The organism is Sulfurospirillum sp. SCADC (assembly GCF_000743525.1).
In the GTDB taxonomy this organism is placed as follows: domain Bacteria; phylum Campylobacterota; class Campylobacteria; order Campylobacterales; family Sulfurospirillaceae; genus Sulfurospirillum.
This window is the reverse complement of the sequence record NZ_JQGK01000015.1, coordinates 1-94,421: the sequence shown is the minus strand read 5'-3', so window position 1 is coordinate 94,421 and position 94,421 is coordinate 1. Positions and strand designations below refer to the sequence as shown.

The 94,421-nt window shown below is 42.1% G+C and carries 91 protein-coding genes and 1 pseudogene; 63 read left to right on the top strand and 29 right to left on the bottom strand.

The genetic code is table 11. The features are described 5' to 3' along the window. The 4 genes from JU57_RS10350 to JU57_RS10335 form a co-directional block, all read left to right on the top strand. The coding region (locus tag JU57_RS10350; protein WP_294877106.1) for an IS982 family transposase at positions 1–577 on the top strand (577 nt) is incomplete at its 5' end. Positions 578–851: 274 nt separating this feature from the next. Further along, the gene (gene purT / locus JU57_RS10345; protein WP_037960595.1) at positions 852–2,012 is read left to right on the top strand and encodes a formate-dependent phosphoribosylglycinamide formyltransferase; all 1,161 of its coding nucleotides are present in this window, start codon (positions 852–854) and stop codon (positions 2,010–2,012) included. Between the two features lie 159 nt (positions 2,013–2,171). Further along, on the top strand, positions 2,172–3,569 hold the full coding sequence (locus JU57_RS10340; protein ID WP_037960593.1) for a chloride channel protein: 1,398 nt from the start codon (positions 2,172–2,174) through the stop codon (positions 3,567–3,569). Further along, entirely contained in the window at positions 3,566–4,039 is a 474-nt protein-coding gene (locus JU57_RS10335) for a DUF523 domain-containing protein (RefSeq protein WP_037960590.1), read from the top strand. The genes JU57_RS10340 and JU57_RS10335 overlap by 4 nt, the downstream gene beginning before the upstream one ends. A 23-nt stretch (positions 4,040–4,062) precedes the next feature. On the opposite strand, the gene JU57_RS10330 is transcribed toward JU57_RS10335, so the two are convergent. From JU57_RS10330 to JU57_RS10315, 4 genes are all read right to left on the bottom strand, one after another. Further along, positions 4,063–5,208 carry an iron-containing alcohol dehydrogenase gene (locus tag JU57_RS10330; RefSeq protein ID WP_037960622.1) on the bottom strand — a complete coding sequence of 382 codons (1,146 nt, stop codon included), beginning with the start codon at positions 5,206–5,208 and terminating at the stop codon, positions 4,063–4,065. 69 nt (positions 5,209–5,277) lie between these two features. Beyond that, positions 5,278–5,634, bottom strand: a complete 357-nt coding sequence (locus JU57_RS10325; RefSeq protein WP_037960587.1) for an MmcQ/YjbR family DNA-binding protein — start codon at positions 5,632–5,634, stop codon at positions 5,278–5,280. Further along, on the bottom strand, positions 5,624–6,199 hold the full coding sequence (locus JU57_RS10320; protein WP_037960585.1) for a DNA-3-methyladenine glycosylase I: 576 nt from the start codon (positions 6,197–6,199) through the stop codon (positions 5,624–5,626). Before JU57_RS10320 ends, JU57_RS10325 begins: the two co-directional genes overlap by 11 nt. 113 nt (positions 6,200–6,312) lie before the next feature. Then, a complete protein-coding gene (locus JU57_RS10315) occupies positions 6,313–6,873 on the bottom strand; it encodes a GNAT family acetyltransferase (protein WP_037960583.1) in 561 nt (186 codons plus the stop codon). Between the two features lie 365 nt (positions 6,874–7,238). On the opposite strand from JU57_RS10315, the gene JU57_RS10310 reads away from it, so the two are divergent. The 3 genes from JU57_RS10310 to JU57_RS10300 all read left to right on the top strand — a co-directional run bounded on the left by JU57_RS10310 (position 7,239) and on the right by JU57_RS10300 (position 10,659). Next, on the top strand, positions 7,239–8,732 hold the full coding sequence (locus JU57_RS10310) for a peptide-binding protein (protein WP_037960582.1): 1,494 nt from the start codon (positions 7,239–7,241) through the stop codon (positions 8,730–8,732). An 85-nt stretch (positions 8,733–8,817) separates the two neighbouring features. Then, a complete protein-coding gene (locus JU57_RS10305; RefSeq protein WP_037960579.1) occupies positions 8,818–9,831 on the top strand; it encodes an OmpA family protein in 1,014 nt (337 codons plus the stop codon). Between the two features lie 24 nt (positions 9,832–9,855). Further along, entirely contained in the window at positions 9,856–10,659 is an 804-nt protein-coding gene (locus JU57_RS10300; RefSeq protein ID WP_051906808.1) for a mechanosensitive ion channel domain-containing protein, read from the top strand. Here the strand turns inward: JU57_RS10300 and JU57_RS10295 are convergent, their stop codons facing one another. After that, positions 10,660–11,463: a DUF4197 domain-containing protein gene (locus JU57_RS10295; protein WP_037960573.1), complete on the bottom strand. Its 804-nt coding sequence runs from the start codon at positions 11,461–11,463 to the stop codon at positions 10,660–10,662. It abuts the gene before it with no gap. A gap of 69 nt (positions 11,464–11,532) precedes the next feature. Between JU57_RS10295 and JU57_RS10290 the strand changes: the two genes are divergently transcribed. The 3 genes from JU57_RS10290 to JU57_RS10280 all read left to right on the top strand — a co-directional run bounded on the left by JU57_RS10290 (position 11,533) and on the right by JU57_RS10280 (position 16,762). Continuing rightward, positions 11,533–12,171 carry an HAD family hydrolase gene (locus JU57_RS10290; protein WP_294877098.1) on the top strand — a complete coding sequence of 213 codons (639 nt, stop codon included), beginning with the start codon at positions 11,533–11,535 and terminating at the stop codon, positions 12,169–12,171. A 181-nt stretch (positions 12,172–12,352) separates the two neighbouring features. Further along, a complete protein-coding gene (gene nifJ, locus JU57_RS10285) occupies positions 12,353–15,916 on the top strand; it encodes a pyruvate:ferredoxin (flavodoxin) oxidoreductase (protein ID WP_037960567.1) in 3,564 nt (1,187 codons plus the stop codon). A 183-nt stretch (positions 15,917–16,099) separates the two neighbouring features. Next, entirely contained in the window at positions 16,100–16,762 is a 663-nt protein-coding gene (locus JU57_RS10280; protein WP_294877110.1) for a superoxide dismutase, read from the top strand. A 48-nt stretch (positions 16,763–16,810) separates the two neighbouring features. Here JU57_RS10280 and JU57_RS10275 read toward each other — a convergent pair whose 3' ends face one another. Beyond that, the gene (locus JU57_RS10275; RefSeq protein ID WP_037960562.1) at positions 16,811–17,005 is read right to left on the bottom strand and encodes a hypothetical protein; all 195 of its coding nucleotides are present in this window, start codon (positions 17,003–17,005) and stop codon (positions 16,811–16,813) included. Between the two features lie 140 nt (positions 17,006–17,145). Between JU57_RS10275 and JU57_RS14125 the strand changes: the two genes are divergently transcribed. Further along, on the top strand, positions 17,146–17,415 hold the full coding sequence (locus JU57_RS14125) for a sigma factor (RefSeq protein ID WP_294877095.1): 270 nt from the start codon (positions 17,146–17,148) through the stop codon (positions 17,413–17,415). Further along, positions 17,399–17,602, top strand: a complete 204-nt coding sequence (locus JU57_RS14245; protein WP_363915065.1) for a sigma-70 family RNA polymerase sigma factor — start codon at positions 17,399–17,401, stop codon at positions 17,600–17,602. The genes JU57_RS14125 and JU57_RS14245 overlap by 17 nt, the downstream gene beginning before the upstream one ends. A gap of 291 nt (positions 17,603–17,893) precedes the next feature. Here JU57_RS14245 and JU57_RS10260 read toward each other — a convergent pair whose 3' ends face one another. The 3 genes from JU57_RS10260 to JU57_RS10250 are packed head-to-tail and all read right to left on the bottom strand — an operon-like array spanning position 17,894 to position 20,707. Then, entirely contained in the window at positions 17,894–18,655 is a 762-nt protein-coding gene (locus tag JU57_RS10260) for a hypothetical protein (protein WP_037960560.1), read from the bottom strand. Continuing rightward, positions 18,648–18,887 carry a hypothetical protein gene (locus JU57_RS10255; RefSeq protein WP_037960557.1) on the bottom strand — a complete coding sequence of 80 codons (240 nt, stop codon included), beginning with the start codon at positions 18,885–18,887 and terminating at the stop codon, positions 18,648–18,650. The genes JU57_RS10260 and JU57_RS10255 overlap by 8 nt, the downstream gene beginning before the upstream one ends. Further along, positions 18,884–20,707, bottom strand: a complete 1,824-nt coding sequence (locus tag JU57_RS10250; protein ID WP_037960555.1) for a Na/Pi symporter — start codon at positions 20,705–20,707, stop codon at positions 18,884–18,886. The genes JU57_RS10255 and JU57_RS10250 overlap by 4 nt, the downstream gene beginning before the upstream one ends. 84 nt (positions 20,708–20,791) lie before the next feature. On the opposite strand from JU57_RS10250, the gene luxS reads away from it, so the two are divergent. Continuing rightward, on the top strand, positions 20,792–21,292 hold the full coding sequence (gene luxS / locus JU57_RS10245; protein WP_037960552.1) for an S-ribosylhomocysteine lyase: 501 nt from the start codon (positions 20,792–20,794) through the stop codon (positions 21,290–21,292). 239 nt (positions 21,293–21,531) lie between these two features. Next, a complete protein-coding gene (sstT, locus tag JU57_RS10240) occupies positions 21,532–22,740 on the top strand; it encodes a serine/threonine transporter SstT (RefSeq protein WP_037960545.1) in 1,209 nt (402 codons plus the stop codon). Between the two features lie 14 nt (positions 22,741–22,754). Here sstT and JU57_RS10235 read toward each other — a convergent pair whose 3' ends face one another. Beyond that, positions 22,755–23,180 (bottom strand): pyridoxamine 5'-phosphate oxidase family protein, encoded by a 426-nt coding sequence (locus JU57_RS10235; RefSeq protein WP_037960542.1) that lies wholly within the window; start codon positions 23,178–23,180, stop codon positions 22,755–22,757. 180 nt (positions 23,181–23,360) lie between these two features. Between JU57_RS10235 and JU57_RS10230 the strand changes: the two genes are divergently transcribed. After that, entirely contained in the window at positions 23,361–24,038 is a 678-nt protein-coding gene (locus tag JU57_RS10230; RefSeq protein WP_037960540.1) for a rhodanese-like domain-containing protein, read from the top strand. Between the two features lie 14 nt (positions 24,039–24,052). On the opposite strand, the gene JU57_RS10225 is transcribed toward JU57_RS10230, so the two are convergent. Beyond that, positions 24,053–24,481 (bottom strand): hemerythrin family protein, encoded by a 429-nt coding sequence (locus JU57_RS10225; protein ID WP_037960538.1) that lies wholly within the window; start codon positions 24,479–24,481, stop codon positions 24,053–24,055. Between the two features lie 115 nt (positions 24,482–24,596). On the opposite strand from JU57_RS10225, the gene JU57_RS10220 reads away from it, so the two are divergent. Genes JU57_RS10220 through JU57_RS10210 form a run of 3 tightly spaced genes read left to right on the top strand, consistent with a single transcriptional unit; the run spans position 24,597 to position 30,257 of the window. After that, positions 24,597–25,736, top strand: coding sequence for an efflux RND transporter periplasmic adaptor subunit (locus JU57_RS10220; protein WP_037960536.1), 1,140 nt, complete (start codon positions 24,597–24,599; stop codon positions 25,734–25,736). Next, positions 25,733–28,858: an efflux RND transporter permease subunit gene (locus JU57_RS10215; protein ID WP_037960533.1), complete on the top strand. Its 3,126-nt coding sequence runs from the start codon at positions 25,733–25,735 to the stop codon at positions 28,856–28,858. The genes JU57_RS10220 and JU57_RS10215 overlap by 4 nt, the downstream gene beginning before the upstream one ends. 1 nt (position 28,859) lies before the next feature. Next, the gene (locus JU57_RS10210; RefSeq protein ID WP_037960527.1) at positions 28,860–30,257 is read left to right on the top strand and encodes an efflux transporter outer membrane subunit; all 1,398 of its coding nucleotides are present in this window, start codon (positions 28,860–28,862) and stop codon (positions 30,255–30,257) included. Positions 30,258–30,291: 34 nt separating this feature from the next. On the opposite strand, the gene JU57_RS10205 is transcribed toward JU57_RS10210, so the two are convergent. From JU57_RS10205 to JU57_RS13810, 4 genes are all read right to left on the bottom strand, one after another. Next, positions 30,292–31,785: an MFS transporter gene (locus JU57_RS10205; RefSeq protein ID WP_051906806.1), complete on the bottom strand. Its 1,494-nt coding sequence runs from the start codon at positions 31,783–31,785 to the stop codon at positions 30,292–30,294. 105 nt (positions 31,786–31,890) lie between these two features. Then, the gene (locus tag JU57_RS10200; protein WP_037960525.1) at positions 31,891–33,063 is read right to left on the bottom strand and encodes an MFS transporter; all 1,173 of its coding nucleotides are present in this window, start codon (positions 33,061–33,063) and stop codon (positions 31,891–31,893) included. 88 nt (positions 33,064–33,151) lie between these two features. Continuing rightward, the gene (locus tag JU57_RS10195) at positions 33,152–33,826 is read right to left on the bottom strand and encodes a helix-turn-helix domain-containing protein (RefSeq protein ID WP_294877087.1); all 675 of its coding nucleotides are present in this window, start codon (positions 33,824–33,826) and stop codon (positions 33,152–33,154) included. 18 nt (positions 33,827–33,844) lie between these two features. Beyond that, entirely contained in the window at positions 33,845–34,036 is a 192-nt protein-coding gene (locus tag JU57_RS13810; RefSeq protein ID WP_294877085.1) for a hypothetical protein, read from the bottom strand. A 152-nt stretch (positions 34,037–34,188) separates the two neighbouring features. Here JU57_RS13810 and JU57_RS10190 point away from each other — a divergent pair, with 152 nt between their 5' ends. The 4 genes from JU57_RS10190 to JU57_RS10175 are packed head-to-tail and all read left to right on the top strand — an operon-like array spanning position 34,189 to position 37,835. Then, positions 34,189–35,586: a PhoH family protein gene (locus JU57_RS10190; RefSeq protein WP_037960523.1), complete on the top strand. Its 1,398-nt coding sequence runs from the start codon at positions 34,189–34,191 to the stop codon at positions 35,584–35,586. Then, on the top strand, positions 35,583–36,356 hold the full coding sequence (locus JU57_RS10185) for a UDP-2,3-diacylglucosamine diphosphatase (RefSeq protein ID WP_294877082.1): 774 nt from the start codon (positions 35,583–35,585) through the stop codon (positions 36,354–36,356). Before JU57_RS10190 ends, JU57_RS10185 begins: the two co-directional genes overlap by 4 nt. After that, on the top strand, positions 36,341–37,114 hold the full coding sequence (locus tag JU57_RS10180; RefSeq protein ID WP_037960520.1) for a patatin-like phospholipase family protein: 774 nt from the start codon (positions 36,341–36,343) through the stop codon (positions 37,112–37,114). The genes JU57_RS10185 and JU57_RS10180 overlap by 16 nt, the downstream gene beginning before the upstream one ends. A gap of 22 nt (positions 37,115–37,136) precedes the next feature. After that, positions 37,137–37,835 (top strand): dUTP diphosphatase, encoded by a 699-nt coding sequence (locus tag JU57_RS10175; RefSeq protein ID WP_037960518.1) that lies wholly within the window; start codon positions 37,137–37,139, stop codon positions 37,833–37,835. A 20-nt stretch (positions 37,836–37,855) separates the two neighbouring features. Here JU57_RS10175 and JU57_RS10170 read toward each other — a convergent pair whose 3' ends face one another. Beyond that, entirely contained in the window at positions 37,856–38,398 is a 543-nt protein-coding gene (locus JU57_RS10170; protein ID WP_037960515.1) for a 6-carboxytetrahydropterin synthase, read from the bottom strand. Between the two features lie 185 nt (positions 38,399–38,583). On the opposite strand from JU57_RS10170, the gene JU57_RS10165 reads away from it, so the two are divergent. From JU57_RS10165 to JU57_RS10145, 5 genes are read left to right on the top strand one after another with little or no spacing between them, the layout of a single operon-like run. Then, a complete protein-coding gene (locus JU57_RS10165; protein ID WP_037960514.1) occupies positions 38,584–39,570 on the top strand; it encodes a DNA cytosine methyltransferase in 987 nt (328 codons plus the stop codon). 2 nt (positions 39,571–39,572) lie between these two features. Then, positions 39,573–40,604 (top strand): hypothetical protein, encoded by a 1,032-nt coding sequence (locus JU57_RS10160; protein ID WP_037960511.1) that lies wholly within the window; start codon positions 39,573–39,575, stop codon positions 40,602–40,604. A gap of 15 nt (positions 40,605–40,619) precedes the next feature. Continuing rightward, positions 40,620–41,198, top strand: coding sequence for a 7-carboxy-7-deazaguanine synthase QueE (locus JU57_RS10155; protein WP_037960508.1), 579 nt, complete (start codon positions 40,620–40,622; stop codon positions 41,196–41,198). Continuing rightward, positions 41,198–41,878 (top strand): 7-cyano-7-deazaguanine synthase QueC, encoded by a 681-nt coding sequence (gene queC / locus JU57_RS10150; RefSeq protein WP_037960503.1) that lies wholly within the window; start codon positions 41,198–41,200, stop codon positions 41,876–41,878. Before JU57_RS10155 ends, queC begins: the two co-directional genes overlap by 1 nt. Continuing rightward, the gene (locus tag JU57_RS10145; protein ID WP_294877075.1) at positions 41,787–43,616 is read left to right on the top strand and encodes a HAMP domain-containing sensor histidine kinase; all 1,830 of its coding nucleotides are present in this window, start codon (positions 41,787–41,789) and stop codon (positions 43,614–43,616) included. Before queC ends, JU57_RS10145 begins: the two co-directional genes overlap by 92 nt. Before the next feature lie 23 nt (positions 43,617–43,639). Here JU57_RS10145 and JU57_RS10140 read toward each other — a convergent pair whose 3' ends face one another. Further along, positions 43,640–44,203 carry an NAD(P)H-dependent oxidoreductase gene (locus JU57_RS10140; protein WP_037960499.1) on the bottom strand — a complete coding sequence of 188 codons (564 nt, stop codon included), beginning with the start codon at positions 44,201–44,203 and terminating at the stop codon, positions 43,640–43,642. 124 nt (positions 44,204–44,327) lie between these two features. On the opposite strand from JU57_RS10140, the gene JU57_RS10135 reads away from it, so the two are divergent. Both JU57_RS10135 and JU57_RS10130 read left to right on the top strand, forming a co-directional pair. Next, positions 44,328–44,681 carry a helix-turn-helix domain-containing protein gene (locus JU57_RS10135; RefSeq protein WP_037960497.1) on the top strand — a complete coding sequence of 118 codons (354 nt, stop codon included), beginning with the start codon at positions 44,328–44,330 and terminating at the stop codon, positions 44,679–44,681. Further along, a complete protein-coding gene (locus tag JU57_RS10130) occupies positions 44,672–45,001 on the top strand; it encodes a DHCW motif cupin fold protein (RefSeq protein ID WP_037960494.1) in 330 nt (109 codons plus the stop codon). Before JU57_RS10135 ends, JU57_RS10130 begins: the two co-directional genes overlap by 10 nt. 16 nt (positions 45,002–45,017) lie before the next feature. Here the strand turns inward: JU57_RS10130 and JU57_RS10125 are convergent, their stop codons facing one another. Genes JU57_RS10125 through JU57_RS10105 form a run of 5 tightly spaced genes read right to left on the bottom strand, consistent with a single transcriptional unit; the run spans position 45,018 to position 48,736 of the window. Next, positions 45,018–45,428: a low affinity iron permease family protein gene (locus tag JU57_RS10125; RefSeq protein ID WP_037960490.1), complete on the bottom strand. Its 411-nt coding sequence runs from the start codon at positions 45,426–45,428 to the stop codon at positions 45,018–45,020. Between the two features lie 58 nt (positions 45,429–45,486). Further along, positions 45,487–45,906 carry an acyl-CoA thioesterase gene (locus tag JU57_RS10120; RefSeq protein ID WP_037960487.1) on the bottom strand — a complete coding sequence of 140 codons (420 nt, stop codon included), beginning with the start codon at positions 45,904–45,906 and terminating at the stop codon, positions 45,487–45,489. A 45-nt stretch (positions 45,907–45,951) separates the two neighbouring features. Then, the gene (locus JU57_RS10115) at positions 45,952–47,352 is read right to left on the bottom strand and encodes a HAMP domain-containing sensor histidine kinase (RefSeq protein ID WP_037960485.1); all 1,401 of its coding nucleotides are present in this window, start codon (positions 47,350–47,352) and stop codon (positions 45,952–45,954) included. After that, complete coding sequence (locus JU57_RS10110; RefSeq protein WP_037960481.1) at positions 47,346–48,017, bottom strand: response regulator transcription factor; 672 nt, start codon at positions 48,015–48,017, stop codon at positions 47,346–47,348. The genes JU57_RS10115 and JU57_RS10110 overlap by 7 nt, the downstream gene beginning before the upstream one ends. Before the next feature lie 50 nt (positions 48,018–48,067). Then, positions 48,068–48,736 (bottom strand): phosphate uptake regulator PhoU, encoded by a 669-nt coding sequence (locus JU57_RS10105; protein ID WP_037960479.1) that lies wholly within the window; start codon positions 48,734–48,736, stop codon positions 48,068–48,070. Between the two features lie 140 nt (positions 48,737–48,876). On the opposite strand from JU57_RS10105, the gene JU57_RS10100 reads away from it, so the two are divergent. Both JU57_RS10100 and JU57_RS10095 read left to right on the top strand, forming a co-directional pair. Further along, positions 48,877–50,592, top strand: a complete 1,716-nt coding sequence (locus JU57_RS10100) for a lysophospholipid acyltransferase family protein (protein ID WP_037960471.1) — start codon at positions 48,877–48,879, stop codon at positions 50,590–50,592. Positions 50,593–50,652: 60 nt separating this feature from the next. Beyond that, a complete protein-coding gene (locus JU57_RS10095) occupies positions 50,653–51,951 on the top strand; it encodes an ATP-binding protein (protein WP_037960468.1) in 1,299 nt (432 codons plus the stop codon). Positions 51,952–52,003: 52 nt separating this feature from the next. Here JU57_RS10095 and JU57_RS10090 read toward each other — a convergent pair whose 3' ends face one another. The 3 genes from JU57_RS10090 to JU57_RS10085 all read right to left on the bottom strand — a co-directional run bounded on the left by JU57_RS10090 (position 52,004) and on the right by JU57_RS10085 (position 54,313). After that, positions 52,004–53,029: a HAMP domain-containing protein gene (locus JU57_RS10090; RefSeq protein ID WP_051906802.1), complete on the bottom strand. Its 1,026-nt coding sequence runs from the start codon at positions 53,027–53,029 to the stop codon at positions 52,004–52,006. An 80-nt stretch (positions 53,030–53,109) separates the two neighbouring features. After that, positions 53,110–53,370 (bottom strand): hypothetical protein, encoded by a 261-nt coding sequence (locus tag JU57_RS13805; protein WP_051906800.1) that lies wholly within the window; start codon positions 53,368–53,370, stop codon positions 53,110–53,112. Positions 53,371–53,536: 166 nt separating this feature from the next. Further along, the gene (locus JU57_RS10085) at positions 53,537–54,313 is read right to left on the bottom strand and encodes a class III extradiol ring-cleavage dioxygenase (RefSeq protein WP_037960465.1); all 777 of its coding nucleotides are present in this window, start codon (positions 54,311–54,313) and stop codon (positions 53,537–53,539) included. A 203-nt stretch (positions 54,314–54,516) separates the two neighbouring features. On the opposite strand from JU57_RS10085, the gene JU57_RS10080 reads away from it, so the two are divergent. The 6 genes and pseudogenes from JU57_RS10080 to JU57_RS10060 all read left to right on the top strand — a co-directional run bounded on the left by JU57_RS10080 (position 54,517) and on the right by JU57_RS10060 (position 60,029). Then, entirely contained in the window at positions 54,517–55,557 is a 1,041-nt protein-coding gene (locus JU57_RS10080; protein ID WP_037960463.1) for a PstS family phosphate ABC transporter substrate-binding protein, read from the top strand. Between the two features lie 114 nt (positions 55,558–55,671). Further along, positions 55,672–55,791, top strand: a pseudogene (locus JU57_RS14120) (phosphate ABC transporter permease family protein); the annotation flags it as partial. A 153-nt stretch (positions 55,792–55,944) separates the two neighbouring features. Next, positions 55,945–56,877 (top strand): phosphate ABC transporter permease subunit PstC, encoded by a 933-nt coding sequence (gene pstC / locus JU57_RS10075; RefSeq protein WP_294877108.1) that lies wholly within the window; start codon positions 55,945–55,947, stop codon positions 56,875–56,877. A 9-nt stretch (positions 56,878–56,886) separates the two neighbouring features. After that, positions 56,887–58,059: a phosphate ABC transporter permease PstA gene (pstA, locus tag JU57_RS10070; RefSeq protein WP_051906799.1), complete on the top strand. Its 1,173-nt coding sequence runs from the start codon at positions 56,887–56,889 to the stop codon at positions 58,057–58,059. Beyond that, positions 58,059–58,883, top strand: a complete 825-nt coding sequence (gene pstB, locus JU57_RS10065; RefSeq protein WP_294877066.1) for a phosphate ABC transporter ATP-binding protein PstB — start codon at positions 58,059–58,061, stop codon at positions 58,881–58,883. The genes pstA and pstB overlap by 1 nt, the downstream gene beginning before the upstream one ends. A gap of 192 nt (positions 58,884–59,075) precedes the next feature. Then, on the top strand, positions 59,076–60,029 hold the full coding sequence (locus JU57_RS10060) for a hypothetical protein (RefSeq protein WP_037960459.1): 954 nt from the start codon (positions 59,076–59,078) through the stop codon (positions 60,027–60,029). Between the two features lie 17 nt (positions 60,030–60,046). On the opposite strand, the gene JU57_RS10055 is transcribed toward JU57_RS10060, so the two are convergent. From JU57_RS10055 to JU57_RS10040, 4 genes are all read right to left on the bottom strand, one after another. Next, positions 60,047–60,490: a YaiI/YqxD family protein gene (locus JU57_RS10055; RefSeq protein ID WP_037960457.1), complete on the bottom strand. Its 444-nt coding sequence runs from the start codon at positions 60,488–60,490 to the stop codon at positions 60,047–60,049. 4 nt (positions 60,491–60,494) lie between these two features. Then, positions 60,495–61,742, bottom strand: a complete 1,248-nt coding sequence (locus JU57_RS10050; protein WP_037960453.1) for a DEAD/DEAH box helicase — start codon at positions 61,740–61,742, stop codon at positions 60,495–60,497. Positions 61,743–61,883: 141 nt separating this feature from the next. After that, complete coding sequence (locus tag JU57_RS10045) at positions 61,884–63,491, bottom strand: inorganic phosphate transporter (RefSeq protein WP_037960451.1); 1,608 nt, start codon at positions 63,489–63,491, stop codon at positions 61,884–61,886. Between the two features lie 97 nt (positions 63,492–63,588). After that, on the bottom strand, positions 63,589–64,716 hold the full coding sequence (locus JU57_RS10040) for a hypothetical protein (protein WP_037960449.1): 1,128 nt from the start codon (positions 64,714–64,716) through the stop codon (positions 63,589–63,591). A gap of 147 nt (positions 64,717–64,863) precedes the next feature. Between JU57_RS10040 and ciaB the strand changes: the two genes are divergently transcribed. From ciaB to JU57_RS09910, 26 genes are all read left to right on the top strand, one after another. Continuing rightward, entirely contained in the window at positions 64,864–66,723 is a 1,860-nt protein-coding gene (gene ciaB / locus JU57_RS10035) for an invasion protein CiaB (protein ID WP_051906809.1), read from the top strand. Positions 66,724–66,813: 90 nt separating this feature from the next. Beyond that, a complete protein-coding gene (locus JU57_RS10030; RefSeq protein ID WP_037960443.1) occupies positions 66,814–68,259 on the top strand; it encodes an acetyl-CoA carboxylase biotin carboxylase subunit in 1,446 nt (481 codons plus the stop codon). Positions 68,260–68,315: 56 nt separating this feature from the next. Next, positions 68,316–69,008, top strand: coding sequence for an ABC transporter permease (locus JU57_RS10025; RefSeq protein WP_037960441.1), 693 nt, complete (start codon positions 68,316–68,318; stop codon positions 69,006–69,008). Positions 69,009–69,109: 101 nt separating this feature from the next. Beyond that, positions 69,110–69,901: a transporter substrate-binding domain-containing protein gene (locus tag JU57_RS10020; RefSeq protein WP_294877059.1), complete on the top strand. Its 792-nt coding sequence runs from the start codon at positions 69,110–69,112 to the stop codon at positions 69,899–69,901. A gap of 62 nt (positions 69,902–69,963) precedes the next feature. Then, positions 69,964–70,563 carry a hypothetical protein gene (locus JU57_RS10015; protein ID WP_037960439.1) on the top strand — a complete coding sequence of 200 codons (600 nt, stop codon included), beginning with the start codon at positions 69,964–69,966 and terminating at the stop codon, positions 70,561–70,563. Positions 70,564–70,636: 73 nt separating this feature from the next. Next, positions 70,637–72,406: a GGDEF domain-containing protein gene (locus JU57_RS10010; RefSeq protein ID WP_037960438.1), complete on the top strand. Its 1,770-nt coding sequence runs from the start codon at positions 70,637–70,639 to the stop codon at positions 72,404–72,406. A gap of 75 nt (positions 72,407–72,481) precedes the next feature. Next, positions 72,482–73,174 (top strand): response regulator transcription factor, encoded by a 693-nt coding sequence (locus JU57_RS10005; protein WP_051906797.1) that lies wholly within the window; start codon positions 72,482–72,484, stop codon positions 73,172–73,174. After that, complete coding sequence (locus JU57_RS13800; RefSeq protein ID WP_294877057.1) at positions 73,161–74,822, top strand: ATP-binding protein; 1,662 nt, start codon at positions 73,161–73,163, stop codon at positions 74,820–74,822. Before JU57_RS10005 ends, JU57_RS13800 begins: the two co-directional genes overlap by 14 nt. 68 nt (positions 74,823–74,890) lie before the next feature. After that, positions 74,891–75,694 (top strand): sulfate reduction electron transfer complex DsrMKJOP subunit DsrO, encoded by an 804-nt coding sequence (dsrO, locus tag JU57_RS09995; protein ID WP_037960436.1) that lies wholly within the window; start codon positions 74,891–74,893, stop codon positions 75,692–75,694. A 1-nt stretch (position 75,695) separates the two neighbouring features. Continuing rightward, entirely contained in the window at positions 75,696–76,826 is a 1,131-nt protein-coding gene (gene nrfD, locus JU57_RS09990) for an NrfD/PsrC family molybdoenzyme membrane anchor subunit (RefSeq protein WP_037960434.1), read from the top strand. Between the two features lie 2 nt (positions 76,827–76,828). Then, complete coding sequence (locus JU57_RS09985; RefSeq protein ID WP_037960433.1) at positions 76,829–79,852, top strand: molybdopterin-dependent oxidoreductase; 3,024 nt, start codon at positions 76,829–76,831, stop codon at positions 79,850–79,852. Between the two features lie 199 nt (positions 79,853–80,051). Next, positions 80,052–81,056 (top strand): UDP-glucose 4-epimerase GalE, encoded by a 1,005-nt coding sequence (gene galE, locus JU57_RS09980; protein WP_037960430.1) that lies wholly within the window; start codon positions 80,052–80,054, stop codon positions 81,054–81,056. Then, positions 81,053–81,937 (top strand): glucose-1-phosphate thymidylyltransferase RfbA, encoded by an 885-nt coding sequence (gene rfbA / locus JU57_RS09975; RefSeq protein ID WP_037960422.1) that lies wholly within the window; start codon positions 81,053–81,055, stop codon positions 81,935–81,937. The genes galE and rfbA overlap by 4 nt, the downstream gene beginning before the upstream one ends. Position 81,938: 1 nt before the next feature. Then, positions 81,939–82,514: a dTDP-4-dehydrorhamnose 3,5-epimerase gene (gene rfbC, locus JU57_RS09970; RefSeq protein ID WP_037960419.1), complete on the top strand. Its 576-nt coding sequence runs from the start codon at positions 81,939–81,941 to the stop codon at positions 82,512–82,514. Next, complete coding sequence (rfbD, locus tag JU57_RS09965) at positions 82,507–83,373, top strand: dTDP-4-dehydrorhamnose reductase (protein WP_037960417.1); 867 nt, start codon at positions 82,507–82,509, stop codon at positions 83,371–83,373. Before rfbC ends, rfbD begins: the two co-directional genes overlap by 8 nt. Beyond that, positions 83,373–84,380 carry a dTDP-glucose 4,6-dehydratase gene (gene rfbB, locus JU57_RS09960; protein WP_294877050.1) on the top strand — a complete coding sequence of 336 codons (1,008 nt, stop codon included), beginning with the start codon at positions 83,373–83,375 and terminating at the stop codon, positions 84,378–84,380. The genes rfbD and rfbB overlap by 1 nt, the downstream gene beginning before the upstream one ends. After that, positions 84,377–85,186, top strand: coding sequence for an ABC transporter permease (locus tag JU57_RS09955; RefSeq protein ID WP_037960412.1), 810 nt, complete (start codon positions 84,377–84,379; stop codon positions 85,184–85,186). Before rfbB ends, JU57_RS09955 begins: the two co-directional genes overlap by 4 nt. A 70-nt stretch (positions 85,187–85,256) precedes the next feature. Beyond that, positions 85,257–85,889, top strand: coding sequence for a DUF1016 N-terminal domain-containing protein (locus JU57_RS13795; protein ID WP_051906794.1), 633 nt, complete (start codon positions 85,257–85,259; stop codon positions 85,887–85,889). Continuing rightward, positions 85,886–86,248: a four helix bundle protein gene (locus JU57_RS09945; protein WP_037960408.1), complete on the top strand. Its 363-nt coding sequence runs from the start codon at positions 85,886–85,888 to the stop codon at positions 86,246–86,248. Before JU57_RS13795 ends, JU57_RS09945 begins: the two co-directional genes overlap by 4 nt. Continuing rightward, positions 86,245–86,436, top strand: coding sequence for a DUF1016 family protein (locus tag JU57_RS09940; protein WP_037960405.1), 192 nt, complete (start codon positions 86,245–86,247; stop codon positions 86,434–86,436). Before JU57_RS09945 ends, JU57_RS09940 begins: the two co-directional genes overlap by 4 nt. Positions 86,437–86,508: 72 nt before the next feature. Next, positions 86,509–87,522 (top strand): PDDEXK nuclease domain-containing protein, encoded by a 1,014-nt coding sequence (locus tag JU57_RS09935; protein ID WP_037960402.1) that lies wholly within the window; start codon positions 86,509–86,511, stop codon positions 87,520–87,522. Between the two features lie 58 nt (positions 87,523–87,580). Then, positions 87,581–88,777 carry an ABC transporter ATP-binding protein gene (locus tag JU57_RS09930; RefSeq protein WP_037960400.1) on the top strand — a complete coding sequence of 399 codons (1,197 nt, stop codon included), beginning with the start codon at positions 87,581–87,583 and terminating at the stop codon, positions 88,775–88,777. 3 nt (positions 88,778–88,780) lie between these two features. Continuing rightward, positions 88,781–91,072, top strand: coding sequence for a hypothetical protein (locus tag JU57_RS09925; protein ID WP_037960397.1), 2,292 nt, complete (start codon positions 88,781–88,783; stop codon positions 91,070–91,072). 54 nt (positions 91,073–91,126) lie between these two features. After that, entirely contained in the window at positions 91,127–93,007 is a 1,881-nt protein-coding gene (locus JU57_RS09920) for a glycosyltransferase family 2 protein (RefSeq protein ID WP_037960394.1), read from the top strand. Continuing rightward, a complete protein-coding gene (locus tag JU57_RS09915) occupies positions 92,952–93,548 on the top strand; it encodes a glycosyltransferase (RefSeq protein ID WP_294877044.1) in 597 nt (198 codons plus the stop codon). The genes JU57_RS09920 and JU57_RS09915 overlap by 56 nt, the downstream gene beginning before the upstream one ends. Beyond that, entirely contained in the window at positions 93,538–94,359 is an 822-nt protein-coding gene (locus JU57_RS09910) for an acyltransferase family protein (protein WP_037960388.1), read from the top strand. Before JU57_RS09915 ends, JU57_RS09910 begins: the two co-directional genes overlap by 11 nt. Positions 94,360–94,421: the final 62 nt, after the last annotated feature.

Sequence of the window (94,421 nt, the reverse complement as noted above, 5' to 3'; positions counted from 1 at the left end):
ATTCATAAAACTAGAAGGTTCACAGATTTATTCAGTCGATTCTTTTCCGGTAGAATTGTGCCAAATAACACGAGAAAAACGATGCCATTTATGGAGAGCACCTGAATTGAAAGGTTTTAATGCTTCAACGTGTAAATTTTTTTATGGTCTTAAAGTGCATATGGTGGTGACAACTGATAAATCACCTGTGAGATGTTATATTTCACATGGATCCATGCATGATGTCAAAGCAGCATACAAATTATTGCCACAACGTCCTTCCCACTCTTTAGCTATAGGCGATAAAGGATATGTTTCATCAAAGCTGACATTATTTTTGGCATCATTTGGTATTGATTTATCCCCTTTACAGCGCAACAATAGGCAACGAGAAAATACCAAAGACTATTATGCCAAGCGTAGAATCAGAAAAGGCGTTGAAACTGCCTTTTCTATGATAACCGCTAAGTTTGGCAAAGTGATTAAGGCAACAAGTATTGGTGGCTTTTTAACAAAGCTCAAGCTTTTCCTGACAGCTTACAGCATTGACTGTTTTTTAAAGCTTCCTCAGGATAAACAAAAGCTAGTATTTAACTAGCAATTTGGGTTATTTGTAGTCTTTATTGGTAAATTTGGTATATCTCTTTTGGTCTTTGCTCTTTGGATTTTGGTTGTTTTCGAGGTTGCATAAGAAGCCACAAAAAACTAAGAAGTACGACGATAGCAAGGATACTTCCAAAAATTTCCACGAAAAACCTTTACATGTAAGATCGTAAAAGTATATCCAATCAAGTGTTCTAAAATTTTAAAACGCTTTCATTTCTTAAACCACTTTTGTGTAAAATGGCTTAAACTAACGCAAAGAGGACATCATGCACTTTACAACTCCCCTTAAAAGTAACAGTACCAAAATCATGCTCGTAGGAAGTGGCGAGCTTGGCAAAGAAGTGGTCATTGAAGCCACGCGTTTAGGCATTGAAACCGTAGCGGTTGATTCGTATCCTCAAGCACCTGCACATTTGGTTGCCAATAAAAGCTATGTAATCAACATGAAAAATAAAGAGGAGCTTTTGGAGGTGATACGTCGTGAGAAGCCGACTTACATTTTGCCAGAAGTGGAAGCCCTTAGCATTGACGCACTCATCGAAGCGGAGAAAGAGGGCTTTTGCGTCATCCCGAATGCGGACGCAGTGAAAAAGACGATGAATCGTAAAAATATTCGTGAATTTGCTGCCGAAACGTTGGGCCTCAAAACCAGTGGTTACGTTTTTGTGAAAACGCTCGAAGCGCTGCACGAAGCGACGAAAATACTGGGCATTCCGTGCGTGGTGAAACCGGTGATGAGCTCATCCGGTCATGGTCAAAGTGTGATCCGTAGTGTTTCGGACATCCAAAAGTCGTGGGAGATCGCCAAAGAAGCACGCGGTGATGCAAGCGAGTTGATCGTTGAGGCATTTGTGCCGTTTGATTATGAGATCACGCTTTTGACGGTGCGCAATGGCAAAGAGACGGTCTTTTGTGAGCCGATTGGGCATATTCAAGAAAATGGCGACTATGTGCTCAGTTGGCAACCTGTACCGATGAAACCTGAAGTGTTAACCAAAGCGCAGATGATGGCAAAAGCGGTGACGGACGGTTTGGGTGGTCGAGGGCTCTTTGGTGTGGAGTTTTTTGTCAAAGACGATGAGGTCTATTTTAGTGAGCTCAGCCCTCGTCCACACGACACAGGAATGGTCACGATGATTACGCAAAGCCAGAGCGAATTTGCGTTACATGTAAGAGCGGTTTTGGGCTTGCCACTGGACTTTACCTTTTATGGCTCAGGTGCGAGTGGGGCGTTTAAAAGCTCAAACGAAGAGCATGTGCCGACACTGACCATTCCTGAGAGTGCATTTTGCAAAAACTCCTTTGTGCGTATTTTTGGAAAACCTGTGAGCCATGTGGGACGACGCATGGCGGTGGCGCTTGTTTTGGATGAAGTCGAAGCGGCGAAGCGAAGGGCTAAAGAGATTATTGCGTCGATCATCGGATAATGTTTAAATATTTATAAAAAATTTACAAAAGAGGGTTATAATAGTTTTCTGCCTCGAAAGAGGCAAGCTTTAGCGCCAAAGTGGCTAGCGTAGTCTCTTTGGCTTTGCCAAAGAGACGTTATAAAAAATAGTAACAAGCCCAAAATTTAAAGAGTTTTTATGAATAAACATGTCGTTGAACAGACGGTGATCTTCTTTAGCGTTTCCAAATGGTTATTTCTCTCTTCAGCCGTTGGCATTATGATAGGCGGACTGATTTCCGTCTTTCTTAACATCCTCTCTACCGCAGAGCAGACGCGGAGTTTGCTCCCTTTTCCCTTTTATTTTACCCTTCCGTTTGCGTTGATGCTGACGACGTGGATCGTGCGAACGTTTGACCAAAACGCAACGGGACATGGCACGGAAAAAGTCATTGAAGCGGTGCATAAGCGCGATGGCTACATCAATGCCAAAGTCATTCCTGTCAAACTGGTTGCTACGGTGTTGACGATCTTTTCAGGCGGTTCGGTCGGAAAAGAGGGACCAGGTGCGCAAATCGGTGCAGGAGCGGCTTCGTTTGTGGCAACACTGCTCAAATTCTCCAGGTCCGATCGTAAAAAACTGGTCATTTGCGGTATCAGCGCAGGGTTTGCTTCGGTGTTTGGCACGCCTATTGCCGGGGCTATTTTTGGGATTGAAGTGCTTATTATCGGTGTGATTATGTACGATGTTTTGCTGCCTTCGTTTATCGCAGGATTTGCCGCGTTTACCACCGCGCAGTTTTTGGGTGTGACGTATCACTATTATGACATCAATATGTACCGCGCGTTTAATTTGGATTTTGGATTGATTGGGCAAGTGGTTATTGCCGGTGTTTTCTTTGGCATTGTCTCAGACCTGTTTATCACCGCGGTCAATAAAATAGAAATAGGGATTAGAACGATTCCGTACAATCGCTATTTAAAAGCCTTTGTTGCAGGATTGGTGATGGTCATTGTCTCCTATTTTCTCTCGGAGAGTTATCTAGGGCTTGGGCTTGGAACGATTCGTGATGCCCTTAGCCCAAGTACGCTCATCTCCGATAATGTTCACTGGTACGACTTCATTTTCAAAACCATTTTTACCGCGATAACGCTGGGCTCGGGTGGCAGCGGAGGTATTATCACCCCTGTTTTTTACGTGGGCGCGACGAGTGGTGTTGTCTTTGGGCATCTTACGGGCGATCACATCGCACTTTTTGCAGCACTGGGATTTGTAAGCGTGCTTGCAGGAACGACCAACTCTCCCATCGCTTCGATCATTATGGCGGTGGAGCTATTTGGCGTGCATATGGCAAATTACGCGGCACTGAGCGTGGTGATCGCCTTTTTGATTACGGGACATCGCAGTGTGTTTCAGTCTCAAAAATTGGCATTGAACAAGGCGGATAATATCACAATTGGCAAAGGAAATGACCTTGATGATACTTCCATCAGCATCGATATGAAAGATATTGATAAAGTCAAACGCCTTCGCAATCGTTTGCGATATAAGAGCCTGCGATGGCAAGTGAAAAATGCTAAGGATGATATTGAATGAGTAAGCGAAAAATCCTCATCAGCGCTTGTTTGATCGGTGAAAATGTCAAATACGATGGCGGCAATAATGCTTTACATGTAAAGATTCTGGAAACGTGGAAGGAGCAGGGTGTTTTGGTTCCACTATGCCCTGAAGTGCTCGGTGGACTGGCTGTACCTCGCCCTCCTTGCGAAGTTATCGAAGGAACGACCACGGTCATGTGTAAGAGCGGTGAAGATGTCAGCGTTGCCTTTGCCAAAGGTGCTAAAGAGAGCTTGAGAATGGCTCAAGAAGCGGGTGTTTGCATGGCGATTTTAAAAGCCAGAAGCCCATCGTGTGGTAAAGACATCATCTACGATGGCACCTTTACAAGCACGCGCGTGAATGATTCGGGGATTACATGTAAGCTTCTAAGAGAGAGTGGTATTGTCGTTTTTAGTGAGGAAGAGTTGGGCTTAGCGGAAGCATTTTGGAGGCAAAAAGGGGAGTGACCCCTTTTTATTGCTTTTTATTGTTATGCGTTATGCAAAATTGTTTCGATAACGTCTTGGGTGTACACTTCCTGCGCGCCTTGTCTCTCAGCTGCTAGAAATACATTGGCGGCAATAGCTGGAATGGCATCGGCGTTAATGCCAGCTTCTTTTAAACTCACGGGTGCGCCGATTTTAGCAAACCAACTTTTCAATGCCACAATGCCTTCTTCCGCACTGTTTTGTCCAAAAATCTTCTGCGCAAAACGTTTAAATTGCGCAGGATTTTGCGTGTGATACCATTTCATCCACGCCGGAATCACAATCGCCAAACCTGCACCGTGCGCGATGTTAAAGAGCGCTGAGAGCGAATGCTCGATCATATGGTTTGGAAAGAGCATTGGGTTGGTGCCTGCGGTTGTTGAGCCATTGAGCGCTTGGGTCGCTGCCCAGGTAAACTCAGCCCGTGCATTGTAATCGTCAGGATTTTGAAGCAAAATCTCCGTCGTTTCCATGACGGTTTGGATGATGCCCTCTACCATGCGCGATTGAAAATGGGGTTGAACACTTGCCGTTAAATAGCCCTCAATCACATGCGCGATGATGTCAACTGCAGAGTAGGCGAGGTAATTTTTGGGGACACTTTTGGTGAGTTCTGGGTTGAGAATCGAGAGTCTTGGGTAGACATGAATGGAGGCGATGTTGTACTTTTGTTGTATCGTATCGTTCGTGACAACGGCAAAGCCATTCATCTCGCTTCCCGTGGCGGCAAGGGTCATGATGGCATACACAGGAAGTGCTTTTTCGATGACGGATTTGCCAATGAAAAAGTCCCAAACGTCGCTATGGTATAACGCACCTGCAGCGATACTTTTGGCGCTATCTAAAACAGAACCACCACCGATGGCAAGCAGGGCTTGTACTTTTTCTTCTTTGGCAATGGCGATGCCTTCGTGCACTTTGGAAAGGATGGGGTTGCTGATAATGCCTGAAAGCTCCACCCACGCGATGCCTTTTTCGCTCAAACGGGCAGTAACGTTTTCATACAGACCATCGTTTTTGATGCGCTCACTGCCGTAACAGAGTAATACTTTGGTAATCGCATCGTTGGCGATTGCTTCGCCAATAAGTTCTTCTTTGCCTTTTCCGAATTCAATTTTTGTGGGGTTGTGATACGTAAAATCAACCATAAGTTCTCCTTGTTTTGATGATGCTATGATAAAGACATTTTGCATAAAAATCTTTACATGTAAAGATTTTTATGAGCTATAAATCTGATTTTGTGCTTTTTTGGAGAGGGAGCCAAATACAAGGTCGTAGGAGTCATCGATCCACTCAAAGATCGACGCATCGTCTACTTCGCCTTCGCAGATGATCGTATTCCAATGTTTTTTGTTCATATGGTACCCCGCGATGACACTCGTGTACATTTCGCGCAGTTCTCGTGCGTAGAAGGGATCGCATTTGACGTTGATGCGAGGAGGGCGACTCTCTTCATCGATAAGGGCGAAGATTTTATTGCCGACTTTGTACACGGCGGTCGTTTCATCAAACGGATATTCTTTAATTGCTCCCATGTGGCTGAGGCAGTAGTCGCTGAGAATGTCAAAGGTCATAGTATTTGCACCCACAACTGTTTTCGTGGTCGTTGACCATGCCACACGCTTGCATAAAGGCGTAAATCGTGGTTGAACCTACAAACTTAAAGCCCCGTTTTTTCAGATCTTTGGTCAGCGTGTCGGAGATAGATGACGTACACGCCGCCGTTTTATAATCAGGAATATCGTTGACAATCGTTTTCCCACCCACATATGCCCAAAAATAGCTATCAATCGAGCCAAATTCTTTGACAATGGCTTGAAAGAGCTTGGCATTGGTGATGATCGCTTCGATTTTTGGACGACTTTTAATGACTTCGCCTTCACTTAAGATGCGCTCCACATCCATCTCTCCCATATGCGCCACTTTTTCAAGCACAAAACTGGCAAACGCATTGCGAAAGCCTTCTCTTTTTTTCAAAATAGTAAGCCAACTCAGCCCAGCAGATTGGGTTTCAAGGCAAAAAAGTTCAAAAAGGGAGCGCTCATCGTGCAGCGGTTTTCCCCACTCTTCATCGTGGTACGCCACGTAAGTAGGATCGCTCAGTTTGACCCAGCCACAGCGTGAAAGATTTGGAGCCATTATCATTCCTCAAGCAGAAGTATCGTTATGAGATTGTAGCGCAAGAGAGTTAATGAACAGAAACGATGTGTCACATCTTTACATGTAAAGCGGTAAACCACGAACCGATTAGGCTAATGGTTTAATGTTTTAGAGGTGTCGTAGACCAATTCGTAGTAGTGATTGTTATTAAACGAAAACTCTGCGATGACTTCCAGTCCAAGCCTTGAATGCGCTTTGAAAGAACGTTGATTGACTTTGTTGATGAAGGTCACCAAAATAGGGTAGCGTTTGCTCATCGCTTCTCGTGCAAAATCAAAAATCGCTTCAAGTGTGCCACTGCCTCGCACGCTTTTGTCGATGCAAACGGGACCGTATTGGTATGAGTTTTCGGTCGTGATCGTTTGCCCCAAATAGCGAAGATTGGGAAGGTCGTGAATCATCTGGGTGAAAATAGGCCAAATAGAGCAAAATTTCCACGAACCGCACATCACATATGCAACCACCGTACCATTTTTACGCGCAATAAATAAGGCGTTCTCTTCGTTGATGAGTTGGGTAAGCTGCTCTTTGGTAAAGGATGTGGTTACAAAGCCATCTTCTTTATCTTCAGGGGTGATCGTGTCTATTTGGTACTTGCTATGAAGTTCTAACACATCATCGATGTCATTCAGTGTTGCAATGCTTAGCTGCATACGTCTCCTTTTTTAGGCAAATTGTACTGCGTCTCACGCTAAAATAAACTAAAAGAGAGAAAAAAACTCCTATTAACTTTTTGTTTATGAAAGATTAATAGAGCGTTTAAACAACTCCTCTATACTTTCACTACCAAGACAGTTACCTCCTTTTTGTGTATCACTTAACCATTTTTAAGACAGCTTCCAGATTGCCCGGTCTGGAAGCTTTTTTCATTTTTTACTACGCTAGCCGCTAAGGCACTAAAGCTAGCCTCTTACGAGGCAGAAGACTTATTCAAGTTTAGAAGAAGCCTATTTTAACTACGCACACTAAAGCTTACGAATGATGTTGGCAGAATGATTCTGTGTGGTATAATTTCTTCATGAAAACACTTTTAATCCTCCTTTTTTTCTTTGCATGTAATGTCTTAGCCAGTACCTTGCATCTGTCTATCTCCGCCAATCCGAGCAGACTCAATCCTATTCTTTCAACCGATTCATCAAGCTCAACGGTTGCAAAATGGATTTTTAACGCATTGGTGACATACGATAAAGATGCCAACATTACTCCCGAACTTGCGGAAAGCTACACTTTTTTAGATGATACAACACTGATTTTTAAGCTAAGAAAAGACGTGAAATGGAGTGATGGCACCCCTTTGAGTGCGAAAGATGTGCTTTTTACTTACGAGACGATTATCTCTCCTAAGATTTTCACGCCATACGCTTCAAGCTTTATGCACATTTTACATGTAAAGATGCTGGATGATTTGACCGTGGAAGTGAAGTACAAATACCCGTACTTTAAAGCGCTTGATGTGTGGATGATGGAGATATTGCCAGAACATCTGCTTAAGAATGAAGCCGATTTGATGACAAGCAAATTCAACCAAAATCCGCGCGGAACGGGTCCTTACACACTCAGCCAGTTTAACATCTCCAAAGACATCGTTTTAACGGCTAATCCAAACTATTTTATTCATAAACCTAACATCAATACGATGATTTTTCACTATCTTCCTGATCCTTCTTCGGAGTTTTTGATGCTCAAGTCTCATCAACTCGATCTTGGAACGCTGAGCCCTTTGCAGTTAGAGCGACAAATTGATGAAGATTTTCGCAAACACTATACCTTGTATGAAGAGATTTCTCACAGTTTTTCGTATGTGGGGTTTAACCTTAAGTCTGACAAGTTTAAAGACCCGAGGGTTCGAGAAGCGCTTTCGTTAGCGATTGATCGTCAAGAGTTGGTTGATATTTTGTATTTTGGTCATGGCAAAGTTTGCACGGGACCTTTTTTACCAGGCACAGGTGCCTTTAATGCGAATGTCAAAGCGCCAAAACCTGACCTTCCAAGAGCCAAAGCACTTTTAAAAGAGGCAGGTTATGATGAAAACCATCCGTTTGAGTTTGAGCTCACCACGAGTGCGAATCGCACAACAGGTGCCCAAGTGTTGCAGTACCAGTTGCAAAAAGCAGGCATTGTGATGAAACTTCGCGCCGTAGAGTGGCAAGCGTTTTTAAATACCGTTATTTTTCCTCACAAATTTGATGCTGTGCTAATGGCATGGTCGATGGGGCTTAAACCCGATGCTTACACCATTTGGCACAGTGAATCCATCCGTAAAGGCGGGTTTAATTTTATTGGGTATGAAAATGCTGAGGTAGATCAATTGATTAAAGAGGCAGAAAAAACAGTGGATCAAGAGAAATTTGATGCACTCTATCAAGAAATTTTTGCCAAAATTGTTGCGGATAATCCCTACCTTTTTTTAGTCATCCCCAATGAAATCACAGCGGTCAATAAAGCAATAACACCCGTCTCAAGCTCGATCATTGGGGTTTCGCACAACCTTATTGATTGGATTAAACCGTAACCTTAATTTTTCTTTGCCTAAATTTGTGCTATACTTTGTTCCTTCACACACAGAATGTTAGAAATATTAGTTTAAAGGATATGAAATGAAAAAAACATTGTTTTCATTGGCGGCATTAACATCTTTGGCATTTGCAGCACCAACTGCATACAACTACGAGGTAACACCAACTATTGGTGGTGTTTATCCAGAAGGTAATCTTGATCTTAAAGAACAATTAACCTATGGTTTAAGATTTGGTATCAATCTTGATAACACTATCTTCGATCAATTCGAGCTTGGTTATGACAGATCTGACAACATTGATTATAAAGCGGGCAGAAACGACAGTACTGACTTTAACCGTTACTATGGTAACTTGGTTAAAGAGTACAAAATGACTCCAGAGACTGCATTGTACGCATTAGTGGGTATTGGTTACGAAGATCTTAGCAATGAGCAACTTCAAAACAGAGACAGTATGTTTGCACAATACGGCGGTGGTGTAAAATACTGGGTAACCGATAGTTTTGCCCTTAAAGCAGAAGTTCGCCATGCCATTAAATTCCACGGTGGGGACAATAACATGTTCTACAGCCTTGGCTTTACCATTCCTTTCGATGCAAAATCAGCACCGGTTGCAGCCGCAAAACTTGAGCCAAAACCAGCACCGGTTGCAGCACCAGTTGCTCCAAAAGACAGCGATAATGATGGTGTTTATGATGATAAAGACAAATGCCCTAACACTCCAAAGGGTACCGTTGTTGATGCAGACGGTTGTACTAAAATCATTCGTTTACATGTAACATTTGATTTTGATAAATCAACGATCAAACCAGAATTTATGCCTGAAATTCAAAAAGTGGCAGACTTTATGAAACAAAATCCAGGATACAGTGTTGTTCTTGAAGGTCACACAGACTCTAAAGGAAGTGATGCGTACAACATGAAACTCTCAGACCAACGTGCAAAAGCAGTCGCAAAAGCCCTTGGAAACCTTGGTGTTGCTGGTGCTAAAGTAACGACTGAAGCGTATGGTGAGAGCAAACCAGTTGCGACCAATGACACTGAAGCAGGTCGTGCTGAAAACAGAAGAGTTGACGCAATTTTCAAAAAATAATTTTAGAGGATCGTAAGCGTGCCAATGGATTTTAGCTGGAGTGTGGTTGTCAATTTTATAACCCTTTACGGGATGAAAGTACTTGCTTCTTTACTGATTTTCTTTATCGGTAAAAGAGTTGCAGCCCTTTTAACAGCGATTGTTGTGAAAGGGATGCGTACATCGAAAGTTGACGAGACCATTACCAGCTTTTTTTCCAATGTCATCTATTTTGGTCTTTTGGTGGTGATTATCCTAGCAGCTCTAAGCAATCTAGGGATAAACACCACCTCTTTCTTAGCCGTTCTTGGCACAGCGGGTCTGGCCATTGGACTTGCGCTTCAAGGCACACTTTCCAATGTAGGAGCGGGTATTTTACTCGTCTTTTTCCGACCGTTTAAAATCGGTCATTCGGTACAAGTTGCCGGAGAAAATGGTACGGTTGAAGAGCTCAATCTCTTTAGTGTTGTGCTTAAAACAGCGGACAATAGGCAGATTATTATTCCCAATTCTGCGGTGATTGGTAAAAACATCATCAACTTCTCCGCCAAACCAACTTCTCGCATTGATCTTGTGTTTAACATTGGCTATGAAGACGATCTTCGTCTTGCCAAAGAGACACTTCAAACCATTGTTGATGCTGAAGAGAAAGTTTTAAGAGATCCTGCTCCTTTTGTAGCCGTCAGCGATTTAGCACAAACGAGCGTAAAATTGATTGTACGTTTTTGGGTGAAAAACGAAGACAGTGTTGCTGTTAGCTTTGCGATTACGGAAAAAGTCAAACTCGCATTTGATGAAAAGAGGATCAGTATTCCTCATCCTCCTTTCGTTGAAAAACCTCTCGTATAACTATTTCCCAAAAACCTGCTGAATGATAGAACTTCCACTAGAGAGTGGATTGTTTCGCAGTGCTTTTTCTTTCTCTGCAATCATATAAAAAAGTCCATCGAGCGTTTTTCTCCCGATATAATCTTCGATACTCTCATCACCACTTGGAACAGAATCTCCCATTCCCAAACCTTTTGCAATCGATGAGGCTTGTCCTACCAGCGCATTGTTTGAAACGCCTGATGTCGCATTACTGCCACCTGCAAACCCTTTGAGGCTTTGATACGAGCTCATCACTTGGTTTTCACTGATACTCTCTTTGATGATTGGCATAATAGCACTAAGCAGTTTGGAGCCTGATTTTGTTTTAAAATAATCCGTCGCCGCGGTGTTACTTCCTTTGACAATCGCGTTCGCATCTTCGACACTCATACCTGAAATCGTATCGCTCAGAATCGAAGCCGTTTTTGGAACAGCCTTGGTTGCTGCGGTGTTCATTGTTTTGACAAAATCATCCACATAGCTTTTGCCACCGAGTTTTTCAGCCGCAGTGGCTATGGGTTTCATCGAAGAAGGCAGTGGAATTTTAACGGCACTGTTGTTTAAAAATCCTCCCTCTTTTCCCAACAATGACACAGCGTGTTGTGCTCCAAGACTCAGGGCTTCTTTGACGCCTGATGTGGCACTGCTTTGAGAGGTTGTTGAACTACTTGAGGTCGTTGTTTTGGGTGTGGAGGTTGCACTCACAGCACTATTAACAGCGTCTTGCCAATTGGCAGCGCACAGCATAAGGGGCGCTAAAAGTATCAGGCTTTTGGGTAGCATGTAGCTCCTTTTTAATGGTCTTGAAGTTATAATAGTACTTTACATGTAAAAGAAGTATTAAGGGTGAAGATGAAGACAATTTTATTTGATTTAGACGGCACATTGATCGATTCAACCGATGCCATATTGGAAAGTTTTGGCGTTGCCTATGAGACCTTTGGACGCGTAGTTCCAGAGGATGACATGATCAAAAAACTCATTGGTCATCCCCTTGATCTGATGTTTACGATGCTGGGCATTGACGCCTTGGACGCGGATGCGTATGTGTGTGCTTACAAAGAGCACTACAGACTGATTTCACGCAAAAAAACGACACTGTTGCCTCTGGCACACGAAGCCATCACGCGAGCTTCAAAAATGGCGATTTTAGGAATTGTAACAACTAAAACGGCACAGTACTCTGAAGAGCTTTTGGAGCATTTAGGGGTGATGCACCATTTTAAAGTGTTGATCGGAAGAGAGTCTGTGACGCATCCCAAACCTCACCCTGAACCCATTCAAAAAGCATTATTAGCGCTGAATGCGGATCCTGCTCAGACTTGGATGATTGGCGATACACCCATGGATATTATCTGTGCAAACGAGGCTGGCGTGAAAAGTATAGGCGTGCTCTGTGGGTACAGCACGCAGTATGAGTTACAAAAATACACTTCTTTGATTGTTCGTGATGCCCTAGATGCGATTACAATGATTGGACAACACCCTTAGTATTTTTTATTATATCTTTATCATATTGTTAGACTATGATTTTGCGTAAGGCTTGGTTAAACGATTATTAAATCATAGGTGGTTAACTTTCATTTATGAGTTATTAAGAGAATGCTAAGTAGAATGGGAAAATCATCAGAAATGAATGTACGTATAACAATTATAATCTAAGGGGAATTTAATGGCAAAAGTCATGAAAACTATGGATGGTAACGAAGCTGCCGCATACGCATCTTACGCCTTTACCGAAGTCGCAGGCATTTACCCAATTACACCTTCTTCTCCAATGGCGGATTTTACCGACATTTGGGCAAGCCAAGGCAAAAAAAACTTATTTGGTATGCCTGTAAAAGTTGTTGAAATGCAAAGTGAAGGTGGCGCAGCTGGAACCGTACATGGTTCGCTTCAAGCAGGTGCCCTTACAACGACCTATACTGCTTCTCAGGGTCTGTTACTTAAAATCCCAAATATGTATAAAATGGCAGGTGGATTACTTCCAAGTGTTATCCATGTCGCTGCTCGTACCCTTGCAACCCATGCGCTTTCAATCTTTGGTGATCACCAAGATGTGTATGCTGCTCGCCAAACAGGCTATGCGATGCTCTCTTCTGGTTCGGTTCAAGAAGTCATGGACTTAGCAGGTGTTGCGCATTTGTGTGCCATTAAAGGGCGTATTCCTTTTATGCACTTTTTTGATGGTTTTAGAACATCGCACGAGATTCAAAAAATTGAAGTGATGGACTATGCTGTCTTTGATAGATTGCTGGATAGAGAAGCGGTTCAACGTTTCCGTGATGAAGCGCTGAATCCAGAGCATCCTAAAACACGTGGTACAGCACAAAATGATGATATTTATTTCCAAGGCAGAGAAGCGCAAAACAAATTTTACGATGCGTTGCCTGACATCGTAGCGCATTATATGTCTGAAATCTCAAAAGTAACAGGACGAGATTATAAACCTTTCACATACTATGGTGCAAAAGATGCTGATCGTATCATTGTTGCGATGGGCTCTGTGACTGAGTGTTTGAAAGAGACGATTGATTATTTGATGAGCAAAGGTGAAAAAGTTGGTTTGATTACCCCTCATCTTTACCGCCCATTTAGCATCAAATACTTGATGGATGTTATGCCTGAATCTGTTCAAAAAATTGCTGTGCTTGATCGTACCAAAGAGTCAGGTTCTATCGGTGAACCATTGTATTTGGATATGCGCTCTGCATTTTATGGTCATAAAAATGCGCCGATCATCGTTGGTGGACGTTATGGACTCTCTTCAAAAGACGTTGATCCAGCACAAATGTTGGCTGTTTTTGAAAACCTCAAATTGGCTGAGCCCAAAAATGACTTTACCATTGGTATTTTTGATGATGTTACCTTTAAATCATTGGATGTTAAAGAGAAGATCAGTTTGGGTGAGCCTGAAACGAAAGAGTGTCTGTTCTATGGACTCGGTGCAGATGGTACGGTAGGCGCAAATAAAAGTTCGATTAAAATCATCGGTGATGAAACCGACATGTATGCACAAGCGTATTTTGCTTATGACTCCAAAAAATCAGGTGGATTTACCCGTTCTCACTTACGTTTTGGAAAACACCCGATTCGCTCAACCTACCTTGTTTCTAATCCTCACTTTGTCGCCTGTTCCGTGGCTGCATACCTTGAGTTGTATGACGTCATTGATGGTATTAGAGAGCATGGAACATTCCTTCTGAACTCCATTTGGGATGCTGATGAGACGATTAAACGTATTCCTAATAAAGTCAAACGCATTTTAGCAACCAAAAACGTTCAGTTTTACATTATCAATGCAACCAAACTTGCTCGCGACATCGGACTTGGTAATCGAAGCAATACGATTATGCAATCTGCATTCTTCAAACTTGCCGAGATCATTGATTTTGAAGAAGCACAAGCTTTCATGAAAAAGCAAGCGTATAAAACGTATCACAAAAAAGGTGATCAAATTGTTGAGCTCAACTACAAAGCAATTGATGTAGGAGCAAATGGTTTGATTAAAGTTGAGGTTGATCCTTCGTGGGCAAATCTTAAAGATGAAGTGAAAACACAAGACGTCGTGATGTACAAAGGTACACCATTTGTTGAAGCAATCGCCAAACCAGTCAACGCAGCACGAGGAGACAGCCTACCTGTTTCAGTCTTTAAGGGCTATGAAGATGGTACCTTTGAGCATGGAACCACGGAGTATGAAAAACGTGGTGTTGGTGTCACGGTTCCAAAATGGATCGAAGAGAACTGTATTCAATGTAACCAGTGTGCCTTTGTCTGTCCACATGCTGTTATCCGCCCATTCCTTATCAATGATGCAGAGTTTGCGCTCGCACCTGAAGGTGTCAAAACCCATGCACTTGAAGCCAAAGGTAAAGAGCTTAAAGGTCTAAAATACAAAATCCAAGTCTCTTCCCTTGACTGTACTGGATGTGATCTGTGTGTTGAAGCATGTCCAACCAAAGAGAAATCTCTTGTGATGGTTCCACTAGGTGAGAGTCTTGAAGCGGGTGAGCAAGAAAATGCAGACTACCTCTTCAAAAAAGTAACGTATAAAGATGATATTCTTTCTAAAAATACTGTAAAGGGTGCTCAATTCGCACAACCACTCTTTGAGTTCCACGCGGCATGCCCAGGATGTGGTGAGACGCCTTATATCACGCTTGCAACCAGACTCTTTGGTGATAGCATGATGATCGCCAATGCGACAGGATGTTCTTCTATTTACGGCGGTTCTGCGCCTTCAACACCGTACCGTAAAAATGACAAAGGTCATGGTCCGGCATGGGGTAACTCACTCTTTGAGGATAATGCGGAATTTGGTCTTGGTATGCACATTGCCAATGAAACCATGCGTCATAGAATCCACTCTGTCATGGACGCGTCGATTGAAAAAGCACCGAATGCGATTGCAGCACTCTATAAAGACTGGATCGAGTTTAGAGACGATAGAGCAAAAAGTGAAGAGATTCGTGATCTTTTAGTACCTCTTTTACAAGCAAACCCAACAGCACCTGGTGCGGAGGTCATTTTAAGCCTCAAACAGTACATTTCTAAAAAATCACAATGGATTTTTGGTGGAGATGGCTGGGCGTATGACATCGGTTACGGTGGACTCGATCACGTGATCGCGAGTGGTGAAGATGTGAATATCTTGGTTCTTGATACGGAGGTTTACTCTAACACCGGTGGTCAAAGCTCAAAATCTTCTCGTGCAGGTTCTATCGCTCAATTTACAGCGGCAGGAAAACCTAGCCAGAAAAAAGATCTTGGCTACATCGCTATGACTTATGGTAATGTTTTTGTGGCACAAATCAACTCAAACGCCTCTGCAGCGCAAACGATTAAAGCGTTTGAAGCGGCTGAAGCGTATCCTGGTGTATCACTCATTATCGCCTATTCTCCATGTATCGCACATGGTATTAAAGGTGGTCTTGGCAAATCAGGTAACCAAGGCGAGCTTGCAACCAAATGCGGTTACTGGCCGATTTATACCTACGATCCACGCCTTGAAGCAGAGGGTAAAAACCCGGTTAAAATTACAGGAAAAGAGCCTGATTGGTCATTGTATGATGATTTCTTGATGAACGAAGTTCGTTATGCGTCACTTAAAAAGTCAAATCCAGAGCATGCACAAGCACTCTTTGACCACAATAAAAAAGATGCACAACGTAGGTGGAGACAACTCAACCGTTTAGCAATGGCTGACTTTTCAAATGAGGTTGAAGAGGCGTAAAAACTTCTTCGTTGAAGAGCAAAAGTAGTTTACTTTTGCTCTTTTTTATTTTCTATCTTAAGCCAAAAATCCCCTTATCTTTCTAAGCTTCATTTAACGCTAACCTCTATAAAATCGAACGTAATCTATTTTAATCTCAGGAGGTTTCAAATGTTTCAATCCACTATGTCGCGCCAGAGTATTATGGCGTTTTTATTTGCTTGGATTCTCGTTCCTTTCGCGATGGCAGATGCGTTTACGCTAGCCCCTTTGCCTTATGCCAACGATGCGCTTGAGCCTGCCATCGATAAAGAGACGATGCAGATCCATCACGATAAGCATCATCAAGCCTATGTTACCAATCTTAACGCGCAAGTCGCGACCTATCCTGAACTTTCCACGTTGAGCCTTGAGAAGATAATGGCGTCGATGTCTAAATACAATGCAGCCGTGCGAAACAACGGTGGAGGGCATTATAACCACGATCTTTTTTGGAAACTGATGGCACCTGTGGGAAAAGGTGGCACACCTTCTGCAACGCTTCAAAAAGCGATTGAGCGTGATTTTGGAAGTATCGATAAAATGAAAGAAGCCTTTGAAAAAGCAGGCGCAACGCGTTTTGGCTCAGGTTGGGCATGGGTGATAGTGACTCCCGATAAAAAACTTGCGATTACCTCAACGCCTAACCAAGACAATCCGCTGATGGACGTGGCAGATGTTAAAGGAACGCCGATCTTAGCAGTGGATGTTTGGGAACATGCTTACTATCTCAAATACCAAAACAAACGAGGAGATTACTTGAAAAATTGGTGGAGTGTGGTCAATTGGAACGAAGTCAATGCTCGTTTTGATGCGGCACTGAAGTAGTCAAAAAGATTTACATGTAAGGTGTGAAAACCTTACATGTAAACTGTTTTAGTTTTGAAGTTCAGCTTCGACTTGTGCGTTTGACTTCACAATATCACCACTGCCATGAATGATATGAGGAATACAACTCGTACAGACATGAATCTCCTCGCCATTTTTAACCGCTTGAATAAAAACCGCTCCATGACTCTCTTCACTGGTGCGTAAACAGACATTACAGACGTGCATTGCATTGATTTGCATTGAAAACTCCTTATTAAATTTGACGTATTATAGTTAAAAAAAATCCTGAAAAGATTGAGGAAGATCAAGGTTAAGAAGATTTGAAGCCAAAATAGTTTATAAGATTCATTATCAAAATTATACGGTAGGGCTTTGGTTGAATGTTAGAATATTATGATAAGATTATGGGCTACACGCAAAGGCTTACGGGGGATAAAATCTTGGCGCAAGACCTAACCCAAGAGACGTATGCCAAAGTTTTGGAAGCGAGTAAAAAATCAAACACGATCATCCAAAAAGCATTTCTCTACAAAGTAGCACTCAATCTTGCCATCGACAAAGCACGAAGAGATAAAATGCTGACACAAACGCCCTACGAAGAAGAGAAGCACTGCGGATGCACATCTCAAAACACTGAAGCTACTCGATGAGCAGATAAGGCAAGAGACCTTAAAAGCGTGCATCAAAAACCTCTCACCTCAAAATAAAAAAGCGTTTGTTCTGTACTACTACAAAGGCTACTCAAGGCAAGAGATCGCTCAGATGATGGGCATTAGCACCAATGCGGTTAAAAAAATATCACCAGAGCCGTTTTTCAATTCAAAGAACAGAGTATGATATTCCATCCATCAAAGGGTTAACACTAACGGGAGGGGCTTATTGGATTGGGGAATCATACAGAGATGGTCCAATACAGATATTATTCCTTCTTATACTGTTTATGATGGAGGTGTTAGATACAAAACGAAATTCGATAAAATCCCTACAATCTTTCTCCTTAATATCACAAATTTAACGAATAAAGAGTATTGGAGAAGTTCTAGTTCCTTTGGCAAACCACGAAATATTGCACTTTCTATGAAAATGGAGTTTTAATTAAAGAGAATTTTGCCTCTTTACATGTAAAGCCTACAAAAAGAGTACCACGCTGATCATTGCGTCGATGCCGACATCCACAGGTTCTTTGCCGATGAGTCTTGCGCTGTTTTTGACGTGGAAGATGATTTGGCTGAGCAGAATCTCAAAATTGAAGTTGGAAGGGTCTTGAATGCTCTCTTTGCGGCTTTTGATGGAAGGGAGATTTTCAAGCATCTCCCATGAAGGTGTTTGCCCCATAAGAAGTTTGTTTTGAAACTCGACTTGCCAGTTGTTTTGCCATGTGAGAAAGAGGTAGCGACCTTTGTCATCTTTGCCTGTTTTGATCTTCCATTTGATTACTTCAAGGTAATAGTAGAGCTTTTTAAAGCGCTCTTCATCGTAAGAAAGCGTGGTGATTTGATGCCCTTCACCGATCTTGTAGCTCTCCCACAAGAGTTTGTAAATGCCTAAAATGAGAAAATCGTTACGCTCGGGAATCGTGCTGTTTTTATCAAACGCGAGCCTAAGGTAGTCGTCGTACGTTGTGAGGTACGCGCCATTGTACTGCATGCGAATTGTGTTTTTAGCGTTTTGCATCTCCGTAAAAATGTATTTTTGACTCTCTTTGCTAAAGCTATTGGGATTGCGAAGATCGAGCTTCTCTTTGTAGAGGATGAGGTTATCCACGCTTTTTTTAAAATCATACTGTAACGAGGTCGCACCATGCGATTGCAGTACTTCACCGATCTTCTCTTGATTGGGTGCTACACAACCACACAAGAGAAACAAAGCCAAAAAGCCGTGTCTAATCATCCACGATTTCCTTCCCTTTTTTCACCTGTTTTTTGATGATTTGAATGCTATCGTGAAGGGCTTCGCGTTTGATCAAATCGGTCTCATTTTTGAGTTCTTGCTTTAAGAGAATGTGTCTGAGTTTGAGTTTTTTGACAAGCTCTTTGACCGCTTTTTTTTTCGTAGACTCGGCACTTTCGGGGCTCAGCCCAAATAATTCTTGCATCTTTTGGATAAATTTTAAGCCGCTCATGAGGTACTCCTTGGGCTTGAGGCGTGTGTTAGGTCGCTTATTTCGGCTTCATTTAAGATCAAAGCTTCTCGACCTTCGGTGGATTCGGACGTGGCATGAACGAACAGCGTGTGCGCAACTTTGCTAAGCTCAGAAGCGATGGTGTAGGCATAGCTCGTGTCGTTCATCAGTGAGGTTGCCATGGTGTAGGTGATTTTATTGGTGCGAATGAGATTGTCGAGTGATTTATTGGCGGCAATGTCGTAGTTTTGAGCATCGAGTTGGAGTTTGCTTAAGAGTAAAATGGCGACATCCTCTTCGGAAGTGTTGAAGATCATCTGTATGGTGCGCAGGTGTTTGATGAGGGTTTTACGGATGTGATTGTACTCATTTTTGATGTATTCGTTGTCCGATTCGAGGTAGCGAAGCATGTTCTTTTGCATGTGTTTTGCCGCTTTAAACGCCTCAACAATCCCAATGGTTGCATTTTTGATAGGGATAAATTGCTGAGTTGTGACATCGGAAAATTTCCCTTGCGCCACAATCGCAAAGGTGATGATCTTGCCGTAGATCTCTTTAATGCGCCTCTCATAATACGCATCCATGTTTACATGTAAGGCTTGATCGCGCCTTTTTAAAATATCTTCGATCTCCATGCCAGAGGTGATGTCCTCTTTGGTGACGCTTAAGCCTTGCGCAATAATGTCAACGACATTGTTGTAGAGATGTTTCGTCTCTTTTAAAAGAGTCGCTTGAGCCGTGTCTGGAAAATCGAGCGCAACATCGCTGATGTATAAAACATCATCAATGGCGTTCTCAGCCGTGATTTTGGGTTGAAAAAAGTAATTGAGCAGGCTGACCAAATGGTGCACAAGTGGGGCGAAGAGAAGCACACAAAAGAGGTTAAAGTAGGTGTGATAGAGGGCGAGTTTCAGCGTGTAATCTTGCTCTGCAATCCCAAAAAATGGTGCAGTATGGTCAATAAAATGGATAAAGTGTGGCACAAAACCGATGAGGATCAAACCCGTTAACGTGTTAATCAAAAAGTGTGCGGTTGCGAGTTTTTTACCTTCATCTCCAGCGCCAAGAGCCCCTAAAATAGCCGTAATCGTTGTGCCAATGTTGGCTCCAATGGTCAGCGCAATCGCATTTTCATAGGTGATTTGTGACGCGGAAAGTGCGGTTAAAATCAACACTAACGAGGCATGCGAGGATTGCATGACGATGGTCATGACCGCTCCAATGATGGCAAAAAGAAGGATGCCCGTGTATCCATCGGCGGCGTATTGGGTGAGATCAATGGTGGCTTTAAAAGCGTCAAATCCCTCTTTCATGTAGGCGATGCCCAAAAAGGAGAAGCCAAGACCGGCAAGGGCATAACCGATGCCTTTAAGACGTTTGCTCTCTTGGAATATGAAAAGCATGCCAAAAACAAGCATTGGCAAAGCGTAGGTCGCGATGCTAATTTTGAGTCCAAGCCCTGCAATTAGCCACGCCCCCGTGGTCGTACCGATGTTGCCACCCAAAATGATGCCAATGCCTTGCGCGACACTGATGAGCCCTGCGCTGATAAAGGAGATCGCGATGACAGCGGCTAGACCACTGGATTGCATCAGCGTGGTGATGACCGTTCCAAACAGGATGCTTTTGTAGAGACTGTCGGTGATTTTTTTGAGAAATTTATCGAGCAGTCCGCCCACGAAAAAACGAAATCCCTCTTCAAGATTTTTCATGCCAAAGAGAAAAATGGCGACACCTGCAGCAATCGAAAGCAGATTTTGATTGTAAACAAAGGTAAACGAAAGCGCTATGATAACGATAAAAAGTGACAGACGTTTCACAGGTTTTCCTTTACATGTAAAGTAGTTGAAGGGCAAATAATTGTACACTTTTTTCGATATAATTGCCGAAAAAAAGGACTAAAAATGCCATTACTCGATAGTTTTTGTGTAGATCACGTCAAAATGCCAGCACCCGCGGTGAGAGTCGCTAAAACGATGAAAACGCCTCATGGCGATGAGATCACCGTGTTTGATCTTCGTTTTTGCAAACCCAATGAGGCGATTTTACCCGAACGCGGTATTCACACGCTTGAGCATCTTTTTGCTGGCTTTATGCGCAACCATCTCAATGGCAATGGCGTTGAGATTATCGACATCTCACCGATGGGCTGTCGCACCGGTTTTTACATGAGTTTGATCGGCACACCTGAGCCTAAACGCGTGGTGAGTGCGTGGAAAGCTTCGATGGATGACATCTTACATGTCAAGAGTGAAAACGATATTCCTGAGCTCAATATTTATCAGTGCGGAACCTATAAAATGCACTCGTTGGATGAAGCGCACGACATTGCTTCGACCATTTTAAGCACCGAAATTGGTGTGATGGATAACGAAGCGCTTAAACTCGATACGTCAAAACTATAAGAGAGTTTTTGCAAAACTCTTGACACGCTTTTAAAGCAAAGCTTTAAAAACTACGTTAACACTGGGTTTTCCTCGGCGGAAAGCCCTCGCATCTTTGATGCTCTGAGTTTCTTTAAACGATCGTTTAAAGAAACTCTACTCATTTTAACGTCTCGATAAGAACCTTTTCTATATGATTAACTTTTTGTTTTAAACAAAAACTTAGAGTACACACAATCTTATGAGTAAGGAAGGTTTTTATGGAGCGTTTAGTCGCACGGTATAAAGAGGGCAATCTGATTGTTCTCATTCTTGTTGGTATGGTTTTGGGCGTTGTGATTGCTCTCATTTCACCAACGGCTGCACAGGCTGTTTCAATTTTGGGCAAACTCTTTGTGGGGGCGCTTAAAGCGGTTGCACCTATTTTGGTTTTAGTCTTGGTCGCAACGGCGATTGCGACCAAACCCGTGGGTGTTCAAACGAACATCAAACCCATCGTTCAACTCTACATCATCGGTACGTTTTTAGCGGCACTCGCAGCGGTCATCGTCAGTTTCATGTTTCCTGTGACCTTGATTCTTGTGAGTAGCGCAGATGCTGGCTTAACACCACCTCAAAGCATTATCGCTGTGATCAAAGGTTTCTTGGTGAGCATGGTCGACAATCCAATCAATGCGTTGGCGAAGGGGAATTATATCGGTGTGCTTACATGGGCAGTAGCCGCTGGTATCGCACTTCATTATAGCAGTGAGCAGACCAAAGTGGTGATGAAAGACGCCAGTGATGCGATGACCAAAATCGTTCAAGCGGTCATTCGGCTAGCGCCATTTGGTATCTTGGGTTTGGTCGCAGAAACCTTTGCAGAAACGGGTTTTGCTGCCCTTTTGGGTTATGGAAAATTGCTCATTATTTTGGTAGGAACGATGCTGTTTGTCGCCTTTGTGATCAATCCGATCATCGTCTACATTAAAACCAAACGCAATCCGTATCCCCTTGTGTTCACATGCTTAAAAGAGAGTGGTGTCACAGCGTTTTTTACCCGTAGTTCTGCGGCGAATATTCCTGTCAATATGGCGTTGTGCAAAAAATTAGGGCTTCATGAAGACACCTATTCCATCTCCATTCCGTTGGGTGCCACAGCGAATATGGCAGGGGCTGCGGTGACGATTACGGTCTTAACGCTTGCAACGGTCAATACCCTTGGCATCTCGGTTGATCTTCCCACAGCGTTGCTCTTAAGTGTGGTTTCAAGTATTGCCGCAGCAGGTGTCTCAGGTGTTGCAGGGGGCTCTTTGCTTTTGATTCCTCTGGCGTGTGGTTTATTTGGCATTAGCGATGAGATTGCAATGCAAGTGGTCGCGATAGGATTTTTAATCGGCGTGGTTCAAGACTCGACAGAGACAGCACTCAATAGCTCCACCGACGTTGTCTTTACCGCGGCGTGCTCAGATGAGCCGATTAACCTTTAATCGTTACATGTAAACTAGTTTGGTGAGGTATTGGGGTTTACAAACTCCAATTTCTTGCCAAATCCTAGAGTATTGTCTGTAAATTTGAGATACGCAATGTCAATGCTCCACAGCTGTGGATTCAGAGCTATCGCGTAAGGAAAACGTTTTAAATAGGCTTTTTTCTCCGCTTCATTCGCTGCTTTAAAAACGCCCGTAAATTGCACCCCTTGAATTTTCCCCACCAGTTTCGTTTCTAATGCAATCACCCCTGCAACCTGTTCATTTTCAAGGGCTTCCCTCCCGTGCCTTGTTGTCGCATCGGTGGCGATAACCAACGTCGCACTCTTTGGAATAAAGGCGTAAAAACACGAGGCGCAGTAGGGCAGATTTGCTTTACATGTAGCGAGTGTAAGCAGGTGATGTTTCTTTAAAAACGCTTCTATTGTGGGATCAAGCATGGTGTTTCCTTTGAAAAAAAGTATAACATATTTTTTTGTCCACTTTTAAATGGCAGCTTCATTAGACTTCTTTCATAACCCTTGAAAAGATAAAGTGATGTGCTATAAGCGATACTCTTTTTGCAATGGGTTATACAAGAAGTCTATTATGATAAACAAACATCTTTCAAAGGAGAATGGATGAATCGAGGGCTTTTATTAAGCGTGCTTGGTGTCTACGCATTCGCACAAAATCCACAGGTATTGGAACATACGGGCGTTAAAACCGTACACAATCAACAATCGGTCACGATTGAAAGGCAGATTCCTCGTGAATGTTTGAATGTGCATATCATGCCAGAAGATATTTTTAGCGGCAATCTCGCAGGCAAAAACGTTCCAGCCGTATGCCAAAAAAGTGTGGTGACAACGGTGGGTAAAATTCAACCGATGCAATTAGATCCCAAAATCATCACCGTAGGTGAAGTGGAGGTGTTGGATTTTATTCAACATCAATTAACGCCTCACCCTGATCGCTATGTGCTAATAGATGCGCGCAAACAAGAGTGGTTTGAGCAGATGACGATTCCTGGAAGTCTCAACCTTCCTTTTGATGAAGTGGCGTATGACGCGGATTTTCCCGAAGATTTTGAGCATCTCAAAGACGTGCTTGGGATTGTTGTACGTAAAGGAAAACTCGATTTTTCCCATGCCAAAACAGCGCTCATTTTTTGCAACGCTTCGTGGTGTGCCCAGTCGCATATGATGATCGATCAGTTGGTAAAAATGGGGTATCCTAAAGAGAAAATCTTGTGGTATCGCGGTGGTTTACAAGATTGGCTTTTGTTTGGATTTAGTGTGATTTCCCCCAAATCCTAGTTTACATGTAAAGCTTAAGACAGAGGTGCGTGAAGGTCTTCATCGCTGACGGTGATGCTTTTGCGCCACTTCTCAATTTTGAGATCGTTTTCTAAAATGTGCTCCACGAGCCACTTCTTGGCGATCATCTTCATACTCTTTTGAAGCTCTTCGATGCTCTTTTTCTCTTTGAGGATGCTCGTCATGCCCTCGATGATGCTCTCATGAAATTGTTTATGTTTTGCATACAAAGGATACTCAAGGCTTAGCATATACGCCTCTTCTTCTTTAAAATGCTTTGCCATATAATCAAAAAACTCTTTAAACAGTTTTCCAAGCTCTGCTTTGTCTGTCTTCGCAGAATCAAGCGCTTGAACCGCGTTTGCCAAATCGAAAAGTTCTTGATGCTGTTTGTCTAAAAGCGCATGATGCAGGCTAAAATTTTCATTCCATTCTATCAACACTGAGGTTCCTCATAATTCTTTTGATGCTATTTTAGCACGCATTGAACTCTTTTGCGCAAGAATTGGTTAACATATGCGGAGTAAAATGGTGTTTATTATTTTTAAGGAAAACTGGATGATAATTCGAACGTTACAATCACTGGTCATTTTAATGCCTCTGCTTTGGCTAGGCTGCTCCAATGACAAGGCAAAAACAGCTCCATTACCGCAGGTTGAAGTCGGTGTGTATACCCTAAGTGCTCAAAGTATTACACTTTCGCGTGAGCTTCCAGGGCGTACCAAAGCGACGCTCATCTCTGAGATTCGTCCGCAAGTGGGTGGCATCATTCAAGCGCGTCTCTTTGAGGAGGGAAGCATCGTGAAAAAAGATGCCGTGCTGTATCAGATCGATCCAGCGTCGTACCAAGCGGCTTTGGATGAAGCCAAAGCGGCACTTAAAAACGCCGAAGCAACGCTAGAATCTTCACGCTTAAAAAGTGAGCGTTACATGGATCTTGTCAAACTGGAAGGTGTCTCCAAACAAGATGCGGAAGATGCAAAAGCGGCGTATTTGCAAGCGGTAGCGAGTGTGGATGAAAAAAAAGCCGCCTTACAAAGTGCACGGATCAATCTGGAATACACCAAAATCAAAGCACCGATTAGTGGGCGTATCGGAACCTCTAGTGTGAGTGTGGGTGCTTTGGTAAGTGCGAGTCAAACCACAGCCCTTGCGACGATTCGTACCCTCGATCCGATCTATGTTGATCTTACGCAATCGAGCACGCAACTTTTAAAACTCAAAGCGCTTTTAGCCCAACAAGGGATCAAAAAAGGGAGCACGAAGCTTGCATTAAATCTTGAAGATGGCTCACGCTACGCGCACAGTGGTGTACTTCAATTTCAAGAAGTGGCCGTCGATGAGAGTACGGGCTCTGTCACTCTTCGTGCCACGTTCCCTAATCCTGAGGGCATTTTGCTTCCAGGCATGTATGTACGAGCCGTGATGGACGAAGCGGTCAATGAAACAGCCCTCTTGGTGCCACAACAAGGCGTTCAACGCGATCCCAAAGGCAACGCAACGGCATTTGTCGTCACGAGTGAAAATAAAGTCGAAACACGTGCTTTAATCACAGAGCGTGCCATGGGCGATAAATGGTTGGTGAGCAGTGGTTTAAAGGCAGGCGATCGTGTGGTGGTTGAAGGCTCCAATAAAGTTCGTGCAGGCAGTAGCGTCACCGTTGTGGACGTTACCCAAACATTGGGTCAAGCACAATGATCGCACACTTTTTTATCCATCGACCCATTTTTGCATGGGTGATTGCGATTGTTATTATGCTTGCAGGACTTGGTTCTATTTTTTCACTGCCTGTGGCGCAATACCCTGATATCGCACCGCCTACGATTCGTATTAATACCACCTACACGGGGGCATCTGCTCAAACGGTTGAAAACAGTGTGATTCAGATCATTGAGCAACAACTGACCGGTTTGGATGGACTGTTGTATTTTTCCTCCACCAGTAGCTCTTCAGGCTCTGCGAGCATTGATGTGACCTTCCAAAAAGGAACCGATGCCGATACCGCGCAAGTGCAAGTCCAAAATAAAGTATCCCAGATTACGACGCGTCTTCCAGAGTCGGTTCAAGATGAGGGTGTGCGTGTTACCAAAGCGCAAAATGACTTTTTAATGATTGTCTCTTTGTATGATGAGACCGATACTAAAATGTCCGTGGATGTGGCGGATTATCTGCTGAGCAACCTGCAAGATCCGATTGCGCGTTTAGAGGGTGTGGGTACGGTGCAAGTCTTTGGGGGTCAGTATGCGATGCGCATTTGGTTAGACCCTTCCAAATTGGCTTCGTATCATTTGATGCCCTCCGACATCAGTAGCGCCATTAGCGCTCAAAACGTGCAAGTCTCCGCTGGTAGCATTGGGGCACTGCCTGCCTCCTCTGAGCAGCAGCTTAACGCAACGGTTACCGCCAAATCCCAACTGCAAACACCCTTAGAGTTTGAAAACATCATCGTCAAAAGCGATAGCAGTGGCGCGATTGTGCGCTTAGGCGATGTGGCACGTGTGGAGCTTGGGAGTGAGAGTTACAGCAATGTGACCAGACTCAACGGTCATCCAGCCTCTGGGCTTGCGGTGATGTTAGCCCCCGGTGCCAATGCCCTCTCCACTGCCAGTCGCGTGAAAGCGATGATCGCAAAAATGGAGCCTACGTTTCCAGCAGGGTACAAAGCCGCTTATCCAAGAGACAGTACGAAATTTATTCGTATTTCGATTGAAGAGGTGGTTAAAACGCTGTTTGAAGCGATTGTATTGGTGGTTGTCGTTATGTTTGTCTTTTTGCAAAATTGGCGAGCAACCCTGATTCCTGCCATTGCCGTGCCCGTTGTTCTTTTGGGAACCTTTGGGGTTTTAGAGGTGTTTGGCTACTCCATCAATACCCTGACGATGTTTGGTATGGTACTCTCCATCGGTCTTTTGGTGGATGATGCGATTGTCGTGGTGGAAAATGTTGAGCGCATTATGCGTGAAGAGAAGCTCCCTGCTGTAGAAGCGACCGAGAAGTCGATGAAAGAGATCACGAGTGCTCTGATTGGTATTGCAACGGTGCTCTCAGCTGTTTTTTTACCGATGGCATTTTTTGCAGGCTCAACGGGGGTTATTTACCGTCAATTTTCCATTACCATCGTCTCTTCGATGGTGCTTTCTGTGATTGTGGCACTCACCTTAACGCCTTCCCTGTGCGCTTCGTTACTGAAACCGCACGAGGAAACACACCGTCATGGCTTCTTTGGCTGGTTTAACACAACGTTTGATTCCTTGATAGAGCGTTATAAAGGTCGTGTCGGTTTGGTCATTGCGACGCCGTTTCGATGGATGCTGGTGTATGCGATCATTGCTTCCATCATGGCTTTTTTAATGCTTCGTCTGCCTACAGGCTTTTTACCCAGCGAAGATCAAGGCGATAGCATGGTGCAGTTTACGCTCCCAGAGGGTGCTTCGTTTAAACGCAGTAATGCTGTTTCACGCGAGATTGAGCACTATTTTCTAAACGAAGAGGCAAACAACACGGAAGCGATTTTTACCATCTCTGGCTTTAGTTTTAGCGGAAGCGGACAAAATGCAGGTATGGCGTTTGTGGCACTTAAAGATTGGGATGAGCGCGTAGGCATTGAAAATCGCTCAGACATCATTTCAAATCGTGCTACGATGAAGCTATCACGTGTGCGTGATGCGCAGATTTTTTCACTCAATCCTCCTGCGATTCAAGGACTTGGGCAGAGCAATGGGTTTAACTTTCAGCTTCAAGCCCTTGCCGATACCAATCGTGAAAAACTCAAAACGCTTCGAGACAGTTTGCTGAGCACGGTACGAAGTGACAGCACGTTTATGGCGGTTCGTTTGGGCAGTATGGAAGATACCCCACAGTTACATGTAAACATTGATGAGGCCAAAGCCGTTGCGCTTGGGCTTTCATTATCGGACGTGGATGATACGCTCAATTATGCGTGGGCAGGTGTCTACGTCAACGATTTCGTTGATCGTGGTCGGGTTAAAAAGGTGTATGTTCAAGGCGACGCTCCGTTTCGTTCCAAACCTGAAGATTTGGATCAGTGGTATGTCAAAAGTAGCAGCGATGTGATGACTCCATTTGCATCCTTTGCGACAACGAGTTGGAGTTATGGCGCACAGAGTCTAACCCGCTATAACGGCTTAGCATCGTATGAGATTCAAGGATCAGCCGCTTCTGGAATCAGCTCAGGTGTGGCGATGGATAAGATGGAAGCCTTGCAAGAAGCGCTGCCAACGGGCACGAGCTTTGCGTGGAGTGGGCTTTCGTATCAAGAGCGTTTATCGAGTGGGCAAACGTTAAAACTGTATGCCATCTCTATTTTGGTCGTCTTTTTATGTTTAGCAGCACTGTATGAGAGTTGGGCAGTACCCTTTTCAGTGCTCTTGGTTATTCCTTTGGGTGTTTTTGGCTCCGTTTTAGCGGCGTCACTTCGAGGGTTAGAAAACGATGTTTACTTCCAAGTCGCACTGTTAACGACCATTGGACTCTCCTCTAAAAATGCGATTTTGATCGTTGAGTTTGCTGAAGCGGCGTATAACCGTGGAAGCACACTGGTCGAAGCAGCGGTTGAGGCTGCAAAGCTTAGGCTTCGCCCGATCTTGATGACCTCATTGGCATTTATAGCAGGCGTTCTGCCTTTAGCACTCTCCAGTGGTGCAGGGGCGAACAGTCGTATCTCCATCGGTACGGGTATTGTGGGGGGAACACTGAGTGCGACCTTTTTGGCGATCTTTTTGGTGCCGCTCTTTTTTGTATTGGTTCGTGGGATTTCCCCCAAACGAAGCCACCATGCAACGATGGTAGGGGAGGTGTAAGATGCATTTTCTTTCTTTGGTTTTAGCCCCCTTTTTACTGAGCGGATGCGTTTCCCTTGCGCCGGATTATGTACGTCCAACTGCGCCTATCCCTGCGACATTGCACCAAGAGATCGAGCAACATCAGAGTGCAGTGAAGCTGCCTTGGCGCGATTTTATTCAAGAGTCACGTTTGCAAAAGGTGGTAGCGCTCAGCCTTGAGCAGAGCCGTGATATGCGCAAAGCCGTTGCCAACATTGAAGCGGCGCGTGCGACGTATCGCATTGCTAAAAGCAGTGAACTTCCAACCATTGAAGCCAGTGCGTCAGGCAGTAAAGCAAGAGCGCTGAACTCGGCGACCAATCAAACATCGATCACCCAAAGCTCTTCTGCAACGGTGGGTGTAAACAGTTACGAGCTTGATTTCTTTGGAAAAATTAAATCACAAACGCAAATGCAGTGGGAGAGTTTTCAAAGCGTAGAAGAGGCGGCGCGTGCGGTTCAAATCAGCCTCATCGCCGAAGTCTCCACCGCGTGGCTTAGCCTTGCTTCTGATCAGAGTTTACTCGCATTAGCGCAAAAAACCGAAGCGAGTGCCAATCGCTCTGTTGCCATTGTTGAGGCACGTTTGCAAAGGGGGATTGATTCTCGTGTAGCCCTTTATGAAGCGCAAAGCGTGCTACACCAAGCCAGAGCCGATAGTGCCAATTACGCATCAAAAGTTGCGCAAGATTGTGCGGCGCTAGAGCTTTTAGTCGGGGCTTCTTTGGACGATACGCTCCTTCCTCAAACACTTGAAAGCGGTGCGGAAGGGTGGTTGAGCGATGTCTCTTCTGGACTCTCTTCGGACATTTTACTCAACCGTCCCGATGTGCTTGAAGCCGAACACAATCTTAAATCCGCCAATGCCAACATCGGCGTAGCGCGAGCGGCGTATTTTCCTTCGATCACGCTAACAGGAACCGCAGGCGTTGGCTCCAATGCGCTTCGAGGGTTGTTTGATGGCGGAACATCGACCATCTGGTCGTTTGCTCCGAACGTGAGTTTACCGCTTTTTGATGCAGGAGAGCGTGATGCAACGCTGGATTATGCCAAAGCCAACCTCGATGTGTATGTTGCCAGTTATGAGCTTGCCATTCAAACCGCGTTTAAAGAGGTGCGTTCAGCGCTTGCTAGACGTGCAACGATGAATGACCAACTCCAAGCCCAACGTGCCTTTGTGGACGCAAGCACCAAAAGTTATGCCATTTACGATGCGCGCTACCAAAATGGGGTTGATACCTTCTTAAATGCTCTCTTAGCGCAGCGTTCCATGTATGCAGGTGAGCAAAATCTGATCAGTGTGCGCTTAGAAGCACTGCTCAATCGTGTCACGTTGTACCAAGTTTTAGGTGGTGGTTTAGCGCAAAAAAGCGACTAATCTTTTTTACATGTAAAGCAAAAAGTATTGGCTCTTACGCGTTTTTGGGTAAGAGCCACAGGGTTAAAATGCCACTCAGCACGGAGAAAACACACCCCAAAATCATTGTGTGATACATACCATTGATAAAGGCTTGATTCACAAGGTTCAACAAAGGTTCATGCACCGCAACATTGGGAAGTGACGCTATCGCCTGATGGGCGGTTTGGATGGAGGTTTGAAGCGCTTTTGAAAGCGTGGGATCTGCCTCGATCTCTTTGACATGTAAAAGATAAATGCGGTTGACATAACTGCCTAAGATCGCAATGCTCATCGCGGCGGAAAGCTCAATGGTGGTATCGTTCAAGGCACTTCCCACACCTGCTTTGGCTTTGGGAATGGAGCCCATAATTGAATCCGTCGAAGGCGGCATGGCAAATCCCATACCCAACCCCTGAACTAAAAATCCCACAAGAATCGCCCAAAGTGGCATGTGCACATCAATCGTAAAGACAAAAATTACCACTCCCAGTGCAGAGACCATCATGCCTCCACCAATGCTAAAAGGTATGCCATACGCTTTGACGATGTTGGGCGAAACCTTAGAGCCTATCGCAACACCCAGTGTCATAGGCATCAGTAAGAAACCCGCTTCCAAGGCGCTGTACCCTTCTACGGTTTGGAAGAGTTGGGAGAAGAAAAACATCGAGCCAACCATCCCAAAGACAATGAGCGCGATTGCCAAAGAGGGAATCGTAAAGGTGCGTTTTTCAAAAAGCTCAAAAGGAATCATCGCATACGAACAGCGTCTCTCCCAGAGGATAAAAAGCGCACAAACGCTCAATCCTATCGCAAGGCTGATTTGAACCGCCTCATCACTCCAACTTTTGACCCCTGCTTCGATAATGCCATACGTGAGCGCAAATAAAAAGATCACACAGAGCACCATACCGATAAGATCGGCTTTAGCGCTTTTGTTGTGCGATTCGGGGAGTATCCACGACGCATAGACAAAGGCGATCAACCCAATGGGCAGGTTGATAAAAAAGACCCAGTGCCATGAGGTGTATTCGATGAGAAAACCGCCAATTAACGGTCCCAAGCCTTGGCTGAGCCCAAAGATCATCGACCAAAGTCCAATCGCTTTCATGCGTTCATCGGGGTCTGTAAACATATGCGTGATGATGGAGAGCGTGGAAGGCATCATAAACGCCGCGCCAAAACCGCTCAGGCTACGAAAGAGGATCAGCTCTGTAGTTGAAGTTGAAAGACCTGCGCCCAACGAGGCAAGACTAAAGAGCACAATACCAATTTTAAGAAACCTCTTTCGCCCAAACTGATCGCTCAGGGCGCCAATGGTAATTAAAATAGAGGCGAAAAAGAGGATATAAATATCGACAATCCATTGAAGTTCACTCATGCTCGCCGATAAATCGTTGGAAATGGAGGGGAGGGCGACATCAAGGACGGTATTGTCCAGTGTAATGATGGACATGGCAACGCACAGTGCACCAAGACCAATCCATCGTTTTTCATAAGAATATGGCATTAACGTATTCCTAAATGTGTAAAGTGTAATGAGTGTTACAAAGATAGAATCATACCAAAGATCAGCTTAGCGACGGATCTTTGGTGGCTTTACATGTAAACGAAATTACACCGCTTCTTTAACCTTTGTAGAGACAGTAGCGTAGATAATGATGGTTAAAGAGAGAACGCTTAAGCCCAAGAGTTGCAACGTCACCAGTTCCCAACCACCATGCTCCCAACAATAAACCCCCACAAATGTTCCAAGCGCACCGCCTAGAAACATCGAGCTCATATACGCGGTGTTGATGCGACTGTGGGCACTCTCATCCAGCGTGTAAATTTGTGCCAAGTTATTGATCTGCACGGCTTGAAAGCCGATGTCTAGCAGCAGGGTTGCTACGATAAACGCCGCAAGGCTTGTATCAAACCATTTCATCAGAAGAATGCTAAGAACGATCATGCCGACCGAGAGCATTTTTGTAAACGTCGGGTTGATCTTATCGGCGATTTTCCCAATGTAGGGAGCAAGCAGTGCGCCTGCAACGGCAAGCACACCAAACAGACCGATGATGTCGCTCTCAAAATAAAACGGTGCCATGGAAAGTTTAAAGGTCAGCGTTGTCCAAAAAGAGCAAAAAACACCAAATAAAACGGTAATCAACAGCGCATTAGCACGTAAAAGTGAAAAGCGTTTGAGCTGATACAAAGAGGAGTAGAGCAATGAAGCGTAGCTTTTGGAAAAATGGGACGCAATGTTTGGAAGCGTTTTGGCAATCATCGCCATACAGCCAAACACAAGCAGAGCCGAAAGCGCAAAAATCCCATGCCAGTTCCCAAACCAATCGGTGATATACCCACTAAGCGTTCGCGCAAGCAAAATGCCTGTGAGCAGACCGCTAAAGATGGAACCAACGACCCTGCCTTTGTCTTTGCCACTCATCGCCGCTGCCATGGGAATGACGATTTGCGCTGAGACGGCAAAGAGACCAACAAGAAGGCTCAGCGCGTAGAGTGCGTAGATATTTTCAACCAACGCAAGCCCTAAAAGCGAAAGCCCCAAGCAGAGATGGGAGAGTAAAAGAAGCTTTTTTCGGTCCATCTTATCGCCCAATGGGCTTACAAAAAAGAGTCCCAATCCATAGCCAATCTGCGAAAAAGTGGGTAGATTTCCTACCGCAAGTGTGCTTACATGTAAATCTTGGGCGATGATGTTTAAAATGGGTTGATTGTAGTAAATCGTAGCGACATTAATGCCAGCAACCGCTGACATCACGTAGATCTGTTTTTGTGAGATCATTTTCGTTCCTTATTCCTGAAATGTAGTGAAATCATACACGATAAGGAAAATTTCTTTCATACCACATTCACGCAAATCATTGCGCAAATCAAATATTTTGGGTTTGCCGATAATTTTGCGGTGTTTGATGAAGCTTTTTTTTGAAAAAATGGATGAAATGCGCCGATTCTTCGTAGCCTAAGGCGAAGGCGATGTCGCTGATGCTCCATGAAGAGTGCTTGAGTAAAATCTTCGCTTCTTCCAAAATACGCCCCGAAATGCGCTCCGTGGTTGTTTTCTCGCTGACTTCTTTGAGCGTTCGGTTGAGATGGTTGGGGTGAATGTTCAACAGTCTGGCAAAATCGCTCGGATTTTTAAGCGTCAGTCGTTCATAAGGTGAGGTGATCGGAAACTGGCGCTCCAAGAGTTCGTTAAAAAGCGAATCGATTTTGCGTTTTTTATCGCTTTGTGCCTCAGGAATGATAGTAGCAGGTTGCATTTTGAGGGCGATGTGAATGAGCTCCATTGTCCAGTTGCGCAAAAGATCGTCTTTGTATGCGTAGTTGGAGTCCCTTTCTGCGAGCATCTTCTCAAAAAGCGTTTCAACCTCTTTTTCCGTTTCTTCACTCAGTAAAAAGAGTTTGGGGTGATCGGGTTTATAGAGAGGATACTCTCTGGGCACGCCGTAATGATGGAAAAACGCTTCGGTAAAAATGCAAAAGTAACCGCACTTTTTACCGTCCAATGATTCCCAACTGTACGGCACCAGTGGGTCTGAAAACATCAGTGCACAGTGCTCACTCTACACGGTTTTATCGGCGTAATGCACTTTATGTTTGCCCTTTAGAAGGGTGATTTTGAAGTAGTTTTTGCGACTGTAAGGGATGTCAATGCACACTTGTCTTGTGAAGACATTAAAATGCCCCAGCCCATTTTCAACATTTGTGGGCAAGGGATGAGCGATGCGTTTGTAAAAGGCTTCAAGTGTTTCCATGGCAAAAGTATACTGAAAAAGCAACCAAAACCACTCATAAAATGGAGTATGAACACCTTACATGTAAAAGAGAATGTTCAATAAAAACACACCCCTTTTGTTACCAAGTTGATATAATGTTTGCATAGAATTAGTGTACGAAAGGGAGTCAGATGTCAGTCAACAAAGTTTATGTGCTCGATACCAACATTATCCTGCACAATACCAATTTTATCAAAGAGTTGTGTGATGGTGGCAACAACATCATTGTGATCCCAGAAACGGTGCTCATTGAGCTGGAAGATTTTAAAAAGAACTTCACAGAACTTGGCTACCAAGCCAGAAGTTTTGCAAGAATGCTGGCTTCGTGTACGGTGGTTGAAGTGGACAGTGGGGAGCCTTACCGTGTTGTTAAGATGCGCTATGAAGAGAACACGGCTATTCATCTTTTCTCCAAGACGATTTATACCTCTGATATTGACTCACAATTTATCAACGAATCCAATGATAAACGCATCCTCGAAGTCGCTTCGGGTGCGCAGGAGTACTACCCTGATTACAAAGTGATTTTTCTCTCGTTAGATGTCTATGCGCGTATGTTTGGACTTTTTTACAATGTCACCGTGGAGTCGTTGCGTGAAGACAGGAGTGACGTGCCTGAGTTTCAGTTTGTCAAGCAACTTCCTGTCGATTCGGCATTGTTTAACACGCTCGATAAAAAGCTGATTCAGGAGTATGATCCTGAGTATAAAAGTGGCAACTACTGCTACGAGTTTGTGAGCAGTGATGGCAATTCGGATCATGCGATTATCTCTCCGGGTGGGATCATTCATATGCTCAACGAAGAGCTTGATTTTAGAGGTTTGGAAATTAAACCGATCAATCTTAAGCAAAAATTCTTTATGAAAGCGCTACTTTCCAACATGTACGACATTCACGTCATCGATGCACGCGCAGGTAGCGGCAAAACCTTGATGGCGTTTGTTGCGGCGATGCGTTTGGTGACCAAAGGCAGTTACGAAAAGATCGTGTATGTGCGTAACTCCATCGAAAGCGTCGATAAAGGTGCGGATGTCGGTTACCTTTCAGGGAATGATGAGAAGTTTAGAATCTACAATATGGCGCTGTATGATACGCTTGAATTTATCGCTAAAAAGCGCATCAAAAAACGTGATAATTCGCAAGAACCTCAAGTTGCAATCGAGAAAAAAGTGCAAGAGCTCATCACCAAATACAACATTGAAAAGCTCTGGCCAGGTGAGGCACGCGGTCGAACACTGAGTAATGCCATCGTGATTTTAGATGAGTGGCAAAACAGCTCGAATAATACGACCCAGCTGATTTTATCGCGTCTGGATAACAACTGTAAAGCGATCGTGATTGGTTCCAACCGCCAGATCGATAACATGTACCTTAACCGCTTTAACAACGGTTTGACCTCGCTTTTAAAACAGACCAAAAAAGAGCAGACGCACATCTCGCTCTTTGCGATTGAATTAGACAAATCGGTACGCGGTAAGTTTTCGCACTTTGCCGATGAAATTTTTGGGGATGGCGACAAACACAAATGACGAAATATTCGTTTGCTCATGAAGACGATGTGGTGGCTTTTCGTTCGATTTTTATCTCTGATCTTCACTTGGGCACACGTTTTTCACAAGCGCATGAACTTTTGGAGTTTTTACGAAGAACGCAGTGTGAAAATCTCTATCTCGTTGGGGATGTGATCGATGGTTGGGCGATGAAACGCAAGCTTAAATGGGCACAGTCGCACTCGGATGTGATCCAAAAAGTGCTCAGAAAAGCTCGAAAAGGCACCAATGTCTTTTACATCACAGGCAACCACGATGACTTTTTACGCTCGTTTTTGCCTCTGGGATTGGGCGATTCGCTGATCGTGGTCGATGAATGTGAGTACGTGAGTTTGAACCATGAACGTTTCTACATCACGCACGGTGACTTTTTCGACTCGGTGACGATGACCAAACGGTGGCTCGCTGTTTTGGGAGACATGGGGTACGACCTTTTGCTCAATATCAACCAAATCCTCAACTGGTGGCGTAAAACACTGCGCTACCAAAGCCACTGGTCACTCTCTAAATACGTCAAAGATCACGTGAAAAGCTCGGTTTCATTTGTGACCGATTTTGAATCGATTTTGAGCGAACATGCCAAGCGTCACCACTTTGATGGGGTCATTTGCGGGCATATTCACAAAGCAGAGATACGGGAAATTGATGGCATCAAGTACCTGAATTGTGGGGATTGGGTCGAGTCGTGTACGGCGATTGTGGAAACCTTAGAGGGTGAATTTAGGATTATACGATGGCTAGGACATTGAAAATATCTTTGGCGCTCTCCGGTGGGGCGGCCAGAGGGGCATTTCATCTAGGCGTCATTGCAGCGATGGAAAAAAACGGGGTTGAAATCGGTGCGATTTCAGGAACCAGCATTGGTGCGGTGATCGCCACGGGTGTGGGCTCAGGGGTGAGTGCATTTGATATGGTGCGCATCTTTCAAAGCAAAGCGTTTCAAAAAGCTTTTGGGTTTAATTACTTCAATAAAGGGGTCTTACGCATTAACGAAAAAGCGGCGATTTTGCGAGACATTGCCCCCATTTCACGCTTAGAGGCGATGAAAATTCCCACGTTTATCACCTGTGTCGATCTGCTGAGTGGTGAGATTGTGCGTTTTAGCGAGGGCGATACGGTTAAACTTGCCATTGCAAGTTCCGCGCTCATTCCCATTTTTCGCCCCATTGTGTATGAAAATTACCTGCTCATTGATGGAGGCTTTATGGACAATCTTCCCATCTCCCCATTGCTAGAGTTTCCCTACCCTGTGGTGAGCGTGAATCTTCACCCTTTACATGTAACGCACAAACACAATCTCACTTCTGTCATCAAACGTGCTCTTTTTCTTCTGTTTATCGCCTCTTCCCAGTCACAAATTGCCAAAAGCGATCTTTATATTACTGATCCCGAGCTCTCCTCTTTTGGATTGTTTACTTTTGGTGAAATAATGCGTTGTTTTGAGCTTGGATACCGCAGAGGGAGCGAATCCATTTTGACATTTATGGAGCAACAAAGTATAATCTAGCGTTTTAAGAGAAGGAAATAGTATGACAAGCAAAGATTATTTAACCCAAATGTTCTCCCTTCAGCAAAAGCTGAACGATGAAACCAATGGCATCGGCTGGGAAAATGGGTACACCAAAAACAATCGCATGATTAACTGGAAACGTTGCATTTATATGGAGTGTGCAGAGCTCATCGATAGCTTTAGTTGGAAACATTGGAAAAGCATCAATAAACCGACCGACTGGGACAATGTCACGGTTGAGATCGTAGATATTTGGCATTTTATTATGAGTCTGCTTTTGGAAGATTATAAAACGAACAACAGAGGCGATCTTGAAAAACTTGTCTTGGATGTGTTGGATGTTCAAGGGTTTGAAGCCTTTACCAAAGAGCCTCTTTCAAACGGATCGGCTGATCCGATGGAGCTCATTAACGATATTGAGAGCATCATTCACGATACCACAGGCTTTGAGATCGATCTGTTTGATGGTCTGCTTCGTGAGTATTTTACCCTCTCTCGCAAGTGTGGCATCAACCTCAAAGTGCTGTACAAATTCTATGTGGCGAAGAACGTTTTGAACCAGTTCAGACAAGATCATGGCTACAAAGAGGGTCACTACATCAAAGTGTGGAATGGCAAAGAGGACAACGAAGTGATGCTCTCCTTTTTACAAGGTGAAGCAGCTCCAACGGTGGATGCACTTTACAAAAAGCTCGAAAAAGCCTATCCTAAGGCGTAATTGTAAAAGTAGGGATTTCCCTACTTTTGGTTATAAACGATACTTCTACTCTTCGGTGTTTCTAAAAACTCCACATGTGACACTTCAACACCCAAACGGCTCATCTTTTTCGCAATGATCTCAAGTAACCATGTCGAGATATTTTCACTCGTGGGCACAAAATCAACGATGATATAGCCATCGTACATCTCAAGAATATGGCTTGGCTCGTCTTTGACACGGTTAAGATTGGGGATTTTATACCCTGCTTCGTTTTCGATGAGCTCTTTTTTGTCAGCAAAATGCGGAAGTAAAGTCTCAAAAAGCGGATCGTGAATATCGATGATAAATTTATGATCCAACGTCGTGTCTAAAAAAAGTTTAAACCAGTTGAGATGATGAAAGTCTGTCACCATGCCATCTTTGAGCTGTGAGCTTTGAAGATAGACGATGACTTTGCCCTGATGCCCGTGCAAGTGACGACACGCCAAACAGCCTGTGAGTGAAAATTCACTGTCCAGCTGCTGCGACCAAACACGGTGCCCATAACAAAAATCAAACTCTTTACTGATTTGCCAAAACATTTACATACCTTCATCTTTTTATCCTTTAATGATACCCAAAAAGAGATATAAAAAAAATTCCTCAAATTTGATTATAATCATTTTCATACTATAATCTATAAGACTAATATTTCAAAATGAAAAATTTTTAGATCATCTGTTGTAAATCTACTACTATATTTCTAATAATATAAAGGAAAACGCAGATGACCTATTTTATGGAAAGAAACCTATTTACAATGAAAAATAAAAAAAGAGTTGATGTTTATAAAGCCATAGATTTGTTTGCTGGTATTGGTGGCATCAGATCAGGATTTGAGCGAATCTTTAAAGATAAAATTGAATTTATTTTTGCCTCTGAAATAGACAAGTATGCTTGTGAGACCTATTATGCTAATTATGGAGAAATGCCTTATGGGGATATTACTAAGATAGATGAGAAACAAATCCCATCCTTTGATATTTTATTGGGTGGATTTCCGTGTCAAGCGTTTAGTATAGCAGGTAAGCGCAAAGGTTTTGAAGATACAAGAGGAACATTGTTCTTTGAAATTGCGCGTATTTTAAAGCACCATAAACCCAAAATAGTTTTTTTAGAAAATGTTAAAGGTTTTAAAAATCATGATAAAGGTACAACGTTTCAAGTAGTGAAAGAGACATTAGAAAATCTTGGTTATAAAGTTTTTACGCAGATTCTCAATGCAAAAGATTTTGGAGTCCCTCAAAATAGAGAACGTATTTATATCATAGGCTTTTTAGACCATAGCGTAGAGTTTGAGTTTCCACAAAAAACAGAAAAGAAAACAAAACTTTCCAAAATTTTAGAACAAGAGGTTGATGCGAAATATACAATTTCAGATAGATTGTGGATGGGGCATCAAAAGCGTAAAATTGAACATCGTAAAAAAGGCAATGGATTTGGTTACTCTTTATTTGATGGAGATGCAGAATATACCAGTACTATTTCAGCAAGATATTATAAAGATGGTTCAGAGATTTTGATTGCTCAAGAAAATCAAAATCCTAGAAAATTAACGCCAAGAGAAGCTGCTAGATTGCAAGGTTTTACGGATGACTTTCAAATTGTCGTGAGTGATGTTCAAGCGTATAAACAGTTTGGAAATAGCGTTGCTGTTCCTGTCATAGAAGTGTTGGCAAAAGAGATTAATAAACAGATGCAGACAAGGAGTTGAATGTGAAGTTTGAAAAACTAGAGATTAAAAAAGAGAAATTTGACATCAATTTAAAATTTTATTTTTTTCTCAAATACTTGGTTAAGGCAAAATTAACAGATAAACAAGCAAAAAATATTTTTGAAATTTATAGTTTGACAAAAACAGCCAATTTTAAACTTATGATGTTGGAAAAGGTTTCATCTATTTTTGGTTCTAGCAAAACAGGTTTGCAAAGTCAAAGTTTTCTTATTGATATATTTGATATTGTAGAGACAGAAAATGATAATGAGCTTTTTATTTTTAGTTTAAAACTTTATATGATTAAAGATTTGTTGTTGCAGGAAGCAAAAACAAAAGATTTATTAGATGTAGCAAAGCTAGACAACTTAGATCCTCTGTCATTAAAGTATGATAAAGTTACACTTTTTAGTCCTTATTCAACAAGAGTGAGTGGGGCATTATTATCTTTAATGTTTTTTGAAAGATTAGAAAATGAAGAAACAAATTTTATTTCAAAAGATGCAGAAGAGTTTGTAAAAAAATTAGCATTCTCTGCAAAAAGCTTAAAACAGCAAGGGCTTGAACCAAATCAAATTTTTATGCTAATGTTTAGTGAAAGTGTTAATCAATCTATTACTTCAGATAGTGGATCAAACTATGAAGATAGAATTTTATCTGTTTTACTAAAAATAGGCATGGATAGCAGTAAAATCAAAAAAATACATGACAGTGACGATAGTTTAACAGAGTTTGATTTCTTTTTTGAGTTAAATGGTAAAACTTATGGAATTGGAGCTAAAAGAACTCTACGAGAGCGATATAAACAGTTTATCAAAACAGCACAAATGAGTTCAATAGATGTAATGATTGAAATTACCTTGGGACTTGATCTAACAGAAGATAAGGCTAAAGCGATACGTCAACATGGAGTTTACCTATTTGTATCCGATGAAGTATATCAAATGAATACATCTTTGCAAAAGATCGAAGGTATCTTTTCAACAAAAAGTTTGACTATGGAAGTGTTATTAAAATTAACACATGATATTTAAAAAAGAAAGAGCGTTATGTTAAAAATCGTCGAAATATTTTATTCTATCCAAGGCGAAGGCACGCAGGTCGGTGTTCCTTCCATTTTTATTCGTCTGCATGGGTGCAATCTCACCTGTAGTTTTTGCGATGAACTGTTGCACAAAGGGGCGTATGAGAGCCTTGCGTTTGATGCGATTTTAGAGCGCATCAAGGTGTACCCTTCGATGCACGTGATCATCACGGGTGGTGAGCCTACGATTTACAATCTCAATGGGTTTATTGAGTATTTGCAGGCGTACATGTACTCGGTGGCGGTGGAGACAAACGGTCATAATTTCTCCAATATTGCCAATGCAAATTGGGTAACATACAGCCCCAAAGAGTGGGATAATATTGAGAAACATGGTTACGATGAGGTCAAATTTGTGGTGAGTAAAAGCTCCGATGTGGAGAAAATCTTGGCGTTTAAAAGCTACAAACCCATCTTCATTCAACCGCAAAATGAGGTCGACCGACCCAATAAAGAGAACGTGAATTTCTGTGTGGAGTTTGTCAAAGCACATCCACAATTTATCTTAAGTGTGCAGTTGCACAAGTTTTTAGGAGTGGAATAATGGCTAAAATTGCTTCCAAAGCGTTGGTGGTTTTTAGTGGTGGGCAAGACAGTACGACCTGTCTGGGTTGGGCGAAGAACCGTTTTGATAGCGTTGAGAGCATTACGTTTGATTACGGGCAAAAGCATTGTGTGGAAATTGCGCAGGCGGAGAAGATCGCTAAGGCTTTACATGTAAAGAATACTCTTTTAAGTTTAGATGCCTTTTCACAGATCAATGACTCCGCGCTTATCGACGGAACACAAGACATTGGCGCGCACCACAAAACCCACACCAATCTTCCTGCCTCGTTTGTTCCCAATCGCAACGCGATCTTTTTTACCCTCGCACACGCGTTTGCACAAAAACAAGGGATAGAGCATATCATCATTGGGGTCAATCAGACCGATTATTCGGGGTATCCTGATTGCAGGGAACCCTTTGTTAAGGCATTGGAACTTGCCCTTAATCTTGGCAGTGAAGCGAACATTACATTTCACTCCCCTTTGATGCACCTTACCAAGGCTGAAACCTTTGAACTTTCAGCCCAAGAGGGCGTTTTGGAGCTTGTCATTGATGAGTCGCATACATGCTATAATGGTGACCACAGTGAAAAGCACGCATGGGGATATGGCTGTGGAAAATGCCCTGCCTGTGTACTGCGAAAAGCAGGATGGGAAGCCTACACACAATCGATTTAAATCTTTACATGTAAACATCTGCAAGGAGCAGTTAATGAGCGTCAAAGCCTCCTTTTTTAGTTTAACCATGTTGGTTTTGCTCGGTATGATTGCCTTTGAGTTTTACAACTGGAAAGAGGACCGCGAAGAGGTTGAAGCGCTCTCACAACACTACGCACAAGAGATGAGTGAAAACTTTAAACAGCTTATGCTGGACAAAGCGGAGCCTTACCGCAAGCAAACCTTAGATATTTCCGCCGCAAAACAAGTCATTGTGGCGGTCAAAAATCGTGATCAAACGTGGTTTGAAGACAATTTTGGAGGCTCGCTCAAGCAACTGAATGTCGATCTCTTTTTTCTTCTTGATCAAAACAAAATCCCCTTTTTTAATGAAACCAGTCAACCGTTTTTAAGCGATCTCTCTTCTTTATTTGCAGTAGATCAGCTCTCCTTGAACGATGCGTCGTTGAAGCACTTTTTTGTGAAGCGAGACGAAGGGTTGGTGGAGTTTTTTATAGCCCCCATTCATGACCTAGGTACTTCCATTGATGCCACGCATCCAGCAGAAGGGTTTTTGGTCATTGGCAAACTATGGGACATGGCATGGATGCAAAAGCTCAATAGCTATGGCATCGCTGAGATCAATTTTGGTAAAAAAATAGCAGAACCTTACACGATCATTCACGATCTTCCGCTCTTAGGCTTTGATGGGAAAACGGCAGTAACGCTCTACTTAAGCTCCAAAAATCAAATGGGGAAATATCTCGATGAGTACGCCATCCAAGATTTAAAGCTCAGTTTTGTGATCACCGCTTTGATGATGGTGGTTTTCATCGTTTTGATCATGAAGTTTATCTCTCTTCCGTTGCGCGACATTATGCTGGCACTTGAGCACAAAGACAAAACGATTTTACGAAAATACCTCCTTAAAGAGAACGAATACGGAGCCATCGCGACAGAACTGTGCGAATCCTTTGACGCTAAACATAAGCTCGAAGAGCTCAATGCCCACTTGGAGCAAAAGGTCGAACAAGAGGTTGAAAAAAGTCGACTCAAAGACAGAGTGCTGTTTCAACAAGCCAAGTTTGCAGCCCTTGGAGAGATGCTTAGCAGCATTGCGCATCAGTGGCGCCAACCGCTCAATACCATCAGTGTGGTTGTCAGTAAGATCTACCTAGAGAGCAAGATGGAAAAGTTGACGAAAGAGGGGCTTGAAGAGGAGATCATCAAGCTTCGAGAGCACATCGCACTGATGTCTTCTTTGATCGAGGAGTTCAAAGACTTTTTTTCACAAGAGGGTTCTAAGGTGGACTTTATGTTACGTAGATCGATTGAAGAGAGCATCAAGATCACCGATGGAGGACTCGCCAATAAAGATATGACGTTTGAGGTGGAGTGTCCCGAAGACATCGTCATTCATAACTTTAAAAAAGAGCTTTCGCATGTCCTTTTAGTGCTTATCAATAACGCCAAAGATGCCATTTTAAGGCGTGAAATTGCTCATGGAACGATTCGTATCAAAGGCTTTTTACAAGAGCAGAGCATTGTCATTGAGGTTTTAGATAATGCAGGTGGCGTGGAAGAGGCGCAGCTTCCCTATCTTTTCGACCCATTTTTCACAACCAAAGACCCCACAAGTGGCAGTGGGACGGGGCTTTACATCGCCAAGCAGATCATCGAGCAGAACATGCAAGGCTCTATTAGTGCGCGCAATGAACAAAGCGGACTGTGTATGCACATCGTCCTGCCACAGTCGTAGAAGAGGGTTTGAAACCCTCTTGGTTAGCTTGCTAGAAATTTAAACAGTGAGCTGCTCCAGTCATCTGTTCTTAGGACGGTTTGGTATGTTTTCACATCTTTTTCCAGTGCTTCAGCGCTCAGTTTCATCGCTCCATACACCGCAAAAATCCCTTTAAACTCCATACCCGTAAACAAAATCGTTGACTGCAAAGGTCTTAAGTATTCACTGAGCGTAAAGTTGTTGTAAAAGCCTGCTTGATATGCGTATTCGGGGGAACCTGCACTCACAACGATTTTGCTCTCTTTCCCTGCGAGTTTACTGCCTTCTGGTCCATACGCAAAGCCATACCCTAGCATTTTATCTTGCCACTCTTTTAACATAGCAGGAGCGCTGTACCAGTAGAGTGGAAATTGAAAGATGATGCGGTCAAATTGGACTAAGAGAGCTTGTTCTTTCGCCACATCAATGGCTTCGATGGTTTTATAGGTCGCATACAGATCGTGTACGGTGATGTGTGGTTCGTTTTGAATGCTCTGTATCAGCGCTTTATTGACGTTAGATTCCGCCATATTCGGATGGGCTAAAATAATTAATGTTTTTTTCATACGTTCTCCTTGAATAATTTGGAAAATATATACCTAAACGACTTATAATTACCTTAGAGAAAAAAAAGTAAGTAAAGAACAAAAATGGTTATTATGGTATAATTCAAAACAAGAGGTGAATAGTATGATAACAATTAACGAAAAAGAGTTCCACTGCCCTGTGGAGCTGACACTGAGCATCATCAATGACAAGAGTAAAATCTTTATCGTCTACATTTTGCTAAGCGGTCAAAAGCGGTTTAAAGAGATCTGTGAAGCATTCCCTCAGGTCACACAAAAAACCGTAACCCAAAAGCTCAAAGAGCTTGAAGCAGACCACATCATCGAACGAACCGTATTTGCAGAAGTCCCCCCACGCGTGGAATATGCACTCAGCCCCATCGGTTTAGAGCTTGAAAAAGTCTTGAACTCCATGTACGTTTTCGGTGAAGTATATGCCGTGAAATACGGTGGGAAAGAAGATATTCCATGCAAATGACCAATATCCCCTTCGCCACAACCGATTGGGAAAATATCGAAAAAGTAGAGCACAAAGGTGAAAGTGGCAGTGCGTTTTGGCGAACGAAGCAGTGTGGCGACATTCGTGTGCGCATGGTGGAATATACCGCAGGGTATAAAGCTGACCATTGGTGTCAAAAGGGGCATATTCTTTTGTGTTTAGAGGGTGAACTTTACACGGAGCTTGCAAATGGCGAAGTGCATCTTCTGAAGGCAGGCATGAGTTATGAAGTGGCGGATGAGACGATGGCACATCGCTCGTACACACCGTGTGGGGCGACGCTTTTTATTGTGGATTGATCTTTACATGTAAAGCTTATTCATCGAGTGTATTGGTGTCGATGCCCCCTTTTGCGAGTGCTTTTCGTGCTTTTTCGGCGAGCATTTCGTAATGCTTACGAAACTGTTCAATCTGATCTTCTTCGAGTTCTTCTAAATCAAGCAAAGCGTTGTGTGCTCCTTGCGTGACGCGAATCAGCTCATCGAGTTTGACCTGCATTGCTTCTGTGTCGCGATTTTGAGTGTTTTGAATGACAAAAACCATCATAAACGTGATAATCGTCGTTGTTGTGTTAATCACGAGTTGCCACGTATCGCTGTAGTCAAAAAAAGGTCCACTGATGAGCCAGACAACGATGAGCAAAATGGAGAGGGTAAAAGTGCTTGATTTACCCGTGAGCTTGGCAAGATACTTTGTAAAATTGGCATACCATGTTTTTGACTGCATGTGCATATCCTTTGCGCGGCTAGCGGTTGAGACTCTTTGTATCACATTGCGCAGCAGGCTACGCTTTTACTTCAATGCCCAGTGCGGCTAGTTCGTTTTCTGTGTAGGGAATCGGCGTTTTTTTACCGTCGGTTGTGACGTTCACGTAAGTGATGACAGCGCTCGTTACATGTAAACAGCGGTGTGTGCCTTCGATGGAGCGTTCGGCATTGACTTCGATGCGCACGGTAATCGATGTTTTGCCCACGGTGATGATCTTAGCGTAACAGCTCAGCACATCACCCACTTTGACGGCTTCGCGGAATTCCATCGATTGTACGGCAACCGTTACGACACGTCCCACGTTGAGATCACGTACCGCAAGACTTCCAGCGATGTCCATTTGCGACATGATCCAACCTCCGAAGATATTGCCAGAGGGGTTGGTGTCTTTTGGCATGGCGACGATTTTGATGCGAGGTTCACCCATTTGATACATATAAAACCTTTGTAAATGTCTAAAAGCTACGCTTTGTTCTGCGTATCATAATACAACATTGTTTGAAGGTAATTTAAATGAAAAATCAGATCCTACGCCTAAGCTACTTTGTATTTCAAGCATGGAGTTGTGCATCTTGAGGATGTAATTCACCAATGCAAGCCCAAGTCCCATCGAATTGTCCCACGAATGCGAGTTGGAGCGGTAGAACTTTTGGGTCACTTTTTCGATCTCGTCTTCTTTGATGCCCACGCCATTATCTTTTACATGTAACGCTCCCTCTTTGAGGTAAATCTCGATGGTATCGTCGGAGTATTTGAGGGCGTTGTCGATGAGATTGGAGATGACGATTTCGATCATCGTGCGATCTGCTGTAATGGGAAATGTCTCAGGAAGGGTGCAGACGATAGGGCGATTGTGATGTTTTTCCCTAAAGTTTTGCGCGATGTCTTGTGTCATTTTGACCACGTCAAACGTGCTGTTTTGTGTGGTAAAGTCGCCATTTTCAAATTTAGTGGTCAGCGTGAGACGGTCGATCATCCCAGAGATTTTTTGTCCATTTTGAACAATTTTACCTAAAAAGCGCTCCCTGATTTGTGGGTTTGCATGCGGATCATCCAGAAGCGTTTGCGCATAGCCCATAATGGAGGCAATAGGGTTTTTAAACTCATGGCTGATGGCTGAGATGACGTCGCTTCTTTGTTGACTTATGAGCTTGATTTTGGCAGTGTATTTGCGTTTTTGTTTCGCGCGTTTTTCCAATTTGGCTGCTAACTTTTTAAGGTAATTGGCAATCTCAAAAAACTCCAAACAGAAGTGCGATGATAGGCTGATTTTGTAGTCTTTATCGGCAATTTGTTGGAGATTTTCGACGATTTTGTCGATTTCGTGACGCACTTTTTGGCTGAACACATACGCGCCATAGAGTCCTGCTAAGATGTTAAGACCGAAGATAATGGTCAGTTTGAGCCACAGGTCGTAAAACGTGTGCATAATGGTGTCAATGTTGGTGGCGAGGCGTAAAAACACCGTGCGATCATTAAGTTTAAAACAGTGTGCTACGTATAAAAAATTGCTCTGCACTGAGTCAGAAAAACGCACCGAATGGGCAAATTCCATCTTTTGTGCTTTGATGATCTCTTCACGGCGTGCGTGGTTGTCCATCGTTTCATTGTCTTTGTCGCTATCAACCAGTACAGCACCTGTTTCATCAATGAGGGTAAAACGAATGTTTGAGCTCTCTTTGATCATCTTTGCAAACGCTTCAAGGTCTTCGACAGCAGGAAGTTGGTGTTTGATGATCTTGATGTGCGACTCAAGCTCCATTTGGTAGCGTTCAATGTTGTCGCTTTTAATCGTAAAATAACTGACTAAACCCGAAAGACATAAGGTACCAAGAAAAAGAGCGAGAAGGGCACGTGTAACGTGTTGATGCAGCATTAGCATAAGCTATATCCTACTCCCCAGATGGATTTGATGTACTCTTTCTCTTTGGTGGGGTCTATCTTTTGTTTGAGGCGATTGATGGCGACATTGACCGTTTTATCTTGAAAAAATTCATCGTTTTTCCAGACATGTTCGAGCAAAAATTCACGGCTTAAAACAGCGTTTTTATTTTCAATCATCGTTTTAAGCAGATCAAACTCCAGCTTGGTCAGCTCCACATCTTTGTCATTGACAGACAAGCGGTGTGCTTCAAGGTCTAAGATAAGATCGCGATAGGAGAGCGTGTTTTTGCTTTCAGGTGCGGTGCGTGCTAAGATAGCTTTGATGCGAAGCAACAGCTCTTTCATATTGTAAGGCTTTGTGACGTAGTCATCACAGCCTCTTAAAAATCCCTCTTCGATGTGGGTATCGCTGTTCTTGGCGGTGACGAAAATAACCGCTTGAGAGAACCCTTTTTTACGCAAGCTCTCTACAAATTCACTCCCTTCCACCCCCGGAAGGTTGCGGTCCACAATCAAAAGGTCGATGGGCTCTTCTTGCAGGCATTTTTCAACATTTTTACTGCTTAAAAAACCCAAGGTTTCGTAACCCTCTTTTTGAAGATGATACTCTAAAAGTTCGAGTAAATCTTCCTCATCTTCAATAATCAAAATAGTCTGTTTCATTTTACCTCATAATACACGAAAAATTCAAAGCGCTTAAAATGCGTGTTGCATTAATAGGTCTTCATCTCTCCGCCCACGCGCGCAAAGATCATTAATTGTACAATATTTACACTGCGATCTGCCATACGCTCCAACTTTCGCATGGTGCTGAGGATTTGGATAAAATCAGCTGATTGGTCGATCAGTTTTGCAATGTCGCTGAGGATGTTCTTTTCTAAAATAGAGTAAAGATCATCGCTTTTGCTCTCTTCCACTTTAACACGACGGTAGATGTCTTCGAGTGTCTCTGGGTCAGCAATTTCGATGGTGCTGATGGCTAATGTGACCGCTTTGATCGATGTTTTACACAAATGTATAGAGTATTCATGCAAAGAGACAAACGGTATATCGCCTTGAAGATGTTGCGCCATACGTTTACTAAATCCACGGATATTTTCAGCAATCTTGACCAGTTCATTGGTGATTTTAAGATACGCAACCATTTTACGTAAGTCTTTGGCTTCCGGTCCAAAAAGAGCAAGGGCGACAACAATTTCATTATCAATAGTATTGGCTCTGTTTTCAATGTTTTTAAGAAGGGTTTTTGCCGAGTCAAAACGAGATATATCTAAACTTTCCATACCGCAAAGAGCTTTTTCACTTGCCATAGAGATTTCAGCACCTAAATCAATCAACATTTTTTTGATCTCAATAAGTCTCTCTTCATATTTTTGAAGCATACGTTTTCCTTATAATAGTTTGCCATCATTGTAGTTTGAAATCATTACAATATGGTAACATAAAAACCCTCCTTGCGTTACCACATCGTAATCAGCTCACCATATAATCAGTCCAAAATAATAAACGTAAAGGAGCATTCATGGTAGATGTAGAAAAAACGTTAAGCCTCAAGTACCCTAGCATTGTCTATTATCCGAGTATTGTGAGAAATTTCGTTGTTTATCTCCTGAAAAAGCTGCTTCATCAAGATGAGATTAACGATTTTTTAATGCACGGAGAGGCGTATCGTGGGTTTGATTTTGTCGAAGCGGTGCTGGAGTATTTTAACTTTGGCTACACCATCTCTAATAAAGATAAAACCAATATCCCTTCTTCTGGTCGCATCATTATTATCGCAAATCACCCGTTAGGCGCACTGGACGCGTTGGCACTTATTTCACTGATCAAAGAGATACGAAGCGATGTGAAAGTACTGGCAAATGATGTGTTGATGCAGATTGAACCGCTTAGCGGATTGATCATTCCCATCGATAATCTTACAGGTGCAACGGCGAAAGAGTCGATCAAAAAAGTGTACGATGCGCTTGAGCGTGACGAAGCACTTATCGTCTTTCCTTCCGGTGAAGTCTCACGGGCTCAGCCAACAGGCATTAAAGATACGAAATGGAAAAAAGGCTTTTTAAAGTTTGCGCAAAAAACCAATTCACCTCTTTTACCCGTGTTTATTGATGCAAAAAATTCGCCACTTTTTTACACCCTTTCGATGATCAACAAAAAAATATCGACCTTTTTACTTGCCAGTGAGATGTTTAAAAAACGCTCCAAAGTGATCAGCTTTAAAATTGGCGAAATGATCACCTATAAAACGCTTCAAAGCTCAGGTTTTAGCGATACAACCTTGATTACGCTTTTGAAAAAACATCTTTATAAGATCAGTAAAGGTAAAAAGGGAATTTTTGCGACCCAAAGAGCGATTGCACATCCTGAAGAGCGTAAAGCCATACGCGCCGAACTTAAAAAATCGACCCTCTTAGGTCAAACGAGCGATGGCAAAAAGATCTATCTGTATGAGTATGAAGCAGGTTCCATTTTGATGAAAGAGATAGGTCGCTTGCGAGAGTTTACGTTTCGTAAAGTGGAAGAGGGAACGGGCGGAAAACGCGATGTGGACGCGTTTGATAAACACTACAAACACATCGTGCTCTGGGATGATGAAGAGCTTGAAGTCGTGGGCGCGTACCGCATTGGCGAAGCCAATTTTATCAATGAGTATTTTGGAATGGAAGGGTTTTATTCGCACAGTCTTTTTGAATTTGCCCCTGAATTTGAGCCTTATTTACACAATTCCATTGAGCTAGGGCGCAGTTTTGTTCAGCCACGTTATTGGGGCACACGCGCCCTTGATTATCTCTGGCAAGGCATTGGGGCGTACCTGTTTAAAAATCCGCATATTCGTTACATGTACGGTCCTGTGAGTTTAAGCGATGTCTACCCCAAAATCGCCAAAAATCTCATCATCACCTTCTATGCCCTCTACTTTGGCTCACCACAATCACTCGTGCTCGCACGCAACTCTTTTTTTATGAGTAAATTAGAAAAAGAAGAGGCGCAAGCGTTTTTCAAAGGCGATGACTATAAAGAGGATTTTGCAACACTCAAAGAGCAACTCTCGCACATGGATCTTAGCGTGCCAACGCTGTACAAACAGTATACTGAGCTCTGTGAAGAGGGCGGCATACTCTTTTTAGATTTTAACATTGACAAAGAGTTTGCTAATTGTGTGGATAGCTTTATTTTGGTGGACATTACTAAAATTAAAGAGGCTAAGAAGACGCGTTATATTAAAGGGGCATAATTTAATCCTTTACAAAAAGAACTAAAATATATATAATCATACTTATATAAAAGGATGATTATGAAAGAGATATTTAAAAAAATCCTCACTGATTTTATGGATAAAGAGATTGTGGGCATTTTGCCACGAGCGCAGAGCATTCCTTTAGAGAGTAAAAAAATTATCTCTCTCATTGGGGTGCGACGCAGTGGTAAAAGCTCCATTTTATTTGATGCGATACGCACACTAAGACTCACACATCCTAGAGAAAATGTACTGTATCTTAACTTTGAAGATGACAGGCTTTTTCCGCTCAAACTGGAACATCTGGATTTAATCCTTGAAGCCTACTTTGAAATGTACCCCACTAAAAGAGATGAAAAGATTTATCTTTTTTTAGATGAGGTGCAAGTGGTTGATGGCTGGGAATTGTATGTCAGACGCATTTACGATACGCTTAATCTCTCCATTTTTATAACAGGTTCCAGCGCAAAACTGCTCTCAAGCGAAATCGCCACAAGCCTTCGAGGTAGAACCCTAAGCTTTGAAATCTTTCCTTTTTCCTTTCGTGAATACCTTACATGTAAAGGTATCACAGTCAATCTCAATGCGTCAAAATCGCTCAGTTTTATCAAAAATGCACTGGATAGCTATCTTGTAGAGGGTGGTTTTGCTGAGACAATTGGAGAAGATGCTTTCATTTCACGGAAAATTTTGAGTGATTATCTTGAGCTGATTGTGTACAAAGACATTGCTCAAAGGCACAACATCACCAACGGAAGTTTGCTCAAGCATCTCACAAAATACTGCTTTACGAACATCGCTACGTTACTCAGTTTTACGAAACTTTACAATGAGTTCAAATCGCAAGGTTTCAAGCTTTCCAAAGATACGATTTTTAATTATATGTCGTACCTTGAAGATGCCTATGCGCTTTTTACGGTACCAATTTATCGAAATTCTATCAAAGAAGAGCAACGCAATCCCAAGAAAATTTACGCCGTAGACAGCGGATTTAAAAAGATTTACGATTATGCGCTCAGCCATGATAAAAGTAAACTGTATGAAAACGCTGTTTTTTTAGAACTCAGGCGACAGAGCAAAGATGTCTATTATTTCAAAGGGCATCACGAAGTTGATTTTTATGCCAAGATCGAAGGTAGGGAGTTTCTTTTAAATGTAAGTTATGAGCTCACGGATGCAAAAACACGCACGAGAGAATACGACGGACTTTTGGAAGCAATGGCATATTTTGGACTAAATGAGAGCTATCTTATCACCAAAGATGAAAAAAATGATGTGGTATTTGATGACAAAACCATCCATATCATTCCCTTGTATGCGTGGTTGTTGATGGTGCATAGCCAAGATAAAGTGTAGTTTTTAAATAACGAAACCAAACCCTAAAGTGGGCTTGGTTGCATGTAAGTTTTTAGGCAGTTTTAAATGCAGAAAGCGCGTTGCTGAGGCTGGTGGAGAGTTTGGCGAGGTGTTCGGCTGCGCTTGCGATCTCTTCGACGCTTCTGGCGTTGGTGGAGGTGAGTTTATGAATGGTGTTGACACGCTCCAGCATAACGTTGGCTTCGACACTTCCATGTTTGACCTCTTTTGCAGCACCTTCTGCAACGGTTGCGGTTTCATTCATACTGCTCACCGTTTTGAGCATCAACTGTTGTGTATTTTCAGCGCGCTGTCCGAGGGATTGAATCTCTTTGGCATTTTTCTTCATGAGATCGGACGTTGTATTGACCGATTGGGTGATGACCGCTACGGTGGCGTTACTTTCCACAAGGCTTTTTTGGACAAGAACTTCATTGGATGCGTTATTGAGCTCATTGGCGACATTTTGCATCACGGTACCTGCGTGCTCTGCATTCTTTTCACTGTCGTGTAAAATGCTAGCGACTTTTTTGGTAGTATTGACCGCATGATCAACCTCTTGATCGGTCTCTTCGGTGCGCTTTCCAATTTGAAGCGATGTTGAGGAGAGCTCTTCAGCCACGGCTGCATTTTCCATCGCGGTACGTTTGGCATTATCGATGGCGATGCGTAACTGCTCGAAAAGCGTGTTTACGGTGCGCATGATGTTAGCGATCTCGTCATTGCCTGTGATTGCAATAGGGTGGCTGAGGTCTTTGTTTTTCCCGATGTAGTCACACTCTTTGGCAGCATTGGAGAGTGAATTTTTAATTTTAGTCGTGATCACCCAGAAAAGAAACGCCGTTAAGCCTGAAACAAGCAGTGCCATGAGGATCCAAATTTTTTTGGCACCATCGAGAAGTTCGTGCTCCTCTTGTTCAATATCTTGGGCGAGGGCATCGGCATTTTTAGAGATAGAGATAAATGCGTCACGTCCTTTGTTGGTGAGTTCCATAAATTTCTTTCCCTCGGGTGTGGCAAGAAATTCGGCGGATGTGGTATCGTTTTTATACTGCTTAAGCATCTCAAAACGAGGCATGGCACTGACTCTAAAATCATCCGCTCCTTGTTAAATGTGATTTAAAAGAGCGATGTCTTTTTCCGCACTGAGCAGTGGTCTCAGTTCGTTAATATGCGCATCAAGTTTCTTTTGGATTGGAGATAACTTTCGATAAAGTGTTGTACATACGAGATTTGATTACCTCTAGAATACATCAAAAGCTCTGAGGTGTAGCGAGGGAGCTTCCCAATGTGTTGCACTTTCTTAACAGCTATCTCGGCGTCCCCTGCATGGGAAATCAGCAGGTAACTAAGCCCCATCGTGCCGATTAAAATAATAACCAATAAAAACATGAGTTTAGCGCGGATTGTCTGTAACATAAAATATCCCTTATAAATAACTTTTAATTTTTATATTATAGCTTTAAATGTGGTTTTTTTATGTGAGATTTTGTGTGAGGTATGGGAAATAGAGACGTTTACATGTAAGGTAAATCACCCTTGTTACGCAGGTTTGTGATAAGGGTGTCGTAAAAAATGACATAGATCAGGAGAGCATAAAACCTCGCATCGAGAGGCTGGCATTTTGGAAAAAAGGGGTGAGTATTTTTACCGTATCTTCTTCGCGTCTGGCACCTGCAATGTAGAGCAGTGGCAAATAGTGGTCGATGCTTGGATGCGCTGTTTTAAAATCAGGACATCGCTCTTCGATGCGCACTAAGCTTTCAACATCGTTACATGTAAAGGCTCGCTGGACAAAATCATCCACATTGTGAGCCCATGCAACCGCAGGTGCGTTCATATTGTAAAAATCAACCATGCCAAGATTGTGCGTGATGTTGCCACTTCCGATGATCATAATGCCCTCATCCCTGAGCACTTGGAGTTGCTCGCCGATCTTTACATGTAAAGGCAGTGGCAGGTTTTTGTTGAGGCTGAGTTGAATGACTGGGATGCTTGCTTTGGGAAAGAGAAAATGCAGTGGCATCCACGCACCATGATCCAAGCCTCGCTCGACTAAAGGGACATCCAAAAGCGTGGCGATGCGTTTTGAGAGCGTGTTGTTACTAGGCGATTGGTAGTTGATTTCGTACAGCGAAGGGGGAAATCCGTAAAAATCATACAACGTCTCATACGCAATGCCTGAGCTGATACTCACGGCTGTTTGGTTTGTGTACCAGTGTGCGGAGATGACCAAAATCGCTTTGGGCGTGGGGAGCTCTTTGCAAAGCGTTTCCAACGCTTCGGTGAAACGGTTTTCCAATACAAGATTCATCGGTGAGCCGTGTCCCACAAAGAGGCAAGGCATTGTAGCATTTGACATCACGTTTCCTTAGAGCGTTTTCAAAATAAGTGAGTTAAGCTTTTGCGTAGAGCAAAAAATGCTTCATAAAATTATAACGGACTCTTCCCAAAAAAATGATAATAACGAAGCATTTTAATCCTCTGTTTAGAAACAATTCGTAACCAAGTTGTAATCAAATTCCCTTACAATGACATTACCAAATTTTAGAAATGGAGTAAACAATGACTATCAAAACATGTGCAATTGCCCTTTTGAGTGTTGCAGCTTTGAGTGCAACTGCGAGTGCAAGAGATCAGATTAAAATTGTTGGATCATCAACCGTGTATCCTTTTACCAGCTATGTCGCTGAAGAGTTTAAAGCAACAACGGGCAATGCAACGCCTGTCGTTGAATCAACAGGAACCGGTGGCGGTATGAAGATTTTTTGTTCAGGTAATGGTCTTGATACACCTGATTTTACCAATGCTTCACGCCCTATGAAAGCGTCTGAATACAAAACATGCTTAGAAAATGGTGTTACAGACATCACGGGTATGATGGTAGGATTTGATGGTATCGCGTTTGCGCAATCTAAAACCAACGGTAAAATCAACTTTACACGTGAACAAATGTTCTTAGCATTGGCTGAGGAAGTTCCAAGTAAAGATGGCAAGTCACTCATTAAAAACCCATACAAAACATGGAATGAGATCGATGCGGCCCTTCCAAATAGAAAAATCACGGTATACGGTCCTCCAACCACATCTGGAACACGTGACTCATTTGATGAGATGGTAATGGAGCACAGTTCAAAGAAATTTGAAGCATATGGCGACAAAAAAGGTAAATATAAAGCCGTACGTCAAGACGGTGTGTTTGTTCCAGCAGGTGAAAATGACAACCTTATCGTTCAAAAACTCACAAAGGACACTGCAGCATTTGGTATCTTTGGTTACAGCTTCCTTGAAGAGAATGGCGATAAAATCAATGGCGCATCTGTTGATGGTGTTGAACCAGCATTTGATACAATCTCCGCTGCAAAATACCCTATCTCAAGAAGCCTTTACATCTACGCTAAAAACTCTCACCGTTCTCAAGTTAAAGGGATGGATGAGTTCTTGAAACTGTATGTTGATGCCAAAATGATCGGCTCAAAAGGTGTTCTTAAAACCATCGGTTTGGTTCCAATGACTGATGAAGATCTTAAAAAAGTACAAGCGGCTGTTTTAGCTAAAACAAAACTCACTGAAGAGATGGTTAAGAAAAATACCATCCTTCCATAAGCTTACATGTAAAACCGATGAGAGGCTTTTAGAGCCTCTCGCACCTCTTTTAAAAGGACTCTGGTGAGTACGCAAACACTCTATCTTATCTTTTTTGGTGGACTCTTTCCACTGATGTTTTTAGGTTACGTTTTAGGTCGACAAAAAGCCATCACGATTCGTTCACAAGGTATTAAAATGCATTCTCAACCTGACCAGTACGGTTGGTTTGGAGCTCTTTATACAGGACTTCCTATCATTACGGTTGGAGTTTGTGGAGTATTTTTATATCTTTTTGGCGTTCACGCCATTCCTCCAACGATGCTTTTAGCAGCAGCCCTTGGTGTGGGAGCACTCACCCTTGGACTCTTGGTTAAAAATATCCAAGGTACGACCAAAGCGCGCGACTTGGTAGAAGATTTGATTAAGGGAATGCTCTTCACCGCTTCCTTGGTTTCGGTGTTGACAACCTTTGGTATCTTGCTCTCTATCATCTTTGAAGCGCTTCATTTCTTCCAGATGCAAAGCTTTTTTCACTTCATCTTTGGCTTAGAGTGGTCCCCCGATACCGCCTTTTTAGAAGGTGCTGGTAGGGCAGATGCGAATGCAGCGGAGGCAAAATTTGGTGCCGTACCTATTTTTGCAGGAACCTTTTACATCACCGCTATTGCAATGGTCGTAGCGATTCCGATGGGACTGCTTTCTGCGATCTTTATGTCGGAGTATGCAACCCCACGCATCAGATCTCAAGTGAAGCCTTTTTTAGAGATACTTGCAGGTATTCCAACCGTTGTGTATGGCTTTTTTGCTGCTCTTACGGTTGCTCCCCTTATCGTCAAAATCTTTGCGGTGTTTGGCATCGAAGCACAGTATCAAAATGCGCTCTCTTCAGGCATTATTATGGGTATTATGATTATCCCGTTTATCTCTTCGCTCTCTGATGATGTCATCAGTTCTGTCCCTCAAAATATGCGCAATGGTGCGTATGCGCTGGGAATGAACAAAGCAGAGACGATTCGTTTTGTTGTATTACCTTCTGCAATGCCCGGTATCATCGCTTCGATCCTTCTTGGTATTTCACGTGCCCTTGGAGAGACAATGATCGTTGTTATGGCAGCAGGACTAAGACCAAACTTAACGTGGAATCCACTCGAAGATATGACGACCGTTACGGTTAAAATCGTTGAATCGCTCACAGGCGATCAAGAGTTTAACAACCCACTAACCCTCTCCGCTTTTGCGCTGGGTTTGGTGCTTTTTGTGGTGACGTTGGTGATTAACATTATCTCGGTCAGCACTATTCGTAAGTTCCACCGAAAATACAAAGTTTCAACGCTTTAAAGGGCAGATATGAAAGAGCAAAACGACAACTATTTTTACATACCACAGATCAAAAGACGTAACCAAAAAGCAGCTCTTTTTAAAGGGGCGACGATTATGGCGATTGTCTTTTCTGTCTCTTTTTTGATCTTTTTTTTGGTGGATTTAGGCAGATCGGGCTACCCTGCCTTTTTTCAAACCTACGTCAAGATGGAAGTGACCATCAATGAAGAAACTGTGGAAAATCCTTATGCTGCGGTGAAGGGTAAAAACCTTAAAATCGCCAGTCGCGCATGGCTTAGAGATCTTCCTAGCGAAGTCAAGCAAAATCCAACATGGATGAATACGACTAGGGAACACTGGGTACTCGCCAACTCTGAGGTCGACCAATACGTCAAAGGCAAAGAGTCACGCACGAAACAAAATGATCGTGATTATGTGGATGAACTCAAAGAAAAAGGGTTCGTTGAACTAAAATTCAACACCATTTTTCTCACCACAGGTGATTCAAAAATCCCTGAAAATTCAGGTATCTACTCTTCCATCATTGGAACGGTAATGACCATTATCGTCACGATGTTGATCGCGTTTCCCATCGGTGTCATGACTGCCATTTACCTTGAAGAGTTTGCTCCGGATAATCGCTGGACACAGATCATTGAGGTGAATATCAATAACCTTGCCGCGATTCCTTCTATTTTGTTTGGTCTTTTAGGCTTGGCAATTTTTATCAACTTCTTTGGGGTTCCTAGAAGCTCACCGTTGGTAGGCGGTATGACCTTAGCGCTCATGTGTCTGCCGGTCATCATCGTAAGCTCTAAAGCATCCCTCAAATCCGTTCCTGCAAGCATTCGCCAAGCAGGTTTTGGTCTGGGATTGACCAAATGGCAGATCGTGCGAGATCATGTTTTACCGTTGGCGATGCCAGGCATTATGACAGGCTCCATCATCTCCATTGCACATGCTTTGGGCGAGACGGCACCTTTGATTATTGTCGGTATGATCGCGTTTGTTCCCGATGCGGCGACGAGTTTTACCGACGCTGCTACCGTGCTTCCTGCACAAATCTTTACATGGGCGGGCATGCCTGAAAAAGCCTACTTGGAGCGTACTGCTGCAGGTATCATCGTTCTTTTAGCGGTACTTCTTTCGATGAATGCTGGCGCCGTGTACCTTAGAAAAAAATTTGAAAGAAAGTGGTAATGACAATGGAAAATGGTTTTATTCACACAACCTTTAACGATCGTGATGAGACTCCTGAAATTGCAGAGAGTATCAAAATAGAGGTCAAAAACCTCGATCTTTTTTACGGCGATAAACAAGCCCTCAATAGCATTAATATGGATATTTACACAAAAAAAATCACAGCCCTCATAGGACCGAGTGGTTGTGGTAAGTCTACATTTTTACGCTGCATCAACCGTATGAATGACTTGGTTCCTAACTGTAGGGTCGAGGGGTTTATCGGCATTGATGGACACGATGTATACGATAAAGACATCGACGTGGTTGCGGTTCGAAAACGCGTTGGTATGGTGTTTCAACAACCCAATCCTTTTCCTAAAAGCATCTATGAAAACATCGCATATGCTCCTTTGATGCACGACATCGTGAAAAAAGGCAAAGAGTGCGATGAACTTGTTGAGCGCTCTTTAAAAGGTGCTAACCTTTGGGAAGAGGTTAAAGATAAACTGAGAGATCCAGGAACAGCACTCTCAGGCGGACAGCAACAACGTTTGTGTATCGCACGTGCGATTGCGGTTGAACCCGATGTCATCTTGATGGATGAGCCAACCTCTGCACTTGATCCAATTTCAACGGAGAAGATTGAAAACTTGATGCTGGATCTCAAGAAAAATTACACGATCGTTATCGTGACGCACAACATGCAACAAGCAGCGCGTATCGCAGACTACACTGCGTTTTTTCACATGGGCAATCTCATCGAATACAGTGATGCTAAAACACTCTTTGTTAACCCTAAAGAGAAGAAAACAGAAGACTACATCACAGGACGCTTTGGATAAATAGCGCTTACATGTAAAGCGCTTTAGGCTTTACATGTAATAGACTTCGTGCAAAACTCATTTTGCACGAAGAAAAAGCACCCAAGGTGCGTGGGCACTCCGCCAAGGAGAACCCAGTGTTAGCGTAGTCTTTAGAGCTTTGCTTTAAAGATGTGTAAAGAGTTTTGGAAGAACTCTCATGAAGGAATACCTGTGAATCGTTTTTCTCCCCTGCAACTACTTCTCTTGCTCAGCTTTCTTCTCGCGAGCAGTGTCATCGTTCAGTTTTTGCTTCCAAGCCAAGGCATTTCAGCCCCTGCACTGTATCAAAGTGAAGCGAACATCCATGCCATCAATCCTAGCATTATGCGTCTGAAGTTGGACATCAAAGAGTATTTGATGGTGCAAGATGATAAATACCTGCGTGATTTTGATGCGGAAGCTGCGAAATTGGCTGAGAGCTTAACCAAGCTTAGCCAAGAGCCTTTAGTGCGTCAAAGCAGTGCGATGCAAAAAGGCGTAAGCGCTTTGATCAGTGATCTGAAAACGTACGAGCAATCGTTTAAAAGGATCGTACCACTAGAGAAGGAGAATGCGAATATTGAAGGCTCAGTGTTTGCAAAATACAACACCCTTTTAGAAGAGCACCCCAACAAAATTCTGTTTCAATCGTTTATGGACAATGACCCGATGAGCGGCAACAGCGCAGCATACTTGCTGGACGCTCTTTTAAAGTATAAAATTTCTGTGACCTCTTTTATGCTCAACAACAACGACTTTTTCCTCATTCGCATCAAAGAGCTTAAAGATGAGATCGAAAAACATGCTAACAAAATTGAAGTGGTTGTGGACAATAAAGAGAGCCTCAAACGCATCAAACTCTTTAAAGAGGCATTTGCTCTCTACGCCCAAGGGTTCGAGCAGATCGCACGCAATTCACAGGCAAAAAAAGCCATCTTGAGCACAACCTTTGATGAGCTGCTTCCTCGAATGAATGAAAATGCGCAGACCTTGAGCAGCCTCATAGAAAAGACGCAAACCAAAGAGGGGATGAATGAGCTGATGGACGCCTCTTGGGTTTCAAAATTTTCGCTGTTCATCTTCTGTATCGTCAGCTTTTGTGCTGGGATGATCACACTGCTCTTTTTCAAACGCAAAGGCACTTAAACGTTTTACATGTAAATCTATTGTCGCTTTTGCAAGAGCGCATTGAGCGCATCGGCGAAGGCTCGCTTTTGTTTTTCACCAATCGCACTAGGACCACCGGTGATTTCACCTGCATCGCGGAGTTCTTGCATTAAATTGCGCATCGCAAGTAAGCTTTTGATGTTGCTTTCATCGTAAATCGTGCCGCGTGGATCAAGCGCAATCACCCCTTTGCTCACCAGTCTGTCGGCTAGGGGAATGTCTGCGGTGATCACCAAGTCGCCTTCCTCTGCGTGTTCGACGATGTAGTGATCGGCTTCATCGGCACCTTGGGAGACGATGATCATTGAAAGTAGCGGCGAATTTTGCAAGGGTATTTTTTTATTTGCCACAAAATGGGTGGTAATGTTACGCTTAAAGACTGCACGAAGCAAAATCTCTTTAAGCGCGTTGGGAAAAGCATCGGCGTCAACGTAGATCATTGGCTTACCTGTTTCTTCTTTTCTCGACGTATTCACGAGGGGCATTCTCCCTGCGACGCGGTTGACCTTGGGGTTTTGAGCCACGCCCTTGTTGAATCGGTTCTGCTTTAATGTCAGGATTGGGCTCAAATCCTTCGATGATTTCACGTTTAAACTTACGGTTGATCAGTTTTTCAATGCCTGCAAGGTACTCATGCTCATCGACACACACGAGGGAAATCGCTTCGCCATTGTTGCCCGCACGTCCGGTTCGTCCGATGCGGTGAACGTAATCTTCCGCAATGTTAGGCAGTTCAAGATTGATGACGTGTGGGAGTTGGTCGATGTCGAGCCCACGTGCGGCGATGTCGGTTGCGACGAGCACTTTGACCGAGCCATTTTTAAAATCAGCGAGCGCTTTGGTACGAGCACCTTGGCTTTTATTGCCATGAATTGCCGCAGAGCTGATGTTGATCTTCGCAAGGTATTCAGAGACTTTGTTTGCATGGTGTTTGGTTCTCGTAAAAACCAAAAGCTGCTCCCATTTATTCTCCTGAATCAGCTTGGCAAGCAGGGCAGTTTTACGCTTGCAATCGACCATAATCACACGTTGGTTCACGAGTTCACTCGATGTATTGCGACGCGCTACTTCGACGATGACCGGATTTTTCAAGATCGATTGGCAGAGTTTTTTGATCTCATCGGAGTAGGTTGCTGAAAAAAGGAGATTTTGACGCTTGGTTGGAAGTAACGAAATCACACGGCGAATATCTTTGATAAAGCCCATATCGAGCATACGATCGGCTTCATCGAGGACTAAGGTTTCAACGTGCTTCAGATCAATCGTACCTTGGGAAACGTGGTCGAGTAAACGCCCAGGGGTTGCAACCAAAATGTCGATGCCAGAACGCAACATCTGAATTTGAGGGTTAATGCTCACCCCTCCAAAGATGACCGCACTTTTATACGGAAGGTATTTGCCATACGCTTTGACACTCTCTTGCACTTGCGCGGCAAGTTCTCTCGTGGGTGTTAAGATGAGCACACGCAAAATGGGTCTGGCTTTGTTATGGGGTTTTTGGGAGAGAAGTTCTAAAATGGGCAGGGTAAAACCAGCGGTTTTTCCCGTACCCGTTTGCGCACCTGCAAGCATGTCGCGACCCTCTAATATGGAGGGAATCGCTTTTTCTTGCACGGGTGTTGGGGTCGTATAGCCTTCATCGTGAATCGCTTTGAGAAGAGAGGCATTAAGTTTTAAATCTGAAAATAACATTGATTTTGGGTTTCCTTTTGGGTTGTTCATTGTGTCACAGGAGGTGATCTTAACAGAGTTTTACATGTAAACATTGCCTAGTAAAGACTAGGGATAAAATAGAGAGAAGAGTTCGTACCTAACGTACGAAGCCTTCAAAAACTACAGCAGCATTCCTCGAATCATAAAGTAAAATATAGTGGCTAAAAGAGCAGAAGCAGGAACCGTAATGAGCCATGCCGCAAGGATCATTTTAAGTGCAGAGCGTTTGACCAGTTCATGTTTACGAACGGCTTTAATGGCTTTTTTCTCAACTTTACTCAGTTCTAATTCACCTTCATAAATATGGCTAATGATAGCCTTTTCTTCATTAATTTTACTCATGAGTGTTTTGACTAAGATAGGATCTACTTTTTTGAGTTTGCCAAGCGATTCAAGTGAGTGTTTGTACTCTTCAAGCTTTTGCATCTCATCATCCAGTTTGTGTTGCTTCAGATCCTCTTCGGTCAGTTTAATGGGATCTTTCATCAAATATTCACGTAAAAACCCCACGCCAAAGACAGCGCCTACGGCAATGTGGGTTGAGCTGACAGGTAACCCCATTTGCGAAGCGATGATGACCGTGAGTGCTGCTGACATCGCGACACAAAACGCGCGAATTTGATCCAGTTCCGTGATCTCGCTGCCAACGGTTTTAATAAGACGTGGTCCATACAATCCAAGTCCCACGATAATACCAGAAGCTCCAAGGAGCATCACCCAAATCGGAATCCCTGCGGTCGAGGAGATACTTCCAGTTGTCAACGCATCGTAAATACCGGCTAAAGGTCCAATGGCATTGGCGACATCGTTAGCGCCATGGGCAAAACTTAAGAGGGCTGCGGAGAAGATAAGGGGAATATTGAAATAACTGTTGATGGAGTCTCGGGTATTGGGCATCTCTTCTTTGCGTGCGATGGAGGATTTGACAAGAAAAAAGGTGATGATCGCTAAAATAAAACTGATGGCTGAAGCCGTAAGAAAGTTTACTTTAACAATCTGCTGAACCCCTTTGAGGATGATGTAGGTACCAAAAGACCAGGTCATAATGGCGATCATCCATGGCACCACTTTGCGTGCTGCTTCTTGCATATTGTCTTGGTAGATAACCGTTTGTTTGATAAAATAGAGAAATCCTGCCGCCACAATGCCACCCAGAAAGGGTGAGAGCACCCAACTAAAGACAATTTCACCCATTTTAGACCAGTTCACAACATCAAATCCCGCTGCGGCAATACCAGCACCTGCTACACCTCCCACAATCGCGTGCGTGGTGGAAACGGGTGCGCCAAAAGCAGTAGCAAGGTTCAGCCAAATAGCCCCTGCGAGTAACGCCGCCATCATCAGCCAAATAAAGGTGTTGGTATCGTGAATCATTTTAGGGTCAATGATGCCATTTTTGATGGTGCCCACAACGTCACCCCCTGCGATAAGTGAGCCTGCTGCTTCAAAAATCGCCGCGATGATGACCGCGCCAAAAATGGTGATGGCTTGCGCCCCAACGGCTGGCCCTACGTTGTTGGCAACATCATTGGCTCCAATGTTGATCGCCATGTATCCACCAAAAATAGCGGTGATGATCAGAATATTTTTGTTGGGGAGGTCATTGGAGAGAGTGGAAACATACCAGATAACAAGGAGAATAAACGTGATAGCACCGATAAGTTTGATGAGGTCATTGAGCCCGAATCCCTCAGCTTTTTGAACATCTTTGATGGATTTTAACTCCATACATTTCCTTTTTGTAATCAATCTGTAATGATTTTAGTGTAAGCGGGAAATGTAGTATAAGTTCACTTTAAATCTACTAAAGATGCTGAACGTTTGGCTAGCTCATGTGTTTAAGTTGTTGCCTTAAGTCCACCAAAAGGGCATTTTGACGCATGGAGACGTACTCTTTTAGTTTGGATTTCATAAACGTATTTGTTTGAAGATTGACCACAATGGTTTCGTTAATAATGCTAAAAATGGTCGCTTTGGCGGAAACCATCGTTAAAAAGCCTTTTTCACTGGGGATATGAAAGGTGATATCAAACTCTTTTTCCACAAAATCTTGGTGAATGATTTTTTCAATATTCTCAAGCTTTACATGTAAAACCACAGAGCTCTCTGAGATCGTCTCAAGCATGCCATCAATGAATTTAATTTTATTGATCAAGAGGGTTGCATTGATGGGTTTTTGAGGTTGAACCCTGATGTAACTTCGATCCAGTGGGGAAGCATCTAAAAACTCCAAATTGGCAAGCACGACCAAGGTTTTAGCTGGATCAACTTTGATGATTTTGGCTTTGATGATGCTTGGGATTTTGTCGTGTTGAATAAAGGTAAAACTCTCTTTCGTGTAGTAGAAAATTTTGGGTGTCATGACCTTGATCTGCGCGATACCCTCATCAAACTTAGCAATCGTTGTGATCTCTTTGATGGGAATGCCGTTGTAAAGATTGTGCAAGGTGACGGTATTTTCTTTGCGTAAGATGGAGGCTAAGACATCATTTTTATTTTGGGTCTCGTAAAAGTCAAAATCCAAAGTGCCATAAAAGATCTTTTTACGGCTTGAGAGGCGTGACATGACGTAGTATTTATCCAAGCGGTCTAAGAGCGATTTGTAGCTATCGGTCGCATCAAAAAGAGTGAGCCCTATGTGTTTGATCTCTATTTTAAAATTTTGTTTGATGGAGTGTTCTAGTTTTTTGAGCACTTTTTTGGCATGGTGAATTTTAATCTCGCGCAAAACGATCAAAAAAGTGTTCACACCTTGCTGTAATAGCGTGTGAAAGCCAAGTTCTGTGTGAATAAACGCGATGAGATCTTTAAAGAAAAAGCCATCTTCCAAGTCAACTTCAAACCCAAACTTTACAATCGAAAAAGAGCTTTGGTGCATTTTGGCATAGGCGATATTCGCCTCGATAATGCCTCGATTCAAATAAGTGTTGATGGATTCGTAGCGGCTGGTCATAGCAACTCCTGGTTTAATGATCTAGGATCAATGAGCTAAATCGGCAATCGTTGAGAATTTTGTTGGACAGCTCTTTTTCTTAACCTTGTATAGATGAAAAAGGCGTTAAGATTATACTGAAATTGACAAACAAATGTGAGAAGAATGATGAGCCAGAAATTTGAAAATGATTTAAAACGATTTTACGATCTTTTAGGTGAGCGCCAAAGGGAGCTTGGGAATTACTTTAGTATTGTGGAGTCACAGACATATGATAAACGTATCGAAGCATTTATCGACACCTTTTTACAGAGCGTTGAGCTTTCGTTGATTCGTGAAAACAGGGTTGCAGCACTCACGCGACTGATCAACCTTCGGGATGAACAGCTCGTGCAAGCGTTGGAAAAAGAGGGAAAAGATGAGGTTTTCATCACTCAAGCGAAAGAAAAAGCCTATCTTTGGGCGAGTGAATTTTACATCAAATCACACGGCGAGCTTTTAGCACTTGTGGATAAAGAGTGGCTTTTTTCACCGTTTTACCGACGCATCTTGCGTGGGGTTCATGAGGTCGGTCTGGCTTTAAGCAGTTGGCAATCTTCGTGGAATGAGCACATCATCAACACGATCAACCCTCTTTTGGAACTCGAATATAACAACGATCAAGAAGCAATCGCACAGATGTTACATGTAAACGGCTTACTCGATTCTGCTCCCAATGGGGAAGAGGGTGATCGTTCCTATTCGGTGCTTGAAAAAGTGGAGGGCGGTTACGTCGCCAAAGCCTATGCAACAGCGTTTGCAAAAGAGGTTCAGCAGGTTAGAAGTGCGTTGCAGGGTTTGTGCGACGATCTGTGCGAGATGGACGATCCTGATTGGGATCACAAAACGTTTTACATTGACTATTTTAGAGCGCTTGATGAGGCGTTTGGGGAAGAGGAGCGCAGTGAACTGATCGCCAAATGGGCGGAAGTGGATCGCAGATGGATGAAAATCACCACGCCGATTCAGATCGGGCATCCTTTGGAATACTACGAAGATCACTACAAAAAAGCGGTCGCCTTGGAGTGGGATGTCAGAGTCTCTAGCCCTGAAAACAAAGCGGCGTATGGCACGTTTGATCGCATTTTAAATATGTTTACCACATTGTTTGATCAAAACGGTGACAATGCTTTACATGTAAAAGAGAATGTCCTCTCAAATCTCAAGCGTGTTCAGCTCTACATCGGGCGTCCTGCGCTGTTTTACGCCGCGGAATTTAACGGGCTTTTCTCCGCGCAAGTGGTTCCCAATGACGAAACGGTCAGCCAAGAACTCGGCAAAAAGATCTTTGCTTTTTCGGATAATATCTTGGATTCTCTGCGTGCGAAACCCTTTTTAAAAATCAACCAGCAGGTTTTTGGCAAAGCGTTTATGGACGCGGAACGTGAGATCATCTTTCATCAAGCGTCGTTATGGCATCAAGTCTATGAAGTGAGCACCATCGGGCATGAGTTTGGGCATATTTTATGGATGGACCACGACACCGAAACGCGGATGAATCAAAGTGGCGTGTTTAAAAACATCGAGGAGTTTAAAGCGACTACGGGTGGCTTGGTTGCGTTTTTTATGAAGGAAGATGAAACGCTTAAAATGGCGCTGTTACGCGATGTCATCAAGCGCTCGGTTGGGCTTATCGCGTGGATGAAAACGGGCGAAGTGGAGCCCTATTATTGTGAAGGGTTGATCCATCTGAGCGGACTCTTTCACAGTGGCGTCTTGGCGTTTGATGAAACCTTAACGATCGATCTTCGTGTTGAAACGTATGAACGACTCAAAGCGTGGTACCTTCAAACCTATACGGAATTGTTGCAGCATTACCTCGCAAAACGGGATGCAAAACTCTTTTTGGAGCGTTTTACATGTAAAGAAGGTGGCGTTTACAGACCCAATGATGAAGGGATTCAGAAGTTTGTGGACTATTATTGGGCGTTGCACCAACGTATGGGACGTGACATTGATGAGAGTGTGCATCGCGAAGAGTGGCTGTAAAAATTATGTCAAAATTATGTCTTAAAGACGGAGATTACTTTAATATTTAAGTGCTATAATTTGTGCTTCATTTTGAGTGGGAGAAGAGACGTGGACGCACGAAAAATCACAAAGGTATTGATCGCCAATCGCGGAGAGATCGCGCTTAGAATCATTAGAGCATGTAAAGAGTTGGAGATTAAGAGTGTGTGTGTCTTTTCAACGATTGATGCGAATGGTGTTTGGGTTCGTAAAGCAGATGAGAGTTATCTGCTCAAGGGCGATCCTATTCAGGTGTATCTGGATTATAAAAAGATCGTAGCACTTGCCATCGAGGTTGGGGCAGACGCGATTCATCCAGGATACGGCTTTTTATCTGAGAATGCTGATTTTGCGCAGTATTGTATCGATCATGACATTGCTTTCATTGGTCCAAAGCCGGATCATATCGCCCTTTTTGGTGACAAAATGGCATCAAAAATTGCCATGAAAGCCGTCGGTGTTCCCGTGCTTGGCGGTACCGATCAGCCCATTCTTGAGATGGATGCGGCGATTCGTGTGGCACGTGAGATTGGTTTTCCTGTGATCATCAAAGCCGCTTTTGGCGGTGGTGGAAAAGGGATGCGTATTGTCAAAAAAGAGGAAGAGTTTATTGCGATGTTTGAAGCTGCCACCAAAGAGGCAGAGCGCTTTTTTGGCAGAGGCGATGCGTTTATTGAAAAATACGTGCAAAATCCTCGCCACATTGAAGTCCAAGTCATGGCGGACAAATTTGGCAATGTAATTCACTTAGGCGAACGCGACTGTTCGATCCAACGTCGCCATCAAAAAGTGGTGGAGATCGCTCCGAGTCCTAGGCTTAACCCAAAAGTGCGCAATGAACTGCTTCGCGCGTCTAAAAAAGCGATGTTTAAACTAGGCTATGAGAGCGTGGGAACGGTGGAGTATTTGGTCGATGAGGACGATAATTTCTTCTTTATCGAGATGAACACGAGGGTGCAAGTGGAGCATACGATCACGGAAGCGATTACAGGCATCGACATCGTTCAAAGTATGATCCGCATTGCGGAGGGCGAACCGCTTCCTACGATGCAAGAAGACATTAAATTTCGAGGCTACGCGATTGAGTGTCGTATCAACGCGGAAGATCCTAAAAATGGTTTTATTCCCTCTTCGGGTCGCATTACAACCTACCTCTCTCCCGGCGGTCCTGGTGTGAGACTTGATGCCATTGGCTTTAAAGATTATGTGGTGCCAACGAATTATGATTCCATGATCGGTAAAATGATCGTTGTGGGCATTGACTGGGATGGCGTGGTGCGCAAAGCTAGACGCGCACTCGATGAGTTTATCATCTCTGGCATTCCGACGAATATTCCCCTGCATCGTCAAATCGTGCGGGATGAAGATTTTAAAAATGGTCTCTTTACCACGACCTATTTGGATCAAAAATTGCCAACCTTTACCCTCGATGCGATTCTTGACATCGAAGAAGATGAGATCAAACATGAGCACATCGCGGCGATTGTGGCGGCACTTAAAAATCAAGGCTTGTAAGATCATCTTTGAAAGCGGTATGCTCGGCGTACCGCTTTACATGTAAGGCTTCATCCATGCAAACGATCTCGCTGTTTCACCTGCTGTACCTCCTTCCACCGCTTGTGTTGGTTGCGTTTTTCTATGCCCGTTGGGTCGGAGAAAAAACAGAGATAGCCGTTGCAACGCTTCGCATGAGTGTTCAGCTCATCCTCATTGGTTACGTACTCACCTCACTTTTTAGCACCAACTCACTGTGGCTTTTAGCCCTTTTGATTGCCGTGATGATCGCGGTGGCTTCACTGATTGCAAGACGCAATATTCGCGTTCAAACGTTTCAAAGTTATCTGGTGATTTTGGGGAGCATCACCGTGGGTGGCACACTGAGTCTTGCCCTTGTCTTATGGGGTGTTTTGGAGCTTGAAAATTCTCTTGATCCGCGCTATGTCATTCCTCTAGCAGGTATGATCTATGCCAATGCGATGAATGCAATCTCGTTGTGTGCGGAGCGTTATGACAAAGAGCGTGAGCATCACAGCATGGAAAAAGCGCGCGCCATCGCGTTTAAAGCTTCGATGATTCCTCAGATTAACGCGTTTTTAGCCGTGGGCTTTGTTTCACTACCAGGTATGATGACGGGGCAAATTCTTTCCGGTGTCGATCCTCTCATTGCGGTGCGTTATCAAATTGTCGTGATGGCGATGATTTTGAGCAGCGGCGCGATCAGCACGATTTTGTACCTGCTTTACCAAACGCGCACACCAAGGTGACGTTAAATTTCTTCGTCACTTTTGTCACACTTTTGGTTTCGCGTAAGGCGGTATGTGTTACACTTTTAATGCCTCTCAAATGAATTGACTAAAGGTCTATCATGCAGTTTCGATCTCATTTTGTGTATGGAATACTAGCCGTTATTTTCGGAATGACCTCTCTGGTTGGTAGCGACATTTCACTCTACGCCGTCCCCAATCCTCCGTTTAGTTTTCGTGATAAAGGGGCTATTAAAGGCTTAAGCATCGATCTTTTGGAAGCGAGCCTTGTCTCTTTACGACCCCAATTTTCCCAAGAAGAGATTGAATTTGATGCGTGGAATAAAATGTACGATGAAGCCCTCAAACATCCTAAATCTTACTTGGTCACAGCCGTAAAACTCAAAGAGCGAGAGCCCCATTTTTACTGGTTAGGCCCTGTGGCGACGGTGAAACTCGCGGTCATTACCAAACGCGGAACGGATCTGCCCAAGGGAAAGACGACGTTAGACATTTTGCGTCCACTGCGCATTGCGACGATTAAAGAGACGTCGTCTGAAAAATTGCTTTTTCAAGAGATTGGCGAAAAGCATGGTCTGAACATCACCCGCGTTTCAACACCGATTCAAGGTTATAAAATGTTGGAGTACGGCAGAGTTGACGCGCTTGTCTACACTGATGTGCCTTTTGTGTACCATCTGATCAGTGAAAATCAAGACGTTGCGCAGTACCGCTTGGCGCATGTGATTTTAAACACCGATTATTATATTTGTGTGGGCAAAGAGATTCCTAAAGAGCAGATAAACATTATGCAAGCGCAGCTAAACCGCCTTAAAGAGCCTGATGGCAAGGGTTCAAGCCTGTATGAGCGTATTGTCTCCCGCTACCTTAAAGGTGCCGTGCTTCAGCCTTAAAATTTCACCCAAACTTCACGATTTTACCCTATAATACGCGAAACTATTCGAAAGAGGTGGGTATGTATCGTTGGTTACTTTGGGTCTGTATTATGCTGTTTTTCGCAGGGTGTGGCCCTCGTTATGTCATTAAAAATCAGTACATCCCTCCTGCTTCATCGCTCTCTCAACCCTGCCTCAATAACTGTTCGCTGATTCGCCAAGGGTGTCAAGATCAGTGCCAACGCAATTACCAATACTGCCTTGATGACGCGTATGGCAAAGCCAAAGCCGTTGAGATGGATGAGCAGCGAGCATACGAGATGGCATACAGTCGATACCAAATGGACGCGATGCGTTTTGAGATGGAGTTTCGGCGTTGGCAGAGGGATTATTACGATTACAGTCGCGATTTGAGCCATTTTCAAAAAGAGTGTGAACAAAATAAAGACCCCAATGCGTGTAAACGACGCGATGAATTACGTCGCTATATGAACCGCCTTAACCATGAGCGTCCCCGTGAACCTTGGGTGCCTACACGTCCAACCTTTGAGCAAATCTTAGTCAATCAGCAGAGTTTTTGCACGACCAATTGTGGGTGTGAACAGAGTTATGACAACTGTTTTGTCGGGTGTGGCGGACAAGTGATACCGCATAAAATTTGCGTGGAAAACTGCGACTAGCGCTTTTACATGTAATGTTTTAGTAATCGCTTTGGTGTATGATTTGCCCATCAACACAGAGGAATCATACACGATGTTCAATGACAAATGGCAAACATTGGTCGAAGTGGCGGATTTTGCTTTTCAGCCCATTGTCAATATTTACACGGGCAAACTCTACGCCGTTGAAGCGCTGATACGCAATTACGAACCTGCTGGATTTACGACGATTGACTGTATTTTTGACACGGCTTACAGTGAGAAAACACTCTACATGATTGATGTGAAATTGCGCGAAAAAGCGATTCACAAATTTTCTTTGCTACCGTTTTCCAAACACGTTAAACTTTTTTACAATTTGGATAACCGCATCACGATGATGCCTGATTTTAAATCGGGTTACACGTGCGAACTGCTCTCCACCTACGAGATGGACACGTCCAATATCTGCTTTGAACTCTCCGAAAAACACCAAGTGGGAATGTACGCAGGTGTCGATAAACTCGTGCTCAACCTCTACAAACAGCAAGGCTATAAGATGGCGATTGACGACTTTGGTGTCGGTTTTTCAGGGCTTCAGATGCTCTTTAATGCCGATCCGAACTTCATCAAAATTGACCGTTTTTTTATCAGTGAAATTCACCTCAGTAAAAAGAAGAAACTTTTCGTCAGCTCCATCGTTCAAATCGCCCAAGCGATGGGTATTTTCACGATTGCAGAAGGTGTGGAATGCGAAGAGGAGTACATCGAGTGTAAGAAGCTTGGGTGTAATATGGTGCAAGGCTATTTTGTGCAACGACCCACACTTGATGTCCTTGAAATCGCTCCTTCGTACGAACATCTCAAGATGGTTTCTCAAAATGACAAACGTAAAAGTGGCAAGATCGCCAATATTGATAAATACCTGCAAAAAAGCCACACGGTTTTTATTGATTCGCACATTAACGAGGTGTATGATGTGCTTAAAAGCGATAAAAATATCCATTTTGTGCCAGTACTTGCGCGTGATTTTACACCGCTTGGCATTATCAAAGATACCGATATTAAAGCCTACATCTACTCCAATTATGGCAAAGCATTGCTGTACAATATGACGCAAGGCAGCCTTAAAAAGATCATTTCGCATTGTGGAAGGGCGGACATCAACGATCCGATTGAAAAGATTCTCAAAATTTACGCGTTTGATGATGACAATGACGCGATTTTGATCACGGAAAATGAAAAATACGTGGGCTTTTTGAGTTCCAAAGTGCTCTTGGACATTGTTAATGAGAAAAATATTGTCGATGCCAAAGATCAAAATCCACTTACAGGACTCTCCGGTAACCGCATCATTAACGAATTTGTTGCCAATGCGGTGGATGGCAAAGAGAAAGTGATGATGGCGTACTTCGACTTTGACAACTTTAAGCCCTTTAACGATTACTACGGCTTTCGCAAAGGAGACCGTGCCATTACGCTTTTTGCCGACATTCTGCGAAGTTCCGTTGGCTTTGATGAGTGTTTGGTTGGACACGTTGGGGGAGATGATTTCTTTCTTGGCTGGAGTCTTAAAGATGAAGACAGTTTTGAGAAAGTGTATAGCATCGTTTTAGAAATTGTGAGCAAATTTGCCGAAGACATCAAGAGTTTTTACTGCGAGCAAGGACTCTGTTCGGGCTACATCATGGCAAAAAATCGTGATGGCATCATTCAGCCTTTCCCTTTGATGACCGTTAGCGCAGCAGTCATTTGTCACGGATTTGGCTATCAATACGATCTAGACGATAACGAACTCAACGAAATCTTTGGCGTCTTAAAAAAGAGTTCCAAAGCTTCACCGACGCATATTGCGTGCGTGGATTTAGGGGTGATTAAGCACTAAAAAGCTTTTACATGTAAAGCCATTTGACAATTCATTTTAGGTGCGTTAGAATAGTCTTTTTTCATAAGGACGACGATGCACAATCTTCTTGCTCTCTTTGAGCGCTTATCCATTTTATACGCTGAAGATGAAGCGAGTTTGCGTCAAAGTGTGACGCAAACCTTAGAGCTTTTTTTTGGTAAAGTGATCGAAGCAGGCGATGGCGAAGAGGCGTTGGAACTCTTTTTTGAGCACAAGCCTGACATCTTGCTTTTGGATATTTGCATGCCAAAATGCGATGGGCTTACCCTGCTCAAAGAGATTCGCCAATCGCATAAACGCGTTCCTGTGATCATTATGAGTGCCCATGCGGAACCCACGTATTTTCAACAATCCATTGAGCTTAATATTTGCAAATACCTGCTCAAACCTTTTTCCAAAGAGAGCTTTTTAGATGCCTTAAAAACCTGTGCCCTGTGGATGTATGAATGGGGCGAGGGCGGTTTGATCAAAGCAGGGAGTGGCCTTTTTTACGACCCAGAACATGGAACGCTGATGAATGAGGGAGTGTCGTTTGTGCTTACCAAAAAAGAGCGTCTTTTATTTGAGTATCTGCTACGCCAAAAAAATCGTGTGATCTCGTTTGACGCGCTCGAAGAGGCGATTTGGGCAGGAGATGGCGGCAGCAAAGAGGCGCTGAAAGCGCTTGTAAAAGAGCTTCGTAAAAAACTAACCAAAGAGAGCATCGAAAATGTCTTTGGCATCGGATACAAACTTGTCGTACATTAAAGCCCTCTCTACCCCTTCCACGAAGACCAAAACGATGATCTTTGTGTTGATGCTTTTTTTGGCGATGGCGACTATTTTTAGCTGGATGCGCTACGTGGATGTAAGAGATGGCATCGAAAAGTCACGCAAAGATTATGCGACGCAGATTCACAGCATTTATGCGATGACGCTCAAGCGCACGAGTGCTTTTTACCTCAATCGCGCCTACGCCAATCTTGATTCGTATGGCATTAAAGAAGCCCTAGAGTACAAAAATATAGAACAACTCACAGGACTTTCAAGCTTTCGCTGGAATGTACTTAAACAAGAAAATCCTTACCTGCTAGGAATTCGTTTTTACGATGAAAAGCTCTCACTTTTGGCGTATCTAGGCAAAGAGCCTAAAGCAGAAGAGATTGAGCAGCGTGGCGAGGTGCCCCAAGAGCCTCAGATTGGCTTTTTCTTCTCCAAGCATTACGCCGCGTATCATATTATGGTGCCAGTCATCGTGCATGAAAAACGCATCGGGATGTTGGAGTTTGCGATTGCGCCTGAATTTTTTCTCAATGAAGTCGAAGAGTTTTCCAACCTCAAAGGCTACATTCTCTTTAAAGGCGAAGCGTTTGTCCCTACAGATGAAGCACTGCTCGGCATCAGCCTTCAAGATGGTAGAATTTCTCAAAATAAAAAAAGCACGTATATCACGCATGTGATTAGCCTCGAAGGGCTGCTTGGCGATGATTTGGCGCAGTTGCTTTTTTTTCAAGACATCAGCGATCAACAGCAAAAACTCTTGGATGCGGTGTATGAAGCCTTTTTTGTAACGATGAGCATGATGGCGGTGCTTCTCATCATTTTAAATTACGGTTTTAATGTCTTAATCTTACGGCTCGAAGAGAGCGAAGCAAACCTAAAAGAGCTCAATCATACCTTAGAGTTTCGTGTCAATGAAGAGATCGCAAGGCGCATGGAAAATGAACAAATTTTGATGCACCAAAGCAGGCTAGCGAGTATGGGTGAGATGATCGGCAACATAGCACACCAGTGGCGTCAACCGCTGAGTGAACTGGGTGCGACGTTGATGAATCTGCAAATCCTTTGGGAGAAGCAAAAACTCACGACGGCGATTTTTGAGGATCGCATTAAACGCTCAGAAGGGTTGATCGCGTACATGTCCAAAACGATTGATGATTTTCGCAACTTCTTTACGAGCGAAACGAAACAAGAGCGTTACCATGTCAGCGAGGCGATTCATAAATCGCTGGAATTGATCGAATCTGCTTTGAAAAACCATCACATCAAACTGATCCTTTCTCTTGAACAGAGCTGTGAAGTGGTGGGTTATCCCAGTCAATTTGCTCAAGTGATATTAAACATCATCAGCAATGCTAAAGATACGCTTTTGGAGCGTTCTATCAGCGATCCAACGATCTGGATCACGCTTACATGTAAAGAGGAAAAAACGCTGATTTGCATCGCAGATAATGGTGGAGGCATTGCCTTAGAGCCAATCGAAAAAATCTTTGAGCCTTATGTGAGTACCAAACACGCCAAGAGTGGAACAGGCATTGGACTTTACATGAGTAAAACCATCATCGAAAAAAATGCCAATGGTATTTTACGCGCGTACAACAGCGATAAAGGCGCTGTGTTTGAGATCATCCTCTAAAATTTTCTCCCTAATTTCTCTCTTCTGATGGTTATGATTGCTTTTGGAATAGACCAAAAGGAGTTATGATGGATGAGAAAGAGCTGCAACAAAGCCGCAGAGGGTTTGTCAAAAAAACAACCGCTCTTATAGGTGCTGCTGTACTGACTGCCCCTAGTGCCAACGCCATAAGCCTCACCAACCCTGGACGTGAACGTGGCGATGCACGCTACATCGGACAAGAGGGTAAGCGCTTTGGAATGGTGATCGATCTGCGCAAATGCGTTGGCTGTCAAGCGTGTACGAGTGCGTGCAAAAGCGAAAACAGAGTCCCCAAAGAGAAATTTAGAACCTATGTGCCTGAGTATGAACTGGGAACTTACCCCAATGTTCACAAGGCATTTTTACCCCAACTCTGCAACCATTGCGCGGAACCTTCGTGTGTGAGTGTCTGCCCAACGGGTGCGACGTTTGCACGCAAAGACGGCATTGTCGTTGTAGACAGTGAAGTGTGTTGGGGGTGTGGCTACTGCATCAACGCCTGTCCTTATGACAAACGTTATTTCAATCCTATCACCAATGTTGCTGACAAATGTACGCTGTGTGCGCACAGAGTCGATCACGGCTTATTGCCTGCGTGCGTGGAGAGTTGTGTGGGAGGTGCGCGTGTTTTTGGTGATTTTAATGACCCACATTCGGCTGTTTCCAAACTACTTTCAAGCTTCCCAACAACGGTTCTAAAACCTGCTAGTGGAACCAAACCGCGCGTGTTTTACATAGCACTGAGTGGAGAAATTCAAGGCTTACCGTATTCTCCAAACGTATTAGACGATATGGCACGAAAAATTGATGGGATGCCGACTACTCGCGAGTGGTCAACCAAAGGAGAATAAGATGGATTTTGGAACATTACTACATACGATTAGCTCGATAACGCCTGATCGCCCTTGGGGCATTGATATTCCCAACTATTTTTGGTTTACGGGAAGCTCGGCGGCGGCGTTTATTATCTCCAGTTTTGCCCATGTTTTTGGCATGAAAGAGTATAAACCCATTGCGGGTTTTTCGCTTCTGTTAGCCTTTGTGTTGCTTGTTGCTGCACCCATGAACTTGATCGACGATCTTCGCCAACCTGGTCGCATTATCAACTTTTTCTTCTATGGCTGGGAAAATTTCCCCACCTCTCCGATGAAATGGGGTGTTTTGTTGTTAATCGCCTATCCACTGCTCATTTTAGTCGAAGCATTGGTGCTGTACCGTCCTTACTTTTGGTTTTCAAAAGGGATGGTGAGAAGTCAAGAACAAATCGAAAAAGATCACCATTTAGGCGTGGTATTGGGTGCAATCGGTATACCATTAGCACTCAGTGTGCATGGATACACCGGTTATATTTTAGGGGCAGTGCATGCAATTCCACTGTTTCACACACCACTGATGCCCATTTTATTTTTGGCTTCTGCGATGGTTTCTGGAACGGGATTGCTCATCATTTTACTGCCGATTTTTCAAAAATTCTTTACCGATTTTAAACGCGTTGACATGGCAATGATGCAACGTCTTGCGCGTCTTTTGTCATGGTTTATTGTGATTGATCTCGTGATTCGTTTCTTTTGGCTGACCTTTGCCATTACGTTTAACGGTGAAGAAAAATACGCACTCAAACTCTTCTTTGGTGAAAATTTTTGGGAAGTGTTGATCGTGGATTACGTCATCTGTCTTTTGGTGCCGATGATCATCGGTTTTACGAACTATTTTGCACGCTCGTTCAAATGGGTTCTCTTTGCAGGCATTCTCTCAGCGATTGGTGTGTGGATCTTTCGTTGGAATACCGTTATTGGCGGTCAAAGCATTGGTAAAACCACACCCTTTTTGCTTGAATACCATCCGCATATTGTAGGGTTTGATAGCATCGTGTCTGTCCTTTCTAACTGGAGTTTATTGATCGCCTTGATCGCTTTGGTGATGGTGATTTTCCCTTGGGATAAAGAGATGGCAAATTATTATGTGACAAAAGAGGAGCGATAATCATGGAAACATCACGCAGAAATTTTTTAATCGGAACCAGCATCGTAGCAGGCAGTGCTGCGGTGGGTGGGTATCATGAAACACTGGGTAAAGCGATCACGATGCAGCGAAGAGGGGAAAAAGCCAACGATGCGATTTATGGCAATGCGCCACTAACAGAAATCACGCAAAAAGAGGGTGTCATCACCCATTCAAACGATTTTGTGGTTAAGCCAAGTGTCTGCAATGGCTGTACAACCTTTTGTTCGGTACGTGTTAAGATCGACACCAAAAGCGGCGAAGTGGTGCGAGTCTTTGGAAACCCCTACAGTTTGCTTTCGAGTGATCCGTGGCTTCCTTTCAAAACGCCATTGGAAGAGAGCTTTAAAGCAACGTCAGGTTGGAAAGAAAGTGGGCTAGAGATGCGCTCAACGGCATGTTCGCGCGGTAATCTCGTCTATGAAAAGCTCAAAGATCCTTTCCGTGTCACCACACCACTCAAACGTGTGGGCAAACGAGGCGAAGATAAATGGGCAAGCATCTCCATCGAACAGCTCATCAAAGAGATCAGCGAAGGGGGCAATCTCTTTGGCGAAGGTGAGGTGCAAGGACTTAAGGCATTAGCTGATACCAAAACCTTGATCGACGCACAAAATCCAGATTACGGTCCTATTGCCAATAAACTCTGTGTTCTAGGAACGGCGGATGAAGGGCGTCAAAACTACATGGTGCACCGTTTTGTCCAAAGCTTTGGCACGGTTAATTTTATGGGACATACCTCCATCTGTGGACTTTCGATGCGAGCAGGTGAAGCCGCGTATTTGGATGATTTTGTAGGTTCTCCACATCTGAAGCCCGATTTAGAACATTGCGAGTTTTTACTCAGCATCGGAACAGCACCTGCACAAGCCGGCAATCCTTTTAAGCGTCAAGCCAAACTGCTTGCCAAAGGACGCACGAGTGGAGCGCTTCGTTACGTGATTGTCACGCCTATTTTAACCAACAGTGACTCGATCGCCGTTGGGGATCGCTCACGTTGGTTACCGATTAAGCCCAGCGGTGATTTGGCCTTGGTGATGGGCATGATTCGCTTTATTATTGAAGAGGAGCGTTACTTAAAATCTTATCTTGCTATCCCCAGTGATGTTGCTCAAAAGACATTGAACGAGGTTAGTTTTACCAATGCGTCGCATCTGGTTATTATGGAGGGCGCGAAAAAAGGGGAAATTTTAGTCGATGCTGCCAAAGCGGTGCATGTGATTGATAAAGCCGATGGCATGCTTAAAAATGCGGCGAATGTCTTAGAAGCTGATATTTTGTATGAAGGTGAAGTAAGTCTCGAAGGGGCAAAATACACGGTAAAAAGTTCGTTTGTCTTGCTCAAAGAAGCGGCGTTTGAACACTCATTGGATTTTTATGCCAAAGAGAGTGGCGTGGATGAAAAAACGATGGTGGAGCTTGCACATGAATTTACTTCGCACGGTAGAAGTGTTGGCGTGGATTGTCACGGTGGAACGATGCACTCGACAGGATTTTACACGACCTATGCCATTATGATGTTAGGAGCCCTTGTGGGCAATCTCAATCACAAAGGTGGCATGAGTGCGGGCGGTGGAAGATTTAAAGATTTTAATGGAGCATGTTACAATCTTCTTGCCTATGCTGGTAAGCAAAAACCTTTTGGTGCGCGCATCGATAGAGCGAGAATGGCGTACGAAAAAACCAGCGAATACAAACGTAAAGTCGAGCAAGGAATCAACCCTTACCCTGCCAAAGATGCGTGGTTCCCTTTTAGTCCTGCTATCGAGGCAGAGGTGATTAGCAGTAGTGCCAATGCGTACCCTTATAAACTAGGTGCGCTTATAACGTGGAATTCAAACTTTATCTATGGTCAAAGCGGAAGTGAGCATCTTTTACCCCTGCTCAAAGATCCTGCCAAGGCGATTCCTCTGTTTGTTGCAATTGATCCATTTATCAACGAAACCAGTCGCTACGCAGATTACATTGTGCCTGATTCGGTGTTGTATGAGACATGGGGCGTGCTGTCTCCTTGGGCAGGACATTTGACCAAAACAACGCATGTGCGCTACCCCATTTTAAAATCACCCAATGCAACCTTTTCCAATGGCGAGCCTATCAGTATGGATAGTTTTATGATTGAGCTTGGAAAAGCTTTGGGCTTGGCTGGGTTTGGTAAAAATGCGATTAACGGGGTGAATGCGAAGTTTGACTTTGATAAACCCGAAGATTTTTACCTGCGCGCCTTTGAAAATATTGCGATGGATGGAGCGACTCCTGCGCCAGAAGCGAGTGATGATGAGATTGCTCTTGCAGGACTGGACGAATACGTTCCTCTTTTACAGCGCATTTGCACAGAAAACTGGCGAAGGGTCGCGTATGTGATGAGCAGAGGTGGGCGCTTTGCCGAGAAAGCGAGTGCATATGAGGGAGCTAAAATGAGCAATGCTTACAAAAAACCGATTGCCATCTATAACCAAAGCGTAGGCACCGCCTTTAATGCTCTCAGTGGCGAGCCTTTTAGTGGCGTGCCACGTTACTATGCGCCACGATTTTACACGGGAGCGAAGATCGATATGGACTCCAAAGAGTTCAATCTTTTAGCCTTTAGCTACAAATCCAATGTACTCTCCTCCTACTCCGCGTCTGTGGAGAGTTTGCGTGATACACGCTATACCACGTTTATTGATCTGAGCACGACAACGGCAAAAAACTACGGCATTGCTCATGGTGATCACGTGGTGGTGCGTTCACGTGAAGGCAAAGTGCAAGGCATTTGTCGTATCCGAGAGGGCTTACATCCTTTCTCCATCGGCATTGAACATGGCGGCGGAAGAGAGGGCGAAGGAAGCCGTAGCGTACACATCGATGGTCTCCAAAAAGAGGGCAGAATCGCTAGACGCAGTGGTGTGAATATCAATAAACTAGGTCTTTGCGATGCGTCACGTCTGAATATCGCAACGCTCAGTGATTTTGTGGTCGGTTCTAACGCACGACAAGCGATACCTGTGCATATTGAAAAGCTCTAAAATCTTCTTTTACATGTAAGGATTTTCCTTACATGTAATGTGGAAAATCTTCCAATGACTCAACGAACACCGTAACAATTTTGTAATCTCTCAAGAAAGTAATTAACTTCCAATAAAGCGAAGAGTTGTTACACTTCGTTAACTATTTATTAACATTATAAAGAGAATGAATACTTCATTAAGAAAAAAAGTGGGCCATATGAAAGTTTTAGTAACAGGCGGAGCGGGGTATATAGGCTCCCATACCTGCGTAGAGCTACAAAACGCAGGATTTGATGTCATCGTTTATGATAATTTTTCCAATAGTACCCCTGAAGTTTTAAAACGTGTAATGCAAATTACAGGTAAACAACTCTCCTTTATATCGGGTGATGTGCGTGATGAAGCGGCTCTTGAAAAAGCACTACTAGGATGTGATGCCGTCATTCATTTTGCAGGGCTTAAAGCTGTAGGTGAATCGGTTGAAAAACCATTAGAGTACTACGATAACAATGTGTATGGAACCCTCTGCCTCCTTCGCGTCATGCGAAAATTAAACATCAAAAAACTTATTTTTAGCTCTTCTGCCACCGTGTACGGCGACCCTGAATTTTTACCTTTCACTGAAAAACACCCCTTGCGAACGACGAATCCTTATGGTCAAACGAAGCTGGTCATTGAAGAGATGCTACGCGATCTTTTTCGCTCTGATCCAACGTGGCAGATCATGATTCTGCGCTATTTTAACCCTGTGGGTGCGCATGAGAGTGGGCTTATCGGCGAAGATCCGCAAGGCATTCCCAACAATCTGATGCCCTATATCGCACAAGTGGCGATTGGAAGACGTGAATGCGTTAATGTTTTTGGCAATGACTATGAAACCCGTGATGGCACAGGCGTAAGAGACTATATTCACGTCGCAGATCTCGCTTTGGGGCATGTCAAGGCACTTCAAAAACTCAGTACTCCTCAATGTACCGCTATTAATTTAGGTGCAGGAAAAGGGTACAGCGTTTTAGAGGTCATTAACGCCTTTTCAAAAATGAGTGGCAAAGAGATTCCTTACGTCATTCAACCAAGACGTGAGGGTGATATTGCAGAATTTTATTCAGATCCAACACTTGCTAGTACAGTACTTGATTGGCACGCCAAGTATGATTTGGCTACAATATGTACAGATATGTGGCGATTCCAGATAAAAAATCCTAAAGGGTATGAAGCATGAAAGGTATTATTTTAGCAGGTGGCAGTGGCACAAGACTTTATCCTATTACCAAAGGTGTAAGTAAGCAGCTTGTACCAATTTACGATAAACCGATGATTTATTATCCACTCTCTGTGTTAATGTTAGCAGGTATTACAGAGGTTTTGATTATTTCTACACCACAAGATTTACCACGTTTTGAAGAACTCTTGGGCGATGGAACGGATTTGGGTATGCAATTTAGCTACATAGTGCAACCAAGTCCCGATGGTCTTGCACAGGCATTTATTCTAGGGGCTGATTTTATAGGACAGGATAGTGTTTGTTTGGTTTTGGGTGATAATATTTTCTATGGTCAAGGACTGACGGGACTTTTAGAAAAATCGGTTCAAAATGTTGAGCAAGAAGGGAAAGCAACCGTTTTTGGTTACTATGTCAGTGATCCTGAACGTTATGGCGTTGCTGAGTTTGATAAAGAAGGTAATGTCATTAGCATTGAAGAAAAACCAAAAGAGCCTAAAAGTAAATATGCTGTTGTTGGCTTGTACTTTTATCCAAATTCTGTCGTTAAAATCGCACAAGGTATCAAACCCTCAGAGAGGGGAGAATTAGAGATTACAACAGTCAATCAGGCGTATCTTGCAGAGAAAAACCTCAAAGTGGAACTTATGGGACGAGGTTACGCATGGCTCGATACAGGAACGCATGAAAGCTTACTCGATGCAAGTATGTTTATACAGACGATTGAAAACAGACAAGGACTTAAAGTGGCTTGTTTGGAAGAGATAGCGTATGAGATGGGCTACATCAGCAAAGAAAAACTATTAGAACTTGCTAAACCACTTTTGAAAAACCAATATGGGCAGTATCTTATACGCCGTGCCAATGAAGGAAGGCTTTAGAATGAATTTTACAAGAACCAGCATACCCGATGTCATTATTATTGATCCAAAAATACATGGAGATGAGCGAGGGTATTTTGTAGAGACTTTCCGCCAAGATACATTTGAAGCATTTTTAGGTTTTAAGGTCAATTTTATTCAAGACAATGAGTCCAGAAGCCATCATGGAGTATTGCGAGGTCTACATTACCAATTAGCTCCCTTTGCACAATCAAAACTGGTTCGTGTTATTGATGGAAGAGTGCTAGATGTCGCTGTGGACATTCGTGTGGGTAGTCCAACCTTTGGTCAACATGTTGCCGTGGAGCTCAGTGGTAAAAACAAACGACAGATGTTTGTGCCTAGAGGTTTTGCGCATGGCTTTGTTGTGCTCAGTGAAACGTGTACCTTTACCTATAAAGTCGATAATTATTATGCGCCTGAGTGTGATCGAGGCATTTCATTTAAGGATTCCAACCTTGGAATTGATTGGCAAATTCCTCCAGAGCTTTTACATCTCTCCGCAAAAGACATAACACAACCCAAGCTTGAAGACACACTCGATCTTTTTGAGTATAAAGTGAATTATTATGCTTAATATCTTAGTGACAGGTTCGCGTGGACAATTAGGAAGTGAGATACATGAACTTTCTTGCGAGTATCCAAATACCTATTTTTTTACGGATAAAGAAGAACTTGATATTACGAATGAAAAAGCGCTTAGTCAGTATATAGAGCAGCATGCTATCGATGTTATTATCAACTGTGCCGCTTATACAGCCGTTGATAAAGCGGAAAGTGATGAAGATTTAGCCGATAAGATTAATCACCACGCCGTTAACTTTTTAGCAACCATAGCGAAAGCACAAAACATTAAACTCATTCATATCTCAACTGATTACGTTTTTGATGGAACGAGCCATAAACCTTATCTTGAAACAGACACAACAAACCCTCAATCGATTTATGGCAAAACTAAGCTTTCAGGTGAAAATGCACTCTTACATGTAAAGCTTCCAAACAGTGTCATTATCCGCACTTCTTGGGTTTACAGCAGTTACGGTGCCAACTTTGTCAAAACGATGCTTCGTTTAGGTAAAGAGAAAGAATCTTTAGGCGTCATTTTTGATCAAGTTGGAACGCCAACCTACGCAAAAGACTTAGCCAAAGCCATCTTGGAGATACTTCCAAAAATCAACAATACTTACACAGAAATCTATAACTATTCCAATGAAGGTGTGTGCAGTTGGTATGATTTTGCACAGGAGATTATGAAGATAGCAAAGCTTACATGTAAGATCAATCCTATTGAAACAACGCAGTATCCAACACCTGCTAAACGCCCTCCTTATTCGCTTTTAAACAAATCAAAAATCAAAAATGAGTACACGATAGAAATTCCTTACTGGAAAGATAGCTTAGAGGCATGTTTGCATAAAATGGGAGAGAGACAATAATGCGAAATATATTATTAACCGGAACAGCAGGATTTATCGGCTCCAATTTCGTGCCGTATTTTTTAGAAAAATATCCAGAGTACACGCTTATAAACCTAGACCTTCTAACCTATGCGGGCAATCTTGAAAACCTCAAAGAGTGCGAAGGCAACCCAAGATATAAATTTATCAAAGGCGATATCTGTAACCGTGAGCTAATCGAATTTATCTTCAACGAGTATGACATACAAGGAGTGATTCACTTTGCCGCAGAATCTCATGTGGACAACTCCATCAAAAACCCTGGAGTTTTTGTCCAAACCAATATCAACGGCACCTTCACGCTGCTTGATGTAGCGTACAAATACTGGATGGATAAACCCTTTACATGTAAAGCAAAATACAAAGATGCAAGGTTTCATCATATCTCAACCGATGAAGTGTATGGAACGCTTGGCGAGACGGGGCTTTTTACAGAAAATACGCCGTATGCCCCCAATTCACCGTACAGTGCTAGTAAAGCAAGCAGTGATATGTTAGTTCGAAGCTATCAAGAGACCTATGGACTTAACTCCGTGATAACAAATTGCTCGAACAATTATGGTCCCAAACAGCACGATGAAAAGCTCATCCCAACCATCATACGAAAAGCGCTTTCCAATAAGCCTATCCCCATTTATGGAGATGGTAAAAATATCCGCGATTGGCTTTATGTGTTAGATCATTGTAAGGGAATCGACTGTGTATACCACAGTGGAAAATCAGGACAAACTTATAATATCGGTGGCAGAAATGAGCGAACCAATTTACAAATAGTGGATCGCATCTGTACCATCTTAGATGAAAAAGTACCCAAAGAAAAAAGCTATAAAGAACTTATCACTTTTGTAGAAGACAGATCAGGACACGATAGACGTTATGCTATCGATGCTACAAAATTAGAAAATGAGCTTGGCTGGACAGCCGATGAGAATTTTGATAGTGGTATTGTGAAAACCATTGAGTGGTATTTAAGGAAATACAATTGAGATATATTAAAGCTTTTTATCGCTTTTTAAAAGATATTTATCAAAATAGAAGATTGCTTAAAGATTTGGTAAAAAATGACTTCAAATCACGTTACCTCAATAATTATCTTGGTATATTATGGGCTTTTATTCAACCCACTATCTCTGTGCTTATTTTTTGGTTTGTGTTTCAAGTGGGATTTAAAGCAGCACCTGTGCAAGATGTACCTTTTATCCTTTGGCTCATAGCTGGCATGATTCCTTGGTTTTTTCTCTCAGAAGCACTACCTTCGGCAACGAATGCTATCTTGGATAACAGCTTCTTGGTCAAAAAAATCGTGTTTCGAGTGAGTTTATTACCCATTGTTAAAATTACGTCAGCCGTGATCGTCCATCTCTTTTTTATGGTATTTATGATGTTCATGTATATGGTTTATGGGTATGAACCAAATCTTTATTGGTTGCAGATGTTTTATTATCTTTTTTCAGCCATTATTCTATTATTAGGACTTTCATGGATTACAAGTAGTGTCGTTATCTTTTTCCGCGACTTGGGTCAACTTGTCAGCATGTCCATACAGTTTGGTTTTTGGTTAACTCCCATTTTTTGGTCATTGACGATGGTTCCTGAAAAATATCGATGGCTCTTTGAACTCAACCCAGCACATTACATCACTCAAGGGTACCGCGATGCGCTTATCAACCATGTGTGGTTTTGGGAAAAGCCGATGGAAGCACTACTGTTTTGGGGAATCACATTGATTTTCTTCGCACTTGGTGCCATCGTATTTCGAAAACTCAGACCTCATTTTGCGGATGTGTTATGATGGTTTTAAATAATGTGAAGAAAAATATATTCTTTCAATATAGCTTAAAAGTTAAACAAGGCGAAATCTTATGAGCATTGATACAAGCTATTTTGATTTTATACAAGAACTCAAACAAAAAATCTACAGCGCCAAATCAAAAGCAATATTTTCTGCCAATAGATTGATGATAGAACTTTATTTTCAAATAGGCAAAGAAATTGTAGCCAAACAAGAAGTATTAGGTTGGGGAAAATCCATAGTCGAGCAGATGTCAAAAGACCTTATCAAAGAGTTTGGTGAAAAAAGTGGATATTCAACTCAGAATCTTTGGTATATGCGACAATTTTATCTTGCATATAAAGATAACCCAAATCTCCAACAAGCTGTTGGAGAAATTCCTTGGGCATCAAACATATTGATTTTTAGCAAATGTAAAGATGAGATTGAGCAAAAATATTACATAAAAAATAAGATCTACGCCATAAGAGGTGAACAAGTAATGCTGGATAAAGATTTGGCGGTTCTGTATGGAGTTGAGGCAAAAAGAATTAATGAAGCAGTTAAAAACAATGAAGATAAGTTTCATGATGATTTCTTTTTTGAATTAGCTGATGAAGAATTCGCTAAAACTAGAACTAATCCAAAAGTTTTTACAGAACAAGGTATGAATTTAATGTTAAATGCTAAATATTTAATTTTTACTAACAAGAAAGCTACATGAAACAAGAAAATATAATTTTGGATAAGTCTTTTACATTTGCAGTACGGATAATAAAGCTTTATAAATATTTGTGTGATGAGAAAAAAGAGTATATTCTTTCCAAACAACTTTTAAGATGTGGAACATCTATCGGCGCAAATATAAACGAAGCACAAGCTGGGCAAAGTAAAAATGATTTTATATCTAAAATGAGCATAGCAAGCAAAGAAGCTAGAGAAACAAAGTATTGGATAGACTTATTGGTTGAAACACACTATTTGAATATAAGTGAGAAGTATGTACAATCTATAACCCATGCTATAGAAGAGATTATTAAAATAACCACAAGTATTGTCAAATCAACTCAGGTAAATAAATGAATAATTCAACATTGAGTTTAGAACAACAATATCTTATATCTTTTTTTAATGAGATAAAAAACAAAGTATCCGTTGCTCAGCAAAAAGCAATTTTAGCTGTCAATGCGGAGTTGGTTCTTCTTTATTGGGAAATAGGCAATGGAATTTTGCAAATAAACAATTTGTGCAAGAGGTACATGCACAAATGAGCTGGTATAATAATCTAACTTTAAATTTGCACTATAAAAATATGAGAGTGGAACTATAATTAAGAAGCTAAAATGAAAATTGGTAGTGATTTACAACCAAATAATTATAAACTACTTGTTGAACAAATAGGTGATTTACTAACTCTTAGTAGAGAAAAAGTAGCCAAGAGTGTCAATACTATTTTGGTGCAAACTTATTGGGAGATAGGGAGATACATCGTAGAGTTTGAACAAAATGGAAATGAAAAAGCTGAGTATGGAACGGCACTTTTTGAAAGACTTTCAAAAGATTTAACGTTTGCCTATGGCAAGGGTTTTGGAAGATCAAACTTACTTTACATGAGAAAGTTTTATCTTACATTTCCAAAAAGTGGGACACTGTCCCACCAATTGACTTGGAGTCATTATTATGAGATATTAAAAGCTGACACTGAGCTTGAGATAGGTTTTTATGTGAAACAAACCCAAAAAGAAAAATGGAGTGTACGAGAGCTAAAGCGACAAATGAAAAGTATGTTGTTTCATCGTTTAGCACTGAGTTCTGATAAAGAAGGTGTTTTAAAATTGGCTACTGATGGGCATGAGATTGAACAAGCAGAAGACTTACTCAAAGATCCTTTTGTATTGGAGTTTTTAAATATACCAGAACAGTACCAATATCTTGAAAGTGATTTAGAAGAGCGACTTATTTCAAATTTACAACACTTTTTACTTGAACTTGGAAAAGGTTTTGCATTTATAGGGCGACAATATCGTATGAGTATTGGAGGAAAACATTTTAGAGTTGATTTACTTTTTTATCATCGAATACTCAAATGTTTTGTGTTGATTGATTTAAAACGAGGGGAAATTGATCATCAAGATATAGGGCAAATGAACCTTTATCTAAATTACTTCAAAAAAGAGGAAGCAACTGAGGGAGATAATGAGCCAGTGGGAATTATTTTAGGTGCATACAAAAATCATATTTTAGTAGAATATGCTACTGATAGTATCGAAAATAAAATACTTCTTGCAAAATATCAACTCTATCTTCCGCAAAAAGAACAGCTAGAAAAAGCTTTGAATAGGTTGCTAGAATCGTGAAAACTAAAATGAAATCAAATCCAATTCAAAATTCAAAATTCAAAATTAAGAATTAACCATGAACACCGCCATAAAAGTAAACCATCTAACCAAGATCTACAAACTCTATGATAAACCCATAGACCGCCTTAAAGAGTCCCTACACCCTTTGAAAAAGCAGTACCACAAGGACTTTTATGCTTTAAATGATGTCAGCTTTGAGATCAAAAAAGGTGAGACCGTTGGCATCATCGGTAAAAATGGGGCAGGAAAATCAACACTACTAAAGATCATCACTGGAGTGCTTAACCCTACCAGTGGAGGCGTACATGTAAACGGTCGTATCGCTTCATTGCTAGAACTTGGAGCGGGATTTAACCCAGAGTACACCGGTGTTGAAAATATCTACTTTCAAGGCTCTTTGATGGGTTATACACGAGCTGAGATGGAGGCAAAAGTAGAAGACATTCTAGCTTTTGCGGACATTGGTGACTTTGTTTATCAGCCTGTTAAAATGTACAGTAGCGGTATGTTCGCCCGTCTGGCGTTTGCCGTGGCTATCAATGTGGACCCAGATATTTTGATAGTGGATGAGGCTTTGAGTGTGGGGGATATGGCATTTCAAGAAAAATGTATTTTAAAAATGAAATCAATGCTAAATAGTAATCGATCCATTCTGTTCGTTAGTCATTCATTGCCAAGCATCAGAAATTTTTGTCATAAAGCAATCTGGGTCAAAGATGGAAAAATGGTTATGCAAAATGAAGCTCATGTTGTATGTGAAGCTTATTCCGACTATATGAAGCAATCAAATGACACAAAAGACAAACAAAAGATTGAAAAAAATACAATCATAGATAATCAGAAAAACGACAAAACAATAGCCATTCAAGATGTAGCACTTTCTAAATCAACATACTTTACTGATGAGGATATTGAACTAACGATTTCATTACGCTTCAATAAGGAAGCCTATGATTATGCAATCGGTGTTTTGATTTACGATGACGAAGGAAGACTGGTTACTTTATTTAACACAATTCGAGATGATATCAAAATCAACTCAATGGTAAACAATATAAAGCTATTAATACCAAAGAATGATTTTCTAGGGGGTGAATATTTTGTAACTGTTTCGATTTCTGACACACAAGGTATGTTTTCCTACGATAATGAAGATTATATTGCAAAATTTGATATAAAAAGCAAAATGGCACAAAGTAATCTGCCTATCTCAGAGGGCGTATTTAGATCTAAACATGAATGGAACCTTTAGGCGATGAAACTATCTGCAAGCATTAATTTTTTTAACGGAGAAGAGTTGCTTTGGTATACTGTAAAAAATATTCGTCCCCTAGTTAACCATCTATCAATAGTATATCAAGAAACAAGCAATTGGAATGAGCCTTTAAGCGATAATGCAAAAATGGTTATTCAAAAACTCAAAGATGGAAATTTGGTTGACGACTTTTTTTGTTTTACTCCAAACTTCAATAAGACACCAGCCGAAAATGAGTTTTCAAAAAGAGTAGTTGGATTAGAATTAGCAAAAAAAATAAATGCAACTCATTTTTTATTAATGGATGCAGATGAGTTTTATATCCCTGAACAGTTTGAAGATGCAAAAAAACTAATTGAGACTGAAGATATAACTTATAGTTGTGTGCATTCATACTTTTATCTTCACAAACCATATTATCGCTCAGAGACACCAGATACTACAAATGTTTGTTTTATAGCCAAAATAACCCCTGAATTATCTTTTGAATATCAAGGTATTTTTCCAGCCGAAATGGTTGATCCAACTCGTAGGTTAATCAATAAATCTGGAAAATTTAAGTTTTTTGATGCTGATGAAATTTCTATGCATCATATGAATTTTGTTCGTGAAAATTTCAATTCCAAATTAATTAACACAAGCAGTGCATCAAATCTAGAATTTATCAACAATGCAAAAAAAGCACTTACCCATTGGGAATGGCCTAGAAGTTTTTCTTTTCCAAACAAACCAACATACAATATAATCAAAGTAGAGGATAGATTTCATTTGGATAATATTGAATTAAAAAGTAAAGCAAAAATATTACTTACCAACCATTTCATTAGAGAATTTAGTGGATCGGAAATCGCTACACTTGACTTAGCTAAAGAGTTCTTGTCTCGGGAGTATGCTGTTACGGTAGGTACTTTTACTTTTGCCGATCCTTTAAAAGCAGAATTCGAGAAATTCAATATACGAATATTGGATCTCAATAATGCAACAGCGGAACATTTTGACCTAATCTGGGCACAACATTTTACAACTATTGATGCTTGCTTGATTGACATAGGGATCACAGCTGATAAAATTATTTTTTCTTCTCTTTCTCCATATGAATCCTTAGAATCCCCACCCCTTTCAACAGAAAAAGTTGATTTATTTTTGGCAAATTCCCTTGAAACAAAAAAGACTATGGTAGAGATGGGTCTAGACGATTCTATGATTGAAATTTTACCTAATCCTGTTTCAAATGATTTTTTTGTCAATAATTCTAAAAAGGATTTTTCTTTACAAAAAATTGCAATTGTCTCAAATCATATTCCATCAGAAATAAAAGAAGCTATTCCTCAATTAGAAAACAAAGGGATAGAAATTAAAATTTTTGGCATGGAGGGTGAATTTCGACTCATTACTCCTGATGTTTTAAGAGAATTTGATGCCATCATCACTATTGGACGAACCGTTCAATATTGTTTGGCAATGGGTATTCCAGTCTATTGTTATGATCGATTTGGAGGACCTGGGTGGATTGAAGAAGCCAATTTTCAGCTGGCAAGCGAATTTAATTTTTCTGGTCGATGCACAAATAGAAAAATTTCATCTGATGAGATAGTAACTGAACTCATACAGAATTTCGGAGATATGCAATTTAAAGTTACTTTTTGTCGTGATGTTGCTCTCAAAAACTATTCACTTTCAGATTCAGTAAGCAAAATAATGCAAAAGCTTACTTTTACCGAGAATAAAAATCCTCATCATTTATTCTTTAATATAGCAAAAAGACAACATATTTATCTCAACAACAACTCTAAACTGAATCTTTTTGCTCAGCTCTTCATGGACCAAGGCAAAGGCATAAGCGAAGAAAACTCCATTAAATTCCCAGTAGTACAAAACACGCAAACCCAAGAGTTTACCTTTGACCTCACTGACAAGCCAAACATCAAAGCCCTACGCCTTGACCCACTGAACGAGTGTTGTGTCATCGAGATAGAAAGCTTACATGTAAAGAAAGAAAATGAGACGATTGACCTTATGCCGCATGTCCATTCAAATGCTGAGATACATCATGGTAAAAGCTACTTTTTCACTACCGATGATTCACAGATGTACTTTAGTGAACACGCTGAAAGCGTCTTTGAAAATGCGCAAGCATTGGTAGTAGTTTTGCGATATGCCCATGTCGCAAAAGACGCTTTACATGTAAGCGTAAAGCAAAAAAATCAAGAGCTTGCGCACAAGGAACAAAACATCAACGCACTCAATCAAGAGCTTATATCGTTATACTTGAGTAAGAGAGTTGGATACTAACAAGACTATTAAGAAAAATTACAAGAATGATAAAAAAGATAAAAGGTATTTAAAATGAGTTTGAATAAAGAATATAAAATAATTAAATCATCTGGTTTATTTGATGCAATATACTATTTACAAGAATACGCGGATATTAGACAAGCAGATATTGACCCTTTAAAACATTTTTGTGAATGTGGTTGGAAAGAAGGACGAAATCCATCTGAAAAGTTTGATACAGATTTTTACCTTGAAACTCATCTTGATGTGCGAAATGCAGGGATAAATCCATTAGTTCATTTTATAAAGTATGGTGCTAAAGAAGGACGAAAGACGCATACTAAAAATAGCATAGTGATTGAGCATAAAGTCTCTAAAATCAAAAAGCTTGTAACTATTTTAAATCATGCCAAAAACAATCCACATCTTGTCAAGAAATTTTTAATAGAAGTTCGTCGAAAAGGTTTAAAAGAAGGGCTAAAAAAAGCTTCACAAGTAACGACCAAAATAGATAATGAACAAAAAAAAATGGAGACCTTGAAAACTTTTGATGATTTGGTAAAACTTTTTCACAATGAACCTAAAATTCCTTCATTTGTTATTAATAAACCAATTGATATTATCATTCCTGTCTACAATGGGTTTGAATATCTTGAACCTTTATTCTCAAGTATTATTAAAAATACAACTTTGCCCTATAGACTACTTATAGCTGATGATAAAAGTCCTGATGATAGGGTATTGACTTATTTAAAAGAATTTAATATAAATAATTCCGAGATAGCAATAATAATCATCGAGAATAAAGAAAATCTAGGATTTCTAAAAACTGTCAATAAACTTTCAAAACTAACAAAGAATCATTTTGTACTGCTAAACACCGACACAGAAGTTCCACCCCATTGGTTAGAGAGGCTAATGTATCCAATTTTTGAGATGAAAAATATTGCTAGCACTACACCATTTACAAATGCTGGTACGATTTGTAGTTTTCCAAATTATTTAGAAGATAATCCCATATTTGAGGGATTGAATGTTGAAAAAATAGATGAACACTTTCAATATGTAAATTTTGAAAAAACATATATAGAGATACCAACGGGTGTTGGTTTTTGTATGGGAGTTAACAAAAATCTAGTTCACAAAATAGGAATGTTTGATGAGGTTTATGGAAAAGGTTATTGTGAAGAGAATGATTGGTGTCAAAGAGCTATTAAAGAAGGGTATAAAAATATACACGTAACTAATTTATTTATTTATCATAAGCATGGTGGATCGTTTCCAAGTAAAGAAAAGCAGAGATTGATATCACAAAATCTCTCAGTTTTAAATCAAAAACACTCAAGCTATGATGAGCAAGTTCAAAGACTAGTTCAAAAAAATGAATTGGAAAATCTTAGATTATTCTTACAAATCAAAATACAAAATGCAAAATTAAATACTACAATAATAATCGACCATGCCTTAGGTGGCGGTGCAAATCATTATATAGATGAAGGTATGAGCAAGAGAATAGAAGCCAATAAAATGACAATTCTCATAAGATACGATTTTAATCTACTAAAAGTTTTTAATATTACATTTATAGCCAACCAAATTAACTATAAATTTTCGGCATCTAATTTAACAGAAATTTTTGAATTATTATCTGATTTTAAAATAAATGAGATTTTCATAAACTCATTGGTTTCATATCCAGATGTGCATGAGGCAATAAGTGAAATAATACAACTAAAAGAAAAAACAAATTCAAAAGTAGTATTGCCAATCCATGATTTTTTTCCCGTTTGTCCAAGCTACACGCTCTTAAATCAAGAGATGAAATACTGTGCAGTTCCAAATGATAAAAATATTTGTCATAATTGTTTAATTAATAATAAAAATGAATTTAAGATTTTTGAAAAAGAGACAGACATTCAAAGTTGGAGAAAATCATGGGAAAAAAATAGTTAATATATCTGATGAGATACTATGTTTTTCAAACTCCTCAAAAGATATATTTTTGAAAGCTTATCCTGATAGTATTGAAAAAATTATTGTTAAACCACATGATATATCGGGAAGATATGAAAAGATTTATAATCCAAATAATACATCAGAAATGATTACGATTGGGATCTTGGGTGGAATAAATGAAGCCAAAGGTGCTGGTATCGTTAAAGATTTAGTTTCACATATTGACAACAACAAAATAAATGCAAAAGTGATAGTGATTGGGCAGATATCGATTCCAATTAATTCTAAATCATTTAAAGTAACAGGTAGATATGATAAAAAAGATTTAGAAAGTATAGTTAGAAAATATAATATAACAAAGTTTCTAATACCGTCAATTTGGCCTGAAACATTTTCATATACTACGGATGAGATTATGCAAATGGGGTATCCTTTGATTGTTTTTGATTTGGGTGCTCCTGCGGAAAGAGTTCGGAATTATGAATTAGGAAGGGTTATAGAGATAGATAAAATAAATGAGGTGCTTTTTGGAAATTAGAACTTTAAATGATATATATGACAGAAAGAGCAACTCTTTTGATGATATTAGATTCATGTTGGCAACTTTGGTATTGTTTGTGCATTCATATGCTTTGTTGTATGGAGAATCTGGAGCAAAAGATTTTTTTATCACATTGGTTAATTATCAATTGGGATTGGGTTCAATAGCAGTCTATGGGTTTTTTGTATTGTCTGGTTTTTTTATGATTCAAAGTCTTGAATCTAATTCTTCATTATCAAGATATGCAAAAAATAGATTTTTAAGAATTATCCCTGCATTTTGGTTATCACTTGGAATATCTGCATTTATTCTAGTTCCAATTATTTCTGAATCTGCTAAAATTTTTAGCCTAGCAGATGGTTCTTCATTGGAATTTTTTATTAAAGCTGGATCTTTTCATATATTTGGATACTCTTGGACAATTACAGGCGCATTTCCTAATAATCCAATGATTGATGGCATAAATGGATCAATGTGGACGCTCAAACATGAGATAGCTTTATATTTTATATTACCATTTATTGTTTGGCTCACTCATGGCAAAAAGTATATACTTTTATTTTCTTTTGTATTATTTTTTATTTTAGCATTGGGAAATATTTTAAGTTCATTTATAATTTTCAGTATTCCGTGTTGTCGAGGATGGGTATTTGCTTCTAATGAATATTCTTCTTTTATAATTTTTTCATCCTATTTTTTTGCTGGTGTTGTATTGTATAAGTTTAAAGAGTACATAATAATGTCAAATAGATTAATATTATTTTTACCCAAACTGCTAGTTGCGAAGAAGGGTCTAAAAATTGCTTGAGACTCCATAAAAAGCCGTGGAGGGCACGTTTATGGAGCGAGACATTATAGCAGTTTACTGTT

Coding starts and splice junctions, on each gene's coding strand:
- purT (WP_037960595.1), top strand. CDS start 852: ATGCACTTTACAACTCCCCTTAAAAGTAACAGTACCAAAATCATGCTC.
- JU57_RS10340 (WP_037960593.1), top strand. CDS start 2,172: ATGAATAAACATGTCGTTGAACAGACGGTGATCTTCTTTAGCGTTTCC.
- JU57_RS10335 (WP_037960590.1), top strand. CDS start 3,566: ATGAGTAAGCGAAAAATCCTCATCAGCGCTTGTTTGATCGGTGAAAAT.
- JU57_RS10330 (WP_037960622.1), bottom strand. CDS start 5,208: ATGGTTGATTTTACGTATCACAACCCCACAAAAATTGAATTCGGAAAA.
- JU57_RS10325 (WP_037960587.1), bottom strand. CDS start 5,634: ATGACCTTTGACATTCTCAGCGACTACTGCCTCAGCCACATGGGAGCA.
- JU57_RS10320 (WP_037960585.1), bottom strand. CDS start 6,199: ATGGCTCCAAATCTTTCACGCTGTGGCTGGGTCAAACTGAGCGATCCT.
- JU57_RS10315 (WP_037960583.1), bottom strand. CDS start 6,873: ATGCAGCTAAGCATTGCAACACTGAATGACATCGATGATGTGTTAGAA.
- JU57_RS10310 (WP_037960582.1), top strand. CDS start 7,239: ATGAAAACACTTTTAATCCTCCTTTTTTTCTTTGCATGTAATGTCTTA.
- JU57_RS10305 (WP_037960579.1), top strand. CDS start 8,818: ATGAAAAAAACATTGTTTTCATTGGCGGCATTAACATCTTTGGCATTT.
- JU57_RS10300 (WP_051906808.1), top strand. CDS start 9,856: ATGGATTTTAGCTGGAGTGTGGTTGTCAATTTTATAACCCTTTACGGG.
- JU57_RS10295 (WP_037960573.1), bottom strand. CDS start 11,463: ATGCTACCCAAAAGCCTGATACTTTTAGCGCCCCTTATGCTGTGCGCT.
- JU57_RS10290 (WP_294877098.1), top strand. CDS start 11,533: ATGAAGACAATTTTATTTGATTTAGACGGCACATTGATCGATTCAACC.
- nifJ (WP_037960567.1), top strand. CDS start 12,353: ATGGCAAAAGTCATGAAAACTATGGATGGTAACGAAGCTGCCGCATAC.
- JU57_RS10280 (WP_294877110.1), top strand. CDS start 16,100: ATGGCGTTTTTATTTGCTTGGATTCTCGTTCCTTTCGCGATGGCAGAT.
- JU57_RS10275 (WP_037960562.1), bottom strand. CDS start 17,005: ATGCAAATCAATGCAATGCACGTCTGTAATGTCTGTTTACGCACCAGT.
- JU57_RS14125 (WP_294877095.1), top strand. CDS start 17,146: ATGTTAGAATATTATGATAAGATTATGGGCTACACGCAAAGGCTTACG.
- JU57_RS10260 (WP_037960560.1), bottom strand. CDS start 18,655: ATGATTAGACACGGCTTTTTGGCTTTGTTTCTCTTGTGTGGTTGTGTA.
- JU57_RS10255 (WP_037960557.1), bottom strand. CDS start 18,887: ATGAGCGGCTTAAAATTTATCCAAAAGATGCAAGAATTATTTGGGCTG.
- luxS (WP_037960552.1), top strand. CDS start 20,792: ATGCCATTACTCGATAGTTTTTGTGTAGATCACGTCAAAATGCCAGCA.
- sstT (WP_037960545.1), top strand. CDS start 21,532: ATGGAGCGTTTAGTCGCACGGTATAAAGAGGGCAATCTGATTGTTCTC.
- JU57_RS10235 (WP_037960542.1), bottom strand. CDS start 23,180: ATGCTTGATCCCACAATAGAAGCGTTTTTAAAGAAACATCACCTGCTT.
- JU57_RS10230 (WP_037960540.1), top strand. CDS start 23,361: ATGAATCGAGGGCTTTTATTAAGCGTGCTTGGTGTCTACGCATTCGCA.
- JU57_RS10220 (WP_037960536.1), top strand. CDS start 24,597: ATGATAATTCGAACGTTACAATCACTGGTCATTTTAATGCCTCTGCTT.
- JU57_RS10215 (WP_037960533.1), top strand. CDS start 25,733: ATGATCGCACACTTTTTTATCCATCGACCCATTTTTGCATGGGTGATT.
- JU57_RS10210 (WP_037960527.1), top strand. CDS start 28,860: ATGCATTTTCTTTCTTTGGTTTTAGCCCCCTTTTTACTGAGCGGATGC.
- JU57_RS10205 (WP_051906806.1), bottom strand. CDS start 31,785: ATGCCATATTCTTATGAAAAACGATGGATTGGTCTTGGTGCACTGTGC.
- JU57_RS10200 (WP_037960525.1), bottom strand. CDS start 33,063: ATGATCTCACAAAAACAGATCTACGTGATGTCAGCGGTTGCTGGCATT.
- JU57_RS10195 (WP_294877087.1), bottom strand. CDS start 33,826: ATGTTTTCAGACCCACTGGTGCCGTACAGTTGGGAATCATTGGACGGT.
- JU57_RS13810 (WP_294877085.1), bottom strand. CDS start 34,036: ATGGAAACACTTGAAGCCTTTTACAAACGCATCGCTCATCCCTTGCCC.
- JU57_RS10190 (WP_037960523.1), top strand. CDS start 34,189: ATGTCAGTCAACAAAGTTTATGTGCTCGATACCAACATTATCCTGCAC.
- JU57_RS10185 (WP_294877082.1), top strand. CDS start 35,583: ATGACGAAATATTCGTTTGCTCATGAAGACGATGTGGTGGCTTTTCGT.
- JU57_RS10180 (WP_037960520.1), top strand. CDS start 36,341: ATGGCTAGGACATTGAAAATATCTTTGGCGCTCTCCGGTGGGGCGGCC.
- JU57_RS10175 (WP_037960518.1), top strand. CDS start 37,137: ATGACAAGCAAAGATTATTTAACCCAAATGTTCTCCCTTCAGCAAAAG.
- JU57_RS10170 (WP_037960515.1), bottom strand. CDS start 38,398: ATGTTTTGGCAAATCAGTAAAGAGTTTGATTTTTGTTATGGGCACCGT.
- JU57_RS10165 (WP_037960514.1), top strand. CDS start 38,584: ATGACCTATTTTATGGAAAGAAACCTATTTACAATGAAAAATAAAAAA.
- JU57_RS10155 (WP_037960508.1), top strand. CDS start 40,620: ATGTTAAAAATCGTCGAAATATTTTATTCTATCCAAGGCGAAGGCACG.
- queC (WP_037960503.1), top strand. CDS start 41,198: ATGGCTAAAATTGCTTCCAAAGCGTTGGTGGTTTTTAGTGGTGGGCAA.
- JU57_RS10140 (WP_037960499.1), bottom strand. CDS start 44,203: ATGAAAAAAACATTAATTATTTTAGCCCATCCGAATATGGCGGAATCT.
- JU57_RS10135 (WP_037960497.1), top strand. CDS start 44,328: ATGATAACAATTAACGAAAAAGAGTTCCACTGCCCTGTGGAGCTGACA.
- JU57_RS10130 (WP_037960494.1), top strand. CDS start 44,672: ATGCAAATGACCAATATCCCCTTCGCCACAACCGATTGGGAAAATATC.
- JU57_RS10125 (WP_037960490.1), bottom strand. CDS start 45,428: ATGCAGTCAAAAACATGGTATGCCAATTTTACAAAGTATCTTGCCAAG.
- JU57_RS10120 (WP_037960487.1), bottom strand. CDS start 45,906: ATGTATCAAATGGGTGAACCTCGCATCAAAATCGTCGCCATGCCAAAA.
- JU57_RS10115 (WP_037960485.1), bottom strand. CDS start 47,352: ATGCTAATGCTGCATCAACACGTTACACGTGCCCTTCTCGCTCTTTTT.
- JU57_RS10110 (WP_037960481.1), bottom strand. CDS start 48,017: ATGAAACAGACTATTTTGATTATTGAAGATGAGGAAGATTTACTCGAA.
- JU57_RS10105 (WP_037960479.1), bottom strand. CDS start 48,736: ATGCTTCAAAAATATGAAGAGAGACTTATTGAGATCAAAAAAATGTTG.
- JU57_RS10100 (WP_037960471.1), top strand. CDS start 48,877: ATGGTAGATGTAGAAAAAACGTTAAGCCTCAAGTACCCTAGCATTGTC.
- JU57_RS10095 (WP_037960468.1), top strand. CDS start 50,653: ATGAAAGAGATATTTAAAAAAATCCTCACTGATTTTATGGATAAAGAG.
- JU57_RS10090 (WP_051906802.1), bottom strand. CDS start 53,029: ATGCCTCGTTTTGAGATGCTTAAGCAGTATAAAAACGATACCACATCC.
- JU57_RS13805 (WP_051906800.1), bottom strand. CDS start 53,370: ATGTTACAGACAATCCGCGCTAAACTCATGTTTTTATTGGTTATTATT.
- JU57_RS10085 (WP_037960465.1), bottom strand. CDS start 54,313: ATGTCAAATGCTACAATGCCTTGCCTCTTTGTGGGACACGGCTCACCG.
- JU57_RS10080 (WP_037960463.1), top strand. CDS start 54,517: ATGACTATCAAAACATGTGCAATTGCCCTTTTGAGTGTTGCAGCTTTG.
- pstA (WP_051906799.1), top strand. CDS start 56,887: ATGAAAGAGCAAAACGACAACTATTTTTACATACCACAGATCAAAAGA.
- pstB (WP_294877066.1), top strand. CDS start 58,059: ATGACAATGGAAAATGGTTTTATTCACACAACCTTTAACGATCGTGAT.
- JU57_RS10055 (WP_037960457.1), bottom strand. CDS start 60,490: ATGATCTACGTTGACGCCGATGCTTTTCCCAACGCGCTTAAAGAGATT.
- JU57_RS10050 (WP_037960453.1), bottom strand. CDS start 61,742: ATGTTATTTTCAGATTTAAAACTTAATGCCTCTCTTCTCAAAGCGATT.
- JU57_RS10045 (WP_037960451.1), bottom strand. CDS start 63,491: ATGGAGTTAAAATCCATCAAAGATGTTCAAAAAGCTGAGGGATTCGGG.
- JU57_RS10040 (WP_037960449.1), bottom strand. CDS start 64,716: ATGACCAGCCGCTACGAATCCATCAACACTTATTTGAATCGAGGCATT.
- ciaB (WP_051906809.1), top strand. CDS start 64,864: ATGAGCCAGAAATTTGAAAATGATTTAAAACGATTTTACGATCTTTTA.
- JU57_RS10025 (WP_037960441.1), top strand. CDS start 68,316: ATGCAAACGATCTCGCTGTTTCACCTGCTGTACCTCCTTCCACCGCTT.
- JU57_RS10020 (WP_294877059.1), top strand. CDS start 69,110: ATGCAGTTTCGATCTCATTTTGTGTATGGAATACTAGCCGTTATTTTC.
- JU57_RS10015 (WP_037960439.1), top strand. CDS start 69,964: ATGTATCGTTGGTTACTTTGGGTCTGTATTATGCTGTTTTTCGCAGGG.
- JU57_RS10010 (WP_037960438.1), top strand. CDS start 70,637: ATGTTCAATGACAAATGGCAAACATTGGTCGAAGTGGCGGATTTTGCT.
- JU57_RS10005 (WP_051906797.1), top strand. CDS start 72,482: ATGCACAATCTTCTTGCTCTCTTTGAGCGCTTATCCATTTTATACGCT.
- dsrO (WP_037960436.1), top strand. CDS start 74,891: ATGGATGAGAAAGAGCTGCAACAAAGCCGCAGAGGGTTTGTCAAAAAA.
- nrfD (WP_037960434.1), top strand. CDS start 75,696: ATGGATTTTGGAACATTACTACATACGATTAGCTCGATAACGCCTGAT.
- JU57_RS09985 (WP_037960433.1), top strand. CDS start 76,829: ATGGAAACATCACGCAGAAATTTTTTAATCGGAACCAGCATCGTAGCA.
- galE (WP_037960430.1), top strand. CDS start 80,052: ATGAAAGTTTTAGTAACAGGCGGAGCGGGGTATATAGGCTCCCATACC.
- rfbA (WP_037960422.1), top strand. CDS start 81,053: ATGAAAGGTATTATTTTAGCAGGTGGCAGTGGCACAAGACTTTATCCT.
- rfbC (WP_037960419.1), top strand. CDS start 81,939: ATGAATTTTACAAGAACCAGCATACCCGATGTCATTATTATTGATCCA.
- rfbD (WP_037960417.1), top strand. CDS start 82,507: ATGCTTAATATCTTAGTGACAGGTTCGCGTGGACAATTAGGAAGTGAG.
- rfbB (WP_294877050.1), top strand. CDS start 83,373: ATGCGAAATATATTATTAACCGGAACAGCAGGATTTATCGGCTCCAAT.
- JU57_RS13795 (WP_051906794.1), top strand. CDS start 85,257: ATGAGCATTGATACAAGCTATTTTGATTTTATACAAGAACTCAAACAA.
- JU57_RS09945 (WP_037960408.1), top strand. CDS start 85,886: ATGAAACAAGAAAATATAATTTTGGATAAGTCTTTTACATTTGCAGTA.
- JU57_RS09940 (WP_037960405.1), top strand. CDS start 86,245: ATGAATAATTCAACATTGAGTTTAGAACAACAATATCTTATATCTTTT.
- JU57_RS09935 (WP_037960402.1), top strand. CDS start 86,509: ATGAAAATTGGTAGTGATTTACAACCAAATAATTATAAACTACTTGTT.
- JU57_RS09930 (WP_037960400.1), top strand. CDS start 87,581: ATGAACACCGCCATAAAAGTAAACCATCTAACCAAGATCTACAAACTC.
- JU57_RS09925 (WP_037960397.1), top strand. CDS start 88,781: ATGAAACTATCTGCAAGCATTAATTTTTTTAACGGAGAAGAGTTGCTT.
- JU57_RS09920 (WP_037960394.1), top strand. CDS start 91,127: ATGAGTTTGAATAAAGAATATAAAATAATTAAATCATCTGGTTTATTT.